The organism is Halorubrum aidingense JCM 13560 (assembly GCF_000336995.1).
Taxonomy (GTDB): domain Archaea; phylum Halobacteriota; class Halobacteria; order Halobacteriales; family Haloferacaceae; genus Halorubrum; species Halorubrum aidingense.
Genome location: NZ_AOJI01000014.1, coordinates 1 through 92,252 on the forward strand (window position 1 = coordinate 1; position 92,252 = coordinate 92,252).

86 protein-coding genes, 1 tRNA gene and 1 other RNA gene are annotated in these 92,252 nt (G+C 67.2%); 45 read left to right on the top strand and 43 right to left on the bottom strand.

Translation table 11 applies throughout. The features are described 5' to 3' along the window. Positions 1-155: 155 nt before the first annotated feature. The 13 genes from purE to C461_RS02580 all read left to right on the top strand — a co-directional run bounded on the left by purE (position 156) and on the right by C461_RS02580 (position 11,680). The gene (purE, locus tag C461_RS02520; RefSeq protein WP_007998378.1) at positions 156-770 is read left to right on the top strand and encodes a 5-(carboxyamino)imidazole ribonucleotide mutase; all 615 of its coding nucleotides are present in this window, start codon (positions 156-158) and stop codon (positions 768-770) included. Positions 771-918: 148 nt separating this feature from the next. Then, complete coding sequence (locus C461_RS02525) at positions 919-1,335, top strand: NADH-quinone oxidoreductase subunit A (RefSeq protein WP_007998381.1); 417 nt, start codon at positions 919-921, stop codon at positions 1,333-1,335. After that, positions 1,335-2,033, top strand: a complete 699-nt coding sequence (locus tag C461_RS02530; RefSeq protein WP_049906231.1) for an NADH-quinone oxidoreductase subunit B — start codon at positions 1,335-1,337, stop codon at positions 2,031-2,033. Before C461_RS02525 ends, C461_RS02530 begins: the two co-directional genes overlap by 1 nt. Continuing rightward, positions 2,030-3,694, top strand: a complete 1,665-nt coding sequence (locus tag C461_RS02535; RefSeq protein ID WP_007998384.1) for an NADH-quinone oxidoreductase subunit D — start codon at positions 2,030-2,032, stop codon at positions 3,692-3,694. Before C461_RS02530 ends, C461_RS02535 begins: the two co-directional genes overlap by 4 nt. Beyond that, positions 3,694-4,767 (top strand): complex I subunit 1/NuoH family protein, encoded by a 1,074-nt coding sequence (locus tag C461_RS02540; RefSeq protein ID WP_007998386.1) that lies wholly within the window; start codon positions 3,694-3,696, stop codon positions 4,765-4,767. The genes C461_RS02535 and C461_RS02540 overlap by 1 nt, the downstream gene beginning before the upstream one ends. A 1-nt stretch (position 4,768) precedes the next feature. Then, complete coding sequence (locus tag C461_RS02545) at positions 4,769-5,230, top strand: NuoI/complex I 23 kDa subunit family protein (RefSeq protein ID WP_006629674.1); 462 nt, start codon at positions 4,769-4,771, stop codon at positions 5,228-5,230. 49 nt (positions 5,231-5,279) lie between these two features. Then, positions 5,280-5,546, top strand: a complete 267-nt coding sequence (locus C461_RS02550; RefSeq protein WP_007998392.1) for an NADH-quinone oxidoreductase subunit J — start codon at positions 5,280-5,282, stop codon at positions 5,544-5,546. Then, entirely contained in the window at positions 5,543-5,902 is a 360-nt protein-coding gene (locus tag C461_RS02555) for a hypothetical protein (protein ID WP_049906234.1), read from the top strand. Before C461_RS02550 ends, C461_RS02555 begins: the two co-directional genes overlap by 4 nt. Further along, a complete protein-coding gene (nuoK, locus tag C461_RS02560; protein WP_007998395.1) occupies positions 5,902-6,204 on the top strand; it encodes an NADH-quinone oxidoreductase subunit NuoK in 303 nt (100 codons plus the stop codon). The genes C461_RS02555 and nuoK overlap by 1 nt, the downstream gene beginning before the upstream one ends. A 1-nt stretch (position 6,205) precedes the next feature. Next, positions 6,206-8,254 carry an NADH-quinone oxidoreductase subunit L gene (nuoL, locus tag C461_RS02565; protein WP_007998396.1) on the top strand — a complete coding sequence of 683 codons (2,049 nt, stop codon included), beginning with the start codon at positions 6,206-6,208 and terminating at the stop codon, positions 8,252-8,254. Continuing rightward, positions 8,254-9,783: a complex I subunit 4 family protein gene (locus tag C461_RS02570; RefSeq protein WP_007998398.1), complete on the top strand. Its 1,530-nt coding sequence runs from the start codon at positions 8,254-8,256 to the stop codon at positions 9,781-9,783. Before nuoL ends, C461_RS02570 begins: the two co-directional genes overlap by 1 nt. Then, positions 9,776-11,287 (top strand): NADH-quinone oxidoreductase subunit N, encoded by a 1,512-nt coding sequence (locus C461_RS02575; protein WP_007998399.1) that lies wholly within the window; start codon positions 9,776-9,778, stop codon positions 11,285-11,287. Before C461_RS02570 ends, C461_RS02575 begins: the two co-directional genes overlap by 8 nt. Before the next feature lie 90 nt (positions 11,288-11,377). Continuing rightward, positions 11,378-11,680 carry a hypothetical protein gene (locus tag C461_RS02580; protein WP_007998400.1) on the top strand — a complete coding sequence of 101 codons (303 nt, stop codon included), beginning with the start codon at positions 11,378-11,380 and terminating at the stop codon, positions 11,678-11,680. A 7-nt stretch (positions 11,681-11,687) separates the two neighbouring features. Here C461_RS02580 and C461_RS02585 read toward each other — a convergent pair whose 3' ends face one another. Further along, positions 11,688-11,918, bottom strand: coding sequence for an H/ACA ribonucleoprotein complex subunit GAR1 (locus tag C461_RS02585; protein ID WP_007998401.1), 231 nt, complete (start codon positions 11,916-11,918; stop codon positions 11,688-11,690). A 2-nt stretch (positions 11,919-11,920) separates the two neighbouring features. Next, positions 11,921-12,199: a signal recognition particle subunit SRP19 gene (gene srp19, locus C461_RS02590; protein WP_007998402.1), complete on the bottom strand. Its 279-nt coding sequence runs from the start codon at positions 12,197-12,199 to the stop codon at positions 11,921-11,923. A gap of 232 nt (positions 12,200-12,431) precedes the next feature. Here srp19 and alaS point away from each other — a divergent pair, with 232 nt between their 5' ends. The 6 genes from alaS (at position 12,432) to citZ (ending at position 20,932) form a co-directional block, all read left to right on the top strand. Next, positions 12,432-15,209 (top strand): alanine--tRNA ligase, encoded by a 2,778-nt coding sequence (alaS, locus tag C461_RS02595; RefSeq protein WP_007998403.1) that lies wholly within the window; start codon positions 12,432-12,434, stop codon positions 15,207-15,209. Between the two features lie 22 nt (positions 15,210-15,231). Then, the gene (locus tag C461_RS02600; RefSeq protein WP_007998404.1) at positions 15,232-16,038 is read left to right on the top strand and encodes an alpha/beta fold hydrolase; all 807 of its coding nucleotides are present in this window, start codon (positions 15,232-15,234) and stop codon (positions 16,036-16,038) included. Positions 16,039-16,168: 130 nt separating this feature from the next. Continuing rightward, a complete protein-coding gene (locus tag C461_RS02605; RefSeq protein WP_007998405.1) occupies positions 16,169-16,882 on the top strand; it encodes a type 1 glutamine amidotransferase in 714 nt (237 codons plus the stop codon). 139 nt (positions 16,883-17,021) lie between these two features. Then, positions 17,022-17,675, top strand: a complete 654-nt coding sequence (locus tag C461_RS02610; protein WP_007998406.1) for a DUF2062 domain-containing protein — start codon at positions 17,022-17,024, stop codon at positions 17,673-17,675. A gap of 67 nt (positions 17,676-17,742) precedes the next feature. Then, positions 17,743-19,638 (top strand): PINc/VapC family ATPase, encoded by a 1,896-nt coding sequence (locus tag C461_RS02615; protein ID WP_007998407.1) that lies wholly within the window; start codon positions 17,743-17,745, stop codon positions 19,636-19,638. A 145-nt stretch (positions 19,639-19,783) separates the two neighbouring features. Further along, positions 19,784-20,932 carry a citrate synthase gene (citZ, locus tag C461_RS02620; protein WP_007998410.1) on the top strand — a complete coding sequence of 383 codons (1,149 nt, stop codon included), beginning with the start codon at positions 19,784-19,786 and terminating at the stop codon, positions 20,930-20,932. 158 nt (positions 20,933-21,090) lie between these two features. Here the strand turns inward: citZ and C461_RS02625 are convergent, their stop codons facing one another. The 4 genes from C461_RS02625 to C461_RS02640 all read right to left on the bottom strand — a co-directional run bounded on the left by C461_RS02625 (position 21,091) and on the right by C461_RS02640 (position 26,605). Further along, a complete protein-coding gene (locus C461_RS02625) occupies positions 21,091-22,254 on the bottom strand; it encodes an acyl-CoA dehydrogenase family protein (RefSeq protein WP_007998413.1) in 1,164 nt (387 codons plus the stop codon). 118 nt (positions 22,255-22,372) lie between these two features. After that, positions 22,373-23,608 carry a digeranylgeranylglycerophospholipid reductase gene (locus C461_RS02630; RefSeq protein ID WP_007998415.1) on the bottom strand — a complete coding sequence of 412 codons (1,236 nt, stop codon included), beginning with the start codon at positions 23,606-23,608 and terminating at the stop codon, positions 22,373-22,375. A 372-nt stretch (positions 23,609-23,980) separates the two neighbouring features. Then, positions 23,981-24,844 (bottom strand): 2-oxoacid:ferredoxin oxidoreductase subunit beta, encoded by an 864-nt coding sequence (locus tag C461_RS02635; RefSeq protein WP_007998417.1) that lies wholly within the window; start codon positions 24,842-24,844, stop codon positions 23,981-23,983. A 3-nt stretch (positions 24,845-24,847) separates the two neighbouring features. Continuing rightward, a complete protein-coding gene (locus tag C461_RS02640; protein WP_007998418.1) occupies positions 24,848-26,605 on the bottom strand; it encodes a 2-oxoacid:acceptor oxidoreductase subunit alpha in 1,758 nt (585 codons plus the stop codon). A gap of 354 nt (positions 26,606-26,959) precedes the next feature. Between C461_RS02640 and C461_RS02645 the strand changes: the two genes are divergently transcribed. Then, entirely contained in the window at positions 26,960-27,604 is a 645-nt protein-coding gene (locus C461_RS02645; RefSeq protein WP_007998421.1) for an FAD-dependent oxidoreductase, read from the top strand. A gap of 191 nt (positions 27,605-27,795) precedes the next feature. Here the strand turns inward: C461_RS02645 and C461_RS02650 are convergent, their stop codons facing one another. Beyond that, positions 27,796-28,917, bottom strand: a complete 1,122-nt coding sequence (locus C461_RS02650) for a pyridoxal phosphate-dependent aminotransferase (protein ID WP_007998423.1) — start codon at positions 28,915-28,917, stop codon at positions 27,796-27,798. Between the two features lie 143 nt (positions 28,918-29,060). On the opposite strand from C461_RS02650, the gene C461_RS02655 reads away from it, so the two are divergent. After that, the gene (locus C461_RS02655) at positions 29,061-29,573 is read left to right on the top strand and encodes a metal-dependent hydrolase (protein ID WP_007998425.1); all 513 of its coding nucleotides are present in this window, start codon (positions 29,061-29,063) and stop codon (positions 29,571-29,573) included. A 32-nt stretch (positions 29,574-29,605) separates the two neighbouring features. Here C461_RS02655 and C461_RS02660 read toward each other — a convergent pair whose 3' ends face one another. After that, on the bottom strand, positions 29,606-30,397 hold the full coding sequence (locus C461_RS02660; RefSeq protein WP_193365799.1) for a PHP domain-containing protein: 792 nt from the start codon (positions 30,395-30,397) through the stop codon (positions 29,606-29,608). Positions 30,398-30,507: 110 nt separating this feature from the next. Between C461_RS02660 and C461_RS02665 the strand changes: the two genes are divergently transcribed. Beyond that, positions 30,508-30,804: a DUF7565 family protein gene (locus C461_RS02665; protein ID WP_007998429.1), complete on the top strand. Its 297-nt coding sequence runs from the start codon at positions 30,508-30,510 to the stop codon at positions 30,802-30,804. 20 nt (positions 30,805-30,824) lie between these two features. On the opposite strand, the gene rocF is transcribed toward C461_RS02665, so the two are convergent. After that, a complete protein-coding gene (rocF, locus tag C461_RS02670; protein WP_007998430.1) occupies positions 30,825-31,730 on the bottom strand; it encodes an arginase in 906 nt (301 codons plus the stop codon). Positions 31,731-31,870: 140 nt separating this feature from the next. Between rocF and C461_RS02675 the strand changes: the two genes are divergently transcribed. Next, complete coding sequence (locus C461_RS02675; RefSeq protein WP_007998432.1) at positions 31,871-32,104, top strand: hypothetical protein; 234 nt, start codon at positions 31,871-31,873, stop codon at positions 32,102-32,104. A gap of 69 nt (positions 32,105-32,173) precedes the next feature. Beyond that, on the top strand, positions 32,174-32,707 hold the full coding sequence (locus C461_RS02680; protein ID WP_007998434.1) for an Rrf2 family transcriptional regulator: 534 nt from the start codon (positions 32,174-32,176) through the stop codon (positions 32,705-32,707). A gap of 249 nt (positions 32,708-32,956) precedes the next feature. Here the strand turns inward: C461_RS02680 and C461_RS02685 are convergent, their stop codons facing one another. The 7 genes from C461_RS02685 to ligA form a co-directional block, all read right to left on the bottom strand. Then, positions 32,957-34,138: an NAD(P)/FAD-dependent oxidoreductase gene (locus C461_RS02685; protein ID WP_007998436.1), complete on the bottom strand. Its 1,182-nt coding sequence runs from the start codon at positions 34,136-34,138 to the stop codon at positions 32,957-32,959. A gap of 138 nt (positions 34,139-34,276) precedes the next feature. Continuing rightward, a complete protein-coding gene (locus C461_RS02690; RefSeq protein WP_007998439.1) occupies positions 34,277-35,104 on the bottom strand; it encodes a nucleoside phosphorylase in 828 nt (275 codons plus the stop codon). A gap of 78 nt (positions 35,105-35,182) precedes the next feature. Then, complete coding sequence (gene cdd / locus C461_RS02695; protein ID WP_007998440.1) at positions 35,183-35,587, bottom strand: cytidine deaminase; 405 nt, start codon at positions 35,585-35,587, stop codon at positions 35,183-35,185. Between the two features lie 54 nt (positions 35,588-35,641). Beyond that, positions 35,642-36,766 carry an acyltransferase gene (locus C461_RS02700; protein WP_007998441.1) on the bottom strand — a complete coding sequence of 375 codons (1,125 nt, stop codon included), beginning with the start codon at positions 36,764-36,766 and terminating at the stop codon, positions 35,642-35,644. A 78-nt stretch (positions 36,767-36,844) separates the two neighbouring features. After that, on the bottom strand, positions 36,845-37,429 hold the full coding sequence (locus C461_RS02705; RefSeq protein WP_007998443.1) for a GNAT family N-acetyltransferase: 585 nt from the start codon (positions 37,427-37,429) through the stop codon (positions 36,845-36,847). A 98-nt stretch (positions 37,430-37,527) separates the two neighbouring features. Beyond that, positions 37,528-38,262, bottom strand: coding sequence for an MBL fold metallo-hydrolase (locus tag C461_RS02710; protein WP_007998445.1), 735 nt, complete (start codon positions 38,260-38,262; stop codon positions 37,528-37,530). Positions 38,263-38,334: 72 nt separating this feature from the next. Further along, on the bottom strand, positions 38,335-40,275 hold the full coding sequence (ligA, locus tag C461_RS02715) for an ATP-dependent DNA ligase LigA (RefSeq protein WP_007998446.1): 1,941 nt from the start codon (positions 40,273-40,275) through the stop codon (positions 38,335-38,337). A gap of 116 nt (positions 40,276-40,391) precedes the next feature. Here ligA and C461_RS02720 point away from each other — a divergent pair, with 116 nt between their 5' ends. Next, complete coding sequence (locus tag C461_RS02720; protein ID WP_007998447.1) at positions 40,392-41,960, top strand: hypothetical protein; 1,569 nt, start codon at positions 40,392-40,394, stop codon at positions 41,958-41,960. A 334-nt stretch (positions 41,961-42,294) separates the two neighbouring features. Here the strand turns inward: C461_RS02720 and ffs are convergent. Both ffs and C461_RS02725 read right to left on the bottom strand, forming a co-directional pair. Further along, an RNA gene (gene ffs / locus C461_RS14955) (signal recognition particle sRNA) lies at positions 42,295-42,606 on the bottom strand. A 75-nt stretch (positions 42,607-42,681) separates the two neighbouring features. Further along, the gene (locus C461_RS02725; protein WP_007998448.1) at positions 42,682-43,095 is read right to left on the bottom strand and encodes a DUF7548 family protein; all 414 of its coding nucleotides are present in this window, start codon (positions 43,093-43,095) and stop codon (positions 42,682-42,684) included. A 137-nt stretch (positions 43,096-43,232) separates the two neighbouring features. Here C461_RS02725 and C461_RS02730 point away from each other — a divergent pair, with 137 nt between their 5' ends. Next, on the top strand, positions 43,233-43,691 hold the full coding sequence (locus C461_RS02730) for a hypothetical protein (RefSeq protein WP_007998449.1): 459 nt from the start codon (positions 43,233-43,235) through the stop codon (positions 43,689-43,691). Between the two features lie 27 nt (positions 43,692-43,718). On the opposite strand, the gene C461_RS02735 is transcribed toward C461_RS02730, so the two are convergent. Further along, the gene (locus C461_RS02735; RefSeq protein ID WP_007998450.1) at positions 43,719-44,744 is read right to left on the bottom strand and encodes an aldo/keto reductase; all 1,026 of its coding nucleotides are present in this window, start codon (positions 44,742-44,744) and stop codon (positions 43,719-43,721) included. Positions 44,745-44,880: 136 nt separating this feature from the next. Here C461_RS02735 and ileS point away from each other — a divergent pair, with 136 nt between their 5' ends. Both ileS and C461_RS02745 read left to right on the top strand, forming a co-directional pair. After that, on the top strand, positions 44,881-48,033 hold the full coding sequence (gene ileS, locus C461_RS02740) for an isoleucine--tRNA ligase (RefSeq protein WP_007998451.1): 3,153 nt from the start codon (positions 44,881-44,883) through the stop codon (positions 48,031-48,033). A 134-nt stretch (positions 48,034-48,167) separates the two neighbouring features. After that, the gene (locus C461_RS02745; RefSeq protein WP_007998452.1) at positions 48,168-48,638 is read left to right on the top strand and encodes a GNAT family N-acetyltransferase; all 471 of its coding nucleotides are present in this window, start codon (positions 48,168-48,170) and stop codon (positions 48,636-48,638) included. 53 nt (positions 48,639-48,691) lie between these two features. Here the strand turns inward: C461_RS02745 and lrpA1 are convergent, their stop codons facing one another. The 3 genes from lrpA1 to C461_RS02760 form a co-directional block, all read right to left on the bottom strand. After that, entirely contained in the window at positions 48,692-49,120 is a 429-nt protein-coding gene (gene lrpA1, locus C461_RS02750; protein WP_007998453.1) for an HTH-type transcriptional regulator LrpA1, read from the bottom strand. 116 nt (positions 49,121-49,236) lie between these two features. After that, positions 49,237-50,175, bottom strand: coding sequence for a thiamine pyrophosphate-dependent enzyme (locus C461_RS02755; protein WP_007998454.1), 939 nt, complete (start codon positions 50,173-50,175; stop codon positions 49,237-49,239). A gap of 3 nt (positions 50,176-50,178) precedes the next feature. Further along, the gene (locus C461_RS02760; protein WP_007998455.1) at positions 50,179-52,074 is read right to left on the bottom strand and encodes a 2-oxoacid:acceptor oxidoreductase subunit alpha; all 1,896 of its coding nucleotides are present in this window, start codon (positions 52,072-52,074) and stop codon (positions 50,179-50,181) included. Positions 52,075-52,253: 179 nt separating this feature from the next. On the opposite strand from C461_RS02760, the gene dph5 reads away from it, so the two are divergent. Beyond that, positions 52,254-53,051, top strand: a complete 798-nt coding sequence (gene dph5 / locus C461_RS02765; RefSeq protein ID WP_007998457.1) for a diphthine synthase — start codon at positions 52,254-52,256, stop codon at positions 53,049-53,051. 48 nt (positions 53,052-53,099) lie between these two features. Beyond that, positions 53,100-53,486 (top strand): CBS domain-containing protein, encoded by a 387-nt coding sequence (locus tag C461_RS02770; protein WP_007998458.1) that lies wholly within the window; start codon positions 53,100-53,102, stop codon positions 53,484-53,486. A gap of 103 nt (positions 53,487-53,589) precedes the next feature. On the opposite strand, the gene C461_RS14960 is transcribed toward C461_RS02770, so the two are convergent. Both C461_RS14960 and C461_RS14965 read right to left on the bottom strand, forming a co-directional pair. Beyond that, a complete protein-coding gene (locus tag C461_RS14960; RefSeq protein WP_080506237.1) occupies positions 53,590-53,817 on the bottom strand; it encodes a hypothetical protein in 228 nt (75 codons plus the stop codon). Beyond that, positions 53,807-54,064 carry a hypothetical protein gene (locus tag C461_RS14965; protein ID WP_080506238.1) on the bottom strand — a complete coding sequence of 86 codons (258 nt, stop codon included), beginning with the start codon at positions 54,062-54,064 and terminating at the stop codon, positions 53,807-53,809. The genes C461_RS14960 and C461_RS14965 overlap by 11 nt, the downstream gene beginning before the upstream one ends. A 153-nt stretch (positions 54,065-54,217) precedes the next feature. On the opposite strand from C461_RS14965, the gene C461_RS02780 reads away from it, so the two are divergent. Next, positions 54,218-54,592, top strand: coding sequence for a CBS domain-containing protein (locus C461_RS02780; RefSeq protein ID WP_007998460.1), 375 nt, complete (start codon positions 54,218-54,220; stop codon positions 54,590-54,592). 79 nt (positions 54,593-54,671) lie between these two features. Here C461_RS02780 and C461_RS02785 read toward each other — a convergent pair whose 3' ends face one another. The 9 genes from C461_RS02785 to C461_RS02825 form a co-directional block, all read right to left on the bottom strand. Further along, the gene (locus C461_RS02785) at positions 54,672-55,919 is read right to left on the bottom strand and encodes an MgtC/SapB family protein (RefSeq protein ID WP_049906239.1); all 1,248 of its coding nucleotides are present in this window, start codon (positions 55,917-55,919) and stop codon (positions 54,672-54,674) included. A 129-nt stretch (positions 55,920-56,048) separates the two neighbouring features. Beyond that, positions 56,049-57,011, bottom strand: a complete 963-nt coding sequence (gene artA / locus C461_RS02790; RefSeq protein WP_049906240.1) for an archaeosortase A — start codon at positions 57,009-57,011, stop codon at positions 56,049-56,051. A gap of 115 nt (positions 57,012-57,126) precedes the next feature. Further along, positions 57,127-57,579: a transcription elongation factor Spt5 gene (locus tag C461_RS02795; RefSeq protein WP_007998464.1), complete on the bottom strand. Its 453-nt coding sequence runs from the start codon at positions 57,577-57,579 to the stop codon at positions 57,127-57,129. Then, positions 57,579-57,755 carry a protein translocase SEC61 complex subunit gamma gene (locus tag C461_RS02800; RefSeq protein WP_007998465.1) on the bottom strand — a complete coding sequence of 59 codons (177 nt, stop codon included), beginning with the start codon at positions 57,753-57,755 and terminating at the stop codon, positions 57,579-57,581. Before C461_RS02800 ends, C461_RS02795 begins: the two co-directional genes overlap by 1 nt. A gap of 77 nt (positions 57,756-57,832) precedes the next feature. Next, the gene (gene ftsZ / locus C461_RS02805) at positions 57,833-58,987 is read right to left on the bottom strand and encodes a cell division protein FtsZ (protein WP_007998466.1); all 1,155 of its coding nucleotides are present in this window, start codon (positions 58,985-58,987) and stop codon (positions 57,833-57,835) included. A 100-nt stretch (positions 58,988-59,087) separates the two neighbouring features. Next, on the bottom strand, positions 59,088-60,578 hold the full coding sequence (locus C461_RS02810) for a D-aminoacyl-tRNA deacylase (RefSeq protein ID WP_007998467.1): 1,491 nt from the start codon (positions 60,576-60,578) through the stop codon (positions 59,088-59,090). 118 nt (positions 60,579-60,696) lie between these two features. Continuing rightward, positions 60,697-61,647, bottom strand: a complete 951-nt coding sequence (locus tag C461_RS02815; protein WP_007998469.1) for a calcium/sodium antiporter — start codon at positions 61,645-61,647, stop codon at positions 60,697-60,699. A 71-nt stretch (positions 61,648-61,718) separates the two neighbouring features. Further along, positions 61,719-61,913: a DUF7333 family protein gene (locus tag C461_RS02820; RefSeq protein WP_007998470.1), complete on the bottom strand. Its 195-nt coding sequence runs from the start codon at positions 61,911-61,913 to the stop codon at positions 61,719-61,721. Positions 61,914-61,992: 79 nt separating this feature from the next. Beyond that, positions 61,993-63,018: a PhzF family phenazine biosynthesis protein gene (locus C461_RS02825; RefSeq protein ID WP_007998473.1), complete on the bottom strand. Its 1,026-nt coding sequence runs from the start codon at positions 63,016-63,018 to the stop codon at positions 61,993-61,995. Between the two features lie 220 nt (positions 63,019-63,238). Here C461_RS02825 and C461_RS02830 point away from each other — a divergent pair, with 220 nt between their 5' ends. Next, positions 63,239-64,585, top strand: coding sequence for an alkaline phosphatase family protein (locus tag C461_RS02830; RefSeq protein ID WP_007998475.1), 1,347 nt, complete (start codon positions 63,239-63,241; stop codon positions 64,583-64,585). Positions 64,586-64,722: 137 nt separating this feature from the next. Continuing rightward, positions 64,723-65,316, top strand: a complete 594-nt coding sequence (locus C461_RS02835; protein ID WP_007998477.1) for a DUF7097 family protein — start codon at positions 64,723-64,725, stop codon at positions 65,314-65,316. 107 nt (positions 65,317-65,423) lie between these two features. On the opposite strand, the gene C461_RS02840 is transcribed toward C461_RS02835, so the two are convergent. Next, positions 65,424-66,164: a hypothetical protein gene (locus tag C461_RS02840; RefSeq protein WP_007998479.1), complete on the bottom strand. Its 741-nt coding sequence runs from the start codon at positions 66,162-66,164 to the stop codon at positions 65,424-65,426. A 241-nt stretch (positions 66,165-66,405) separates the two neighbouring features. Between C461_RS02840 and C461_RS02845 the strand changes: the two genes are divergently transcribed. Beyond that, positions 66,406-67,074: a DUF6517 family protein gene (locus C461_RS02845; protein WP_007998481.1), complete on the top strand. Its 669-nt coding sequence runs from the start codon at positions 66,406-66,408 to the stop codon at positions 67,072-67,074. A gap of 1,957 nt (positions 67,075-69,031) precedes the next feature. Here the strand turns inward: C461_RS02845 and C461_RS16025 are convergent. Beyond that, the gene (locus C461_RS16025; RefSeq protein ID WP_239639081.1) at positions 69,032-69,352 is read right to left on the bottom strand and encodes a hypothetical protein; all 321 of its coding nucleotides are present in this window, start codon (positions 69,350-69,352) and stop codon (positions 69,032-69,034) included. Here C461_RS16025 and C461_RS02850 point away from each other — a divergent pair. The 5 genes from C461_RS02850 (at position 69,333) to C461_RS02865 (ending at position 76,527) form a co-directional block, all read left to right on the top strand. Beyond that, positions 69,333-70,487 (top strand): PGF-CTERM sorting domain-containing protein, encoded by a 1,155-nt coding sequence (locus tag C461_RS02850; protein WP_080506239.1) that lies wholly within the window; start codon positions 69,333-69,335, stop codon positions 70,485-70,487. The two genes, C461_RS16025 and C461_RS02850, sit on opposite strands and share 20 nt — an antisense overlap. A gap of 61 nt (positions 70,488-70,548) precedes the next feature. Continuing rightward, a complete protein-coding gene (locus C461_RS15755; protein ID WP_007998483.1) occupies positions 70,549-70,716 on the top strand; it encodes an HEWD family protein in 168 nt (55 codons plus the stop codon). A gap of 346 nt (positions 70,717-71,062) precedes the next feature. Then, positions 71,063-75,745, top strand: a complete 4,683-nt coding sequence (gene gltB, locus C461_RS02855) for a glutamate synthase large subunit (RefSeq protein ID WP_007998484.1) — start codon at positions 71,063-71,065, stop codon at positions 75,743-75,745. Between the two features lie 42 nt (positions 75,746-75,787). After that, the gene (locus C461_RS02860; protein WP_007998485.1) at positions 75,788-76,354 is read left to right on the top strand and encodes an SRPBCC family protein; all 567 of its coding nucleotides are present in this window, start codon (positions 75,788-75,790) and stop codon (positions 76,352-76,354) included. Between the two features lie 101 nt (positions 76,355-76,455). After that, positions 76,456-76,527: transfer RNA gene (locus tag C461_RS02865), tRNA-Ala, on the top strand. A 306-nt stretch (positions 76,528-76,833) separates the two neighbouring features. Here C461_RS02865 and C461_RS02870 read toward each other — a convergent pair. From C461_RS02870 to purB, 6 genes are all read right to left on the bottom strand, one after another. Further along, on the bottom strand, positions 76,834-78,567 hold the full coding sequence (locus C461_RS02870; RefSeq protein WP_007998487.1) for an L-lactate permease: 1,734 nt from the start codon (positions 78,565-78,567) through the stop codon (positions 76,834-76,836). 242 nt (positions 78,568-78,809) lie between these two features. Continuing rightward, positions 78,810-79,523 (bottom strand): metal-dependent hydrolase, encoded by a 714-nt coding sequence (locus tag C461_RS02875; RefSeq protein ID WP_007998489.1) that lies wholly within the window; start codon positions 79,521-79,523, stop codon positions 78,810-78,812. Continuing rightward, a complete protein-coding gene (locus C461_RS02880; protein ID WP_007998490.1) occupies positions 79,524-80,279 on the bottom strand; it encodes a hypothetical protein in 756 nt (251 codons plus the stop codon). Positions 80,280-80,409: 130 nt separating this feature from the next. After that, entirely contained in the window at positions 80,410-81,201 is a 792-nt protein-coding gene (locus C461_RS02885; RefSeq protein ID WP_007998491.1) for a sensor domain-containing protein, read from the bottom strand. A gap of 123 nt (positions 81,202-81,324) precedes the next feature. Continuing rightward, positions 81,325-81,651 carry a zinc ribbon domain-containing protein gene (locus tag C461_RS02890; protein ID WP_007998492.1) on the bottom strand — a complete coding sequence of 109 codons (327 nt, stop codon included), beginning with the start codon at positions 81,649-81,651 and terminating at the stop codon, positions 81,325-81,327. Positions 81,652-81,698: 47 nt separating this feature from the next. Next, a complete protein-coding gene (purB, locus tag C461_RS02895; protein WP_049906242.1) occupies positions 81,699-83,186 on the bottom strand; it encodes an adenylosuccinate lyase in 1,488 nt (495 codons plus the stop codon). Between the two features lie 167 nt (positions 83,187-83,353). Here purB and purN point away from each other — a divergent pair, with 167 nt between their 5' ends. After that, positions 83,354-84,970: a phosphoribosylglycinamide formyltransferase gene (gene purN, locus C461_RS02900; protein WP_007998496.1), complete on the top strand. Its 1,617-nt coding sequence runs from the start codon at positions 83,354-83,356 to the stop codon at positions 84,968-84,970. 288 nt (positions 84,971-85,258) lie between these two features. After that, positions 85,259-85,642, top strand: a complete 384-nt coding sequence (locus tag C461_RS02905; protein ID WP_007998499.1) for a DUF4260 domain-containing protein — start codon at positions 85,259-85,261, stop codon at positions 85,640-85,642. A 351-nt stretch (positions 85,643-85,993) separates the two neighbouring features. Here the strand turns inward: C461_RS02905 and C461_RS02910 are convergent, their stop codons facing one another. Next, the gene (locus tag C461_RS02910) at positions 85,994-87,052 is read right to left on the bottom strand and encodes a M42 family metallopeptidase (protein ID WP_007998502.1); all 1,059 of its coding nucleotides are present in this window, start codon (positions 87,050-87,052) and stop codon (positions 85,994-85,996) included. Between the two features lie 127 nt (positions 87,053-87,179). On the opposite strand from C461_RS02910, the gene C461_RS02915 reads away from it, so the two are divergent. The 4 genes from C461_RS02915 to C461_RS02930 all read left to right on the top strand — a co-directional run bounded on the left by C461_RS02915 (position 87,180) and on the right by C461_RS02930 (position 90,801). Then, the gene (locus C461_RS02915; protein WP_007998503.1) at positions 87,180-87,437 is read left to right on the top strand and encodes an MTH865 family protein; all 258 of its coding nucleotides are present in this window, start codon (positions 87,180-87,182) and stop codon (positions 87,435-87,437) included. Between the two features lie 175 nt (positions 87,438-87,612). Further along, a complete protein-coding gene (locus C461_RS02920) occupies positions 87,613-88,320 on the top strand; it encodes a J domain-containing protein (protein ID WP_007998504.1) in 708 nt (235 codons plus the stop codon). Between the two features lie 120 nt (positions 88,321-88,440). Beyond that, on the top strand, positions 88,441-89,481 hold the full coding sequence (locus C461_RS02925; RefSeq protein ID WP_007998505.1) for an NAD(P)-dependent alcohol dehydrogenase: 1,041 nt from the start codon (positions 88,441-88,443) through the stop codon (positions 89,479-89,481). Between the two features lie 90 nt (positions 89,482-89,571). Then, on the top strand, positions 89,572-90,801 hold the full coding sequence (locus C461_RS02930; RefSeq protein WP_007998506.1) for a thiamine pyrophosphate-dependent enzyme: 1,230 nt from the start codon (positions 89,572-89,574) through the stop codon (positions 90,799-90,801). Positions 90,802-90,840: 39 nt separating this feature from the next. Here the strand turns inward: C461_RS02930 and C461_RS02935 are convergent, their stop codons facing one another. After that, positions 90,841-92,154 (bottom strand): NAD(P)/FAD-dependent oxidoreductase, encoded by a 1,314-nt coding sequence (locus C461_RS02935; RefSeq protein ID WP_007998507.1) that lies wholly within the window; start codon positions 92,152-92,154, stop codon positions 90,841-90,843. Between the last annotated feature and the right edge of the window lie 98 nt (positions 92,155-92,252).

Below are 92,252 nucleotides of genomic sequence, written 5' to 3' on the forward strand. Positions count from 1 at the left end.
GCCGACAGCAACACCACTGCTTCGCTTATAAACAATCACTCAACCGTTCTGCTACACCCACTCCCGCAGTCGATCAGGAGGCGATCACACCGGCTGTCTCATCGGGTATCGCCGCATCCGGGGGTTCCTTGTAACCCTCCACCGAACGCACCTCCATGACTACGGTGCAGGACCTCATCGACCGGCTCGAAGCGGACGCGGCGGCCGACGCCGACCCGGAGACGACCCCCGACGTCGGGATCATCATGGGTTCGGACTCGGACCTCCCCGTCATGGAGGGTGCGTACGACGCGCTCGACGAACTCGGATTCGCCGAGCAGACCGATTTCCACGAGGCGCCGGACGAGCGGTTCACCTACGAGAGCTACGTCGTCTCCGCACACCGGACCCCGGAGCTCATGTACGCCTACGGGGAGACGGCGGCCGCCCGCGGACTCGACGTTATCGTCGCCGGCGCCGGCGGGAAGTCGGCCGATCTGCCGAACATGACCGCGTCGATCGCCTACCCGATCCCCGTGATCGGCGTGCCGGTCCAAGAGAAGTCCGTGGACTCCGTCATCGGGATGCCCACCGGCGCCCCGATAGTCGCCGTCGACGCCGGCAAGTCGTTCAACGCGGGGCTGTCGGCCGCGCAGGTGCTCGCGCGCGAGCACGACGCGATCGAGACGCGACTGGTCGAGTACCACGAAAACCTGAAAGGCGGCGTCGCGGACGTCTCAGCTGACCTCCACGATCTCGGGATCGACGGGTTCCGTGATCGGGACGACTGAGACGTATCGGAGACCGAACCGAAAGCGGACGGATCGCCGGATGAGCCACGGGAGCGCTCCCGGACGGTTTCGGGCGCGTGGCCCCGATGCGATGAAGACTCAACGCTTATGAGGGGGCGGTCCAAACCCTCGCACGTTACAGACCTATATGAGCGATTGGATAGCTATCGGCGCCTTGGCGGTCGTCGGCCTGTTCATCCCGTTAGGGATGATGACGGTGTCGGCGTTACTTCGTCCGAGCGTGCCTGAGACCGGCAAAAGTACCACCTACGAGTCCGGCGAGACCCCGACGGGCACGACGCGGATCCGGTTCAACATCCAGTACTACATGGTCGCGTTGTTGTTCGTCGTGTTCGACATCGAGACCGTGCTGCTGTTCCCCTGGGCCGTCATCTACCGCCCGGCCATCGAGGCTGGCGTCCCGATGATCGACCTACTGTGGCCGATGTTGGCCTTCGTCGGCGTCCTCGCGATCGGGCTCGTCTGGGCGTGGCGGTCGGGCGCAATCAGTTGGGCCCGGAGTCCCCGCGCGACCAGTAGAAAGACGGAGCGTGACCCCAACTAATGAGCAGCGATCAACCATTTATCACCGACGAATCGCGAGTCGTAACCGAGACCCGAGACAGCCGCATGTCGGGTCAGGGAGATCGGTTCAACTCCCGGCTGCGTGAGGCGTTCGGCTCCTCGCCGTTCATCCTCACCAAGTTCGACAAGTTCCTCAACTGGTGTCGCGGATCCTCGATGTTCATGCTGCAGTTCGGCATCGCCTGCTGCAGTATCGAGATGATGCACACCTACGCGGTGAAACACGACCTCGACCGCTTCGGCAGCGGGGTTCCCCGCGCCTCGCCGCGCCAGGCCGACGTGATGATCGTCCCCGGGACGATCGTCTCGAAGTTCGCCCCGCGGATGAAGCGCGTTTACGACCAGATGCCCGAGCCGAAGTTCGTGGTCGGTATGGGCTCGTGTACCATCTCCGGCGGCCCGTTCCAGGAGGGGTACAACGTGATCAAGGGCGCCGAGGAGGTCATCCCGATCGACATCCACGTCCCCGGCTGTCCGCCTCGCCCCGAGGCGCTCGTGTACGGCGTCGTGAAGCTGCAGGAGCGCATCGCCAACGGCGAGGCCGCACCCGTCACCGTCAAGCCCTACGAGCTAGAGGAGTTCTCGGACCTCGAACGCGACGAGCTCGTCGACAAGCTCGCCGACCAGATCGACGACGACGAACTCGTCATGCGGTACAACTTCGCTGATTCGCCATGAGCCTCGAACGACCAGACACCGCCGACGACGCGGCCGTAGAGCGCACGCCGGACGAACTGGAAGCGCTCCTCGGCGACCTCGTCGTCGACCGCGACGACCATCTGAACGCGCCCGGGTTCGTTATCCGCCCGGACACCGTCCAGGAAACGCTCTCGCTCCTGAAAGAGCAGGCGGGGTACGACCACCTCTCCGTGGTCTCCGCCCAGGAGTACGAGAACCGCTACGAGTCGATCTACCACCTGAAAAAGTACGACGACCCGACACAGGAGGTTAGCATCGTCGTGCCCGCCGACAAGGATCACCCGGTCTCGGAATCGGCCGAACCGGTGTTCCGCACCGCCGACTGGCACGAGCGAGAGGCGTACGACCTGATCGGCATCGAGTACGACGACCACCCCGACCTGCGTCGGATCCTGCTCCCAGAGACCTGGCAGGGCCACCCCCTGTCGATGGACTACGACCAGGACCGTCCGCAGATCGCCACGCTGCCGGAGCACGCGAATCCGCTCCAGGAGCATCACAAGGACGACGAATCCGACACGATGTTCCTCAATATCGGCCCGCATCACCCGGCGACCCACGGGGTGCTTCACCTGAAGACGGTCCTCGACGGCGAGCAGGTCGTCGACGTCGAGCCCGACATCGGCTACCTCCATCGCAGCGAAGAGCAGATGGCGCAGTCCGGGACGTACCGCCACCAGATCATGCCGTACCCGGACCGCTGGGACTACATTTCGGCGGGACTGCTCAACGAGTGGGCGTACGCCCGCGCGGCCGAGGACCTCGCGGACATCGAGGTGCCGGAGTACGCGCAGGTCATTCGAACGATGGGCGCGGAGATGTGCCGGATCGCCGCACACATGCTCGCGCTCGCCACGTTCGCGCTCGACATCAACGGCGACTTCACCGCGACGTTCATGTACGCCATCAACGACCGCGAGCGCGTCCAGAACCTCCTGGAGGATCTGACGGGCCAGCGGCTGATGTTCAACTACTTCCGGCTCGGCGGGGTCGTCTGGGACCTGCCGGAGCCGCGCGAGGAGTTCTTCTCGAACACTCGGGACTTCCTCGACCAGTTGCCGGAGTCCGTCGAGGAGTACCACAACCTCGTTACGTCCAACGAGATCTTCCAGATGCGGACGATCGACACGGGAATTCTCCCGCCAGAGGTCGCGAAGAACTACGGGGCGACCGGACCGGTCGCTCGCGCGTCGGGGATCGACTACGACCTCCGCCGCGACGACCCGTACGGGTACTACGACGAACTCGACTGGGACGTCGTCACCGAGGAGGGCTGCGACAACTTCTCGCGGCTGCTCGTCCGCATGCGCGAGGTCGAGGAGTCCGCGAAGATTATCGAACAGTGCGTGGACCTGCTCGAAGACTGGCCCGAAGACGAGCGCAACATCCAGGCGAACGTGCCCCGCACGCTCCGCCCGGACGACGACACCGAAATCTACCGGGCCGTCGAGGGCGCCAAAGGCGAACTCGGGATCTACATCCGCGCCGACGGGACGGATAAGCCCGCCCGGTTCAAGATCCGGTCGCCGTGCTTCTCGAACCTGCAGACGCTCCCGGAGATGTCCAACGGTGAGTACATCCCGGACGTCATCGCGGCACTCGGCAGCCTCGACATCGTGCTCGGGGAGGTGGATCGCTGATGGGTGCGTCATCCGTTCAGCTGTTTCCCGAGTTCCTCGCCGAGGTGCTCGGACTTCCGGGCGTGCTCGGTGAGGTCGTTGGTGCCCTGATCGCGGCGGCGGTCGTCGGCAACATCGTCCTCGCGTTCACCGGCGTCGCCGGCCCGTGGGCCAAACGGAAGATCACAGCGGCGTTCACCGACCGCCTCGCGGTCAACCGCGTCGGCCCGTTCGGGCTCCTGATTATCCCGGCGGCCGCCGTCCAACTGCTCGCGAAGGAGCTCATCGTTCCTGAGGGCGTCGACCGTCCCACGTGGGACATCGCGCCGATCATCCTGCCGGCGTCGGCGCTGCTCGGATTCTCGGTGATTCCGATGGGTCGTCTCGGCCCGATCAACTTCCAGCTCGCCGACCCCGAGGTCGGGTTCGCGCTGGTGTTCGCGTTCGCCTCCATCGCCTCCGTGTCGCTGGTGATGGCCGGCTACGCGTCGAATAACAAGTACTCGCTGCTCGGCGGGCTCCGCGCGGTCGCGCAGAACCTCGCGTACGAGATCCCGCTTATCGTCACGGCGATGTCCGTGGTGATCTTCGCGGGCACGCTCCAGATGAGCGGTATCGTCGGCGCGCAGACGGAGACGCTCGTGACGATCGCCGGGTTCGATATCCCGGCGTGGTACGCGTTCGTGAACCCGTTCGCGTTCGTGCTGTTCCTCACCGCGAACATGGCGGAAATCGGGCGGAACCCGTTCGATATCCCCGAGGCGCCGACGGAAATCGTCGCCGGGTACCAGACGGAGTACTCCTCAGCGTACTTCGTCCTCTTCTACCTCGGCGAGTTCGTACACATCTTCCTCGGTGGTGCGATCCTCGCGGTGACGTTCCTCGGTGGCGCATCCGGTCCCGGTCCGGAGAGCATCGGCTTCATTTGGTTCGTGGTGAAGATCTGGGGCTTCTTCCTGTTCACGCAGTGGGCCCGCTCTGCGCTGCCGCGCGTCCGTATCGACCAGCTGATCGAGATCGGTTGGAAGGGAATGCTGGTGCTGTCGTTCGCGAACCTGGTGCTCACGGCCGTAATCGTGGGGGTGATCGCGTAATATGATCGGACTCATGAAATCGATGGCGACGACGATGAAACACGCCTTGGACGGGAAGACGTTCACGGTGGAATACCCGGAGGACGCGCCCGAGGTGAGCCCGCGCTTCCGCGGCGTCCACAAGTTCAGCCAGGAGCGGTGCATCTGGTGTCGTCAGTGTGAGAACGTCTGTCCGAACGATACAATCCAGATCGTGCAGGACGACCAGCGGAACGGCGAGCAGTACAATCTCCACATCGGACAGTGCATCTACTGTCGGCTCTGTGAGGAGGTCTGCCCCGTCGACGCGATCCTGCTGACGCAGAACTTCGAGTTCACCGCGGACACGAAAGACGACTTCGTGTTCAACAAAGAACAGCTCAAGAACGTCCCGTGGTACAAGGGAATCGACCCGCTGGAGTCCCGCAACCCCGATCGCGGCGCATGGATCGGAGAGGGAGACGGCGAGGTCGACTACCAGTAACGGGCGCGTCTCGAAATCTTCAAAGGGATTCTCATAGGAGACAAACACAATGGTTTATACTACCATCGCGTTCGGGCTGTTCGCCGCGGTCACGCTGGCGTTCGGCCTCGGGGTCGTCCTGGCGCGCGACGTGTTCCACGCCGCGTTGCTTCTGGGCGGTGCCCTGACGAGCGTCGCGGTGCACTACGTGATGTTACAGGCGGAGTTTATCGCCGCCATGCAGATCCTCGTCTACGTGGGCGGGGTTCTGATTTTGGTCACGTTCGCCGTGATGCTCACGCGATCGGATACGGAAACGGAGGTGAGTAGAGTATGAGTGATACTGAGGTTGGGAGCCGTGGGCAACTCGTGCCCGCCGCAGCGGTCGGGCTCCTGTTCGCTGTGATGGTCGTGACGGTCCGTTCCGCGGAGTTCGGCACAGAAGTCGCCGGCTTCTCGGAGGACGCGTCCGTGGTCCACAACATCGGATACGCCCTGTTCAACCTCGGCGAGTACGGCGTCGCGACGATCCCCTCCGAGGGGTTCCTCGCGGCCTTCCTGATCGCCGCGGTCGCGCTCGACGTCGCCGTCGACGGCGCCGTCTACCTCGCGAAACGCGAGGAGGGCGGATCGATCGTCTCTGCTGTCGGTCAAGCGTTTACCGACGGCGGCCGCGACGGGGGTGAGCGCTAATGGTGCCCGTCGAGTGGTACCTGCTTCTCGCCGTCGGACTCTTCTGTATCGGTCTGTTCGGCGTGCTCACGCGTCGTGACGCACTGTACTTCCTGATGAGCATCGAGCTCATGATGAACGCCGCGAACATCAACTTCGTCGCGTTCGCGCTGTACTACGGCGACCTCACCGGTCAGGTGTTCGCGCTGTTCGTTATCGCGCTCGCCGCAGCGGAGGTCGCTATCGGCATCGGCATCATACTCGTGTTATACCGCAACTTCGGCGTCACCGACGTCACTGTTCCAACGGAGATGAGGTGGTAAGATGGTGGACGCATTCGCATACGTTCCGGCGATCGTGCTCTTACCGTTCTTCTCGTTCCTGGTCGCGCTCGGGGCCGGGCGGTACCTCCCGAAGGGCGGTGCCTTCGGTGGCATCGCCGCGACGGCGGGATCGTTCCTGCTCTCGCTGTGGGTGCTCGCGACCGTTGCGGGCGGGCGAGCGTACAACGAGACGCTGTACTACTGGGCGAGCGAGGGCGGAGCCGGGATCGGGCCGACTGACATCGAACTCACGTTCGGCGTCCTGATCGACCCGCTGTCGGCGCTCATGCTCGTCATCGTGACGCTCGTCGCGCTGCTCGTTCACGTGTTCTCGCTCGGCTACATGAACGACGAGGGAGAAACGGGACTGCCGCGGTACTACGCCGGGCTCGGCCTCTTTACGGCCTCGATGCTCGGCTTCGTCGTCGCCGACAACCTACTGATGGCGTTCATGTTCTTCGAGCTGGTCGGGCTCTGCTCGTACCTGCTCATCGGCTTCCACTTCAGGGAGCCCGGTCCGCCGTCGGCGGCGAAAAAGGCGTTCCTCGTCACCCGGTTCGGTGACTACTTCTTCCTCGTCGGCGTCGTCGCCGTGTTCGCGACGTTCGGTACGGCGACGTTCGCCGGGGAAGGATCGTTCCCCGCACTTGCTGACGCCGCGCTCAACGGATCCGGCTCGGTCGCGTGGATCCCGGGCGGTCTCGAACTTCAGACGTGGCTCACGATCGTCGGCCTGCTCGTGCTCGGCGGCGTCGTCGGGAAGTCGGCACAGTTCCCGCTGCACACGTGGCTCCCCGACGCGATGGAAGGCCCCACGCCCGTATCCGCGCTCATCCACGCTGCGACGATGGTCGCGGCCGGTGTCTACCTCGTTGCCCGGATGTACGGGTTCTACGCTCTGACCCCGACGACGCTCGCGGTCATCGCGTTTATCGGCGGCTTCACCGCGCTGTTCGCGGCGACGATGGGGCTCGTGAAAGACGAACTGAAGCAGGTGCTCGCGTACTCCACCATCTCGCAGTACGGCTACATGATGCTCGCGCTCGGCGCGGGGGGATACGTGGCCGCGGTCTTCCACTTGACGACCCACGCCTTCTTCAAGGCCCTGCTGTTCCTCGGCGCCGGTGCGGTCATCATCGCGATGCACCACAACGAAGACATGTGGGATATGGGGGGACTCAAATCGAAGATGCCGGTGACGTACTACACGTTCCTCGCCGGCTCGCTCGCGCTCGCTGGCATCTTCCCGTTCGCCGGGTTCTGGTCGAAAGACGAGATTCTCTACGAGGCACTCGTTCACGCCCCCGGAGAACCGCTGCTGTTCGGCGGCTACCTGATGGGACTACTCGCAGTGCCCGTGACGGCGTTCTACACCTTCCGGATGGTCTTTTTGACCTTCCACGGCGAGCCGCGCTCCGCTACCGCGCGTGACCCCGAACCCGTTCGCTGGAACGTGAAGGGGCCGCTGGCGGTGCTCGGGACGCTCGCTGTCGTCACCGGATTCATCAACATGGTTCCGGTCCAGAAGGTGCTCGGCTTGGAGGGCATCGACGTGCTCCACCGCTGGCTCGACAACGAATGGGGCGGCATCGACGGCCTCTCTTCGCACCACTATGCGGATCTGGGCCCGTACAGCAGCGAGTACCTCGTCGGCGGCGAGGTCGGAACGGTGCTCGTCGGCGCGGCCGTCTCCCTTGGCCTCGCACTGACTGGGGTCTTGGTGGCCTGGCGGCTCTACAACGTTCCGTCGCCGACGGAGCATACGGCGAAGCTCGGCGGGATCAAAGACGTGCTGTACAACAACTACTACCTCGACGAACTGCAGGTATGGCTCGCGTATCGAACTGAGGATGTCGCAGGCGGTGCCGACACCTTCGATCAAGGCATCATCGACGGCGTCGTCAACGGCGTCTCCTCGGTGAGTCTCTTCGGCGGAAACCGGATCCGGCGGATCCAAACCGGGATCGTCTCGCAGTACACCGCGATCCTCACGCTGGGGCTGGTCGCGCTGATTCTGGTGCTCGGCGTCACCGGGGGGTGGTTCCTGTGATGCTTGAAGCGCTCATCGCGTTCACCTTCGCGAGCGCGCTCGTCGTGCTGCTCGCCCCGAACGAGTGGGCGGGCCGGCTCGCGTTCGCACTGAGCGTCGTCCCGTTCGCCGGGGGCTTGTACCTCTGGTCCGGCTTCAATGGCTCTGGAAACGCCCTGACGGGCGGTACCATCGCCTACGAGACGCAGATCGAGTGGTTGGAGGTCGGCGGTCGGTCCGTCTCGTGGTTCGTGGGACTTGACGGGATCAGCCTCCCGCTTCTCGTGCTCACGACCTTCCTCGTCCCGCTGGCGATAGTCAGCGCGTGGACGCCGATCGACGCCCGGCAGAGCCAGTTCTACGGGCTCATGCTGTTCATGGAGGCGAATCTGATCGGCGTGTTCACCGCGCTCGACTTCTTCCTGTGGTTCATCTTCTGGGAGGCAGTCCTCGTGCCGATGTACTTCCTCATCGGGATCTGGGGCGGTCCGCGCCGGAAGTACGCCGCGATCAAGTTCTTCGTGTACACGAACGCGGCGTCGCTCCTGATGTTCATCGGATTCATGTCGCTCGTGTTCGCACTCGGCGATTCCGTGAGCTCGTTCGCGCTCCCGGAGATTTCGGCCGCGCTGGCGGCCGGTGAACTCGGGTCGTGGTTCGGGATCGCCCCGGGAACGCTCGCGATGGGCGCGTTCCTCGCGATGTTCCTCGGATTCGCGGTCAAGGTCCCGATCGTTCCGTTCCACACGTGGCTTCCGGACGCTCACGTGGAGGCGCCGACACCGGTGTCGGTGCTTCTGGCGGGCGTCCTCCTGAAGATGGGGACGTACGCGCTGCTCCGGTTCAACTTCACGCTGCTACCGGAACAGGCGTCTGCGCTCGCAGTCCCGATCGCTGCTATCGCCGTCATCAGCGTCATCTACGGCGCGATGCTGGCACTGGCTCAGAAAGATCTCAAACGCATCGTCGCGTACTCCTCCGTCTCGTCGATGGGATACGTCATCCTCGGGCTCATCGTGTTCACCGAGTACGGCGTGGGCGGCGCGACGTTCCAGATGGTCGCACACGGCCTCATTTCGGGGCTGATGTTCATGGCGGTCGGCGTGATCTACAACGCGACCCACACGCGGATGGTCGGCGATATGGCCGGAATGGCCGACCGGATGCCGATCACCGTCGGGATCCTCGTCGCCGGCGCCTTCGGCTACATGGGGCTCCCGTTGATGGCCGGGTTCGCCGGTGAATTCTTCATCTTCGTGGGATCGCTGTCCGCCCCGGCGCTCCCCTACGCGCCGGTGTTCACCGCGCTCGCGATGTTCGGTATCGTTATCGTCGCCGGCTATCTGTTGTCGGCGATGCAGAGCACGCTGTTCGGGCCGTTCAAGCTCGAAACGGACTACGACGTCGGCCCCGCGCCGTTCCACGATGTCGCCCCGCTGGCGGTGCTTCTGGTGGCGATCATCGTGCTTGGCGTCGCGCCCGACATCTTCTTCGAGATGATCCGTGATGCTGCAGTACCCGTCGTCGAGGGGGTGAGCATCGATGGGTAACGTGCTTCCGCCGGTGACGGCGCTGTTGCCCGTCCTGTTGCTCGCGTTCACCGGTCTCGCGTTGCTGTTGGTGGACACCGTCCGACCGGACGCCCGGTCGAACACGTCGAGTGCGGTCGCCGCCGCGCTCGGTTCGCTCGTCGCGCTCGCGGCGACGGTTTGGCTCACGGTGACCGGTGTCGGAAGCGCCGACGCCGGCGGTGCCGTGCTCCTGTTCGCCGACGCGATCAAGGTGGACACGATGGCGCTGTTCTTCACCGCCATCTTCGCGTCCGTCACGTCGCTCGTGGTCGTCGCGGCCCACGACTACTTCCACGACCACGCCGACCCGGCAGCGTTCTACTCGTTGGTCGTCTTCGCGGCAACGGGGATGGCGCTTCTGGCAGTCTCGAACTCTCTGGCAGTCGTCTTCGTCGCCCTCGAGATGGTGTCGCTGCCGTCGTACGTGCTCGTTGCCTTCTTCAAGAAGAACCGCGGAAGCGTCGAGGCGGGGATGAAGTACTTCCTCGTGGGCGCGCTCTCCTCGGCGATCTTCCTGTTCGGCATCTCGCTCGTCTACGCGGCGACCGGCTCGCTCATCCTGAGCGACGTCGGCGATGCGATGGGGTCACTCGACGGTCTCGTCGGTATCGCCGGTCTCGGCATCGTGATGATCGTCGGGGGCGTCGCGTTCAAGACCGCCTCCGTCCCGTTCCACTTCTGGGCGCCGGAGGCGTACGAGGGTGCGCCCGCGCCGGTGAGCGCGTTCCTCTCCTCGGCGTCGAAGGCGGCCGGCTTCGTGGTCGCGTTCCGCCTGTTCACCGAGGCGTTCCCGGTCGGAGCGTCGCTCGCCGCGGACATCAACTGGGTGCTCGCGTTCGGCGTCCTCGCGGCGGTAACGATGACGCTCGGAAACTTCGCGGCGGCCGTTCAAGAGGAGGTCAAGCGCATGCTGGCGTACTCCTCGATCGGACACGCCGGCTACGCGCTCATCGGCGTCGCCGCGCTCTCGGCTGACGGGAGCGGGAACGGCGCGGTGATGGGTGCGGCGATGGCACACCTGCTCGTCTACGGGTTCATGAACACCGGTGCGTTCCTCTTCGTCGCGATGGCGGAGCGGTGGGGCGTCGGACGGACCTTCCAGGACTACGCCGGTCTCGCCCGTCGCGCGCCCGTCGCGTCGACCGCGATGGCCGTGTTCATGTTCTCGCTCGCCGGCCTGCCGCCGTTCGCCGGGTTCTTCTCGAAGTACTTCCTGTTCATGGGCGCCATCGACAACGGGTTCGTCTGGCTGGCGGCTCTCGGCGCCGTCAACAGCGTGATCTCGCTGTACTACTACAGCCGCGTTGTGAAGGCCCTGTTCATCGACGACCCCGAATCGTCGAGTTCGCTCGACGCGGTCGACGTCCGACCGACGGCGCTGTACGCCGCGGTCGTCTTCGCGGCGGTCGCGACAGTGCTGCTCCTGCCCGGCTTCGGTCCGGTCATCGAGACCGCCGAGGCGGCGGCGTCGGCGCTGTTCTAGCGACCCCCGATCCGGTTTTTGAGCGTGCTGTTTCCGTATTTTTCACACCGGTACCCCCAGGTATTAGCGCGTTCGGACCGTGATCGATCCATGAGCCGAAGTCTGACGTACCGGTGTCTGAACTGTCTCGAACACACGATGACTCGCGAGTTCGACACCTCGCACCTCTCCGTGACGTGTCCGAACTGCGAGTCGTTCGAGCGGTTCGTTAACGAGGCGGTGTTTCGTCAGTTTCGCGCGTTCGAGGAGTCACCGCCGCCGGAGATCGAATGGGAGCGGTTAGACCGAGCGGAGAAGTTCGTCGTCTCCGAGCGGCTGGTCCGCTCGACGAAGACGTTGAAGGATTTCGAGATCGTGAACCACGATACGAGCGAGGCGTCCCCGTACCGGTAGTCGACGTTCAGCGCGCGTACAGCTTGCCGCCGACCAGCACTGGGAGCCCGATGTCGTCGCTCGGGGTCACCGCGACGTACGGTCGATCGACCGGTCCGAACACGTCGACGACGCGACCGACCGTGGCGAGCGATTCGTTGACGACGGCGGAACCGATCCGCGGCGGTTCCTCGCCCGCCTCGGCGCGGGCTATCGCGAGCCCGCCCGCGGTCCGGACGACGGTGCCGACGCGTCGCATCGTCACTCTCGGAGGACCCCGAGGTAGGCGGCGATCGCCTGTACGAGATCGTTTTTCGCCGTGTCCTCGGTGCCCCGTACGACGACTGCACCGCGCGGTTCGAACTCCCGTGAGTACGTCTTGTCGCGTTCGATCACCGCGTCGTAGCCGACCTGCTGGACCGCCTTCGCGATCTCGTCGACGGTCGGCTCTTCGATCGCCAGATCCATCGGGACGCGACGCCCGCCCGATCGCGAGCGGTTCGCGTCGAAGTACGCGGGATAGACGACGTTCTCGACCATATCGGAGAGGCGAGCGCGCGGCGTAAGGTCGTTTCGGACCGTCGCGGCGGTTCCGTCACGCCGTCCGGAACTCGAAGCGGGCGCCGCCCGATTCTCCGGCTAGCGCTCGCGTCTGCCAGCCGTGCGCGTCGGCGATACGCTCGGTGATCGGGAGGACGAGGACTGCGAGATCCTCGCTCGAGTGGGGTCCACCCCGGAACCCTTTTGGACGAACACGGGCCACGTTCGTGTAATGAGCGATCTCGAAGCGGAGTACCGTCTCGATTACTTCGAGGAAGAGGGGTTCGAACGGAAGGAATGCACCTCCTGTGGCGCCCACTTCTGGACCCGAGACGCCGACCGCGAACGCTGCGGCGAGCCGCCGTGTGAGGACTACAGCTTTATCGACGACCCGGGCTTTCCGGAGCCGTACTCGCTGTCGGAGATGCGCGAGGCGTTCCTCTCCTTTTTCGAGGACCACGGCCACGAGCGCATCGATCCGTATCCGGTCGCGGCGAACCGCTGGCGCGACGACGTGCTTCTGACGCAGGCGTCGATCTACGACTTCCAGCCGCTCGTCACCTCCGGGCAGACCCCGCCGCCGGCGAACCCCCTCACTATCTCTCAGCCGTGCATCCGGATGCAGGACATCGACAACGTCGGCAAGACGGGACGGCACACGATGGCCTTCGAGATGATGGCACATCACGCGTTCAACACGCGCGAGGACGCCGACGAGGAGTACGCTTACGAGGGCGAGGTGTACTGGAAAGACGAGACGGTGCAGTACTGTGACGAGCTGTTCGAGAGCCTCGGCGCTGACCTCGAGGAGATCACCTATATCGAGGACCCGTGGGTCGGCGGCGGGAACGCCGGTCCCGCGATCGAGGTCATCTACAAGGGCGCGGAGCTGGCGACGCTCGTCTTCATGTGTATGGAGCAGGACCCGGACGGCGAGTACGAGATGAAGGACGGCAACACGTACTCGTTCATGGACACGTACATCGTCGACACCGGCTACGGACTCGAACGGTGGACGTGGATGAGCCAGGGGACCGCAACCGTCTACGAGGCCGTCTACCCCGACGCGATCGACTTCCTCAAAGAGAACGCGGGGATCGAACACACCGAGGAGGAGCAGGCGCTCGTTCACCGCGCCGCGAAGCTCTCCGGTCGGCTCGACATCGACGACGTCGACGACGTGGAAGACGCGCGCGGCGAGATCGCCGACCGGCTCGACGTCGACGTCGAACGGCTGCGGGAGCTGGTCGAACCGCTCGAAGCGATCTACGCGATCGCCGACCACTCCCGGACGCTCGCGTACATGTTCGGCGACGGGATCGTTCCCTCGAACGTCGGAACGGGGTACCTCGCGCGGATGGTGCTCCGACGGATGAAGCGGCTCGTCGACGAGGCCGGCGTCGACGCCCCGCTCGACGAACTCGTCGACATGCAGGCCGAGCGTCTCGGCTACAAGAACCGGGACACGATCCGCGAGATCGTTCGCACCGAGGAGCGGAAATACCGCAAGACGCTCGAACGCGGCTCTCGGAAGGTCGAGTCGCTCGCCGACGAGTACGCCGGAACGGGCGAGCCGATCCCGACCGAGACGCTCTTAGAGCTCTACGACTCTCACGGCATCCAGCCGGACATGGTCGCCGATATCGCCGCCGACCGCGGCGCCACCGTCGACGTGCCGGACGACTTCTACGCGCTCGTCGCCGACCGTCACGAGGAGGCCGACGCGGCCGACCACGCCGCAGACCCCGACGAACGGCTCGGTGACCTCCCCGACACGGAGAAGCTGTTCTACGACGACCAGGGCCGGACGGAGTTCGAAGCGATCGTCCTCGACGTGTTCGAGCGCGAGGACGGGTACGACGTGGTGTTGGACCAGACGATGTTCTACCCCGAAGGCGGCGGGCAGCCGGCCGACAGGGGACAGCTCACCGCCGGCGAGACGGCCGTCGACGTCGTCGATGTCCAAGAGAGCGACGGCGTCGTCCTCCACCGGACCGACGCGGATCCCGGCAAAGGCGAGTTCGTTCGCGGTCAGGTCGACGGCGACCGCCGCGATCGGCTGCGCGCACACCACACCGCGACCCACCTGATCGGCCACGCCGCCCGTGAGGTGCTCGGCGATCACATCCGACAGGCCGGCGCACAGAAGGGAATCGACTCCTCGCGGCTCGACGTCCGCCACTACGACCGTATCTCCCGCGATCAGGTGAAAGCGATCGAGCGCGTCGCCAACGAACTCGTCCGCGCGGACGTGCCGGTGCGGCAAGAGTGGCCCGACCGCAACGAGGCGGAGGCCGAGCACGGCTTCGATCTGTACCAGGGCGGTGTCCCTCCGGGAACGAACATCCGGCTGATCCACGTCGGCGACGCCGACGTGCAGGCGTGCGCCGGCACGCACGTGGATCGGACCGGCTCGATCGGCGCGGTAAAAGTGCTGAAGACGGAGCCGGTCCAGGACGGCGTCGAGCGTATCGTCTTCGCCGCGGGCGGTGCGGCGATCGAGGCGACTCAGCGGACGGAAGACGCGCTGTACGACGCCGCCGACGTGCTCGACGTCGACCCGCTCGACGTGCCGGAGACCGCGGAGCGGTTCTTCGAGGAGTGGAAGGCGCGGGGCAAAGAGATCGAATCGCTCAAAGAAGAGCTCGCGACGGCGCGGGCTTCCGGCGGCGCCGACGCCGAGGAAGCCGATATCGCCGGGACGACGGCCGTGATCCAGCGGCTCGACGGCGACGCCGACGAGCTGCGCGCGACCGCGAACGCCCACGTCGACGACGGGAAGATCGCCGTGATCGGCAGCGGTGCGGACGGCTCCGCGAGTTTCGTCGTCGGTGTTCCGGACGGCATCGACGTCAACGCCGGGGAGGTCGTCTCCGAACTCGCCGCGCGCGTCGGCGGCGGCGGCGGCGGTCCGCCCGACTTCGCACAGGGCGGCGGCCCGGACGTCGATCGGCTCGACGATGCGCTCGCGGCGGCGCCGGACGTGCTGCGGAGCCTGCAGGAGGCGTAACCCGCCGCGACACCCATACACCATGCCCGACGTGACCAACGGAGACGTTTCGATCCGGTACGAAGTCGACGCGCCCGACGCGGGCGCCCCCGACGAGGCCGTGGTGTTCTGCGGTGACGTCGGGCTGGGCGCGTGGCAGTTCGGCTGGCAGCACGCCGCGCTCGCGGGGCCGCACACGGCCATTACGCCGGAGACACGTGGCGTCGGCCGCTCCGATGCGCCGCCGGGGCCGTACACCGTCGAGGCGCTCGCGAGCGACATCGACGCCGTCTGTACCGCCGAGGGGATCCGAAACGCTCATCTCGTCGGCTACGGACTCGGCGGGATGGTCGCGCTCGCGTACGCGCTCGCTTCGTCGCGGCCGGCGAGCCTGACGGTGATCGGGACGCCGGCGTCGGGCGAGAGCTACAACCCCGCCGGCGTGTGGGCCGACCCGTCGTCACCGGCGTCGATCGAGGGATCGCTCACCGGGCTGCTCTCGGAGGCGTTCCGGACGGCTCACCCCGACGTGCTTCCGCAGATCGCCGAGTGGCGGCTCGGCGAGGACGCCGACCGCGAGACGTTCGAGGCGCACCGCGCGGCGGTCGAGCGCTTCGATATCTCCGATCGCCTGTACGAGCTTACGACCCCGACGCTCGTCGTTCACGGGACCGAAGACACGGTGTGTCCGAAGCCCGCCGTGGAATCGCTCGCCGAGGGGTTGCCGCGGGGCGAACTCCACCCGATCGCGGGCGCGCGCCACCTCGTCGGCGTGGAGGCGTCGGCCGCGGTCAACGACGCGCTGGTCGGCTGGTTGGCCGAACACGCGACCGATCCGCTCTCCGACTGACCGCCGAGACCGATCGGCCTCTGGCGGTTTCCGCTTGCCCGACCAGACGGCCCCTCTCGGTCGCTCCGCGACGCCGGTAGCGCTTCCCGCCGTCGCAACCGTTTTGCGTCGGTCCCGCGTGTGTCCGGTGATGACGCAACTCCGGTTCGCCCTGTTGAACGCCGCCCACGACGGCGCGAACACCCGCCGGAACTTCCGTCGGGAGCTCGACGCAGACCTCGTCGAATTCGACGTCACCGACGGTCATCTCCCGGACCACACCGACTTCGACGGCGTCGTCGTCACCGGCTCGCGCTCGTCCGTCTACTGGGACGAGGCGTGGATCCCGCCGCTCGTCGACTACGTCTCAGAGGCGGCCGCAGCCGACGTTCCGATCCTCGGCGTCTGTTACGGTCACCAGGTTCTCGCGGAGGCGCTCGGCGGGCGCGTCGCCGGTATGGACGGCTTCGAGATCGGATACAACACGATCCGACACCGCGGCGACGACGTGCTGTTCGACGGCATCGGCGAGTCGTTCACTGCCTTTACTACTCACGGCGACACGGTCGTCGAACTCCCGCCGACGGCGACGCTGCTCGCGGAGAACGAGCACGGCGTTCACGCCTTTCGAGACGGACACTGCTGGGGTGTGCAGTTCCATCCCGAGTACGACCTCGACACGGCCCGCGACGTGACGGACGGAAAACGAGAGCGGCTCGACGACGCTCGCGTTGACGCCGTCCTCGACGAGATCTCTCCCGAGGCGTACGACGCCGCCTGCGAGGCGAAAGCGCTGTTCGACAACTTCACCGAATACGCCCGCCGCCTGAAGCGAGAGCGGACGGCCGCGACCGCGGACGACTAGTCGGTTCGAACGGCTCGACGGCCGGTTCGGTCGGTCCGTCTCGGTCTTCGATCGCAGCTGCTTGACCGGCCGCGGGCGAATCCGGAGGATGTCGTCGACGCCGACAGCTACTTTTCGACGGGCGGTGTACCACGAAGTAATGATTCTGCGCCGGGCGAGAGAACTGCTCGCCCGTGCGAAAGCCGAGCTCCACCGGTCGTTCACCGAGGAGTACAGCTCTCGTGAGACCGCGGGGAGCTTCTCGCTCGGCGTGTTCATCACGATGCTGCCGACGCTCGGGACGGGGCTGATCGCGTTCGTCGTGCTCGCGTGGCTGTTCAGTCGGATCAACCGCATCGCCCTGTTCGCGTCCGTGATCGTCTTCAATCCGGTCGTGAAATGGGGCGTGTACGGCACCAGCTTCGCACTCGGCACCACCATTCTCGGACCGGTTCCGGGAGTGACGCCGTCGTCGGTGTCGCTGTCCGCCGGCCCTCCGATCGTCGTCCGACTCGTCCTCGGAAACGTCATCCTCGCGGTCCTCGCCGCCGCGGTCAGCTACGTTGCGGCCCACCGCGTGGTCACGGCCTACGAGCGCCGCCAGTTGGACGTCGTCGACACGGTGACGGGGGTCGTCGGAGGCGGCGACGAGGAGGGCTCGAGCGTCAACGACGAGGAGGAGGGTGATTCTGAGGTCCACGAGAGCGATTCGGACGCCGCCGACCGCGCCTCCGGCGTCGGCACCGACGGTGGTCGCTCCGGTGCCGATTCCGACGAGGGATCGGTCGGACCCGCGGACGGATCCAAGCGGTGACCGACGGGGTGGAGCCGCCGGCGATCCGGTCGAACACGCTTATACGGTTCCCGCTCGGAATCACGGTATGAACGTAGTACCGGACACCAGTGCGGTCATCGATGGCCGCGTGTCCGAACGCGTCGCAGACGGCTCGTACGAGGGGGTGACGGTGCTCGTCCCCGAGGCCGTCGTCGGCGAGTTGGAGTCGCAGGCCAACGACGGACTGGAATCGGGCTGGGACGGGTTGAGCGAGCTCAAACGGCTCGCCGACTTCGCGGACGACGGGACGATCGGGCTGGAGTACGTCGGCGAGCGGGCCAGCGGCGACGCGCGATCGCACGCTCACGAGGGCGACGTCGACGCGCTGATCCGCGACATCGCCGCCGATCACGGGGCGACGCTGCTCTCCAGCGACATCGTACAGGCGGAAGTTGCTCGCGCGAAGGGGATCGACGTCGAGTACGTCGAACCCGTCGCCCGCGGCGTCGTCGACGAGTTGCCGATTCAGGACTTTTTCACCGACGAGACGATGTCGGTCCACCTCAAGACGGGGACGAAGCCGAAGGCGAAACGCGGTAGTCTCGGCGAGATGCGGTACGTCGTCATCGACGAGGAACCGACCGGCGAAGAACAGATGCGAGAGTGGGCGACCGCCATCGTCGACCTCGCGCGACAGTCGAACGAGGGGTTCATCGAGCTCTCCGACGACGGGATGGACATCGTCCAGTTCCGCAACTACCGGATCGCGGTCGCTCGTCCGCCGTTCGCGGACGGGATCGAGATCACGGCGGTTCGACCCATCGCGAAGACGACGCTCGACGACTACGAGTTCGCGGACGAACTCCGCGAGCGGTTCCTCGAACAGAAGCGCGGCGTGCTCATCTCCGGGTCGCCCGGGGCCGGCAAGTCGACGTTCGCGCAGGCCGTCGCGGAGTTCCTGAACGACAACGATTACGCGGTCAAGACGATGGAGAAGCCGCGGGACCTGCAGGTCGGCCCGGAGATCACCCAGTACGGTGCGCTCGGCGGCGAGATGGCGAACACCGCCGACTCCCTGCTCTTGGTCCGGCCCGACTACACCATCTACGACGAGGTCCGCAAAACGAACGACTTCGAGGTGTTCTCCGACATGCGGATGGCCGGCGTCGGGATGGTCGGCGTCGTTCACGCGTCGCGAGCCATCGACGCCCTCCAGCGACTCGTCGGGCGCGTCGAACTCGGGATGATCCCGCAGATCGTCGACACGGTCGTGTACATCGAGGCCGGCGAAGTCCACACCGTCTACGACGTGACGACGGAAGTGAAGGTCCCCGCGGGGCTCACCGCCGAGGACCTCGCGCGCCCGGTCATCCAGGTGTCGAACTTCGAGACGGGACGGCCGGAGTACGAGATATACACGTTCAACCGGCAGGTCGTCACGGTGCCGCTGAACGACGAGGACGGCCAAGGCGAGGCGGAGACCGGCGTGGGTCGGATCGCCAAACAGGAGATCGAACGCGAGATCCGCTCGGTCGCACACGGCCACGTCGACGTCGAACTCAAGGGGAACGACCAGGCGATCGTGTACGTCTCCGAGGGTGACATCGGGACCGTCATCGGAAAGGGTGGCGGTCGCATCAGCGACATCGAAAATCGGCTCGGGATCGAGATCGACGTCCGCACGCACGGCGAGAAACCCGGCGGTCGCGACGGTTCCGATCGCTCCGGGAGCGGTCGTGGCTCGAACGAGCAGGTCGGTGGCCAGGCGGGCGAGGAGCGGGGGACGGTCGTCCAGCCGGAGATCACCTCCCGGCACGTCGTCATCGACGTCGACGGCGGCGTCGGCGAGACCGTCGAGGTCCGCGCGGACGGCGAGTACCTCTTTACCGCCACCGTCGGTCGTGGCGGCGAGGTACAGGTGTCTCGCGGCTCCGCGATCGCAGAGGAACTCGAGGACGCGATCGATCGGAAGCGGACGGTGACGGTCGTTCCGGCCCGCTGATCGCCACTCTCGGCACAGTTCTCTGAAGTACTCCCGGGCCAGCCGACACTCGCGCCGTCGTTCGACTGTTCACGGTTCGACGATCGTCGGTGCCTATCCCTCCTGAAAGATAACGCTTTTTTGGCGGTGGTCGGAACCTTCGTGTATGTCAGTCGAGTTAAAGCGCGGGCTCGAAGGCGTCCTCGTCGCGGAGTCGGAGCTGAGCCACGTCGACGGGGAGGTCGGAAAGCTCGTGTACCGTGGGTACGATATCGAGGAGCTTGCGCGCGGCGCGAGCTACGAGGAGGTGCTGTACCTCCTCTGGCACGGAGCGTTACCGACGCGCGAAGAGCTGGACGCGTTCGCCGCGGACCTCGCCGCCGAGCGGGACGTCGACGACGACGTGCTCGACACGATTCAGACGCTCGCCGACGCCGGTGAGTGCCCGATGGCCGCGCTCCGTACCGCGGTCTCGATGCTCTCGGCGTACGAGCCCGAAGTCGACGCCGATCCGGAGGACTTCGACGCGACGCGACGGAAGGGGCGCCGGCTCACGGCGAAGATCCCGACGGTCCTCGCGGCGTTCGAACGCGCACGCCAGGGCGAGGAGCCGGTCGATCCGGACCCGGACCTCTCGCACGCCGGAAACTTCCTCTACATGCTCACCGGTACCGAGCCCGACGCGGTCAGCGAGGAGACGTTCGATATGGCGCTGACGATCCACGCTGACCACGGACTCAACGCCTCGACGTTCACGGCGCTGGTGATCGGGTCGACGATGGCCGACATCTACTCGAGCGTCATCGGTGGGATCGGCGCGCTCTCCGGCCCACTCCACGGCGGCGCGAACCAAGACGTGATGGAAGTGCTCTACGAGGTCGACGAGTCCAATAAGGACCCGGTCGAGTGGGTGAAGGCCGCTCGCGACGCGGGTCGTCGGATTCCCGGGTTCGGACACCGCGTCTACAAGGTCAAAGACCCGCGCGCGAAGATCCTCGAAGAGAAGCTCCGCGATCTGTCCGAGTCGTCCGGCGACACGAAGTGGCTCGACTACACGACCGCGATCGAGGGCTACCTCACCGAACAAGGGCTCGTGGAGAACGGCATCGCTCCGAACGTCGACTTCTACTCCGGGTCGGTGTACGATTCGATGGGGATCCCGATGGACATGTACACGCCCATTTTCGCGATGAGCCGCGTCGGCGGCTGGATCGCTCACGTCGTCGAGTACCAGGAGGACAACCGCCTCATCCGCCCGCGAGCGCGGTACACGGGCCCGAAAGACGCCTCGTTCGTCCCGATCGACGAGCGATAACCCGCTGATCTCTCGCCGTTCGGCCGCAACGGGTTTCGTCCCCGCCACATCCGGCCACGCTCCGGCCGGGTCGCGCCGCGGAATCTCGGCGACGCTACTTCTCGGCCGCCGGTGGGTCCGACGGACGACGCCGGCGTCTCACGCGTCCGCGCAACGGATCACTCGAACGCCGCGATACCGGTCAGATCTTCTCCGAGGACGAGCGTGTGAATGTCGTGGGTGCCCTCGTAGGTGTACACGGTCTCCATGTTCGCCATGTGGCGCATCGGCGAGTAGTCGGTCGTGATCCCGTTCCCGCCGAGCATCTCGCGGGCGATCCGCGACTGATCGCGGGCGGTCCGGACGTTGTTGCGCTTCGCCATCGAGACGTGCTGGGGGCGCATCTCGCCGCGCTCTTTCAGCTCCGCGAGGCGGTACGCGAGCAGTTGGGCGGTCGTGATCTGTGTCGCCATCTCCGCGAGTTTCTCCTGTTGGAGCTGGAAGCGTGCGATCGGACCGCCGAACTGATCGCGATCGAGCGCGTACTCGCGGGCCTGCTCGAACGCGTCGCGCGCCGCCCCCACGGCGCCCCACGCGATCCCGAACCGGGCCTGCGTGAGACACGACAGCGGCCCCTTCATGCCGCTCACGCCGGGGAGGACGTTCTCCTCGGGGACGCGCGCGTTCTGGAGGCTGATCTCGCCGGTGATCGACGCTCGCAGCGAGAGCTTGTCGTGAATTTCTGCCGTCGTCACGCCGTCTCGGTCGGTCTCGACGAGGAAGCCGCGAACGGGGCTCCCGTCGGCAGACGTGTCGCGCGCCCAGACGACGGCCACGTCGGCGATCGGCGAGTTCGTGATCCACGTTTTCGATCCGTTGAGGACGTATCCGTCGCCGTCGCGCTCCGCGCGCGTCTCCATTGCCGACGGATTCGAGCCGTGCTCCGGCTCCGTTAGCCCGAAACAGCCCACGGCCTCGCCCTCGCCGAGCGCGGGGAGCCACCGCTCTTTCTGCTCGTCGCTTCCGTACGCGTGAATGGGATACATCACGAGCGCGCCCTGTACGCTCGCCATCGAGCGGAGCCCGGAGTCGCACGCCTCCAACTCCTGCATCAGGATACCGTAGGCGGTCTCCGAGACGTTTGGGAGTCCGTATCCGTCGAGATTCGGCGCGTAAAAACCCATTTCGCCCATCTCCGGGATGAGGTCGGTCGGGAAAGTCCCCGCTTCGAAGTGATCGCCGATATCGGGACGGACGCGCTCGTCGACGAACCGACGAGCGGTGTCGCGGATCAGTCGCTCTTCTTCGCCAAGGTCCGACTCCAGCCCCACGTAATCGAGCATAATCGTTTATGAGAGACGTTCGGTCAAAACGGTTCTGGAGCGCGTCCTCGGGCACCCGGTCGGCGGTAGGTCGAAAATAGTCGTCGGGAGCGGGGCGCTCGGCTCGCGAGGAGTCCCGCTACGATCCGAACTGTTCGCGGGCGAACTTGGCGAGGAGCGGAATATCGTCGAGGTGAAGCAGCTTCGCCATCGCGGTCTTATCGCCCTGATTCGCCTTTTCGAGGGCGTTGTCGTCCGTGCGGCGGAGATCCCGCATGAACCGGTCGTATCGTTCGTTCGGCGCGAGGTACAACAGCCGCGTGAGCGTCAGCCGGGCACGCATCCGCGGGGCGACGTCGCGGTGCCACAGCCGTTTGTACACCGCGAGGCTGTCGGCGTCGACGCGACGCTCGGAGTCCGTGAGACACCGATCGATGGTTGCGGCGGCGGCGCGGGCGGACTTCATTCCTTTATGGATCCCCTCGCCCCACAGCGGGTCGATTGTGGGAACGGTGTCACCGATTGCGAGGAACCGGTCGGTGTGCATTTCACCCGGCATCTGGATGTGCGCGGAGCCGCGGTGGACCTTCCCGTCGATCCGTTCGGCGTCCGCGAACCGCGGGTCCCGTTCGATCCAGTCTTCGAGGTAGCCGTCGACCGTCTGCCCCTCGTCAGCGAACTCCCGGTGACGGTCGTTCTGGATGTAACAGATACCCACTTTCGCGGTGTCCTCGCCGGTCGCGAAGATCCACGAATAGCCGCCCGGAGCGATGTCGTGGTCGAGCCGAAGCATCATCGCCCGCCGCAAGTCGGCGTACTCCGGGTGGTTCATCTCGACGCCCTCCATCTCGTACTCGATGCCGATGGCCTGGTTTTTCCGCTCTAAATCGACGACGCCGAGCGCGCTCGCGATCGGCGCGGCGGGACCCGTCGCGTCGACGACGACGTCGGCGTACACCGCTTCGTCGCCGTTGTACCGGACGCCCTCGATGACGCCGTCGTCGTCGAGGATGGGTCGAGAGACTCGCGCGTCGAACCAGTAGTCGGCGCCGTTCTCGCGGCCGTCCTCGACGAGGAAGCGTTTGAAATCCGCGAACTCCAGCACCGCTCCCGGCTGATAGCTCTCGTAGTAGCTGTTCGGCGACTCCAACACCACGTCGTCGGTGTACGACATCACCACGTCATCGGGGATTCCGAAGGAGGACATCATCGACGGGAACGTGCCGGCCGTCGACTTGTTGCTCTGACGGGGGAAGTCGGCCTCGGGCTCCGTCTCGAGAACGACGACGTCGTAGTCGCGCGTCGCCAGATCGCGGGCGCACTGGGCGCCCGCCGGCCCAGCACCCGCGATCACGACGTCGTAGCGATCAACCATATACTCGTCAATACGGACCCACGTAATTAGGCTTGCTGAAACTCCCCGCGAACGACCGCTGCGCGGCTTCGGTCACCGTATTTTGGCGATCGTCTGAGGTCGGAATATCCGAGACGCTCAACGCAATTCACGGAGAGCGCCGAGACGCTCGAAGCGACCGCCCTCGGACATCGAAGCCGACGGGGTCGCGCCCGGGAGAGTTGGCGTCGACCCGGCACAGTCGGCCTCTCCGACGACGCGGAGGCTCAGTCGCCGGCGGAGTGGAACCACGGCTTCTCCATACGATCGCAGCGAGCACGGGCGCCGGCGGTCACGGGAGCACAAATAACAGCAAGGACGAACGGCCGACCCGCCGGGGGACGGTCGCGTCAGTCAGTAGAACTCGCGGACGAGGTCGGTCGCGCCCTCGGGCGCGCCGTCCGGGATGACGGACATGTCCTCGTCGACGCCGTGCTGCTCGTGGTACGGCACGGAGTCTTCGTCCTGATAGATGATTCCCTGATACTCCTTTTCGGAGTCGAGGATCACGTCTTTCGCGTCCTCGCGGGAGGTCGGGTCGTGGTCCTCCTCTTTCAGATCGACCAGCGTGTCGCGGAAGTAGTCGTAGGTGTCGACGTCGTTGAACGTGACGCAAGGCGAGTAGACGTTGACGAAGCCGAATCCGTCGTGTTCGACGGCCTTCTGGATGATCTCTTGGTGGCGGAGCGCGTCCGAAGAGAACGACTGCGCGATGAACGTCGCGCCCGACGCCAGCGCCAACGCGTGGGGGTTGACCGGCGGCTGTTTGGGGCCCTCGGGGCTCGTCGACGTCTCGAAGTCCTCACGGGAGGTCGGGGATGCCTGGCCCTTGGTCAGCCCGTAAATCCGGTTGTCCATCACGACGTACGTCATGTCGACGTTGCGTCGGACGGCGTGGACGAAGTGGCCGGCACCGATGGAGTAGCCGTCGCCGTCGCCGCCGGCGACCATCACTTCGATGTCGGGCCGAGCCATTTTGACGCCCGTTCCGACGGGAAGCGCTCGTCCGTGAACGCCGTGGAGGGCGTAGCTGTGCATGTACGTGCCGATCTTTCCGGAACAGCCGATGCCGGCGACGACGAAGGTGTTGTCGGGATCGTTCCCCGTCTCCGCGAGCGCCTTCATCATCCCGTTCATGGTGCCGAAGTCGCCACAGCCCGGACACCACGTCGGCTGCTTGTCGGACTTGAAGTCGGTGAATCGAATGTCTGAGCTCATTGGTTACGCCTCCACCCCCGCCTCGAGGGTCTCCTTGATTTCGTCTGCGAGTTCGTCGGCCTTGAACCGCACGCCGTTGTACTTGTTAATCCGGTCGACGCGCGCCAAGACGTCGTGCTCGACCAGATTCGCGAACTGTCCCCGCTCGTTGCACTCGACGACGATCACGTCGTCGGCCGCTTCGACGTCCTCGGTGAGGTCCGGCCGCGGGAAGATGTACGGCACGGAGAGCACCCGCACTGCGAGGTCGTCTTCTTCGAGGAGGTCGATCGCCTCGGCGAGCGCGCCCTCGTTCGACCCCCACGTGATCACGAGCGCGTCCGCGTCTTCGTCGCCGAACTCGCGCGGGCCCCAGTCCTCACGCTCGCGCGCCGTCTCGACTTTCCGGTTGCGCTTGTCGACCTGCGCGACGCGCATGTCGGTGTCTTCGGTCCGGCGTCCCTGCTCGTCGTGTTCGAGCCCGGTGGACATGTGCGCGCCGTCGGCGGTGCCGGGGAACGCCCGCGGCGAGATCCCGTCGTCGGTGATCTCGTGGGGCTGGAAGCCGCCCGACTCGCTCATGTGACCGTCGATGTCGGCCTCGTCGACGACGAAGCCGCGGTCCACCTCGACTTCGTCCATGTCGAAGGTGTCGGGGGTGAACGTCTGCTCGGTGACCGCCATCGAGAGGTCGGCGGTGAGGTAGACGGGAAGCTGGTACTTCTCGGCGAGGTTGAACGCCTCGACCGTCTTCCAGAAGCACTCCGCGATCGTCGTCGGTGCGAGCACGAACCGGGGGACCTCGCCGTGGCCGCCGTACAGCATCTGGTTCAAGTCGCCCTGCTCCTGTTTCGTCGGCATCCCGGTCGACGGCCCGGAGCGCATCACGTTACAGATGACGAGCGGCGTCTCGCTCGTCGCGATGAGCCCGAACGTCTCCGTCATCAGGTCGATTCCGGGGCCGGAGGTAGCGGTCATCGACCGCGCGCCCCCGCGGGCGGCGCCGAGCGCCATGTTGATCGCGGACAGCTCGTCTTCCGCCTGCACGACGTGGCCGCCGTACCGCTCGATACGGCCGGTGAGATACGTCATCACGTCGGTCGCGGGCGTAATCGGGTAGCCGGCGTAGAACCGGCAGCCGGCCGCGATGGCGCCCATCCCGATGGCCTCGTCGCCGTTGAGGAGGACGTAGTCCTCGTCGGTGGTCTCTAAGTCGTAGTCGAACTCGTGGTCGTACTCCTCGGCGACGAACGACTGCCCGGCGCGGGCCGCCTCCTTATTGTTGTCGACGAGCTTCTGACCCTTGTCCTTGAACCGCTTTTCGAGCGCGGAGTCGAGGTTCTCGATGGGGAATTCGGCGACCTCGCAGGCCGCGCCGAGCGCGACGACGTTCCGCATGATCGCCCCGCCGGCCTCCTCCGCGAGTCGCTTGAGCGGGACGTCGATCCCGATCATCTCGTCGGGGATTTCGACGTCCTGCATCGTGGTCCGCTCGCCGTCGTAGATGATCACCGACCCCTCGTGGAGCTCGTCGAGGTTCTCCTCGATCGTCCGGGGCGTCAGTGCGATGAGTACGTCGAGCCGGTCAACGACGCTCTGTACCTTGTCGACGGAGGTCCGCACCTTGTACGCGGTGTAGCCGCCTCGGATCCGCGAGGCGAAATCCTTCGACGTGAACACGTGTCGACCCGCCCGAGAGAGCGCTTGCGCAAAGATCTTCCCGGTCGAGTCGATGCCGTCGCCGGCCTCCCCGCCGACGGCCCAGTTGAAGTCCGCAGCCATGCTATGTCGCAGCTTTCGCCGGACTCATCAAAAGACTTCTGGAAGGAGCCACCGACACGTTTCTGAACGTTCGTGGAGCGTTTCGCGAATATTGTCAATTGTAGCGAGAGATTCGCTGATATTGCGGGCGTCAATTGGACGATCGTTTTCCAAATTCTTCACGATCGAATCTCGGTGTCGGCGCGGTTTCGACGCCCGTCGAACCGGGTCGATCGGATCTGCGGCCGCAGCGGCCGCAGCGATCGGGGCGGTCGTCCACGTCGGCGACGGCGGCCGTTTTCGCCTGGGGCTTGCGGTGCGGGCAGCGCGGACGTCGACGGGAACACGTTTGTGTCCGCCGGTCGGATCGCGAGTATGGACACGACAGCGACGGTCAGCGCGGTCGAGGCGGTCGGCCGCAACACGTACGCGCTCCGGTTCCGCTCTCCCGAGGGGTTCGCCGCCGAACCCGGCCAGTTCGTGAAGCTCGGCACGGAGATCGACGGGGAGTCGGTCGCTCGGTTTTACACCCTCTCCTCGCCGACGGTCGACGACACCTTCGAGGTCACGGTCGGCATCGATCCCGAGGAGGGCGGCGACTTCTCGGCGTTCCTCTCCGACGCGGAGGCGGGCACGGAGATGACGCTTTCCGGTCCCTTCGGCGACCAGCACTACGACGGCGAGCCGCGCGCGGTGGTCATCGCCGGGGGGCCGGGCGTCGGCCCGGCGGTCGCCATCGCGGAACGCGCGCTCGACGAGGGCGCCGAGGCGGCGATCGTCTACCGCGATGACGACGTGTCGCACGCGGACCGCTTGGACCGGCTGGAAGAACGCGGCGCGACGATCCGTCTCCTCGACGCGGACGCCGAACTGGACGGCGCGGTCGCGGACGCGCTGACGGACGCGGAGGGCGAAACCGTCTTCGTGTACGGGTTCGCCGACCTCGTCGCCGACGCGGAAGCCGCGATCGAGGCCGCCGGCGGCGACGCCGACGCGGCGAAAGTCGAGAACTTCGGGTAGACGCGCTCCCCAACGATCCGGCCGCCGCTTATAAACGATTATCCGCGGATCGGCGGTGACAGCACGGCGCGAGAGCAGCGCTCTCGGTTGTAGCCGACGAAACGCGCCGGTGGCGCCGACCGCGATTGGTTCATCCCTCGCGATTCACTCCCGCTGATCGCAGTCCCACGGCGCGTCGCCATCGCTGCGAGTCATCGCGACGCCGGCGTCTCGTCGCCGAAGTAGTCGGCGAGTCGCTCCGCGGCCTCGACGGCCCGAGGCGTCACCAGGGCGAACCGGATCCAGTCGCCGCGGGCGGTCCCGAACGCGTCGCCGGGCATCCCCGCGACGCCGGCCTCGTCGATCAGCCGCTTCACGTTCGCCATCGTGCCCGGGAAGCCCTCGAAGCGCGCGAGCACGTAGAACGCGCCCTCGGGACGGCTGTACTCCGCGCCCGCCGCGTCCAGCGCGTCGGTGAACGCGTCGACCCGCTCGGCGAGCAGCTCGCGGGCCTCGGCGTAGTAGTCGGGCGACGTCTCCGCGAGCGCGTGGTGGACCGCGTACTGGGAGGGCCGCGGGCCCGCCACGTTCACGAGCATGTGCCGCGCCTTCGCCTTGAAGACGTGCTCGTCGGGGAGCAGGGCGTATCCGACTCGAAAGCCCGTGATCGCCATCGACTTCGAGAACCCGCTCGTCACGATCACCCGGTCAGAATCGAGCGTCAGCGCCGATTCGAACGATCCCGTCAGGTCGAAGTGATCGTACACCTCGTCGACGAGCACCAGCGCGTCGACCGCGTCCGCGATCGCGACGACCTCCCGAATCGCGTCGCGGTCGTAGATCGCTCCCGTGGGGTTGTTCGGGGTGTTGAGCGCGATCAGCGCCGTCTCTTCGCTCGCCGCCTCGCGGACCGCCGACACGTCGAGTCCGCCGTCGCGCGTCGTCGGTACGAGCGTCGGCTCCCCGCCGAGCAGCTGCACCTTCCCGGGGTAGTACGGATAGACGGGGTCCATCAACAGGGCCTCGTCGCCCGCGTCGCGCTCGAACGCGCGCGCCATCGCGAGGTAGTTCGCCTCCCCGGTCCCGTTCGTGACGACCACGCGGTCGACGTCGACGCCCCGGCGCTCGGCGATCGCCTCGCGAAGCTCTCGGAGACCCGCACTCGGCGGGTACTGGAACGCGTCCGGGGGGAGGTCCGCGTACTCCCGGAGCGCCTCGCGCAGCGCGCTCGGCGGCTCCCAGTCGGGGTTCCCGCTCACCATATCGATGACGTCCCCGTCGGCCGCCGCCGCGTACTCCATGACGTGGAAGAACTTCGGCTCCTCGTACTCCATACCGGCCGCTCGGCGGCAGGGTCCGTGGCTCTTTCGACCGCGGCCGGTGGTGCCGCCAGGACTCCGACCCCGCACCGCCGGCACTCCCGTCTCGCGTCGCTCCGATCCGGTGGGTTCACTTACGGCGATACCGACCGCGGGGTATGAACAAACGCGGCCACGTCCTCAACGCTCTCCTGCTCGCGCTCGGGCTCGGGGTCATCATCGAGCCCGGCCTCGACGCGGCGACGGCGCGCACGACCGCGCAGATCACCGTTCCGATCGTGTTGGGGGCGCTGTTCCCCGACGTCGACACCGCCTTCGGCCGCCACCGCAAGACGCTCCACAGCCTTCCGGTGCTCGGCGTCTTCCTCGCGTACCCCATCGTCTTCGGGAACCTCCAGTACGTCTGGATCGGCGTGTTGACCCACTACGTCCTCGACGTGGTCGGGAGCCGGCGAGGTATCGCGCTGTTCCACCCGCTGTCGGACACCGAGTACGGAATGCCGACCGGTGTCACGACGAGCAGCAAGTACGCGGACCTCGTCACCGTGATCATCACCGCGGTCGAACTCGCCGCCTTCTGGGCGATCCACACCTACGTTATCACCCTCGATCTCGACGTTTCGGCCGCCACCCGTGCCGCCGGTGAGGCGGCCGCCGGGCTCGGGTTCTGATCCGGTTCCGATTCTGCGCCGTCGTCGCGCCGCTACTTCGGTCGATAATCCGCGATCCCGCCGGAGTAAACGCTCACGTCGTCGAACTTGCCCTCGTAGGCGACGTTGCTCGGGAGGGTCGGCTCGTCGCCGGAGAGGAAGAGCCGGTCCGCCTTCTCCCAGGTGTTCTCGTAGGCCAGGTGTACGAACTCCACGAGCCCGCGGAGCTGGTGGCCCGCTCCGCCTCGGTGGACCACCGTTCGCGGGCGGCGCTCTCGAAACGCGTCGACGACGGCCGCCTCGTCGTCGAGCGCGCCGTCGAACTCCGTCCACGCCTCGCCGACCGTCCCCGGGAGGTGCGCGTACGACGATCCGAAGCCCGGCGTCCCCGTCGACTCGGAGATCTGCCGTGCGCGGGCGTTCTGATGGGGAAGCAGCTTGGTGTTGTACGTCTCGACGGCGTCGAGCCGGTCGGCGTGGGCCGCGATTTCGGGACGAGTCAGAGAGATGGTCGCGAAGCTGGGGTGCGGGACGAGCACGACGGCGTCCTGCCGCTCGAACTCGGCCATCGCGCCTTCGAACGTGATATAATCGGGGATCGGGTCCGTCACGCCGAGCACGAGCAGGTGCCGGCGGTTCCCCCAGTCGCCGGTGAACACCTCGCGGGCGGGGACGACCGTCAGGTCGTCGTCCGAATAGCGAGCCGCGCGCTCCCGTACCGTCGTGATTCGGGTGAAATGCGGGGCGTACACGAGCGCGTCGATCCCCCGTTCCTTCGCGAGGGCCACGACGTCGTCGTCGAGCACCTTCACGTGGGCGTCGACGCGCGTTCTCGGTCGGGTCACGAACGGAACGTGCACGCGCCCGCGCAAAGGCGTATCGTTCGACGGCGGGGAGGTGCGTTCGACGACCGCCGGGGGAAACGGTTAATCCCCCTCGGGAGCGACCACAGCACATGCCCCGCTGGACGTGCGGAATCGACGGTTGCGACGCCGCCTTCGACGACGTGGAGTCGGCCATCGTCCACCAGACGAACGGCCACCAACGCCACGAGTGTAAGGTGTGCGGCACGATCGTCCCCGACGGTTACTTCGCGATCCGCCACGCGTTCGACGAACACACCCGCGCCGAGTTCGTCCGCGCGTACGACGCCGACTCCGCCGCCGTCCGCCGTCGCGAGGAGATCAAACGCGAGATCGAACGCGAGGCCGACCTCCAACAGGTCGTCGAAGCGCTCGATCGGAAGCCGTAGGCGCCGAGGTCTGGTTCGCGTTACAACACCCGCTTCCCGAACGCGCTCGCTGCGAGCTCCGTCGCGAGCTCCGCGGTCTCGTTGTGCTGATCGAGCGTCGGATTCACCTCGACGAGTTCCATCGATCGGAGGCAGTCCGCCTCGTCGACGGTCTCCATCGCGCTGTGGGCCTCGCGGTACGTGACCCCCCCGCGGACAGGGGTACCGACGCCCGGCGCCTCCTTGGGGTCGAGCCAGTCCAGATCGAGACTGACGTGGACGCCGTCGGTCCCGTCGGCGGCGGCCGCCATCGCTTCCTCGGTGACGTCCGTGATCCCGCGCTCGTCGATATCGGACATCGTGTAGGCGGTGAACCCGTGGTCGCGTATCACGTCGACCTCGGCCTCGTCGACCGAGCGGAGCCCGACGAGCGCCACGTTCTCCGGCGAGAGACCGGGGGCGTTCGCCCAGTCGGTGTCGGCGAACTCGTCGAAGCCGAGCGCGGCCGCCAGCGGCATCCCGTGAACGTTGCCCGAGGGCGTCGTCGAAGGGGTGTTGAGGTCGGCGTGGGCGTCGAACCACACCGCGCCGATGTCCGCGTCGCGGGCGGACCCGACGAGCGACCCGATGGCGATCGAGTGATCGCCACCGAGCGCGAGGGGAACCTCCCCGTCCGCGAGCGTGTCGCTCACCGCGTCGGCGAGTCGTCGACTGACGTCTGCGGTCTCTCGCAGGAACTTCGCGTTCCCGCGGCTCGGCGCCTCGGTGTCCGGGTCGCGCTCTTCGGCCCGGGGGACGGCGAGGTCGCCCGCGTCGACGGTCTCGACGCCGGCGCCCGCGAGCTGGTCGGCGAGTCCGCCGTACCGGATCGCTGACGGTCCCATGTCGACGCCGCGTCGGTTCGCGCCGTAGTCGGTCGGTGCTCCGATGATCCTGACGGTGGTCATGGTCGCAAGAGGGTTGCGCCGCCGCTTGAATGGTGGGGACTCGTCGACGTCGAACCGCTCTCGCGGGCACTCCGAAACGACCAGGTGGACGTCTCGACGAGATCGGTGGCGATTTGCGCGCACCGGCCTAACTGGGTGTCATGGGTAATCGCGACTCCAACTCCGCCGCTGATCGCGGTCCCTCTCCCGCGGATATCGAGCCGATCGGCGCGCTGATCGTCGTCGCGTTCACCGGCGCGGTGATCGGTCTCCTCGGCGCCGGCCTCTCGATTTTCGCCGCCGACCTCGGCCTCGCGCTCGTCGTCCTCGGCGTCATCGTCGCGCTCTCGAGCCCGATCGCCTACGTCCGGTTTCGCGATCTTCGCGGAAAATAAGGGCACCATCACGATCGTTTATAACTGGCTTCCATCGCATTTAAGCGGGGCGGCAATCTATTCGGGTCTATGTCATCCATCGAGCTCACATCGAGTCAGAAAAGCATCCTCACGGCCCTCATCAACCTGTACGGGGAACAAGAAGACGCCGTCAAAGGCGAAGCGATCGCCGAGGAGGTCGACCGCAATCCCGGCACGATCCGCAACCAGATGCAGAGTCTGAAGGCCCTCCAGCTGGTCGAGGGCGTCCCCGGTCCGAAGGGTGGCTACAAGCCGACTTCGAACGCGTACGAGGCGCTTGACATCCAGCGCATGGACGAGCCGGCCGACGTTCCCATCTTCCACGAGGGCGAGGAAGTCCCGGGTGTCAACGTCGACGGGATCGACCTCTCCAGCGTTCACCACCCCGAACTCTGTCGCGCGGAGATTCACGTACAGGGGTCCGTCCGGAACTTCCACGAGGGCGACTCCGTTACCGTCGGCCCGACGCCGCTCTCGAAGCTCGTGATCGACGGCACCGTCGACGGCAAAGACGACACCGCGAACATCCTGATCCTCCGTATCGACGACATGCGCGCGCCCGACGAGCCCGCCGAACACTGATCGTTCCCGCGGCGACCACCCGCTGACGAACTGACGGACCGACAGACTAGCCGGGAGCGGCCGACGCGTCGCCCCCGGTGATCGACACGCCGTTGCCCGGCCGAGTTCGGTTTCGAGATCACGAACTCCCGAGCGACGCCGCTCGGCAACTCCCGTCTCGGTGTCTCTGCCGCAAAAATCGCCGTCTCTGTCGCCCGCTGTCCTCGCCGTTCGTTTTCGCTTGCCGCCTCTGGTTTTCTATCCGTCTGGTTACATGTCGCCGAACGCGCTCACGCCGCGCCCGGCCGAGGAGACCTTCGCGATCCAACGCGCCGCGATCGACTTTTTCAGCAGCTTCGCGGGCGTGCCGCCGAACGTCTGAATCGGCATTCCGACCACGTCGTGAGCGACCGCGTCCTCGCCGACCGAGATCACGGTCCCCTTGTCTTTGTGCTCCCAGGACTGGAGGGGCGCGCCGCGGGCGGCCCGCGCGAGGTTTTCGCCGGCGACCTCGGCGGCCTGCCAGGCGGCCTGCGCCGTCGGCGGGGCGATGTCGTCGTCGCCCTGCTCGATGAGCGCGGTGTCGCCGATAGCGAAGACGCGATCGTCGCTCGTGGTGAAGTCAGAGCCGGCGTGAACCCGGTTCGACCGCTCGTCCTTGTCGACTTCGACCGCGTCGAGCTCGGGCTGTCCCGTGATGCCGCCGGTCCAGATGAGGACGTCGTAGCCGAGCGATTCGGGCTCCTCGTCTTCGCCGCCGCCGAGGTAGACCGCGTCCTCGTCGGCCTTGGAGATGAAGTCGCCGGTGAGGATCTCGATGTCGGCGTCTTCGAGTCGCTGGCGGAGCGCGCCTTGGATCTGCGGGTCGTTGCCGGGGAAGACCTCGTCGAGGCCCTCGACGAGCGAAATCTCGATGGGTGCGCGGTGCTTGTCGCGGTACTCCGCGATCTCACCGGCGGTCTGGATACCGGAGAGCCCGGCGCCGCCGACGATGACTTCGACGGGGTCAGAGCGGGTCGCCTCGGCCGCGGCCGAGCGGACGTCCTCGTGGATCGCCTTCGCGTCGTCCAGCCCCTTCAGCTGGTGAGCGTTCTCTTCGAGCCCCTCGATGCCGAAGAAGGCGGTCGTGGACCCGATCGCGAGGAGCAGGTAGTCGTAATCGACGCTGGTCCCGTCGTCGGTCTCGACCGTCTGGGCGTCGGTGTCGACGTCGACGACTCGACCCTGCACGAAGTCGGACGCCGGCGATTTGATCTCGTCGACCGGGATCGTGATCTTCTCGGCGACGGCCGGGTTGCGAATCGCCCGGTGGACCTCGTGGAGAACGAGGTGGTAGTCGTGTTCCGAGATCCACGTCAGTTCCGCTTCCCCCTCACCGACCTCGTCTTCGAACGCCTTTACCGCCCCGGCACCGGCATACCCCGAACCGACGACGACGACCTGTGTAGTCATGTCTGTCGCTCCGCGGCGCGCGGGTAAAATCGCTTTGGAACGCCGGCGCAAACGGCTTCGGAGCGTCGGCGCAAACGGCTTCGGAAGGTCGGTGTGAGTTGTCGGGGCCCAGTAACGGCTCGGAGCGGAGACGGTCGCCTACAGCGACAGCCCGGCGTGCCAGCGGTCCGCTCCTGCCTCGCGTTTCACTTCGTCCATCCGTGCGAGGAGCTTCACGGCGAGACTAGCCGTCTCCGCCGCCCGGGACTCGCCCTCCGTCCGGAATTCGCCGGTGACCCGGTTCGCGTAGACCGAACAGACCGCGCCGGCGCGGAGGCCGTACACGCTCGCGATCGTGAGGATCGACGACGCCTCCATCTCGATGTTCTTCACGTTCGCGTCCTGCAGTTCTTCGACCAACGCGTCCGAGCCGGCCGCCTCGAACCCCTCGAACCCGGGCCGTCCCTGCCCGGCGTAGAACGAATCGGCGCTCATCGTCACGCCGGTGTGGTAGTCGTACCCGAGTCGCTCGGCGGCGGCGACGAGCGCGGAGACCACCTCGCCGTCGGCGGCCGCCGGGTAGTCCTCGCGGACGTACTCGTCGCTCGTTCCCTCTTGGCGGACCGCCCCGGTCGTGATGACGAGATCGCCGACCGCCATCTCCGGCTGGATGGCGCCGCAAGAGCCAACGCGAATGAACGTGTCGACGCCGACGCGAGCCAGTTCCTCGACGGCGATGGCGGCCGACGGAGAGCCGATCCCGGTCGACGTCACGGAGATGGGCGCGTCGTCGTAGGTACCGGTCGCCGTGCGGTACTCGCGGTGGTACGCGACCTCGTCGTGCTCGTCCCACAGCGCCGTGATCTTGTCCACGCGTTCGGGATTGCCGGGGAGCAGTACCGCGTCGGCGACGTCGTCCGCGCCGACCTCGATGTGATAGCCGATCTCGTCGTTCGGGTCCTCGCTGTCGTCGCTCGTGGAAGTCATGTCCTCGCCCTTCGACGAGCGTTTTAAAAGTAGTTCCGTCTTGGAGCGACCTCGAAGCCTCGCCGATGACCGGTCTCGTTAGACGTTGTTCGCGTCGTCGAGAGTTCCCTCCGAGATGGTGTTCGGAAGCAGCTCTCCGAGGGTGTACTCGCTCGTCTCGCCGTCGCCCTCGTCGCAGACGACGGGGAGGTCGTCTGCCGCGAACTCCGAGAGCGTCTGCCGACACATCCCGCAGGGGGTGACGCCGTCGCGGACGCCGGAGGTCACGACGAGGCGGTCGAACTCGCGGTGGCCGTTCTTCACCGCCTCGGCGACGGCGACCTCCTCGGCGTGGAGGCTGTTGGAGTAGTTGGCGTTCTCGATGTTACAGCCCGTGTAAACGGTGCCGTCGGCGGTCCGGAGCGCGGCGCCGACGCGGTACTCGGAGTACGGAACGTGCGCGTCGTCGAGCACGTCGCGCGCGGCCTCGATCAGCTGGTCCATGCACGGACCGTCGCCCGGCGGGGCGATAAGCGGTCGGGTCTCGGCCGGCGCCGCCTACTCGCTTCGGGAGCGGCCCGAGAGCCGCGACCGTCGCGGGAGCCGCGGGAAGTGCGATCCGCCGACCTCGATGACGCCGAGCCGGTGGACCGCCAGATACACCCCGAGGGCGCCGAGGAACGTCGCGGGCGTGAACGCGAGGTGCCATCCGACCGTCTCCGCGAGGGGACTCCCGCCCACGGGGATCCGGTCGGCGAGCTGTCCGAGGACCGCCAACACCGGCGGGTGGACGACGTACACGCCGACCGCGTAGCTGCCCCACGCGGGCAGCGGCGTCGACGCGCCGAGCCCGGGTCGCGACAGGAGGAACAAGAACAGCGAGACCGCGAAGCCCGCGGTGCCGACGGTGAACGACGGCGCGTACACCCCGGTCGCGATCGACGCGTCGCCGAGCACGTACCCCATCGCGTACCGCTCGGCGACGTGAAAGAGCCCGAACGCGACCGTCGCGGCGAGCAGCGCCCCCGAGCGACCGGAGCCGCCGCGCCACCCGCGGGCGGCGATGGCGTGACCGGCGCTCACGTAGAAGAACCCGAAGAAGAGCCCGTCGCGGACGTCGAACGGGAGATCGACGATCCCCGCGTATTCGGGGCCGAGCAGGGCGAGGACGTGGAACCCGACGGCGACCGGGAGCGCCAGTTCGGGTCGACCCGCCGCGGCGAACCCGGCGACGAGCGCGAGCGCGACGAAGAGGGCCGGAACGTACCAGAGGATCTCCGAGACGGAGGTGCCGTAGTAGAGGAGGTCTACCGGCGAGAGGCTCTCGACGATCCGCCAGCCGACGCTCCGGGCCGGCGACTCGCCCGCGACGGACGCCTCGACCGCGGTCCCGGCGAGGAACGGCGGCAGCGCGACGACGATCCCGAAGACGTACAGCCCGGTCAACGACCGCGCTCGCGCCCGGAAGTACGCGATCGGGTCGGCGTCGCGCGTCTTCAGCCCGAAGAAGTAGCCCGACGCCAGAAAGAAGAACGGGACGGCGACGCGGGCGACCGTCTCGAGGACGAAGTTGACCGCGTTTCCGGTCGCCCCGACTCCCTCGAACGGGTTGGTGTGGATGATGACCACCAGCGCGACCGCCACGATCCGCATCGCGTCGACGCTGTGGATTCGCGACCCCATTTATCAGGCGTACGGAGCGGACTTCGATGTCTCTTCCGGATCCCCCTCCCCCGGATCGGACGGGTCAGCCGACGGTCCCTAGCGTCCAGTGTCGTACTTGTACGTCGCCGACTCGGGGTCGATCCCGAAGTCCTCCGGCGACTCCGTCGCGTCCGGCTCACCGGCGTCCGCCGGCTCTGCATTTTTAAATGCCTCGCGGAAGCGTTCCGGCATCTCGAAGTCGTCGACGGCGAGTTCGAGGCCGACCACGCCGCCGCCGAGGAACTCGCGCTTCTCGGCGAGCCGGTCCGAGAGCGCCCCTGGGAGCTCGTCGGTGTCGACTTCGGCGAACCCGAACTGCCGCAGGTACTCCGGCTGGTCGGTGAGCACGTACACCGTTTCGAACCCGTCTGCGGCCGCGGTGTCGACGAGTCGCTCGACGACGTGGGCGCCGACGCCCCGCCCGCGCCACTCCGGAAGCACGCCGATCCCGGTGAGTTCGATCCGCTCCGTGTCGTCGTCCCGATGGAGTCGAAGCCGGCCGAAGCCCGCCCGATCGCCGGACTCCTGATCGACCGCGATCACGTAGTCTCGCGACCGGAACGCGACGTCGTCAAGCCCCAACTGCTCGATCGCGTCCAGTAACCACGCCTCGTCACGGTTCTTGGCGTCGCGGACGTACATGCTTCCATCTACGTGGGCGGGGGTAAAAGCCGTTCCCCGACCGACGAGTCGAGAGCGCCGGCGTGCCGCCGTCGCGTCGCGGCGCTCTCGGACCGGAACTACTGATTCGCCGAGCGCGCGTCGAGCGCGACCGGAATCGATCGGGAGGCCACGTCCCCGGCGAACGCCTCGCCGTCGGCCGCGATCCCCTCGAAAGTGTCGTAGTGGATCGGGACGACCAGGTCCGGGTCCATCGCCTCCGCCAGCCCCGCGGCCGCGTGGCGGTCCGAGACGATTCCGCCCCCGCCGATGTTCGCGAGGAAGACGGAGACCTCCAGCTCTGCGAACCCGTCGAGCGCGTCGGAGTCGCCGGGCCAGAACGCGGTGCGGTCGCCGATCCCGAGGAGGAACCCGCAGCCGAGCCCCGGCGGGTGCGTCACCGAGCCGTCGGCGTCCGCGTTCGGTCCCTCGGGCTCGTTGTACGCCGCGACCGACCACACAGTCACTTCGCCGGCGGGCGTCTCGACGTCGACGCGCGCCTCGTCATCGACGCGGACCACGTCGTAGTCCGCCGCGAGCGACTCGATCGACTCCACGTCGCGGTCGATCCCGGCCGGGTCGACCGCCTCGTAGATCACCAGCGTCGCGTCCTCGGCGGCGACCGACCGGATCCCCTCGGGGTCGTAGTGGTGGTCGTGGGTGACGACGACGAGGTCGCCGTCGCGCGCCCAGTAGTCGTCGAGGACGCCGTACCGGCCGGGATCGGTGTACGCGATCGGGCCGTCCTCGGCTTCCAGCCGCGCCGTCGCGTAGCCGAGCCACTCCACGGAGATGTCGTCGTATCGAACGGTCATACCCCTCGGTCCGACCGCTCGGCCCTTGAGGATGACTATCGCCGGCGCCCCGTCCCCGCCTTCGGCCCCGTTTCACTCACCGTCGCCGTCGCCGTCGCCGTCGCCGTCGCCCGCGAGCCGCGAGACGCGCCCCAGCGAGTCGGCGTCGGCGATCGCCTTGTCCTCGCGCACGCCGACGAACCGCGGGAACCGGAGGGCGTAGCCGGACGAGTACGTGGGCGACGACTGAATCTCCTCGTAGCCGACCTCGATCACGACCTCCGGCCGAATCGTTATCTCCGTGCCCGTCTCGCTCACGACGTGCGGCTCCAGCCGGTCGGTGAGCGCTTCGAGCGCCTCGTCGGTGAGCCCGGTCGCGACCTTCCCGATGGTGCGGAACGCGTCGCCGGCCGCTTCATTTCGCACGCCGAGCAGGAAGGTTCCGAACAGCTCCGCGCGGCGTCCCTCTCCCCACTCCGCGCCGACGACGACGGCGTCGAGCGTCTCCACGTCGGGCTTCCGTTTCAGCCAGTCCCGTCCGCGATTTCCGGGCGTGTAGGTCGACTCGGGGTTTTTCAGCATGACGCCCTCGTGGCCCGCGTCGAGCGCCTCGGCCTCGGCCGATTCGATCGCGTCCGGACTGTCCGCGACCTCGAGGCTGGCGGCCGCGTCGGGGAGGACGTCGACGAGGCGGTCGTGGCGGACTCGAAGCGGCTCGTCGAGCAGGTCATCGCCGTCGGCGTGGAGGCAGTCGAACGCGTGCAGCCGGAGCGTCACCTCGTCGCGCATCCGATCGACGTCGTGTTTGCGCCGGAAGCGACGCAGCACCTCCTGGAACGGGAGCGGATCGCCCGCGTCGTCGACCGCGACGACCTCTCCGTCGAGGATGACGGGGGACGACGCGCGCGCCTCGACGTACTCGACGATCTCCGGAAGCGCGTCGGTCACGTCGTCCATGTTGCGCGAGTAGAGCCGCGGACCGAGTCCGGTATCCCCGTCGCCATCGGTCTCCGGCACGTAGTGGACCTGTACCCGGGCCCCGTCGAACTTCGTCTCGACGGCGACCTCCCCGAACGATTCGACGGCGTCCGTCGCCGTTCCCGCCTGCGCGAGCATCGCCTGCACGGGACGGCCGACCGCGAGCCCCTCGGCACGCAGTCCCTCCAGCCCCTCGTCGCGGGCGCGGACCGCGACGCGGCCGTAATCGTTCGTCACCTGTAGCGCGCGCTCGACGGCCGCGACCGCCTCGTCGTCGGCGCGGAGTATCGGCTCGTCGTCGTGCGCGTCTTCCTCGTTGTCACCCTCGTCCTCTTCGTCCGCCTCGTCGCCAATTGTGTCGTCACCGCAGTCTTCGGCGTCGGCGACCGCGTCGGCGAGGAACGCCTCCGCGACGGCGTCTCGGACGGTGCCCTCGCCGACGCCAATCCGCATCTCACCGAGCACGAGCCGCGCGAGGATCTTCGCCTCCGCGGAGCTACAGCGATTGAACAGCCCGAAGAGGGTGTCGAGCTTACGGGACTCGCTGCCGTCGCCTTCGGCGGCCGCCAGATCGCGGAGGGTCGCATCGACCTCGACGAGGGCGAGCCCGTCGCTCCCGGTGCTTCCGGTCCCACCATCGCCCCCGGTGCTCCCGGCGCCGAATGCCGCCAGTCCTCGCTGTCCACCGAAGTCGTATCCGGCGGCGACGGCGCCGATCTCGCCCGCCTCGGCGAGCCGCGTCTCGACGTCGTTCGCGGACACGTTCGGCCCGGCGGCGCGGGCGATCGCCTCGCGACACAGCGCGGGCCCGATATCGAGCGTACGGGTGTCGTGCGCCGGAAACACGCGCCCGAGCAGGAACCGAGTGACCGTCTCCAGATCGTCGCCGTCCGGACTCGTCGTGTCGCGGCCGTCCGAGTCCGTCGATCCGGCCTCGCCGTCGCCCTCGGGTCTTCCCGCCGCTTCGAGCAGGTCGGCGACGGCGAGGGTCGTCTCGATGTCGGCCGACTCGGCCGCCAGTCGCTCCGCTCGCTCGGCGAACGCGGCAAACTCCATGCCTCGGATGGGCCAGCGCCCGTCAAAAACGCCCCGGTACGGACGGCCGTGTCCGAGGTTCTCACGGCGCCGATCGGCCGATGGCCTTTTTACGGGGCCGAACCGTCGACCGTCGCATGAGCACCGATTCCGCCCTCGCGGACGGCGTTCGCGAGGCGCTCGCCGTCGACCCCGACGAGTTCGCCGCCCGGGCCGAAGCAGAGGCGGAGATCGTCAAACAGGCGCTGCGCGACGGCGCCTTCGACAACCACCAGTCGATCGTCGGCTTCGAGTACGAGTTCTACGCGGTCGCCGACGGCCGGTGGAGCGAGGAGTCGCGGGCGGGCGACTACGCCCTGATGCGCGTCCCGCGGCGGCTCTTGGAGCTGATGGGCTTCGAGAAGGAGCTCGGCTTACACAACGCCGAGATGTCGACGAGCCCGCAGCCGCTCTCGGACCACGGGCTCCGGGCGCAGCTCGCGGAGGTCCGGGCGCGCTTGGAGGCCGCCGAGAACACCGCGGGCGTCGAGGGGATGCGGCTCGTCTCCGACGCGCTGTGGACGATCCCACCGGCCGGCGAGTCGGCCCGCGAGTACCTCACCGACAGCGTCGACATCGACGGGGTGACCGTGGCAACCAACATGAGCGACGCGGTGCGGTACCACGCGATGGCGAACACGGGCAGCGACGAGAGCCGGGGCACCGCCGTCGAGGCGCCCGGGGTGTCGCTGTCGGCGGACACGGTGATGCCGGAGAGCCTCATCACCTCGATTCAGCCGCACTACCAGGTCGCGCAGGCGGAGACGCTCCCGCGACACTTCCGGTACGCCCTCCGGATCGCGGGGCCGCTGCTGGCGCTCGGCGTCAACGCCCCCTTCTTCCCGCCCGAACTGTACGACGACGACTGGGACGGCGAGCGCGTTCTCGCCGAGGGCGCGGCCGAGAACCGGGTTCACGTCTTCGAGTCCGTGCTCAACGCCCGGACCGACAAGGACAAAGTCCGGTTCCCTCGGGAGTTCCACGACGTCGAGACCGCGGTCGACCGGATCGTCGCCGACGAGACGCTGATCCCGATGCCGGAGCCCGACGGCACCGACCGGTTCGACGACGCCTTCGCGACGTTCCGGACGAAACACGGCAGCTACTGGCGGTGGGTCCGGCCCGTCTTCGAGGGCGCGAGCCGGTCGAGCGCGAACGCCCGGATCGAGTTCCGGCCCATCCCGGCGCAGCCGACCGTCCGCGACTCCATCGCCTTTCAGGCGGCGTTCGCCGGGCTGATGCAGGCGCTCCCGCAGCGCGAGCACCCCGTCATCGGGCTCGACTGGGAGACCGCCCGCGACAACTTCTACGCCGCCGTCGCCGACGGCCTCGACGCCGACATCGAGTGGGTGGGGCTCGACGGAGAGCGGACGACAGACACCGACGCCCTCTACGACGACCTCCTCGACCACGCCGAGGCCGGACTTCGGACCGCCGGTTGCCCCGAGGAGGAGGCGGCGTCGTGGCTCGCGCCGCTCCGCTGGCGCGTCGCCAACCGCACCACGCCCGCGAGTTGGAAGCGCGACCGGGTCCGCGAGCGGCTCGACGCCGGCGACGACTTCGGGACCGCCGTGGTCGAGACTCAGCGCGAGTACATCGACCGGCAGTCGGAGACGCTGATCGAAGGCGGGTTCTCGGCGTGGACGGACAGCGGCGAGGCGGAGTAACGGTTTATAAATCGACACCCGAGAACCAATCGACCCGACCAAATCAATCAACCCTACCGAATCGACCGACCCAACCCGATCGATCCGGCGCGTCCCGGTGAGCGGCCCCACGGGCCGCGAACCGACGGCGCGAGGGAGGCGACGGTTCGGCGCGGCTCTGCCCGCGCCGAGCCGTCCGCCGAGGCTGGGGAGGCGCGAGGTGCGGGGGCGGTGCCGTCGGAGCGAGACTCGAAGGAGCAGCCTCACTGTCGGGGGGTTTGGAACTACTCGTTGAGCCACCCGTCCTGCGACCGAGCCGCATCGCCGCCGCTCACGGTTTAAAAACGCGTATGAATGGCGGACAGGCGGGATTGCCCGGCGTTCCGGCACGGGGTATCCCGGTTGCCTTCTCCACCCCGCGACCCGACGAGCGACGGGCGTTCGGCGGTGGGCTGCTCGCTTCCGCGCCTGACCCGTTGTCGCCGACGAACCGCGACGGACCGCTCCTGCGAGCGGGCGCCACGGACCGCTGTCCCCGGCGGACGAGGCTTCCACGTTGGCTCTCGGGGCCCGCGCCGGTCTGACCGGACGCGCCCGCTGTTCGGTCCCCGCTAAAGACTACCTCACGGGTGACGAGCGGGGCCTAACCGCCCGACCTAGTCCACTTCCGACTACACGGGTGCACCTTAAGGGCCTTTCGTTCGCGGGAGCGACGCCCCGGACCGCACGGACCCGACACCGCCTACGCCAACAGCTCGCGGGCGTACACCGCGGCCGACGCGGGGATCGAGAGGGAGACCGCCACGACCGCCTGCGCGTGCTGTTCCAGCCAGCGGAACTCGGCGAACATCGTCGTCGGCTCGATCGCGACCGCCCACGCCGCCGCGCTCGCGGTCGTCGCGACGCCGAGCATCACCGCGACGCCGGCGAGCGTGCCCGGATCGAGGTTCCCGCGCTCGACCGACCCGATCACGACCGCGCTCACCAGCGCGAACAGCGCGACCGCGCCGGCGCCGAACGCGCCGGCGGCGTAGTAGGCGGCCAGCTGCGTGGCGTAGTCCGCCCCCGAAACAATCGCGTACGGCGCGGCGAGCACGATCACGGTGGCGACGGCGCCGACGATTCCCGCCCGGCGCGAGACCTCGCGGAGGTTCATGCGCACCTGTCGGGCCGGCACCGCGGTAAAAGGTCCGGATCGCTATCGAGGGACGGCGGACGGACCGGCGGCTGGACCGGTGGCCGATCCGGCGCCCCGCCCCGTACCGTTTTGGGCCATGGGCGCGGAGTGGGGGTATGAGCCTCGACGTCGAGCCGCCGGAGCCGCCAGAACTCGCCGCCGTCGATCCGAACGAGTACGAGGACGCCGAGGTCGCCGGCGGGGAGTACCGCCGCGACGAACTGGAAGCGTTCCTCCGCGAGGGCGCGTGGGCGGAGGCGTTCGACGAGTGGGCCGCCGCGAGCGACATGGACGAGGAAGACTGGCAGATCGCCCTCGATCTCGATCTCGTCTCCCGGTTCGACTTCTTCTGGGACGACTTCGCCGACCGGGTCGGCTACCACGCCCCCGGATTACCGGAGGACTGGAAGGAGCGAGACCTGCACCCCGACCTCGACTCGTGGGGGACCGTCTCCGCGATCAACGCCGGGCTCACGGAGCTGGGCCAGATCGTCTGCGAGACGCTGAAAGCGGAGTACATCGACTGGGAAGCCGAGTTCGAGGCGCCCGACGACCTACCCGACTTCGAGGCGTAGCGCGGCTCGGACAGCGTTTTTCGCGTTCTAGTGCCCCCAGAGGGTCCCGTCCGGGCCGTACCGCGCGTCCATGATCCGGTCCCACTGGTCGTCGGACAGGTCGATCTCGGTCGCAGCGACGTTCTCGGCGAGCTGGTCGGTCGTGCGCGCGCCGACGATGGGGACGCAGGTGAACTCGTCCCAGTCGGTCAGCCAGCGGAGCGCCACCTGCGCCGGCGTGGCGTCGAGTTCGTCGGCGACCGCACGGACCGCGTCGAGCACCTTCCACCCGCGCTCGGAGAGGTAGAAGCGTTCGAAGCGGTCGTCGAAGCTGGCGCGCGACCCGTCGGGCGCGATCACCGCCTCGGGGTCGTCCGGGTCGGCGCGCTCGTACTTCCCGGTGAGGAAGCCGCCCGCGAGCGGGGAGTACGGACAGACGGCGATGTCCTGGTCGACACAGACGTCGAGGTACTCCTTGACGTCCTCGTAGTAGCCGGCGTGGTGGAGCGGCTGTACCACGTCGAAGCGCGCGTAGTCGTCGGCGTCGGCGGTCCACAGCGCCTTCGTCAGCTGCCACGCGGCCATCGTGGACGCGCCGAGATAGTGTACCGTCCCCTCCGAGACCAGCTCGTCGAGGACGCGCATCGTCTCCCCGATGGGCGTCTCCTCGTCCCAGCGGTGGATGTAATAGATGTCGAGGTAGTCGGTGTCGAGCCGATCGAGTGTCCCCTCGACCTGCGCCCGAATGTGCTTGCGTCCGAGCCCAGAGTCGTTCGGACCGGGCTCGCCGCGCCCGTCGAACGGGAAGTACACCTTCGAGGCGATCACGTAGTCCTCGCGCTCGCGCTCGTCGAGCCACTCGCCGATGTACTCCTCGCTCGTCCCGTTCGGCGTCCCGTACACGTTGGCGGTGTCGATGAAGTTGATCCCGTGGTCGGCCGCCGCGTCGAGGAGTTCGTGCGCCTCCTCGCGACCCGTCTCGACGACGCCGTTCGTCTCCCGCCCGAAGCGCCACGTCCCGAAGCAGAGCTCGGAGACGCTGAGTCCCGTGTTGCCGAGCCGTCGGTAGTCCATACTCGCACGTCGCGGCCGCGATTTATAAAGCGTGGCGGCAGCGACGAGCGGCATGGCGGCAGCGAGTAGGTCGCCGCTGAGACGGCGGCAACGCCGAGTCCGCCGTATTCAAATACGCGCGCGAAGACCAACGGATATGGACGATATCGACGACCAGTACACGCCCGCGGACGTCGAGTCCGGGGTCGACGAGTACTGGGACGAGACGAACGCCTACGAGGCGGCGACGGAGGCGCACGCCGACGACCCGCCGTTCTTCTTCGTGGACGGGCCGCCGTACACCTCCGGGCAGATGCACCTCGGCACGGCGTGGAACAAGACGCTGAAAGACGCCGTCATCCGCCACAAGCGGATGACCGGCCACCGCGTCACCGACCGCCCGGGCTACGACATGCACGGACTCCCGATCGAGGTGAAAGTCGAGGAGGAACTCGGCTTCGAGAACAAACGCGACATCGAAGAGTACGGCATGGAGCCGTTCATCGAGAAGTGCAAGGAGTTCGCGGTCACCAACCGCGCGGCGATGGACGAGGACTTCAAATCCATCGGCGTGTGGATGGACTGGGACGACCCCTACGAGACGATCGATCCCGAGTACATGGAGGCCGCGTGGTGGGCGTTCTCGAACGTCGCCGACAACGGGCTCGTCGAGCAGGGCAAACGCTCCATCTCGCAGTGCCCCCGGTGTGAGACCGGCCTCGCCAACAACGAGGTCGAGTACGAGCACGTCGAGGACCCTTCCATCTACGTGAAGTTCCCGCTCGCGGACCGCGAGGGAAGCCTCGTCATCTGGACGACGACGCCGTGGACCGTGCCGGCCAACACCTTCGTCGCGGTGGACGAGGAGCTCACCTACAACGCCGTCCGCGCCGAGAAGGACGGCGAAGCGGAGGTGCTCTACGTCGCCGCCGACTGCGTCGAGGACGTCCTCCAAGAGGGCCGCTACGACGACTACGAGATCGAAGCGGAGCTCACCGGCGCCGACCTCGTCGGCTGGGAATACGACCATCCGCTCGCCGACCACGTCGCGGAGTACCCCGACTTCGAGGGCGCCGGCCGGGTGTACGCCGCCGACTACGTCGAGGCCGACCGCACCGGGCTCGTCCACTCCGCGCCGGGCCACGGGGAAGAGGACTTCCACCGGGGCACCGAGCTCGGACTCGACATCTACTGTCCCGTCGCACCGAACGGAGAGTTCACCGACGCGGCCGGCGCGTACGCCGGCCAGTTCGTCCGCGACGCCAACGACGAGATCATCGACGACCTGGTCGCCGACGGACACATGCTCGCACACGGTACGGTGAACCACAGCTACGGCCACTGCTGGCGCTGTGACACGGGAATCATCCAGCTCGTCACCGACCAGTGGTTCATCTCGATCACGGACGTCAAAGACGATCTCCTCGAGAACATGGAGACGTCCGAGTGGCACCCGCAGTGGGCGCGCGATAACCGATTCCGCGACTTCATCGCGGACGCGCCGGACTGGAACGTCTCCCGGCAGCGCTACTGGGGCATTCCGATCCCGATCTGGGTGCCGGAAGACGCCGATTCCGGAGCCCTCGACGAGGACATGATCGTTATCGGTACCCGCGAGGAGCTCGCCGAGCGCGTCGAAGAGGACGTCGACCCCGAGTCTATCGATCTCCACCGTCCCTCGGTCGACGACCTGACGATCGTCGAGGACGGTACCACGTACCGCCGCGTGGAAGACGTCTTCGACGTCTGGCTCGACTCTTCCGTCGCCAGCTGGGGCACCCTCGGGTACCCGACGAACGAAGCCGCACACGACGAGCTGTGGCCCGCTGACCTGATCATCGAGGCGCACGACCAGACCCGCGGCTGGTTCTGGTCCCAGCTCGGTATGGGGACCGCCGCAGTCGGCGAGATCCCCTACGAGGAGGTGCTCATGCACGGGTTCGCGAACGACGAGAACGGCCGCAAGATGTCGAAATCCGTCGGCAACATCGTCACGCCCGAGGAGGCGATCGACCGCGCCGGCCGCGACCCGCTCCGCACCTACCTGCTCAGCCACGACCAGCAGGGCGTCGACCTCGCGTTCGAGTGGGACGGCCTCGGAGAGATTCAGGGGAAGCTCAACATCCTCTGGAACGTCTTCCGCTTCCCGCTCGAATACATGGACCTCGACGGCTACGACCCGGCCGACGCCGACCTCGACGACGGCGAACTTGAACTCGTCGACGAGTGGGTGCTCTCTCGACTCCAGTCGGTCGAGACCGAAGTGACCGAGGCGTGGGACGACTACCGCGTCAGCGACGCCGTCAACGCCGTCATCGAATTCGTCACGCAGGACGTCTCCCGGTTCTACGTGAAGGCCGTCCGCGATCGGATGTGGGAAGAGGCCGACTCTCCCTCGAAGCGCGGCGCCTACGCGACGCTCGCGACCGTCCTCGACGAGGTGATCCGGCTGCTCGCGCCGATCGCACCGTATCTCACCGAGCGGATGTACCAGACGCTCGACGGCTCGGCGACGACCGTTCATCAGCTCGGCTACCCCGAGCCCGACGACGAGCTCCACGATCCGACCCTCGAACGCGACATCGCCGTCCTCCGTAACGTCGAGGAGGCCGCCGCAAACGCCCGTCAGCAGGCCGGCCGCAAGCTCCGCTGGCCCGTGCCGCGCGTCGTCGTCGAGAGCGACGACGAGACCGTGTCGGCCGCCGTCGACCGGCTCTCCGATCTGATCGCCGACCGCGTCAACGCTCGCGAGGTGATCGTCACCGACGCGTTCGACGAACTCGTCGAGACGGCGGAACCCGAGATGTCGGCTATCGGCCCCGCCTTCGGCGCGGACGCCCAGAAGGTGATGGACGCCGTGCAGGGTGCGACCCGCGAGGCCGTCGAGGGGGGCGAACTGACCGTCGACGGCGACGCGATCGATCTCGACGACGAGATGGTCGAGTACGTCGCCGAACCGCCCGAACACGTCTCCGGGGTCGACTTCGAGGGCGGAACCGTTTACGTCGACACCTCGCTGACCCCCGAGATCGAATCGGAGGGATACGCTCGCGACGTGATCCGGCGGATTCAGGAGATGCGCAAGGAGCTCGATCTCGACGTCGAAGCGCGGATCCGCGTCGGCGTCGCGGTCGACGACGACCGCGTCGAGGGCTTCGTCACCGAGCACGCCGACCTGATCGCCGGCGAGGTGCGCGCGGACGCGTGGCTCGACGATCCGGCTGACGCCGCGGACGCGGACGGCGGGCTCGTCGAGGAGTGGGACGTCGAAGCCGTCGTCGTCACGATCGGGATCGAACCGGTCGCGTAGTCGACCGTCGCCGCGGCGGGACCCGGAATCGAGGGTCGCGCATCCGGACGTCTCGATCTGTTTGTGATCCTGTCTCCTGTGGTATCAATTCACAACCCGAAACCTATAGGTGACTTCTTTACCCACGGTCGAACATGCATGTCCGGGCGGCCCGGCCCGACGACGCGGAGGCGCTCCGAACGGCGGTGTCGCGAGCTCGTGAGGCGACCGTCTTCGACGATATCGGTGCTCCCTTACTCGACGTTTCGGCGGCCGGCGTCCGCGAGGCCGCCGCCGAAGCCGAGTGGTCGTTCCTGATGGAGGACGACGACGGACCGGTCGGCGTCGCCATCGCCCACCCCGACGCGGAGGGTACGGAAGCGGAACTGCTCGCGCTGTGGGTCCACCCGAGTCGGGCGGGCGAGGGTGTCGCCGCCGACCTGCTCGCACGCATCGCGTCGTCGGTGGACGGCTGCGGCGTCGACACGCTCCGGGCGACGGTCCCCGCCGATAGCCCGGGCGCACAGGAGTTTTTCCACGTACACGGCTTCTCCCCGCGTGGGACTCGCCGAGGCCACGCCGGTGACGAATCGATCGTCGTGGCGGACATCGACACGCTTCGCTGACGCGTCTGTCGATCGGCATCCGATCAGTCGTCGGCCCGCCGTGAGCCGTCAATTCACTTCAGACGTTCCTGCAGAAACGAGGGATGCGCCGCGGTGACGCCGTCGACCGCCAAGAGCTTCTCGGAGATGACGTCGCCCAGCTCGTCGCCGTCGCCGGCGCGGACCTCGGCCATCAGCATGTGGTCGCCCGAGGAGGTGTACAGCGCTTGGATCTCGTCGAGCGCTTTCAGCGCCCGGGTCGCGCCCACGTACTTCCCCGAGTCGACGTCCATTCCAACTATCGCGATCGACTGCGAGGAGAGCTTCTTCGGGTCGACCTCCGCGGAGTAGCCGACGATCACGCCCCGCTCTTCGAGGCGGTCGATGTACTTCCGCACCGTCGGCTTCGAGACCTCCGCTCGGTCGGCGATCTCGGCACAGGAGGCCTGTGCGTCCTCCTCTAACACCGACAGGATCCGTTCCTCCGTCGATACCGTGCTCATACTGTTCTCTTGTCGCCACGGAAAAAATACCTTGCGAACCGAAAAACGTGTCGAGCACAACAAAAACGATGGTCGATTTCGCCGATCGACCGTCGGCTCGGCCGAGAACGACCGGCTCAGGCGTGCTTGTCGAGGAACTGGTCGTGCGAGCGCTCCCACTCGTACTCGTCGTCCCAGTACCGCTCCGCCAGCGGCTCCTCGGGCATTTCGCCGATTGCGCGCTTTTCTTGACCGTAGGAGGGGCGGTCCTCGTCGACGTAGTAGCGGCCGGTGAGGACCTTCCCGTCGTACAGCGCCTCTTCGGTCTCGCGCATCATCTCCGCGGCCTCGACCTTGTCGGTCGGGTCGAAGTCGTACTCTTCGGACTCCTGAACGTCGATGTACGGGACGTACTGACGCGCGTCCTTGTTCCAGGTCGGACACTGGGTGAGGAAGTCGACGTGCGCGAAGCCGTCGTGTTCGATCGCCTCGATGATGATCTCTTTCGCCTGGTTCGGGTTGACCGCAGCGGTGCGGGCGACGTACGAGGCGCCGGCGTTGAGCGACAGCGAGAGCGGCTTGAGCGGCTCCTTCGCGCTCCCGTGCGGCTGCGTCTTCGACTTGTGACCCTTCGGGCTGGTCGGGGAGGTCTGTCCCTTCGTGAGCCCGAAGATCTCGTTGTTGAAGACGATGTACGTCATGTCGTGGTTCTCCCGGGCCGTGTGGATGAAGTGGTTCCCGCCGATCCCGTAGCCGTCGCCGTCACCGCCGGCGGCGATCACTTCGAGTTCGGGATTCGCCAGCTTCGCGGCGCGGGCCACGGGCAGCGAGCGCCCGTGGATCGTGTGGAACCCGTACGTGTCGAGGTAGCTGTTCAGCTTACCGGAACAGCCGATCCCGGTACACAGCAGCGTCTCTTCCGGCGACCGACCGACTTCCGGAAGGGCCTGCTTGAGCGCCTTCAGGACGCTGAAGTCACCGCAGCCCGGACACCAGGTCGGCTGCGGCTCGACGCCGGGGGTGTACTCGTCGCGGTCGATCTCTCGCTCCTCTCCGATCGCTGAAAACGTGCTCATGGGTTAGTCACCTGCGGCTGGGACGAAGGTAGTCTGATGGCCGGACGCGTCGCCGTCGCCCTCGATGATCGCGGCCTCGAACCCGTCGACGATCTCCGCCGGCTCGAACGGGTTCCCGTTGTACTTCAACAGGCTCGACAGCTTCTCGCCGTAGCGGCCGAGGTTCTTCTGGACGAGCCCGCGGAACTGTCCGGACGCGGTCATCTCGACGACGAGCACCTCGTCGACGCTCTCGACGAACGCCTCGACCTGCTCGGTCGGGAACGGGAGCATGTCGGAGACGCCGTACGACTTCACGGAGATGCCGGCGTCGTTGAGGCGGCCGACGGCCTCCTCGACGGTACCCTGCTGGCTACCGAAGGTGAGGATGCCGTACTGGGCGTCCTCGGGGCCGGCGTACGAGCCGGTGTCGACGGTGTCGAGGTCGGCGCGGATCGCGTCGAGCTTCTGCCCGCGGCGGTCGATCTGCGCGACGCGGTTGTCGGGCGACTCCGCGATGTGGCCGGTGGGGTCGTGCTCGTTACCGGTCGCGAGGAAGCGACCGCCCTTCTGACCGGGGATCGAGCGCGGCGAGACGCCGTCGTCGACGTCGTGTTGGAACCGGTGGAACTTCCCGTCGGCCGAGTGGGGTTCGTCCGCCAGCGCGTCCTCGCTCAGGGTCTTTCCGAGCGTCGGGTTCGGATCGCGGTCGAAGTGGCTCTTGGGGACGTTCATCAGCTCGCCGCCGAGCTTCTGGTCGTACAGCAGGATCGTCGGAATCTGGTACTCGTAGGCCAGCCGGAAGGCGAGCCGCGACTGCTCGTACGCCTCCTCGACGGTCCCGGGCGCGAGAACGACGCGCTGGGAGTCTCCCTGTGAGGTGTACAGGACGTGTTCGAGATCGGACTGCTCCGGCTTCGTCGGCATCCCGGTGGACGGGCCGGCCCGCATGGCCTCAACGAGCACGAGCGGCGTCTCCGTCATCTCGGCGAGGCCGAGCGGCTCGGACATCAGCGCGAAGCCGCCCCCGGAGGACCCGGACATGGCTTTGACGCCGGCGTGGGACGCGCCCACGGCGAGGGCCGCGGCCGCGATTTCGTCTTCGACCTGCTCAGAGATCCCGCCGAGCTCCGGCAGGTTCTGGGTCATGATGGTGAACACTTCGGTCCACGGCGTCATGGGGTACCCGGCGATGAACCGGCAGCCCTCGTCGATGGCGCCGTACGAGATCGCGTCCGACCCGGACATGAGCAGCTGCGTCTCCTCGTGCTCGCCGGTCGGGACCGACACGTCCGGCGCGTCGATGTCGTACTCCTCGCTGACCTGGTTGTACGCCGTCTCCAGGATCTCGAGGTTCGGATCGAGGATCTTCTCCGGCATCGCGTCGCGCATGAGGTCCTCGACGTGATCGAGTTCCATGCCGGTCAGCGCGCAGGTCGCGCCGACGCCGGCCGTGTTGCGCATGACTTCGCGACCCATGTCGCGGGCGAGCCCGCGGAGGTCGAGGGGGTAGACGTGCCAGTTGTTCTCCTCGACGCGCTCGTCGAAGTTCGGAATCTCAGAGGTGTCGAGGAGCCCTTCGTCGTACACGATGACGCCGCCCTCGCGGAGCTCGTCGAGGTTCTCCGAGAGCGGTTTGATCTCTTCGTTCCCGTATACGGCCTCCTCCTGCGGGTTGCGGGCGAACGAGTCGCCGAGCGCGAGCAGGAAGTTATAGCCGTCACCGCGGGACCGTACCGGGTCCGCAGACGCGCGAACCTCGGTGTAGGTGTGACCCCCGCGGATCCGCGACGGGTAGTGGCGATGCGTGAAGACGTTGAGCCCCGATCGCATCAAGGCCTTCGCGAAGTTCTGGCTGGTCGAAGCGATCCCGTCACCGGATCCCCCCGATATCCGCCAGATGAGTTCGTCGTCAGTCATAGTGGTATGTGAGCCCGTGAGGGCCTCGTGATTTGACGTTGTGTGGGTTACCTCTTAGGGCTTGCTATGGAATCGCAAGATACGATCGTGAAGAATTGGCCCGAAACGGTTCTCTCGGCCCTGCGAGCAGGAACAAAGCCTTTCGCGCCATTTTAACCGGCGCGCGACAGACACACCGTATGCTCACCTTCATCGGACTCGGACTCTACGACGAGCGGTCGATCAGCGTCGAGGGGCGGGAGGCGCTGCGGGCGGCCGATCGCGTCTTCGCGGAGTTCTACACCAGCCGGCTGGTCGGTGCGACCGTCGACGACTTGGAGGCGTATCACGACGTGGAGATCGAGGTTCGTCCTCGCGAGGGCGTCGAACAGGACCCGGGTGCGATCCTCGATGCGGCCGCCGAGGGCGACGCGGTGTTCTGCACCGCCGGCGACACGATGATATCCACGACCCACACGGACCTCCGACTCCGCGCCGAGGAGCGCGGGATCGACACCCGCGTGATCCACGGCGTGACTGCCCAGTCGGCGGCGTCGAGTCTCACCGGACTCCAGAACTACCGGTTCGGAAAAGCGACGACGCTCCCGTTCCCGTACGCCCACGGCGGCGACGACGTGCCCCAGAGCGTGATCGACACCGTCGAGGCGAACCGCGAGCGCGGGCTCCACACCGTCGTCTACCTCGACATCAAGGTCGGCACCGGGCCGACCGGTCCGGACCCAGACCACGAGGAGTACATGACCGCCGACGTCGCCGCCGCGCTGCTCGCGGAGGGATGGCGCGACGAACTCGCCGTCGTCATCGCCCGCGCCGGATCGCCGGACGCCGTCGTCGCGGCCGACCGCCTGAGCGCCCTCGCCGAACGCGATTTCGGCGACCCGCTCCATCTGCTCGTGATCCCCGGTGACCTCCACCACGTCGAGGCCGACGCGCTCGTCGGACTGGCCGGCGCGCCGACCGAACTCGTCGGGGAGTGAGCGGTCCGACCGCACGTTTGATATTCCCGTCTCGCGTCGTCACGGCGCATGGACGAACTCTCCGTCGAACGACTCATGTCGACCGATCTCCTCACTATCGGGCCGGACGCGTCGGCCGCAGAGGCGGCCCAGCGGATGCTCGACACGGGAACGAACTCGATCCTCGTCGTCGACGCGGACGGGCGGCTGTCGGGACTGATCACCGCGACCGACTTCGTCTCGCTCGTCCGCCACAACGACCCCGAAGACGAGACGTCGGTCGCGGCGTTCATGACGCGTGACGTCGTCACCGTCGGTCCCGATGACACCGTCGAGGAGCTCGCAGAGCCGACCGCACACGGTTACACGCACCTGCCGGTGACGACGGACGACGGCACCGTCGTCGGTATGGTGTCGACGACCGACCTCACGGCGTACGTCTCGGAGCGTCGCTAGGTCCCTGCCGACGGGCGGCCCCCCGCGGGCGAGGAAGCCGACACGCCGCTCGGGCGCTTCTCGGTCGGTCCGTCGGGTCCGGCGCCAAGACTCGCTGTTCGACCTACCGCCCCGACGCCGACATCTGCTCGTCGTACGTCGCGCCCGCCGCGATCAGGAACCCGATGATCGCGGTGACAAGTGCGACGCTCCCGATGGCGACGACCGCCACGGAGAACAGGTCGTTGGGGAGCACCTGCGCGGAGGTGAGGAGTGAGGTCGCCGTGACGAACCCTATCAACAGGAGGAGGCGTCCGAACCGTGCGGTGTCGAGGCCGCTCTCACTTGACATACGCCCTGATCTCGTTGATGACGCCGTCGTATCCATCCTCGCTGGCCTCCGCGCCGAGAGAGTGGATCGATTGACAGACCCACATCCCCGCGGTGAAGTTCAATAGCGCGACGAACGAGACCAGCCCGAGACGAGAATCCACGGTGAGGCCGATGGCGAACCCCAACGGGAGCGTCACCGACATGATGGCGTGGATCACGAGCGACCGCGTTCCGAAGTCTTCCAGTGCACTGAGTACCCCTGTCATACATGATCTACGGCCGCGGACGAGTAAATACGACCGGCCTGACGACGGACGGCGCGGGCGGCCCTGCCTCCCGGTCGATCAACGGACCGTCGGTCTGTCGGCGGGGTTGCGCGTTCCGGAAGAGTAATCAGAACTGGTAGCACACAACATGATATGGATCTGAACGACCGGACGCGCGTCAGCGATGTAATGTCGACGCCGCTAGAGACGATCGGAGCGGACGCCCCGCTCCGCGAGGCCGCACAGCGGATGGACGACGCCGGCATCAGCGCGCTCGTCGTCACCACCGGCGGCGGGTGTATCATCACGCAGAGCGACGTCGTCGGTGCGGTCGCGGCGGGGAGAGACACCACCGAGACGGTCGTCCGCGACGTGATGACCGAGGACGTAGAGACGGTGACGCCGGACCTCATGATGGAAGAGGTGGCGGCGATGATGACGATGTACGGCGTCAAACACCTGCCCGTCGTCGACGACGACTACGTCGGCATGGTGTCGTCGACGGACGTGGCGGCGCACCTCTCGTAGGGCTCTTGTAGGGCTCTCGTAAGGCTCTCGAGGGGCAAGCGGGAGGACGAATCGCCGCCGTTCGGCGCCCCGACGTCGCTCAAAAGAGAAGCAGCGGAACGCCGACCGCGATACCGACGGCGATCAACACGAGGTTCCAGACCAACACCGGCCGGACCAGCTCCCGAGCGATGCTCGCGGCGAACACCGTCTTGACGAGGATGCTCGCGGCCGTTCCGGCGACGACGCCGGCGACCGCGGTCTCCACCGATATCTGTCCGGTGCCCAGAAGCGACACCGCGGTCGTCGTCGCCGTTCCCGAGGAGACGAGTCCCGCGAGGAAGGCGGTGGCGACGAACCCGCCGGCGCCGAAGGTCCGCTCCGCCCCGGCGGAGACGAGCAGGACGAGGAGGAACAGCGCGCCGAAGGTCAGCGCGTTCCGGAGGCTGAACGGGGAGGTGAGATCCGCCTCCATCGTCGTGCGCCAGTCGCTGCGCCACACCGCGATGAGGACGCCCACGACGGTGATCGCACCGAGCGGCGCGCCGACGGTCAGGGCGGCCTCCGGCACGAAGACGGCCACGACCGCGGCGTTGCGGAACGCCATCGCCGCGTTCGCCAACAGGATCGAGCCGACGGCAATATTCCGCAGGTCGGCTTGGCCCTTCGCCCGCTTGGCCATCTCGGCGACGACTGCCGTCGAGTTCACGAGCCCGCCGAAAAATCCCGTGACTGCGTACCCGCGCCCCTGATACCGCTTCACGAGCACGTAGTTGACGAAGCCGATGCCGCTGACGGCGACGACGAGCGACCAGATGAGCCGCGGTTGGATCGCGTCCCACGGGTCGATGGTCTCCGCGGGCAACAGCGGAAAGATGACGAATGCGAGGATGGTGAACTCGGTCGCGCTTCGGACCTCCTCCCGGGAGAGCCCCCACGCGAACTGGTGGAGCTCCCGCTTCAACACGAGCAACAGCGAGGAGAGCATGGCCACGGTCACCGCCTCGATGAAGAACGACTCGGCGACGAGCACTCCGATTCCGTAGGTCACGAACATCGACACCGAGGTCGTCAGCGAGAGGCTGTCGACGTCCTCCTCGACGAAGCTCCGTACCGCGAGCAGCACCGCGCTGGTGACGATGAGGACGCCGCCGACGATCAGCAGCCCGTCGTTCTCGAGCAGCGAGAAGACGGCGGCCGACAGCCCGATCAGCGCGAACGTCCGGATCCCGGCCGACTTGTGAGACCACTCGCGTTCGAGCCCGAGGAACATTCCGAGCGCGGTCGCCAACACGAGCTTCGCGACGGTCGTCTCGACGAAAGCGAGCGGATCGGGCCCGATCACCATCGTCTCTCACCCCAGCAGGGGCTCGGAGACCGCGACCGCTCCGACTGGCTCGCCGCGTGCATACCTCGACCATGCGCCGCAAGAATGCCTATATGTTGTCATTCCGAGACCGGTTCGCGCGCGGACCGGTCAGCGGTTCGTCGGCTCTCTCGGGAGGTCCAGCGACTCGGTCAGGTCGTGTTCCTCGCCGGTGAGTAGGTAGAGCACGTCTTCGAGGATGACGACGAGTTCGGGAAGCTCCCGCACGACGAGGAACGTGATCCCGATCAGCGCGACCACCGCGAGCAGTTGGCTCATGATCCGGTCGGAGATCAGAAACGAGACGCGGTACGGGTCGGTCGCGCCGAACATCGCCAACACGAGGTCCGGCTGCCAGTGCATGTACTGGTTGCCGGCGACCACCGAGATGAACGCGGTCCGGAAGATGTTGAGAACGTAGATGAGCGGAATCGCCACCGCGAGCCCGCGGACCTTCCGAACGAGCGGCGCCTGCACCGCGCTGACGAGTCCGCCGAAGATCGCCATGCTTCCGAGCCCCGTACACGCCAGCACGATGTGGATCCGGACCGTGTGGCCGTCGGACGTGATCCACTCGTAGGCCGCGTTGTACCCCTCGTTGCTCGTCACTCGCTCGGGGGCGTACCCGAGGAGGTCGATCAGCATTCCGGTGTGGGTCGCGACGACCTCGATGAGGACTTGCCGCGGCTCCGGGATCGCAACGCCGGCCAGCGTCAACGCTGGAATCGTCTCGAACGGGAGGTAGATGAACAGCATGATCGCGATCGCCCGGGTGAGCGTGAACAGCGATCTTCGGCCGTCGTACAGGAGGTAACCGGCGTACAGACACGCCGGGACGCCGACGAGCGCGAGGATCGACTCGACGTAGCTCTGGTGTTCGAACGCGAAGTACGGTACCATCGTCAGCCAGAACAGCCCGAACAGCCCCCACGTCCCCGCCGCGAGCGAGCGCCCGGCCGCCAGCCCGCGGCCGTCGAGCACCCACGCGACTGCAAAGAGGATCGCAATAACCCAAGCGAACGTGAACGTGTCGGGGAGCGCACTGAGGATCGCCGGCACGCCGGAACCGAACATATTCAAATCGTCGGGCATCGCCGGATAAAGCCCTTGTCGTTCCCAACGATCCGTCGGGGAGATCGGCCGCTAGCCGGCTGAGCGGGACGACCGAAAACCGGCAGAATCCGACGGCTTACCGCTCTTCGCTGTCGAGCACGCGAATCTGGTCGCCGCGAACGGTGACCGGGATGGGAACGGTCGCCTCGTACAGTTCGACGGTGACCTGGTCTTTCCCCTCGTCGATCCGCTGGACGCGAGCCTTCTCGCCTTTGAACGGACCGGCGATGAGCTCGACGATGTCGCCCTCGCCGATCCCCTCGACGTCCGGGGTGGGCGAGAGGAAGTGCTCGACCTCGGAGAAGGGACTCTCGGCGGGGCCGTCAGCGCCTTGAATGACGCCGCGGGCGTGCGGGATCTCGTCCATGATCCGAGCGAACACGGTGCCGTCGGTGGCCTCGACCATCACGTAGCTCGTCAGCTGGTCCGGCGCGATGACCGCCAGAATCTCGGGCATCTCCTTTTCGGCGAGCATATCGGCGACGGTGCGCTCCTGACGCGCGGTCGTCTTCACCGAGAAGATCGGCATTACGCGCCGACCCCCGGCAAGAGACTCATGATCGCGAAGATCAGGAAGCCGATGAAGCCGACGAGAATAATGCCGGCGCCGGCGATTTTCGAGACCTGGAGGAACTCGTCGGTGCTCGGCGTGCTCGCCAGCTTCAGCACGCGAATGTAGCTGTTGAGATCGTACGGAACGTCCATGTTACGACCGAGTTCGAGACGAGACGGTTTTTACCTTTTGATGCGCCGCGTCGGGGTCGATCGGAAGTCGTCGCCGGTCACTCCACGTAGTCGATGTCCTCGACTTCGTCGGCGGCGCCCTCCGGCGTCTCGCCGTTGCGGCCGTATATCTGCGGCGACTCGACGCCCGTCACCACGATCATCGTCCGCATCTCGCCTTCGAGGTCCTCGTCGACGGAGGTGCCCCAGATGATCCGCGCGTCGGGGTCGATCCGGTCGTAGATCTCCTCGACGACGCCCTCGGCCTCCTCGATGGACATGTCGGTGCCGCCCGTGACGTTGACCAGCGCGGAGTTCGCTCCGGAGATGTCCACGTCGAGGAGCGGCGACCGCAGCGCGGACTTCACCGAGTCCTGCGCTTTCGAGTCGGAGTCGGACTCGCCGAGCCCGATCATCGCGACGCCACCTTTCTCCATGACCGTGCGAACGTCGGCGAAGTCGAGGTTGACCAGCCCGGGCATCGTGATGAGTTCGGTGATACCCTTCACCGAGCGCATGAGGACCTCGTCGGACACCTTGAACGCCTGCCGGACGGGGAGCTTCCCGACGGCGTCGAGGAGACGGTCGTTGGGGACGACGATGACCGTGTCGCTCACGTCGCGGAGTCGTTCGAGGCCGGCCTCGGCGTTCGTCCGACGCACCTCTCCCTCGGCCGTGAACGGCGTCGTGACGATGGCGATGGTGAGCGCACCGGACTCGCGAGCCGCCTTGGCGACGACGGGCGCCGAGCCGGTTCCCGTCCCTCCGCCCAGCCCGGCGGTGACGAACACCATGTCGGAGCCGTCGATGGCGTCCTGAATCTCCTCTTGGGACTCGATGGCGGCCTCCTCGCCGACCTGCGGGAGCGAGCCGGCGCCCCGCCCCTGGGTCTTCTGCTGGCCCATGAGGATCTTCGTGTCGGCCTCGATGTTGACGAGGTGCTGGACGTCCGTGTTGGCGGCGACCAGCTTCGCGCCGTGGATGCCCTCGACGGTCATCCGGTTGACGGTGTTGCCGCCGGCGCCGCCGCAGCCGACCACCGTGATGTTCGTCTGGAGGTCTTGGAGGACGTCCTGCAGCTCGTCGTCGGTCATCGTCCCGGTCTGTGGAGGGGCCCCGGCTTGGCCGCCGGCCGCGTCGTCGCCGGCCGACCCGGCGTCGTCCGCCGGGGCTCCCTCGGCTTCGTCGATGGCGTCCTCTACGATAGAGTCCATTATGTGGTGTGGTTGCGACCCGGACGTATTTATTCTTGCCCGATCGTCTGACGCTGGTCAGACAGCCAATTCGGGTTGCACGCGCCGGGATCGGACCCGATCACGGATCGTCGCTGATCGGGAACCGATCTGTCTGCGTCCGAGACACGTCTGCCGGCGCGACCGTCTCCCCGTCGACCTCGACGGAGTCACCGCCTGCGAGCCGCCCGAACGCCGGCCCCTCGGGGATCCCTCGCTCGGCCGCCAGCGTCGGGTCGAAGGCGGTCTCTTTGGCGACGACGGCCCTGTCGCGCACCTCCACCGCGTCGTACCCGCGCTCAAGCACGTCCGCGAGGTCGTCTACGAGGTCGGCGTACGTCGGCGCGGCCGCGTCGGTCGCGAACGCCGCCCGATCCGCCGCACGGGTACCGGCCTGTTCGGTGTCGAACGCGACCGCGTTCGCCTCGACGGCCGCGCGGGCCGCCTCCGGATCGACGCCCTGCGCCCGCGACAACAGGGCCGCCGGCAGCTCTCGGACCCGGATCGCGTCCTCGCCCGATCCGGTCGGTGACACGACCCCGAACCGAAGCCCCTCCTCGACGGTCGCCAGGTCCTGCTCCAGCCGCTCGACCAGCGCGAGCGGCCGATCGCCGACCGCTCGAATCCACGTCTCGCTCACGACCCGGTGGCCGAGCTCCTCGACGGTCGCCGCGAGGGTGGGTTCGTCTCCCTCGATCACGGCGAAGTCGGCTCGGCTCCGCGCGAACGCCTGTTCGATGACCTCGGCATTCGCGTCGGGCGAACCCATCTCTGCGAGCGCCCAGTCGGCTCCGACGTGGCCGACCGCCCACTCGGTCTCGCGGACGATCCGGGTGAACCGCGGGGCGTAGTGTCCGCCGCCGAAGCCGACGACGTGGCGGGGGTTCGCGTCCGGGGCGTTCGGGACGTCCGTCGCGTCCGTCGCGTCGGTCGCGTCCGTCGCTTTCGGGACGTCCGGCGCGTGCGCGGTGCCGTCGGCACCGTGCCAGTCCGCGCCCGTTCCCTCCAGATCGAGCACCGCTCGGGCGACCGCTCGGGCGGCGTCGGCGTCCGTCCACTGCGGCTCGTCGGAGCCGAGCTCGACGAACAGGGAGGGGACGGAAGTGTTCGTCGGCCCGTGATGGGTGCATTCGATGCCGACTTCGTACCCCTCGGGCGCGTGGGTCGCCAGCGCGTCGACGACCCGCTTTTCGGCGCCGGGCGCGGCCCGTGCGAGCGTCTGCGCCTCCCCGCCGTACGTCGCCGGGCCGAAGTTCCCGGTGACGTGGGCGGTCAACAGTCGTCCGGTCTCGCCGGCGTGGCGGGAGACGAACGCGAGAAACGCGGGCTCGGCGTCGGTCGAGGGCCCCGTTCCCTCGTCCGGTCCGGTGAACGCGGCGGCCGGATCGTCGAGGTCGATGTGGAGGTCGTCGAACTCGCGAAGCTCGAAGCCGTCCGTCCGGTAGTACGTCCCGCCGCCGTCGGCGTCGGGGCGGGACTCGTCCTCGTGGGCGGTCCAGTCGCCGATCTCCAGGAGCCGGTCGCCGATGTGTACCGAAGCGCTGTCGGCCCGGCTGACGACGATCGCTATCACGCGTTCCCGGTCGGTGCGGGCGGCCGAATACCCGTCGGTTTTCGGGCGGCGGACCGGGAGAGGGAGGCGGACCGGGAGAGGGAGGTGGACCGGAAGGGGGAGGCGAACCGGGCGTCGACTACGGGAGGAGAAGGACGATGAAGAGCCCGTACCCGACGACGAGAACGCCGCCGTCGAGCCGCGAGAGGCGGTCGCCGCGGTACATCATCGCGACGAGCACGAACGTGAACGCGACGAGCGCGGGAAACTCGAAGCCGCGAACGCCTGGACTCACTCTGATAGGGGTGATGACCGCGACGATGCCGATGACGCCGAGGATGTTGTAGATGTTCGAGCCCACGACGTTCCCGATACTGAAGTCGGTCTCGCCGCGGACGGCGGCGACGACGCTGGCGGCCAGTTCCGGCAGCGACGTGCCGAGCGCCAGCACCGTGAGCCCGATGAAGATGTCCGAGAAGCCGGCAGCCGCGAGCAGCGACTCGCCGCCGTTGACGAGCCAGCGCGAGCCGAGCACGAGCGCGGCGATGCCGCCGACGACCGCGCCCGCGTCGCGAGGTCTCGCTTCCGGCATCGTCTCGCGCTGGGCGTCGGTGATCCCGGACTGGGTCCGGCGGACCCGGCGCATGATCGCGATCGTGAACGCCACGAGCGTCCCGAGCAGCACGAGCCCCTCGACGAGCCCGATCACGCCGTTCCAGCCGAGCCCGACGAGCAGCAGCGCCGCGAGAATCATGAACGGGACGTGTTGTTTGAGCACGGTATCGGAGATGTCGAGCGGCCGGATCAGCGCGGCGACGCCGAGCACCAGCCCGATGTTCGCGATGTTCGAGCCGACGATGGCGCCGAGTCCGATGTCCGTCGACACCGTGACCGCGCCCACGACCGAGACGAACAGCTCCGGGGCGGTCGTCGCGAAGGCGACGACGGTGACGCCGACCGTCGACGCCTTCAAACCGACCGCGAGCGCGAGGTCGCTGGCGCCCTGTACGAGGAGCTCGGCACCCACGTAGAGGAGGGCCGCGCCTCCGGCGAGCAGCAGGAGTTCGGTCAGCGGCGACCCGAGTAGCACGGCTCTCGATTGACGGCGGCGTTTTAAAAAGCGTCGTGGTTCCGATCGGAATTGGCTCCGCGTCGCGCGATTCAGACCCGAGTCGCCCGGAATTCACCGTGTTTCATCCCGAGGACGAACGCGATGGCGCCGAAGACGAGCATCGACGGCACGACCATCATCAGCGTCGTCTGTAAGGTCATCATTCCGCCGCCGATCAGACCGCCGGCGCCGATACCGACGAGCAACACGAGCAGTCCGGCCGCGACTGGGAGGTTGAACTCCATACGCGCGGTACGGTCCGATCGAACCTAAGGGTTCGGCCGGCGGCAGTCCCCGGAGGTGACCGAGCGGTCCGCCGATCACTCAGGCCTCGATGATCCCGTCCTCGCCGCCCTCACTGCTGTCTCCGCCGTCACCGCTTCCGCCGTCGGGAACACGCAGATCGCCGTCGAGCGAAACGACCGCACGGCCGCCGATGGCCACGGAGTCGTCATCGGCCCCGGTCTCGCCGCCGACCCGGACTCTGACGTGTCCCGGTCTGTCCACGTAATGTCCCTGCTCGAACCGCATCGTCTCGGGGAGATCACCGTCGAATGCGCCGACTGCGCGGAGATACCCGCCGACCGCGCCGCTCGCGGTCCCCGTCACGGGGTCCTCGGCGACGCCGACCGCAGGGGCGAACGCCCGGCCGTGGAGCGTCGACTCGGCGTCGAGGGTGTCGAAGGTGAACGCGTAGATACCCGCGACCCCGTACGCCTCGGAGATGGCCTCGACCGCGGCCATGTCCGGCTCCGCTTCCCCAAGCCGTTCGAGGAAGTTCACGGGAACGACGAGCCACGGGAGCCCCGTGGAGGCGACGGCGACGGGGAGGTCTGCGCCGATGTCGCGGAGGGCGGCCGGATCGATCCCGAGCGCGTCGCCGAGGCGATCGGCGTCGAGGGGCGGGCGGTCCTCGGGTCCGTCGCTCACCGCGTCCACTGCAGCCGCCGCGTCCACCGTATCGACCGTCGGCGGGCGCTGTCGCATCCAGACGGTCCCGTCGCCGTCGTCGTCGACGGTGATCGACAACTCGCCGACGTTCGTTCGAAGGGTCCGATCGCCGGCGTCGATCGCGTCCTCCTCGTGCAGGGCGGCGTAGGTCGCGATCGTCGCGTGTCCACAGAGGTCGACCTCGGTCGTCGGAGTGAAATACCGGATCCGCTCGTCGGCGCCGTCTCCGGCCGATTCGGCGTCGAACACGAACGCGGTCTCCGAGGCGCCCAACTCCGCGGCGATCCGTCGCATCTGACCGTCGCTCAGCCCGGTCGCGTCCGGGACGACGCCGGCGACGTTGCCGGCCAGCGGTTCGTCCGTGAAGGCGTCGACGAGAAGGGTCCGTCGGGTTTCCATGCCGTCCACTGTCCGCCCGGCCTCAAAAGCGTCCCGAGGGGGAGCCAGTGCGACCGGTGCATCGTCGTCGTACTGTCGTCGTCGTCGTTGTCGTGCCGCCGTCGTCGCCGTACTGCCGTCGTCGTCGTACCGCCGTCGTCGTCGGTGCCACCGGTTCCGTCGGTGCAGTCGAGGTCGGACCGATGTCAACTCTTTTGCCCTCCACGCTGGATGTACCCGTATGGGCCTCTTCGACCGGCTGCGAGGGAACGACACTCCGCGGGTGGCGTTCATCGGGATCGACGGTCTTCCCCACAGTCTCGTCGCCGACAACCCGGACACGTTTCCGACGCTGTCGGCGATCGCTGACGCCGGCGACGGCGGACGGATAGACAGCATCGTTCCGCCCGAGTCGAGCGCGTGCTGGCCGGTGCTGACGAGTGGCGTTAATCCGGGCGAGACCGGCGTGTACGGCTTTCAGGACCGCGAGATCGGTTCGTACGACACGTACGTTCCGATGGGGCGCGACGTCCAGGCGACGCGGGTGTGGGAGCGCGCCACCGAGGCGAAGCTCGACGCGACCGTGATGAACGTTCCCGTCACGTTCCCGCCGCAGCGGACCATCCAGCGCATGGTGTCCGGTTACCTCTCGCCCGACGTCGACAAGGCCGCACATCCCGAGGAGCTCCGCCAGTACCTCACCGAGAGCGACTACACGCTGTCGGTCAACGCCAAACTCGGCCACAAGGCGGACAAGACGGAGTTCATCGAACACGCCCGAGAAACGCTCGACGCCCGGGCGGCCGCGTTCTCGCGGTACGTCGCGCGCGACGACTGGGACCTCTTCGTCGGCGTCTTCACCGCGCCCGACCGCATCAACCACTTCCTGTGGGGCGACTACGAAGAACAGGGGACGTACCGCGAGGACATGCTCTCGTTCCACGCCGCGCTCGACGCGCACATCGGTGCCATCCGCGACGCGCTCCCCGACGACGTCACGCTCGTCGTCGGCTCCACTCACGGGTTCGCTCGACTCCGCTACGACGTCTACTGCAACGAGTGGCTCGAATCGGAGGGGTGGCTCTCGTACGAGGACGACGACCACGGTGCCCTGGCCGACATCGACGACGACACGCGGGCGTACTCGCTCGTTCCGGGACGGTTCTACCTGAACGTGGAGGGCCGCGAGCCCGACGGCGTCGTTCCCGAGTCCGAGTACGAGACCGTCCGCGCCGAGCTACACGAGGCGCTCGAAGCGTGGGAGGGGCCGGACGGGAAGCCGGTCGCGAAGCGCGTGGTCGAGCGCGAGACGGTGTTCCGCGGCGATCACGACGAGATCGCACCCGACCTCGTCGTCATCCCGAACGAGGGGTTCGACCTCAAGTCGGGGTTCCGCCCCCACGACGAGATTTTCGACCCGAACGGTCCGCGAACAGGGATGCACACGTTCGAGGACGCCGCGCTGTTCGTCGACCATCCCGACGCGAACGTCGAAGACGCCGACCTCCTCGACGTCGCGCCCACCATCCTGCGGCTCCTCGACGTCGAGTACGGGCGCACCGACCTCGACGGAGCGAGCCTCATCTAACGACTCGCCGCCGACTCGCCGCCGACTCGCCGCCGACTCGCCGACGGCTCTTCGGGATCGTCCGCCGGCAGGCCGCCGGTCTCGTCGCAATTCTCCACCGCAGACGGATTGAAGTGCGTGCTCCCGTAGCTACTCGCATGAAACGCACGCCGGACGGGTCCCCCGTCGGCGTCGACGACCCGTACGCGGTCGCCGGCGTCTGCGACCACCTCACCGACGACGGTCGGTGTCGGTTCGCGCTGACGCGCTCGGGCGACGACCCCGCGTTCACAGCGGACCGGCGAGCCGACGGGTACGCGTGTCACGTCGGCGCCGACGGCGCGTGGCGCGCCTGCCCGCAGTACCGATCGACGACCGACCGCCGGGCGTGTCGCCGGTGCGGACTCGACGAGGTCCGGCTGGCACACGAGTCCGAGCGGCCGCTGGTGGAGGAACACCACCTCTCGTACGGTAGTCGTGACACCGGTGACGCCGACGACGCCGGCCGCCTCGGCGACGCCGACCGCATCGGCGACGCCGACGACGCCACCGACGCCGGCCCGCACGAGATCACCGTCGCACTGTGTCGCTGGTGTCACGCGAAGGTCCACAACTCGGTCGCCCGGATCGACGACGACGCGAGTCCCGACCCCGAGGCGATCGCTGAACGGGAATCGCGACGGAGCAAAGAGCAGTCCGAATCCGCCTTCGAGACGGCACGCGAGCGCTACGGGGACAATACATCGGAGTGAGACCCCCTTTCTGAGCGCGTACCGGTTCGTCGAGAGGACAGTTCGTCGTCGGGAAGGCGGTCCGTCGTCGGGAAGACGCTCCGTCGCCGCGTCAGCGGTCGACGAGGTCAGGCGTCGGGTTTCGGGCGGATGAGGTCCGCCAGCGAGACGAGGATCCCGAGGAACCACCCGAGCGGCACGGAGATCCCCACCCACATCAGGAGGTAGCCGAGTCCGGTGAGCCCCCACTGCTCGCCGAACGTCTCCAGGTCGAACGCGCCGCGAAGGGTCTCGTTGACCCCGCCGACCGCAAGGAACGTATCGAGGATCCAGCGAGCGAGGTCGTAGCTCGGCGGGAGGATGATCTCGCCGATTTCCGGCGTGAGAACGGCGGCGACCACCGGCGGCAGAAAGATGGCGGTCATCGCGAACGGGTACGCGAACAGGACGCTGACGAACCGCCCGCCGACCTTCGAGAACCCGGCTGCGAGCCCCGCGGAGGCGATGGCGACCACGCTGGCGAGGCCGATACCGAGCATGACGTCCGTCGGGAGTTGGAAGTGCGCGACGACCGTGAGCGACCCCCAGACGACGGTGGCGACCAGCACGGCGCCGAGGACGCCGAAGCGAGCGACCGCGGAGTCGAGTTTCGCTGCGTAGAACCGCGTAGCGAACCCGACGAGCAGGAGCGGGTACGCGATCGCGACGAGCGGCGCACCGAGCACCGCCCAGAGGTAGTAGCCGACCGTCTGGACCCCCGTTTCGGGTTTCCACTTGCCTAACACCGCGCTCGGATCGAGCTGTCTGGGGAAGACGACCTCCATCCACGTCTCGTGGAGACGGACGACGTCAAGGAGGAGCGCTTCCACCAGCCCGGTTTGTCCTCGGCGTTCCATTTGGCTCACGTCGCGGCCGACGTGACGTGAACTTTGTGCCTTCGGCCGGTCGTTCCGTGCACCCACGAAGCGGCGTCGTATTTCCCACGAAGCGGCGTCGTATTTCCGAGGACCACGCGCAGCGCGCAGCGCGCACGACGGGGCAGACACCTGATTATCAGGGGAGATCAGTTGGCCCGACACGTTTAACCCTCCCAGTCGGTCTACCTCAACCATGCACAGACGTGAACTGCTCGCGGCGGTCGCCGCAGGAACGTCCGTCGCCGTCGCCGGGTGCGCCGGCGCCGAGGACGGGAGCTACGAGTTCGACGCGGAACCGGCGCGGATTCCGGCCGACGCCGCGTCGGAGGCCGGGTACGAGGGCGAGGAGCCCGAGGCGTTCACCCTCGAACAGGAGTTCGACGTCGCGGGCGTGAACGCCCAGGTATCGGCGACGACGTGGGTGGCGGGGTACGAGAACCGCGAGAACGGCTCCGCGCTCTTCGTCGCGAGTACGCCGGACGCGTCCGCGGGCGGCCAGTCGGTCAACCCGCTCGTTCGGGCGGACGACGTGGAGCTGATCCGCCGGCTCTTAGAGCAGGTCGAAAACCAAGGCGTCGGTGGCGACGGCACCGAGATCGACGCGGACGACATCGAGTCCCGCGGATCGGAGACGCGGACCATCCTCGGTGAAGAGACCGAGGTGTCGGTGCTCGAGACGACGATCGACGCCGAGATCGGCGGAGAGTCCGGAGACGGCGAAACGGTCGAAGATGTGCCCGTGTACCTGTACCTCGCAACGATTCAGCACGGCGACGACGTAATCGCCCTCGTCGGCGTCCACCCCGTCTCGGTCGACGCCCGCGACGACGTGCTCTCCCTGATGGAACAGGTCGAGCACTAACGCCGGAGTCGCCTTTTGAGGTCGGTATTTTGATCTCTGTCAGATAACATATAATACGCCTCGTTAACTCCCGAATCGGCCGTCGAGTCAGCGGGTTCGTTTCCGTGTCGAGAAGCTTTTACTTTCGTAACCCATTTATAACCGATCACCCCGAGTTGGAGTATCCCGTAACGCGAGAACTCGGTCACGTGGAACGGTTTGCGGTCTCACCTCGGTATCCGTGGCCGTCGTAGCTATGGCTCTCGCAATTGCGGCCGCTCACAATGATTCGGATAGGATTAGGCTCCGCTCGACCGGCGATGGTTCTTTTGTTTGGTTTTCTCATTCTCTTTGCAACTGGTATTGGGTTTGATCTTGTTTCAGCAGAGACTGATACTGATGGACCATACTTTTTGAATCAGACAGGTGAATCAGAGAATATCCAGCCGGGTGAGAGAAATTACAATATATCTGGTATTAGGATTCAAGCCAGCGGTAATAATGACGTAGATGATAATATAACAGTGTATGTTGACCTTTCTGACTTAGAACAAAATAACATTTCAGCATCTTCTGCAGAAATTACATCTACTTCGATGACAAACGGTGCTGTTACTCAAATATCTACAGATAATAGCACGAATGGGCCCGTTTTTCAAGTAAACATACATCAAAACAATACCTCAGAAGATATCTTGGTAAACAGAATTGAGTTCCAAGGTATTGATACAAATGGTGCAAAGGCACCTTCTACAGCACAGTATCGCATTGGTGCTGTAAATACAGATTCTGAATACAAGTATAGTCAAATAAAAAAGCACGACAATATTCTTGAATCAGATCCGCTCAAGATAATTGGAGCTACGATCGAGGTACCACACCAGGCAACAGGTTCTAGCCAACTCTCATCGGATCTGCCATCCAGACCTGCTGTTGGAATTAATAATTTCACATCAAATGTAAACTCGACTATTGTAATCACTAGAGGAGATGAAGATCCAATTATTGTCGGTGTTGAGTCATATGTGTCAAATCCTCCTCGGGAAATCGCTATGAAAACTGAAATTCTTGGTGGTGAAATTGACGTCTACGTTGTTCCTACAGAGAGAATCCAAGAAAATAGATTAGATAGTGGTGATTCGGTCCCAGAGTCTGTATATAATTCTACAATTGCGAATGATGAGGCACATATATTACAGAGTTCAATTAATTTTGAGAATTTAGAGTACAACTCTAGCGTCTCTGAGGATATCACCGTCAGTAGTGCAAAACTCCAAGATAGACAAGATGATAGTACACCATTCGTAATCTCTTTACATCCGGTCACAACCTCTGGCCAGATCGTTTTTAATAATTCAATCGGCCATTCAAAAGTTCTAACAGGAGAAAATGACAATATTACTATAAACCTTGGAGAAAACATCGATCAACAGACATCCATTTGGCAGAGTAATCGATTTGTAGCTACGACACGGCTAGCTGAGGGAGAAAATAATGGTGAGACCGTTAGTCTGAATTCTACATCTCTACTCCCTAATGTAGATTTAGAAAAGAAGTTTATCAGAAATGGCGTATCTGATCAAGGATATGTTATAATAAACGAAGAAAGTTCTACTCTAAACACACCTAACAAAAATGCAACTACTTTTGACCCTGCTGAGTTTGATAAGCGTGTCTACTCTGGAGAAGAAATTGTTTTTGAAACAGATGATACAGAACGTGATTTTATAGAGTTGCACAAAGCCAAGAACAATCAATCGATCGTCTCTGCTGTGGGTCATCCTACTGACGGTGGTAATCTGACTTATTTTAATACTACAAAAATGACCGGTGGATCCTACTTTCTATCAAATGGAACTTCTCCATTATCTCCCGGATTTGAGATCTATGGTGCTGATGATAAAAACATAAGAATAAGATCAGAATCTTCGTCAGCAATTGGTGGTGTGTCTGATTTCCGACTATCTCAGAACATTCGTCAATCCACTCTTGTTCTCTCAAATCCAGAAAACCAATCAACGGCGGCAACGATCACACTCGAAACGACGAGCGACGGCACAGTCCCGATCGGGTTCAACACGTATGCGGCCGGGAACTCGTCACTCGGCGCTGACCTCGTGACGACCGGGCCGAACGCGACGGTCGCGTCGGTCGAGACGTCGACGCCGGGCGGGACCTTGCCGCCGGAGACGTACGACCTTGCCGTTCGATCCACACACGGGACCGTCACGACTGCGGACAACGCGACGGTCACCTTCGAGGGGCGCTCGACGGACGACGTGAGCGCGTACACGACCACCGCGCTCGACCCCGATGCCCTCGGAACCGCGGCCGAGGTTCGCACCGCCATCGACGGTGGGACCCTCTCGCCGTCGACGACCGTGACCGACGAGCAGACGGTCGTCTACGCGGTCAACGCATCCGGGCTCTCGGGGTTGCCGACCGCGCGAGACGCCGCGCTCGACACGGGCACCGACCTCGGCCGCTTCGACGGACTCGCGTTCGGGGTCCGGCCGAACGCGACGACGACCGACGAAGCCACGGCGTCCGAACTCGACGCCGAGACCGACGACAGTACCGTCGGATCGGTCCCTGACAACGCGACGGTGCACATGGACGAGACGGGACTGTACCTCGTCGCCACCGGTGCCGACGCGCTCGCGACCGACGAGCCGCCCGCAGACGGCGACGCGTACACGGCCACGTTCCGCGTGGACGACGATCGACTACAGCGGGCCGCCGAGTCCGGAACGGATCACGCCGTCACCACCGACCTCACGTACGTCGAGCCCGACGCCGAGCGCGATCTGACCGAGGACGATTCTGCGGGGGGCGTCGGTGACGGCGCTCCGTCTGGCGGTGGTGGCGGTGGTGGCGGTGGTGGCGGCGGGAGTGCGGCCGGAGGCGCGAGCGGTGGAACCGGAGGTGGCGGCGCGACGGCCGGCGAGAGCGGGGCCGTCGGAGGCGATGAGGAGGCGCCCGAAGACCCGAATAACGACACCGGCGACGGGGAGCCGAAGACCGCGGTGACCGATGGTACGGCCGGTATCGATGGACGGCACGTCGCGGCGGGAGCGAGGGGTTTCGACGTCGTGCCGCTCGACGCGGACGCCGGCGCGGCGGTCGCCGGTCGACCCGCAGGCGTCAGCGCCGTCGCGGACCTCCGCGCCCCGTACCGAGACCATCCGAACGCGGTGTTGAACGGAACCGCGTCCGAGTGGTCCACCGAATCGAGCTCGACGGGCGGAGCCGACGAATCCGCCGACACCGACGCCGACGCCGACATCGACACCGACGCCGGTGGAGACTCTGAAACGCCCGATTACGAGAACGCGCCGATCCGCTCGACCGCCTACGACGTGCCCGGATTCGGCCCCGTCGCGACGCTGCTGGCGATCGCGATGGCGAGCCTGCTCGCGCGTCGTCGGCCCTAGCCGTCGTCGCGCGATCTGCTCCGGCGGTATCCTTTTCCTAGGCCGTCTCCTTCGGGTGCGTATGAGCGCCACAATCAACCCGCCGCGGGAGCGAGCCTGCGAGCTGTGCGGCCGGCAAGAAGGGTGGGACGACGACGGCTGCGGCTGGCGGATCGTCGGCGACCCCGGCAACGCCTACTGCATCCACGAGTGGGACATCAACGGCTCGTACAACCCAGTGAGCGAGTGATTCGTCGGGACGGTCGTGGGGGGTTCGCGTCGACGGTCCACTCGCGATCGCCCGTGGCCGATCGTGACAACGGTTATAAAAATCCCAACCCGAATCCCGATACATATCACGTTCTAGTCTAGTCGAAGATATTCAATCGAGTGGCGTCTCTCGCTCGGGTATCTGTGCTTGTGTTGGATACTTCGATAGATCTGTTTTGAATTCTGAAATGCTTGTGATCGGACGGTCACCGATGGATGGGGTACACACCCCTGATGAATAATTACCTTATATTCCCTAATGTGTGTACGATTGATCCTACCCGTATCAGGGTTATACCTTTAACTGATCATCTGCAGGTACGGGTATGACCAAGCCACGTAGTGACACCCGGGGGGCGGACGAGGCGGACCCCGCGGGCCGCGGTGAGGGGCTGGCGGCGGTAACCGACGAGCGATCGAACTGCGGGATCGGCGGCATCGTCGACCTCGACGGCGACCCGACGCACGACACGGTGACTGACGCCGTGCGACTGCTCGAGAACCTCGAACACCGAGGCACGACCGGTGCCGAAGAGAACACCGGCGACGGTGCCGGGATCATGGTCGCGCGTCCGGACGAGTTCTTCCGCGAGGTCGTCGACGCCGACCTCCCCGAGGAGTACGCCGTCGGCTCGGTGTTCATGCCGACCGAACCGAGCGTCCAAGCGGAGATCCACGACGTCATCGCCGAGGTGTTCTCGGTGTACGGACTGGAGGTGCTCGCCTGGCGCTCCGTCCCGACCGACAACGCCGATCTCGGCGAGACCGCGCTCGATTCGGAGCCCGAGGTCGCGCAGTTGTTCGCGGCGCCCGTCGAGGGCGCCGGACTCGCCGAGCGGTTCACCAGCGCCGAGACGCGACCGGACGACGTCGACCCCGAGATACTCGGCTTCGACCGCGCGCTGTACGCCGCCCGCCGCGAGATCGAGAACACGACCGCCGACGTCGACGGCGCGGGCCGGTTTTACGTCTGTTCGCTCGACCGCCAGCGCGTCGTGTACAAGGGGCTGTTGAAGGGCTCGCAGCTCGGCGAGTACTACCCGGACCTCACCGACGAACGGTTCGCGAGCCACGTCGCCTTGGTCCACGCGCGGTTCTCGACGAACACGCTCGGCGCGTGGCACCTCGCGCACCCGTACCGTAACATCGTCCACAACGGCGAGTTCAACACGATCCGCGGCAACGTCAACTGGATGCGGGCACGCAAGAACGATCTGGAGCACCCGGCGTTCGGCGCGGAGCTCGACACGATCAAGCCGGTGATCGACGACCCGAACCAGTCGGACACCGCGAGCGTCGACAACGCCGTCGAGCTGCTCTTGCAGACGGGCCGAGACCTCTCGCATATCCTCCGCATGCTGATCCCCGAGGCGTTCCGCAACGACGACCTCATGGACCAGGCCCGCGCGGACTTCTACGACTACCACGCCTCACTCGTGGAGCCGTGGGACGGTCCCGCGCTCGTCATCGGGTTCGACGGCGACCGCGTCGCCGGCGTCCTTGACCGCAACGGGCTCCGACCGTGTCGCTACGAGGTGACCGACGACAACCGCCTCGTCGTCGGCAGCGAGGTCGGCGCCCTGCCGACCGACCCCTCGAACGTGACGCGCCGGGGTCGGCTTCAGCCGGGCGAGATCTTCGTCGCGGACCCCGAGCAGGGGCGCATCGTCCCGGACGACGAGGTGTTCGACGAACTCACCGACGACACGTACGGCGAGTGGGTGGCCGACGGTCAGGTGGATCTCGACGACGTCGTCGAAGAGGACGACGTCGCCGCCGGGGTCGATTCGATCGAAACTGATTCCGAAGACGACGACTCCGAGGCGCCGACCGTCCGCGCCCACCAGGCCGCGTTCGGCTACACCACGGACTCGCTGAACCACCTCGTCGAACCGATGGCGAAAGACGGGAAAGACCCGGTCGGATCGATGGGCGACGACACCCCACTGTCGGTGCTCGCCGACGTCGACCGACCGCTCTTCACCTACTTCAAGCAGCTGTTCGCGCAGGTGTCGAACCCGCCGATCGACTACATCCGCGAGGAGCTCGTCACGTCGCTCGAGACCCGGATCGGCAACCAGCGGAACCTACTCGACGAGACGCCCGAGCACGCCGAGCAGCTCGTCTCGGACTCGCCGGTACTCACCGACGCCGAGACGGTCGCGCTGAAGGCGTTCGACGGCGAGCCGATCGAGAACGCGGAATCCGGCGAGCCCGGCCCCTCCTTTTCGACGCGGACCGTCGACACGACGTATCACCGAGACGGGTCGCTCGTCGACGCCGTAAGCCGGATCCGCGAGGACGCCGCGGCGGCGATCCGGGCGGGCGCCGACGTCGTCGTGTTGTCCGACCGCGCGATCGGTTCTGACCGGCTCGCGGTGCCGAGCCTGCTCGCGACGGGCGCGGTCCACCACCACCTCGTCCGCAACGGGCTTCGCAACCGCGCGGGACTCGTCGTCGAGTCGGGCGAGCCGCATGAGGTACACCACCTCGCGACGCTCGTCGGATACGGCGCCGACGCGGTCGATCCGTACCTCGCGTACGCCTCGATCGCCGACGTCGTCGCCGGTCCAGACGGGGCCGACGAGAGCGAGGCGCTCGCGGCCTACCGCCACGCGCTGGAGGACGGCCTCCTCAAGACGATGGCGAAGATGGGCATCTCGACGATGGAATCGTACCAGGGCGCGCAGATCTTCGAGGCGGTCGGGCTCGACTCGGCGTTCGTCGCCGAGTACTTCGAAGGCACCGAGATCCGAACCGAGGGGATCGGCGCCGAGCAGATCGAAGACGACCTCCGGACGCGCCACGCGATGGCGTTCGGCGCCGATCCCGAACTGGAGACGATCGGCGAGTACGAACACCGCTCGTCGGGGGTGAAACACGGCTGGAACCCGCAGACCGTCGGGACGCTCCAGCAGGCGGTCCGCGGCGGAGACTACGAGCAGTACCAGGAGTTCGCCGAGTTAGTGAACGACCAGTCCGAGACCCTGCAGTCGCTGCGCGGGCTCCTCGAGTTCGAGTCCGACCGCGACCCCGTCCCGGTCGAGGAGGTCGAATCGATCGAGTCGATCGTGAAGCGCTTCTCGACGGCCGCGATGAGCCTCGGTAGCCTCTCGCCCGAGGCCCACGAGAACAACGCCATCGCGATGAACCGGCTCGGCGCGAAGTCGAACACCGGCGAGGGCGGCGAGCCGCCCGAGCGGTTCGACACCGAGAAGGAGTGTAACGTCAAGCAGGTCGCTTCCGGCCGCTTCGGCGTCACGTCCGAGTACCTCGCGAAGGCGGAGGAGCTACAGATCAAGATGGCGCAGGGATCGAAGCCCGGCGAGGGCGGCCACCTTCCCGGCGAGAAGGTCAACGAAATGATCGCGCACGTCCGGTGTTCCACCCCCGGCGTCGGGCTCATCTCGCCGCCCCCGCAACACGACATCTACTCGATCGAGGACCTCAAACAGCTGATCTTCGACTTGAAGGCCGCGAGCCCCGACGCCGACGTCAACGTGAAGCTCGTCTCCGAGGCCGGAATCGGCACCATCGCCGCCGGCGTCGCGAAGGCGAACGCCGACGTCGTCCACGTCTCCGGACACGACGGCGGGACCGGGGCGTCGCCGAAGACGTCGATCAAGAACGCGGGGCTTCCGTGGGAGCTCGGCCTCGCCGAGACGAATCAGATGCTCCGCGCGACCGGCCTCCGGGACCGCATCCGCGTCACCGCGGACGGCGGCCTGAAGACCGGCCGCGACGTCGCGGTCGCCGCCGCGCTCGGCGCCGAGGAGTACGTGTTCGGAACGGCGTCGCTCGTCACCTCCGGCTGCGTGATGGCCCGGCAGTGCCACGAGAACACCTGTCCGGTCGGCGTCGCGACCCAGCGCGAGGACCTCCGCAACCGGTTCCCCGGCCAGCCGGACCACGTCATCAACTACATGACGTTCATCGCCCAGGAGCTCCGCGAGCTCATGGCCGAGCTCGGTTACACCGACCTCGAGGAGTTCATCGGTCGGCCCGAGCTCTTGACCCAGCGCGAGACGGACCACGAGAAGGCGAAACACCTCGACCTGTCGGCGGTCGTCGCCGAGCCCGCGGGCGACGCTCGCACGAAGGCCCGCGCGCAGACGCATCCCGGAATCGACGAACTGCTCGATTGGGACCTCATCGAGGAGGCGAGCCCGGCCATCGAGGACGGCGCTCCCGTCGCGCTCACCCGTGACGTCGATAACGTCGACCGCGCCATCGGCGCCACGCTCTCGAACCGCGTCGTCTCCGCGCACGGGGGCGACGGGCTCCCCGACGACACCGTCACCTGTCGGTTCGACGGCTACGCCGGCCAGAGCTTCGGCGCGTTCCTCGCGCCCGGGATCACGCTCGAACTCGACGGCGCCGCCAACGACTACGTCGGCAAGGGGCTCTCCGGCGGCCGTCTCGTCATCAACACGCCGGCGGAGGCGGGCTACGACCCCGCCGAGAACGTCGTCGCCGGCAACGTCTGTCTGTACGGCGCGACGAGCGGTGAGCTGTACGTCAACGGGGTCGCCGGCGAGCGGTTCGGCGTCCGCAACTCCGGCGTGAAAGCCGTCGTCGAGGGCGTCGGTGACCACGGCTGTGAGTACATGACCGGCGGCGTCGTCGCGGTGCTCGGCGACACGGGCCGCAACTTCGCGGCCGGGATGTCCGGCGGGATAGCCTACGTGTACGACCCCGACGACCGACTCGCGGAGCGGGTGAACCGCGGGATGGTGTCCATCTCCTCCACGATCGAGGACGCCGACGAACGGATGCTCCGGCGCCTCGTCGAGAATCACCGCGCGTACACGGACAGCGACCGCGCGGCCGAACTGCTCGACGACTGGCAGGCGGCGATCGACGACTTCGTGCGCGTCTTCCCCGACGCCTACGCGGACGTCATCGCCGCGGGCAAAGGCGCCGACGTGCGCGACGAGCCGCCGGCGGCCGCCGAGGCCGTCCCCGGATCCGCGGCCGACGCGACCGGGCAGGTCTCCGGCGACGACTGACTCCGCCGGACGGTTTATTACACGCCGCCCGAACCCTCGTGCGTGGACGAACTCGTCGTGAGCACGGAGGTGTACGCCGACCCGGAGGAGGTGTACGAATTCCTCCTCGATTTCCCCGGCTACGCGCGCTACTCGAAGTACCTCCGCGAGGTGCGAACGATGTCGGGCGACGGCGGCCCCGGTACTCGGTACGCGCTCACCTTCGCGTGGTGGAAGATAACTTACACGGCGCACTCGCTCGTGACCGACGTCGAGCCGCCCGAGCGGATCGACTGGGAGATCACGAAGGATATCGACGCCGGCGGCTGTTGGCGGGTGACGCCCGGGACCGATCCGTCGGGCGACGACGCCGCTTCTACCGACGCAGCCCCTGCCGACACCGACCGCCGACCCTGCGAGGTCGCGCTCGAAGTCGAGTTCGACCCGGGATCGGCCAGTTCGGACGCGCTCGACCTGCCGCGGCTCGTCTCGTTCGACTGGGTAGTTAAAAAGGCGGTCCCGCTCATCAGGGGCGAGGCCGAGCGGGTCGTCCAGCGCGCCGTCCGCGATTTGGAGGGATCGAACCGCGAGGTCGACCTCGACGTGGCCGTCGACTCCGAGCGGATCTGAGCGGCGATCGCCGTTCGGACCCGTGCGTGTGAGTGGTCCCCTCGCCGTCAGCGAGTCGAAGGCCTTAAGATATCCAACCGGGAACGATCGGATGCCTACGAGGGCTCGTAGATCAGTGGTAGATCATCCCCCTGGCACGGGGAAGGCCCGGGGTTCAAATCCCCGCGAGTCCACTCACTCCGTTCGTTTCTTCGCGTAGTCCCGTTCGTTTCCTCGCGTAGTCCCGTTCGTTCCCTCGCGTAGTCCCGTATGCCTCACTCACAGGACCTCCGCCAGTCCATTCCGATTCATCAGTCGCGTCGGTCGTTCTTAAAAGCGTAGTAGAAACACGCTCGCGAGCGATCAGCTCACTCGTGTTTTGAATTCCGTCCCCCAGAGGATCGATTACCCCGGGGTTCGGAGGCCGGTCGCCGCAGTCGGGCGACCTGTGAAGGCCCGGCCCTCGACGCTCCCACGGTGACGTCCCGGACGGTTCCCGGTCAGAACGTCGTCGGGAACAGCACGTACACGAACGCCGACGTCGCCAGGCCACCGACGATCAGGTAGTACGTCACCGGGATCAGGTTCAGTCTGACGACGCGGCCGGTCTTTCCGACGAGGCCGACCGTCGCCAGCGCGGCGATCACGTTGTGGATGGCGATCGTGTTCCCGATCGACGCGCCGATCGTCTGAGCGCCGACGAGCAACTGCGTCGAGACGCCGATCTCTTGAGCGATCTCGAACTGGAACGCCGCGAACGTGATGTTGCTCACGGTGATCGATCCGGCGATGAACGCGCCGAGCGTCCCGACGACGGGCGCGAAGAAGGGGTAGGCCCCGCCGAGCAGCGACGCCGTCGCGCTCGCGAGCACGACGATCATGCTTCCGTCGGCGGCCGCGCCGGGGTGGGCCGCGGTCTGGAGCATGACCTCGACCATCGCGATCACGAACACCAACGCGATCGCCGGCGAGACGATCTTCCCGGCGGCCTCGCGCCACGCGTCCGTCACCTTGTCGCGTCCCATCCCGAAGATCGGCACCGCGAGCAGCGCGCTGACGAGGAGCCACGTCCCGGGGACGTACGCCCACCCGATCGCGCCGCTGATCGTCGTGCCGGCGATTCCGTTCCACGCGATCTCCATGCCCGGTCCCTCCTGGAGGAACGTCGCGATCGGGGTGATGACCCGCGTTCCGACCAGCAGCACGACGAGGACGAGGTACGGCGACCACGCCCGCAGCAACGACATCGACGAGTCAGCCGCGGTCGCGTCGACGGCGGTTCCGGTGTCGGCCGCCTCGCTACCGGGTTCGATGCTCCCGACCCAGTGGTCCGGCCAGTCATCGCGGGGCGGGAACTCCCACTCCTCCTCGGGGAGGAGGTAGCCCGCTTTCAGCGTCGCGACGACGACCGCACCGCCGACCATCGCGGCGATGAGCGACGGCAGTTCGGGGCCGATCAGCCACGCCGCGGCGACGTACGGCACCGCGAACGCGACCCCCGCGAACAGACACAGCGGGGCGATCGCCCACAGCGCCGAGAGCGAGCGATCGTCGGCCTCAGGCTCGCCGAAGAAGTAGACGACCATCCCGACCGCGAAAAGCGGCATCAGCGTCCCCAGGAGGCCGTTGAACGCGGCGCTCCACGCGCCCGCGGCGATCGAGTAGGCGCCGACCGACTCGAATCCGCCGGCGGTGATAGACTCGGAGACGGCCGCCAGCGGCTGCTGGAACCCGACGATGACCGGGGTCCCGACCGCGCCGAACACGGTCGCGACCGCGTGGCCGATCAGCGCCGCGACGACGGCGGCCAGGGCCGGGAACCCGAGCGCCAAGAGCAGCGGGGCGACCACGGCCGCCGGCGTCCCGAACCCGGCGACGCCCTCGATGAACGTCGCGAGAAAGAAGCCCAGCAGCACGACCTGCACCCGGCGGTCGTCGCTGATCGACGCGAACCCGGCGTTGATCCGGTCGACCGCGCCGGAGTTCATGAGCGTGTACAGCAGCACCAACGCCCCGAAGACGATCCAGAGGATCTCGACCGCGGCCATCGCCCCGTCGGCGGACGCCGCGAGGATCCACGTCGCCGGCATATCCCACGCGAGGAACGCGACGACGGCAGCCGCCAGCCACGCGACCGGCATCGCCCGCGACGCCGGCCAGAGCAGCCCCACCAGCAGTGCGGCGACGACGACCAGCGGGACCACCGCGAGCGGCGCGCCCGCAGACAGCGTCACCGGCCCCCCTCCGCGCCGAGGGCGCACCGCTCCGGACGCGGTTTCGCTGACTCGAATGCGCTCGCGTTCCCGCTCGGCAGTCCGTCGGGTGACCGGTTCGATCGCGAGCGTGTGCCGCCTCGGCGTCGTCCTACAGTAACGACCATGTCGTGCATCGTTTCCGTAAGAAACATCCATGTAAATAAACGTCCTGCATGGTTCTCGAAACGCCGGACTCCGCGCGGGATCGGGGCGCCGCGGTGTCAGTTTCTCGCGTCCGGAGCCGGGTCCGGGTCCGCCCCCTGGAGTCGCCGGGCGACGAGCGCGAAGAGCCCGAGGCCGATCAGGTAGAGCCGCCACCCGGCGTTCGCGACCGGGAACCGCCGGTCGATCGGCTCGTCGGTGACCGTCCCGGGGTCCCGCGGCTCGACCGGGTTGCTCACGTGGACGGTCCGCGAGGTACCGCCTTCGCCGGCGTCGACCCGTCTCCCACCCGTTTCGGGGTCGATCTGGACGTCGACGAACGTCTGGACGAACCCGTCCGCGGTCGACACGAAGATCTCGCCGCTGAGGGCGTAAAAGCGGTCCCGGAGCGGCCAGAACGCGTTCACGCCCTCGAGGTGGACCCAATCGAGCGAGACGTGCGCGACGGTGTGGACGAACAGCCCGACCCACGCGACCGCGATCCACCGGGCGGCGCCCTGATCCGAGACGCGGTCGCTGAGCCGCTCGCGGAGCGCCGAGCGCTCTCGTAGCCGCGTGTCGTAGTAGAGCAGCGCCGCGGCGGCCGCGGGCAACACGAGGTTGTGTCCGACCGTCCGGTGGGCCCCGGGCATGAACGGGCCGAGGAAGCTGTCGACCTCGGGGAGCACGACGATCGCGAGGACGACCGCGAGCGCCCGCCGGTCGTAGTGGTCACCGAGCAGTCCGGCCGCGAGCAGCAGCGCGAACCCGGCGTGGACGATCGTCGAAACCACCTATCGGCTCACCTCCGTCGTCTCGCCGTCGGGTCCGGGTTCGTCGTCGGGTCCGGGCTCGTCGTCGGGTCCGGGCTCGTCGTCGGGTCGGGCACCGGCCGTGCCGACGGATCGGCGCCGTCCGAATCGCACCGCGAGCATCGCGGTCGCGGCGGCGACGACGACCGCTTGCCAGCCCGTTCGCACGAGATACAGTCTCCGTTCGGCGTCGAGCGAGAGACCGGGCCGCCCGTCAGGGTTCACCCACGTCGGGATCGCGTACGAGGCGGTCGTTCCCGGGCTCTGCAGCGGTAGGATTCCCGGTCCCGCCGCGTCGCGCGTCACGAACGTCTGGACGATCCCGTCCTGCGTCGAGAAGACGAGCCGCCCGTGGACGTGGTAGTACGCGTCGTGGACCGGATACAGCAGGTTCGCCCCCTCCCGGCCGAACAGCTCCGGACCGATGCCCGCGACGACGAACGCCGCGAGCGCGACCCACGCGACCCGCACCCCGTACCAGCCGGCGCGCTCGCGGAGCCACGAGGCGTCGCGCACCGACGTGTCCCAGTACAGCGCCGCACCGGCGAGAAGGGGCACCCAGAGGTTGTGGAGGAGGGCGTTCGTCGCACCCGGTACCGCGAGACTCGCGACCGCGTCGAGGTCGGGAAGTGCGGCGGCGGCGACGACGATCGCGACCGATCGCCGGTCGAACGCGGCCCCCAGAAGCGCGGCCGCGAGCAGGGCGCCGACAGCGGCGTTGACCAGCGTCGGAGCCATACCGACCCTGACGCGCCCACGAGATTAAGCGCTCCGGGGGTGACGCGAGAGCGGAGGGGGATGCCGGAGCGGGAGGTGACGCGAGAACGGAGGGAGATGCGGGAGGTAACGCGAGAACGGGAGGAATCGCTCACGGCTCGTCGACGAGATCCGGACCGTCTCTCGACTCCGGATCCACGGCCTCCGCCGCAACGAACGCGCCGGCGTCGACGGCGGGCGACGCGTCCTGTTCGGCCTCGGGCGAATCGTCCGTCGGCTCTTCCGCCGACTGGGCCGCCGACTCGTCCACCGACTCGCCGAGCAGCGCGGTCGCCATCTGTCGGGCGACGTACGCGACGAGGTTCGCGAGATGGAGCGCGACGAGCACGCCGACCACCCCGACGGGGACGGCGACGAGCGCCTCCGGGAGGGTCTCGATCGCCCACGTCACCGGCTCGCCGTTGGACTCGCCGAAGTCGGCCACGTAGGGATACCGGACCGGGGCGAGAACCAGCGGGAGCCCGTTCGCGAGCGCGAACAGCGGGACGAACGCGACGACCGAGACCGCGAACTTCAGCGAGAGGAAGCCGAGCCCGCGCCACGTCGACGCCGCGTCGAGGTACTTACGGACGCTCGCGAGGCCGCCGCCCGCGTCGTCGGGCACGTCGTCGTACGGGGCGAGGTCGGTGCCCAAGAGCCGGTTGGCGAGCCAGCGCTCGACGCCCGCGGCGAGCCGCGAGCCGAGAAGCAGCGCCAACAGGACCACGAGGCCGACGAGCACGACCGAGAACAGGAACCCGAACACGAACCCGAACGAGAACAGCATCGAGTAGACGAACCCGAGCGGGATCGCGAGCAGGAGGTACACCAGGTGGCGATACGTTCGACCGTCGACGAGGACGCCGACGACCGGGAGGTCGGAGGGCGGTCGGAGGGAGACCATACGCGACCGAAACGTTCCGGTCACGAGACATAAATCGATCGCTCGTGCGGGGCGGTCGCGACCGGTTTCCAGCCGTCCTCCGCGATCGGCTTTCGACCGCGAACCGTGCTTCTCCGGTCGCGCTCACCCGACGAAAAAGTCGATCGCGTTCCCCGCCGACTGGCCCTTATAAAGCTCGGAGTAGCCGCAGTCCGCACAGGAGACGACGACGAACTTGCGGTTCTGCACGTCGAACAGCTTCGTGAGTCCGGTGCCGCTCGTCGCGATCTCGTCGGTCTCGGTCGCCGTCCCGCCGCACTTGGGACAGCCGTCCTCGTCGCCGCCGAGTCCCGATTGCTCGGAATTCACTTCCTCGGGGTCGACTCGGGAACCGGCCGTCGATCGGTTCAACTCGTTGGCCGCGTCGTTGCCGAAGACGGAGTATTCGGTCTCGTCGTCGTTGGAGGGCATCGGACGCCACTGCACCCGCGATCGATAAACGTCTTGTGGCGGCCGGGTTACTCGTCGATCTCGTCGACGAGTTCGTCTGCGACGCCGGTGTAGCCGGCCGGCGTCAGCGCCTTCAGCTCCTCGCGGACGCCCTCGTCGACGTCGAGGTCGTCGAACAGCGCGCGGAAGTCGTCGAGGGTGACCGAGCGCCCCCGGGTGAGGTCCTTCACGCGCTCGTACGCGTCGGTGTCGCCCTCGCGCCGGAGGATCGTCTGGACGGCCTCGCCGATCACTTCGGGGGTCGCGTCCAGTTCCTCGCGCATGACGGCCTCGTTCGGGACCACCTTCGCGAGCCCGGCCTCGGCCTTCGAGTAGCCGATCAGACAGTGCGCGAACGCGGCGCCGACGTTGCGTTTCACCGTCGAGTCCGAGAGGTCGCGCTGGAGCCGCGAGGCGGTGACGTAATCGCCGAGGAACGTCAGATCGCTGTTCGCCTTCGAGAGGTTCCCCTCGCTGTTCTCGAAGTCGATCGGGTTCACCTTGTGCGGCATCGTCGAGGAGCCGGTCTCGCCCGCGACCGTCTCCTGACCGAGGTAGCGGTCGGAGACGTACAGCCACGCGTCCAGATCGAGGTCGAGGAGCACGTTGTTGACGCCCCGGAGCGCGTCGAACAGCGCCGCGAGGTCGTCACACGGGTTCACCTGCGTCGCGAGCGGGGTGTGCTCCAGGTCGAGCCCGCGCACGAACGACGCGGAGAACCCCCGCCAGTCGACGTCGGGGTAGGCGGCCTCGTGGGCGGCGTAGGTGCCGGAGGCGCCCGCCAGCTTCCCGGAGAGGTCGCCGTTCGCGACGACGACCCGCCCGAGCGCGCGGCCGAGTCGCGCGGCGTACACCGCCATCTCCTTGCCGAACGTCGTCGGCGTCGCCGGCTGGCCGTGGGTCCGCGCGAGCATCGGCGCGTCGCGGTGCTCGTGGGCGAGCTCGACGAGCGCGTCGCGGACCTCGCGGATCGCGGGGACGAGCACCTCGCTCACGGCGGGTTTCACTAGGAGCCGGTGTGCGAGGTTGTTCACGTCCTCGCTCGTGAGCCCGAAGTGGATCCAGGGATAGAGCGACTCGGCGTCCTCGATCGTGTCCTCGCTCGCCAGCTCCTCGAACCGGACCCGCAGGAAGTACTCGACCGCCTTCACGTCGTGGTTGGTCGCCGTGTACCCCTCGGCGCCCTCGACTTCGAGCGCCTTGATCAGCCGAGCGTCGTCGGCGTCGAACGCCTCGTACACCGACCGCAGCGCCGCCGCCGCGTCGTCGTCGAGCGCGATCGGGGTCGCGTCGAGTGCGGCGAGTTCGATCAGGTACTCGACCTCGACGCGGGTCCGGGCGCGCATGAGCGCAGCCTCGCTCGCGTACGGCGAGAGCGGCGCGGTTCGGGAGGCGTATCGGCCGTCCAGCGGCGACACGGCCGCGAGGGGGTCAGAGCGGGACAACCCGGATATCGCGGCGTCGGTCGTCGCGGCGTCGGTCGTCGCGGAGTCTGTCGCTGCGGCGTCGTCTGTCATGCTCGCGACTGCCGCCGGAACCGGCAAAAGCGTGTCGATGGTGGATTGCACGGGTGTGGATAGGTATGGGGGTGTGTCGGAGCTACGTCGAGTATTCTATCCGCGAACGTGGATCTATCTTCGGGGCGGACCGCAATCAATATACCCGATCGGTCGGACGTGCGAGTATGAAGATCGCCGGACTCGCGAGCAACCGGGGACGGAACCTCAGACACATCGCCGACGTCGCGCCGGGCGGCGCGGAGCTGTCGGTCGTCCTGACGAACCGGGAGAACGCGCCCGTGTTGGAGGCCGCGACGGAGCGTCGGATCCCGACCGAGGTCGTCGCCCGCGACGAGGACGAGTCGCGCGCGGCCCACGAGCGCCGGATCCTCGACCGGCTCTCGGGGTACGACTTCGACATCGTCTGTCTGGACGGGTACATGCGCGTGCTGACCGACGAGTTCCTCGCGTCGGCCCCGACGACGCTGAACGTCCACCCGTCGCTGCTCCCGTCGTTCCCGGGGATGGACGCCCACGAGCAGGTGCTCGACTCGGGCGTTCGCACGACCGGCTGCACCGTCCACGTCGTCACCGAGGCGGTCGACGCCGGCCCGATCGTGACGCAGGAGCCGGTGCCCGTCTACGCGGACGACGACGCCGACTCGCTGAAGGACCGCGTCCTCCACGACGCCGAGTTCACGGCGTACCCGCGGGCGGTGCGCTGGTTCGCGGAGGACCGGGTGACCGTCGAACGAGAGGACGACGGGGACGGGACCGGAGACGCCACTAGCGTGACGGTCGAGGGCGACGTCGGCGGCGACTTCCCGGAGCGGCGGTTCGTCTCCGAGGAGCGCGCCGACACGCTCCGCTACGGCGAGAACCCGCATCAGGACGCCGCTCTCTACGTCGACGACGGCTGCGAGGAGGCGAGCGTCGTCGCCGCCGACCAGCACAACCCCGGCGCGAAGGGGATGGGGTACAACAACTACAACGACGCGGACGCCGCGCTGAACCTCGTCAAGGAGTTCGACGAGCCCGCCGCCGCCGTGATCAAGCACACGAACCCGGCCGGCTGTGCGACCGCCGACACCCTCGCGGACGCGTACGACCGGGCGCTCCGGACCGACGCGAAGTCCGCCTTCGGCGGCATCGTCGCGTTGAACCGCGAGTGCGACGCCGACACCGCCGACGCGGTCGTCGACTCGTTCAAGGAGGTCGTGGTCGCGCCCGGCTACACCGACAGCGCGCTCGACGTGCTCCGCGAGAAGAAGAACCTCCGCGTGCTCGACGTCGGCCCGCTCGGCGAGGGCGACGACCGCTTCTCCGAGCGGTTCACGGAGAAGCCCATCGTCGGCGGGCGGCTCGTACAGGAGCGGGACATGCAGTCGCCGACGGCCGCGGACCTGGAGGTCGTCACCGAGCGCGAGCCGACCGACGAGCAGCTGGAGACGATGGTGTTCGCGTGGAAGACGCTCAAACACGTCAAATCGAACGGCATCCTCTTCGCGACCGGCACCGAGACGGTCGGCGTCGGGATGGGGCAGGTCTCCCGCGTCGACGCCGTGGCGCTCGCGGCGATGAAAGCCGAGAAGGACGCCGAGGGCAAGTCCGCCGAGGGCGCCGTGATGGCCTCGGACGCCTTCTTCCCGTTCCCCGACGCGATCGAGGAGGCCGCCGAGGCCGGGATCGAGGCCGTGATCCAGCCCGGCGGCTCCGTCAACGACGAGGACGTGATCGCCGCCGCCGACGAACACGACATGGCGATGGCGTTCACCGGGTCGCGCTGCTTCCGGCACGATTAGGGCGGGGCGGTCGGTGCAGTCGGGGCGGTTTGGACGGCTGGGACGTGCGTGGGTCGTGACTCGGCTGCTCTGAGTGGGTTTATAAACGGAAACTGTCGGCTGTTTATATATCGGCCAACCGGCTGTTTATCCGTCGTTGTCAGCGGAGAGCGCCCACAACGCCTCATCTAGCCATCTGGCTCTGTCGAAATTCTCAACCGGTGATATGTTCTTGGAGCCGTGCTGAATACAGAGCGCATATGCAGCAATCGACGCTGGATTCAAGAGCTAAGTCTGAGTGGATGTAGTATGGAACCCCGGAATTTCCTGCGTGTCGAGGGATTGGCTGTCTTGGGGATCGCGCTGGCTGGTTATTTCACGCTCGATGGCTCAGTTTGGTTGCTGCTCATTCTTGCGTTAGCCCCTGACTTATCAATGATTGGGTATCTCGCTGGTACTCGAATCGGCAGTCTGAGCTATAATATCGTCCATACGTACACATTGCCGCTCGCCCTCGGTAGCCTCGGCTTCTGGGCAGACATCCGAATGGCTCTCCTTATCGCTCTGATTTGGGCTGGCCATATCGGAGCTGACCGTCTCGTGGGATATGGTCTGAAATTCGAATCCGGATTCAAAGACACACATCTCAGTACCCAGCCTGCTCCAGTGGACGCCTTCACCAAATCTGATTAATAATCGAACTGCTCTGCTGCACTCATCCTCTGTATCTCGCACACCGATCCTGTCAGTTCTTAAAGGCTTCAACAGAGCCAGCCATCTATAACGGATTGACACGGTGAACGTATCCCCCTCCCAGCCCCGCACCGCTCCGCACCTCACGCCTCCCCAGCCTCGTCGGACCGGCGCGGCGCGCCGGTCCGACTCCCTCGCGCTCGGACTCGCGCCGCGTTGCGGCGCTCATCGGAGCGCAGGGCGAGAGCAAAGCTCTCGCTTGCAGCCGGCGCGGAGCGCCGGCGACGCCACCGCAACTCGGTTTATAAGCGTCGTCGATCGCGCGTTGTTCGTGCGTCGATCGCGTGTGGTTTAGAGGGTGTAGTCGTGCTCGCCCGTCTCCGACTCCAAGAACGCCGTCAGCAGGTCGATCGTCGCGGCCACGTCGTCGGCGGCGGCGGTCTCGGTGACGGTGTGAAGGTAGCGCGTCGGGATGGAGATGGCGCCGACGGGCTTCGCGCCGGCGGTGTTCTGGAACCCGGCGGTGTCGGTGCCGCCCGCGGGCAGCACCTCGTGCTGGTGGTCGATCCCCTCGGTCTCGGCCACGTCGGTCAGCCGGCGGTGGACCTTCGGGCTGGTGATCACGGAGGAGTCTTTGAGTTTGATCGCGGTGCCCTTGCCCAGCTCGGTGACGGCGTCGGCCGCCTCGCCGATCTGAGGCACGTCGTTGGCGACGGTGACGTCGAGGGCGACGGCGAGGTCGGGGTCGATATCGACGCCGAGCGCCTGCGCCCCGCGAAGGCCGACCTCCTCTTGGACGGTCGCCGCGAAGTGGATCGTCACGTCGGGGTCCTCGATGCGGTCGGCCGCTTCGAGCATCGCGAACAGACAGACTCGGTCGTCGAGCGCCTTCCCCGTGATCCGGTCGCCCATGCGGGTCGTCGTCTGGTCGAGCGTGACCAGGTCGCCGACGCCGACGAGGTCGTCGACCGCCTCGCCGTCGCGCCCGACGTCGATGTACACGTCTTTCACCTCGTCGGCCTTCTCCTTCTGTTCGTCCGTGAGCGTGTGCGGCGGGACGGAGCCGATGACGCCGGTGAGATCCTCCTCGCCGTGGACGGTGACGCGCTGGGCGCGCAGCACGCGCGCGTCGAACCCGCCGAGCGGGTCGACCTGCACGAACCCCTCGTCGGTGACGTGCCGGACCATGAACCCGATCTCGTCCATGTGGGCGGCGACGGCGACGGCGTAGTCAGTGTCGCCCTCGACCGTCCCCACGACGTTGCCCATCGCGTCGGTGCGCACCCGGTCGGCGCGCGCCTCGAACTCGCGGCGGACGATGTCGCGCACGTCGTCCTCGTAGCCGGGGACGCCCCGCGCCTCGGTCAGTTCGCACAGCAGGTCGAAGTCGAAATCGGAGTCGAACGACATGGATCACACTGACGGCCCCACCGACAAAGGTCCGCAGGTTCCGGCACGCCCGTCGCCCGTCGAAAATCCTCACATAGTTTATCGTTGTTCCGCAACGCTTTTGCGGCCCCTCGCGGGACGTGGGTGTATGAGTGACGTTAGAGCGGAACTCCGCGAACAGTTCATGGACGCGTTCGGCGGCGCCGACTACCCCGTCAAAAACCAGATGGATCTGGTCCCCGCGCTCCCGGACGGGCCGGCGACGAAGTTCGAGGCCGGCGACGTGAGCCTCACGGCGATGGAGCTCGCCGCGAAGCTGGGCAGCGAACAGGAGTTCCCCTACGACGACGCCGAGTCGCTCGTCGAGGACATCCTCGACGGGCTCGAAGCGAAAGACATGATCTGATCGTCCTCGGCACGCCCACCACTCTCGACGCTCCCCCTGTCCCCCGCACCCCGACGCCCTCGCTGTCCCCCGCGCCCCGACGACCGCGACGCCCTCACCGCCCCCGATCCTCGCCACACTCCGACGCCGTCTCCCCCGCCGAGAGGTTGATACTTCCGGAGCCGTTACTGCGCCTGTGGTCGCCGATTTCATCGCGCTCGTCCCGCCGTGGGTCATCTACGGGGTCGTCCTCGGAGCGGTCGCGTCGGTGCTCGTCGCCGCCGCCTTTTACCTCGGAGACCGGCTCCTCGGACCGAGCGCCGCCGAGTCCGCCGACGGGTGGACGGACGCCGACTGGGGGCCGACCGGCGACGAGCGCAGGCGCCGGGAGATCCGCGCGTACCTGGCGGCGACGGGCGAGCGCGTCCGCGAGGACCACGCGTTCGACGACGTGACCGTTCCCTTTTACCTCCCCGAGCGCGGCGTCGCCATCACCTTCGACGCACACGATTACTTCCGACTGGAGGGCGAAGGGATCTACACCGTCCTCTGTGAACACGAGATGCCCGGACGCGGGCTCGGGCGCCGGCTCCCCTTCGACGTGAACGAGCCCGACTGGGGACCGCGCCGCGGCGGACCGGCCGCCGGCTCCGGCCCCGATCCCGTCGACGCCGCGTTCGCCGAACTCGACGTCGCCCGCGACGCCGACGCCGACGCGGTGAAGCGGGCCTACCGCGAGCGCGTCAAGGAGACGCACCCCGATCAGGGCGGCGACGAGGAGTCGTTCCGGCGCGTCCGTGAGGCGTACGCGACGGCTCGCAACCACGCCGACGAAGGGGCCGCCTCAGGAGACCGGATCGGCGGGACCGAACGCCCGCCGCCTCCGACCGGCTTCGGGCGGTGAGCGACGTCGCCGTCGACGAAGTGTGAATGGAGCGCTTGACCCGCCACGCCGAGTTTCGGTGGATGTTGTGGCAGACCGTTAATAGATTTTTATGGGTAGAGGAACGAGTGTGTGAAACACATGCAAGCAGCTAGGCTTCACGAGTACACCGACGACATGACGGAGGGGCTATCGATCGACGAGGTCGACCGACCGCACGCGACCGGCGCGAGCGACGTGATCGTCGAGGTAGAGGGCGCGGGCTGGTGTCAGACGGACAATCACATCATCGAGGGGATGTGGGCGGAGTACGTCCCCCAAGACCTCCCCATGACGCTCGGTCACGAGAACGCGGGAACCGTCGTCGAGACCGGCGAGGACGTGACGCTCGTTTCCGAGGGGGACCCGGTCATCTGTCACCCGGTCCAGACCTGCGGCACCTGTCGTCCGTGTCGGCTCGGCGAGACGATGTACTGCGAGAACGACGCGTTCAACGGGCTCACCACCGACGGCGGCTTCGCCGAGTACCTCCACACGAGCGAGCGCTCGGTGATCCCGTTGCCGAGCGACGTCCAACCGATCGACATCGCCCCGCACGCCGACGCCGGCATCACGGCGTACCACGCCGCGAAGAAGGCCGTCGCCGAGTTGAATCCCGGCGATCACGCGGTCGTCATCGGCGTCGGCGGCCTCGGCCACATCGGACTCCAGTGCCTGAACGCGATGAGCGCGGCCCGCATCACCGCCGTCGACCTCAAGCAGTCCGCCCTCGATCTGGCGGACGGGTACGGCGCGGACCACGTGATCAATCCGAGCGAGGTCGACGTTCCCGCCGAGATCGAGGGGATCACGGACGGGAACGGCGCCGCCCAAGTGCTCGACTTCGTCGGCGAGGACGTGACCACGGGCTACGCGCCGGACATCACGGCGGCCGGCGGCGACCACCACATCATCGGCTACGGCGGCCACGTCCACGAGCCGGCGCAGGCGCTCGTGAACGGCGAGTTCTCCTTCGTCGGCAACATCGTCGGGCGGTACGCCGAACTGCAGGAGCTGGTCGCGCTCGTCGAGCAGGGCGACGTCGACCTCCACACGAGTCGGTACGGCCTCGACGACGTGAACACGGTCGCCGAGAAGCTCGAACACGGCGAGATCGACGGGCGCGCCGTCATCACGCCCTGAGCGGGTGCCCGACCCGGGGCTCTTTCGGCGCCGGCTCGGACGGCGCTGCGACCGCTAACTCCTTGTGACCGCGGCGCACAGCGATCGCACATGGACGAGAACGGCGCCGACGCCGCCGATTCCCTCGACTCTCCCGACGCCTCCGGTTCTCCCGACTCCGCGACCGATCCGCTGGCCGACGAGGACGTGTACCGCGTGCTCGACGCGGCGGGTCGCCCGCTCCCGGACGCGACCGTGCCGGAGCTGTCCGACGAGCAGTTCCGCGCGATCTACCGCGATCTGGTGACGACGCGCCGGTTCGACGAGCGCGCGGTCAGCCTCCAGCGACAGGGGCGCATCGGGACGTACGCGCCCTGTGCGGGCCAGGAGGGCTCGGCAGTGGGGTCGACGCACGCGCTCGCGGACCGGGACCTGATCAGCTACCAGTACCGAGAGCACGGCGCGGTCGTCGTCCGCGACCTGCTCGCCGAGTACCTCCCCTACTGGATGGGCCACGAGTCCGGGACCGAGGCGATCGCCGCCGGCAACGTGTTCCCGCTCAACATCGGTATCGCGGCGCACCTCCCGCACGCCGTCGGCGCCGCCTGGGCGTTCGACTACCGCGACGAGGACCGCGTCGTCGCCGCGCACTTCGGCGGCGGCGCGACGAGCGAGGGGGACTTCCACGAGGCGATGAACTTCGCCGGCGTCTTCGACACCCCGACGCTTTTCTGTTGTCACGCCAACGGCTGGGCCATCTCGATCCCCGAGGCAGACCAGACCGCGAGCGCGACGTTCGCCGAGAAGGCGGCCGCCTACGGCTTCGAGGGCGTCCGCGTCGACGGGATGGACCCGCTGGCGAGCTACGCGGTCACGGCGGAGGCGGCGGCGCGCGCCCGGGGAGATGGAGGCGGCGACGGAGACTGCGGTGACGGAGACAGCGACGAGGAGAGCTCGGGCGACGGCGAGCCCGCCCCTCGCCCCGTCCTGATCGAGTTCGTCGAGTACCGGTTCGGCGCGCACACGACCGCCGACGACCCGACCGCCTACCGCGACCCAGACGACGTGGACCCGTGGCGCGCGCTCGACCCGATCGACCGGATGGAGACGTTCCTCAGAGAGACCGGTCGGATCGACGACGAGGGCGTGGCGGCGGCCCGCGACCACGCCGACGACGTCGTCGCCGACGCCATCGACGCCGCCGAGTCGCTGTCGGCCGACCCGGCGGACATGTTCGAGTACGCGTACGCGGAGCTCCCGCCCGAACTCCGTCGCCAGCGCGACGAGTTGCTCGCGGCGGTCGACGAGCACGGCGAGGACGCGTTCCTGCGCGGGGAGTAGGACGGCCGCGCTTCTCTTCGACGGCCGCTCGCTCTGCTCTTATAAATACTGACCGGCAGCCTGCGCCGCGGTCCGCCCGCTTTCGAGCGCGCCCTGTATCGACGACCACTCGGTGTAGTCGCCGGCGAGCACGACCGGCCCCTCCGGGTCGTCGGGGTCGGGGAGGCCGGCATGGACGCCCGGCGGCTGCGCGAACTGCGCGAACCGGACTCGGCTGACGTCGACGGTCTCCAGCCCCGCGAAGTCGCGGTCGGGGTACCACGCGTCGAGGGCGCCGCGCACGTCGTCTCGAAGGGCGTCAGCGGGCCGATCGAGGGGTCGGTCGCCGAGGAACGTCGCCGCGAGCAGCGCCCGGCCGTCGGGCGCGTACTCGGGGGCGACCTCCGACATCGGGACCACCGCGTTCGGCGAGTCGTCCGCGGCGTTGAGTAGGATCCGCTTGCCCGTCTCGAAGGACTCGCCTTCGGGGAGCGTGTACCACCCCGTCACGCTCGGGACGCCCTCGGTCGGGACCGACTCGACGCCCGTGAGTCGGCGCGCTTCGGGCGGCGTGGCCGCGACGACGACCGCGTCCGTCTCGCGCGTCGAGCCGTCTGCGAGTTCGACGGTGGCGCCCTCGGCGTCCGCCCGCCCCCTCCGGAACGGGATCCGCCCCTGTCCGGCGATCCGGACCGACTCCACGTCCTCGCCGGTCTCGATCGTCACGCCGGCCGCGCGGGCGCGGGCCGCGAGCGCTTCGGGAATCGCCCGCATCCCGTCCGCGGGGACCCCGATCGCACCGCGACTCATCGCTCGGAACGTGTACTCGAAGACGTGCTTCGAGGTCGACAGCGAGCGGTCGAGGGTGATCCCGCCGTAGAACGGCTCGACGAAATGCTCCACGTAGTCGTCGTCGAACCCCCAGTCGCGGAGGAACTCGCGGATCGGGGCGTCGGGACCGACGAAGAAGTCGTTCTCGGGGCGCTTCGAGAGATCGTACCGGAGCGCGAGCGTGCGGACCTTGTCCGAAAACGAGACCTCGGGGTTGCGGAGCGACGCGGGGGCGCGCCGCGGGTCGCGGAACGGGTCCGAGAGCACCGAGCGCGAGCCCGGTCGGCAGATCGTCGCGCCCGGCGCGAACTCCCGGACGTCGAGGTCGTCGGCGTCCAGCTCTCGGACGACGGCCGGGTAGCTCGTGAACAGCACCTGGAAGCCGCGGTCGAGGGTGAACCCGTCGACGGTCTCGGTCCGCACGCGCCCGCCGACCTCGGGGCGGCGTTCGTACAGCGTCACGTCCGCGCCCGCCTCCGCGATCCGGGTCGCCGCGACGAGCCCAGCGAGCCCGCCGCCGACGACGGTGGCGTCTCCGTCCATACGCGATCGTTCGAGTCGGAGGTTTATAAGCGGCGGCGGGGATTCGCGGACCGGTCAGCGGTCGGTTATAAGCTGTCTCTTATACACATCTCTGATGG

Bases quoted from the DNA above. Each gene is read 5' to 3' on its own strand.
- C461_RS02550 (WP_007998392.1), top strand. From the start codon at position 5,280: ATGGTTTATACTACCATCGCGTTCGGGCTGTTCGCCGCGGTCACGCTG.
- C461_RS02885 (WP_007998491.1), bottom strand. From the start codon at position 81,201: ATGGTCTCCCTCCGACCGCCCTCCGACCTCCCGGTCGTCGGCGTCCTC.
- ftsZ (WP_007998466.1), bottom strand. From the start codon at position 58,987: ATGGACTCTATCGTAGAGGACGCCATCGACGAAGCCGAGGGAGCCCCG.
- C461_RS02535 (WP_007998384.1), top strand. From the start codon at position 2,030: ATGAGCCTCGAACGACCAGACACCGCCGACGACGCGGCCGTAGAGCGC.
- C461_RS02795 (WP_007998464.1), bottom strand. From the start codon at position 57,579: ATGCCGATCTTCTCGGTGAAGACGACCGCGCGTCAGGAGCGCACCGTC.
- C461_RS02675 (WP_007998432.1), top strand. From the start codon at position 31,871: ATGGGTAATCGCGACTCCAACTCCGCCGCTGATCGCGGTCCCTCTCCC.
- C461_RS02820 (WP_007998470.1), bottom strand. From the start codon at position 61,913: ATGGAGTTCAACCTCCCAGTCGCGGCCGGACTGCTCGTGTTGCTCGTC.
- alaS (WP_007998403.1), top strand. From the start codon at position 12,432: ATGAGCGATCTCGAAGCGGAGTACCGTCTCGATTACTTCGAGGAAGAG.
- nuoK (WP_007998395.1), top strand. From the start codon at position 5,902: ATGGTGCCCGTCGAGTGGTACCTGCTTCTCGCCGTCGGACTCTTCTGT.
- C461_RS15755 (WP_007998483.1), top strand. From the start codon at position 70,549: ATGAGCGCCACAATCAACCCGCCGCGGGAGCGAGCCTGCGAGCTGTGC.
- C461_RS02785 (WP_049906239.1), bottom strand. From the start codon at position 55,919: ATGGTGATCGGGCCCGATCCGCTCGCTTTCGTCGAGACGACCGTCGCG.
- lrpA1 (WP_007998453.1), bottom strand. From the start codon at position 49,120: ATGAGCACGGTATCGACGGAGGAACGGATCCTGTCGGTGTTAGAGGAG.
- C461_RS02905 (WP_007998499.1), top strand. From the start codon at position 85,259: ATGGAACCCCGGAATTTCCTGCGTGTCGAGGGATTGGCTGTCTTGGGG.
- C461_RS02640 (WP_007998418.1), bottom strand. From the start codon at position 26,605: ATGGCTGCGGACTTCAACTGGGCCGTCGGCGGGGAGGCCGGCGACGGC.
- nuoL (WP_007998396.1), top strand. From the start codon at position 6,206: ATGGTGGACGCATTCGCATACGTTCCGGCGATCGTGCTCTTACCGTTC.
- C461_RS02880 (WP_007998490.1), bottom strand. From the start codon at position 80,279: ATGGCTCCGACGCTGGTCAACGCCGCTGTCGGCGCCCTGCTCGCGGCC.
- C461_RS02580 (WP_007998400.1), top strand. From the start codon at position 11,378: ATGAGCCGAAGTCTGACGTACCGGTGTCTGAACTGTCTCGAACACACG.
- rocF (WP_007998430.1), bottom strand. From the start codon at position 31,730: ATGACCACCGTCAGGATCATCGGAGCACCGACCGACTACGGCGCGAAC.
- purE (WP_007998378.1), top strand. From the start codon at position 156: ATGACTACGGTGCAGGACCTCATCGACCGGCTCGAAGCGGACGCGGCG.
- ileS (WP_007998451.1), top strand. From the start codon at position 44,881: ATGGACGATATCGACGACCAGTACACGCCCGCGGACGTCGAGTCCGGG.
- C461_RS02705 (WP_007998443.1), bottom strand. From the start codon at position 37,429: ATGTACGTCCGCGACGCCAAGAACCGTGACGAGGCGTGGTTACTGGAC.
- C461_RS02830 (WP_007998475.1), top strand. From the start codon at position 63,239: ATGGGCCTCTTCGACCGGCTGCGAGGGAACGACACTCCGCGGGTGGCG.
- C461_RS02890 (WP_007998492.1), bottom strand. From the start codon at position 81,651: ATGCCCTCCAACGACGACGAGACCGAATACTCCGTCTTCGGCAACGAC.
- C461_RS02570 (WP_007998398.1), top strand. From the start codon at position 8,254: ATGCTTGAAGCGCTCATCGCGTTCACCTTCGCGAGCGCGCTCGTCGTG.
- C461_RS02800 (WP_007998465.1), bottom strand. From the start codon at position 57,755: ATGGACGTTCCGTACGATCTCAACAGCTACATTCGCGTGCTGAAGCTG.
- C461_RS02755 (WP_007998454.1), bottom strand. From the start codon at position 50,175: ATGAGCACGTTTTCAGCGATCGGAGAGGAGCGAGAGATCGACCGCGAC.
- C461_RS02910 (WP_007998502.1), bottom strand. From the start codon at position 87,052: ATGTCGTTCGACTCCGATTTCGACTTCGACCTGCTGTGCGAACTGACC.
- C461_RS02685 (WP_007998436.1), bottom strand. From the start codon at position 34,138: ATGACTACACAGGTCGTCGTCGTCGGTTCGGGGTATGCCGGTGCCGGG.
- srp19 (WP_007998402.1), bottom strand. From the start codon at position 12,199: ATGGTCGAGAACGTCGTCTATCCCGCGTACTTCGACGCGAACCGCTCG.
- citZ (WP_007998410.1), top strand. From the start codon at position 19,784: ATGTCAGTCGAGTTAAAGCGCGGGCTCGAAGGCGTCCTCGTCGCGGAG.
- C461_RS02760 (WP_007998455.1), bottom strand. From the start codon at position 52,074: ATGACTGACGACGAACTCATCTGGCGGATATCGGGGGGATCCGGTGAC.
- purB (WP_049906242.1), bottom strand. From the start codon at position 83,186: ATGACAGACGACGCCGCAGCGACAGACTCCGCGACGACCGACGCCGCG.
- cdd (WP_007998440.1), bottom strand. From the start codon at position 35,587: ATGGACCAGCTGATCGAGGCCGCGCGCGACGTGCTCGACGACGCGCAC.
- C461_RS02665 (WP_007998429.1), top strand. From the start codon at position 30,508: ATGCCCCGCTGGACGTGCGGAATCGACGGTTGCGACGCCGCCTTCGAC.
- C461_RS02645 (WP_007998421.1), top strand. From the start codon at position 26,960: ATGGACACGACAGCGACGGTCAGCGCGGTCGAGGCGGTCGGCCGCAAC.
- C461_RS02710 (WP_007998445.1), bottom strand. From the start codon at position 38,262: ATGACCGTTCGATACGACGACATCTCCGTGGAGTGGCTCGGCTACGCG.
- C461_RS02835 (WP_007998477.1), top strand. From the start codon at position 64,723: ATGAAACGCACGCCGGACGGGTCCCCCGTCGGCGTCGACGACCCGTAC.
- C461_RS14965 (WP_080506238.1), bottom strand. From the start codon at position 54,064: ATGACAGGGGTACTCAGTGCACTGGAAGACTTCGGAACGCGGTCGCTC.
- C461_RS02935 (WP_007998507.1), bottom strand. From the start codon at position 92,154: ATGGACGGAGACGCCACCGTCGTCGGCGGCGGGCTCGCTGGGCTCGTC.
- C461_RS02540 (WP_007998386.1), top strand. From the start codon at position 3,694: ATGGGTGCGTCATCCGTTCAGCTGTTTCCCGAGTTCCTCGCCGAGGTG.
- C461_RS02575 (WP_007998399.1), top strand. From the start codon at position 9,776: ATGGGTAACGTGCTTCCGCCGGTGACGGCGCTGTTGCCCGTCCTGTTG.
- C461_RS14960 (WP_080506237.1), bottom strand. From the start codon at position 53,817: ATGTCAAGTGAGAGCGGCCTCGACACCGCACGGTTCGGACGCCTCCTC.
- C461_RS02925 (WP_007998505.1), top strand. From the start codon at position 88,441: ATGCAAGCAGCTAGGCTTCACGAGTACACCGACGACATGACGGAGGGG.
- C461_RS02825 (WP_007998473.1), bottom strand. From the start codon at position 63,018: ATGGAAACCCGACGGACCCTTCTCGTCGACGCCTTCACGGACGAACCG.
- gltB (WP_007998484.1), top strand. From the start codon at position 71,063: ATGACCAAGCCACGTAGTGACACCCGGGGGGCGGACGAGGCGGACCCC.
- C461_RS02530 (WP_049906231.1), top strand. From the start codon at position 1,335: ATGAGCAGCGATCAACCATTTATCACCGACGAATCGCGAGTCGTAACC.
- purN (WP_007998496.1), top strand. From the start codon at position 83,354: ATGAAGATCGCCGGACTCGCGAGCAACCGGGGACGGAACCTCAGACAC.
- C461_RS02555 (WP_049906234.1), top strand. From the start codon at position 5,543: ATGAGTGATACTGAGGTTGGGAGCCGTGGGCAACTCGTGCCCGCCGCA.
- C461_RS02525 (WP_007998381.1), top strand. From the start codon at position 919: ATGAGCGATTGGATAGCTATCGGCGCCTTGGCGGTCGTCGGCCTGTTC.
- C461_RS02625 (WP_007998413.1), bottom strand. From the start codon at position 22,254: ATGCTCGATTACGTGGGGCTGGAGTCGGACCTTGGCGAAGAAGAGCGA.
- C461_RS02610 (WP_007998406.1), top strand. From the start codon at position 17,022: ATGATTCTGCGCCGGGCGAGAGAACTGCTCGCCCGTGCGAAAGCCGAG.
- C461_RS02770 (WP_007998458.1), top strand. From the start codon at position 53,100: ATGGACGAACTCTCCGTCGAACGACTCATGTCGACCGATCTCCTCACT.
- C461_RS02585 (WP_007998401.1), bottom strand. From the start codon at position 11,918: ATGCGACGCGTCGGCACCGTCGTCCGGACCGCGGGCGGGCTCGCGATA.
- C461_RS02730 (WP_007998449.1), top strand. From the start codon at position 43,233: ATGAGCCTCGACGTCGAGCCGCCGGAGCCGCCAGAACTCGCCGCCGTC.
- C461_RS02605 (WP_007998405.1), top strand. From the start codon at position 16,169: ATGACGCAACTCCGGTTCGCCCTGTTGAACGCCGCCCACGACGGCGCG.
- C461_RS02635 (WP_007998417.1), bottom strand. From the start codon at position 24,844: ATGAGCTCAGACATTCGATTCACCGACTTCAAGTCCGACAAGCAGCCG.
- C461_RS02650 (WP_007998423.1), bottom strand. From the start codon at position 28,917: ATGGAGTACGAGGAGCCGAAGTTCTTCCACGTCATGGAGTACGCGGCG.
- C461_RS02720 (WP_007998447.1), top strand. From the start codon at position 40,392: ATGAGCACCGATTCCGCCCTCGCGGACGGCGTTCGCGAGGCGCTCGCC.
- C461_RS02630 (WP_007998415.1), bottom strand. From the start codon at position 23,608: ATGGTTGATCGCTACGACGTCGTGATCGCGGGTGCTGGGCCGGCGGGC.
- ligA (WP_007998446.1), bottom strand. From the start codon at position 40,275: ATGGAGTTTGCCGCGTTCGCCGAGCGAGCGGAGCGACTGGCGGCCGAG.
- C461_RS02780 (WP_007998460.1), top strand. From the start codon at position 54,218: ATGGATCTGAACGACCGGACGCGCGTCAGCGATGTAATGTCGACGCCG.
- C461_RS02700 (WP_007998441.1), bottom strand. From the start codon at position 36,766: ATGGGGTCGCGAATCCACAGCGTCGACGCGATGCGGATCGTGGCGGTC.
- C461_RS02930 (WP_007998506.1), top strand. From the start codon at position 89,572: ATGGACGAGAACGGCGCCGACGCCGCCGATTCCCTCGACTCTCCCGAC.
- artA (WP_049906240.1), bottom strand. From the start codon at position 57,011: ATGTTCGGTTCCGGCGTGCCGGCGATCCTCAGTGCGCTCCCCGACACG.
- C461_RS02690 (WP_007998439.1), bottom strand. From the start codon at position 35,104: ATGACTTCCACGAGCGACGACAGCGAGGACCCGAACGACGAGATCGGC.
- C461_RS02845 (WP_007998481.1), top strand. From the start codon at position 66,406: ATGCACAGACGTGAACTGCTCGCGGCGGTCGCCGCAGGAACGTCCGTC.
- C461_RS02655 (WP_007998425.1), top strand. From the start codon at position 29,061: ATGAACAAACGCGGCCACGTCCTCAACGCTCTCCTGCTCGCGCTCGGG.
- C461_RS02915 (WP_007998503.1), top strand. From the start codon at position 87,180: ATGAGTGACGTTAGAGCGGAACTCCGCGAACAGTTCATGGACGCGTTC.
- C461_RS02725 (WP_007998448.1), bottom strand. From the start codon at position 43,095: ATGAACCTCCGCGAGGTCTCGCGCCGGGCGGGAATCGTCGGCGCCGTC.
- C461_RS02615 (WP_007998407.1), top strand. From the start codon at position 17,743: ATGAACGTAGTACCGGACACCAGTGCGGTCATCGATGGCCGCGTGTCC.
- C461_RS02680 (WP_007998434.1), top strand. From the start codon at position 32,174: ATGTCATCCATCGAGCTCACATCGAGTCAGAAAAGCATCCTCACGGCC.
- C461_RS02545 (WP_006629674.1), top strand. From the start codon at position 4,769: ATGATCGGACTCATGAAATCGATGGCGACGACGATGAAACACGCCTTG.
- C461_RS02600 (WP_007998404.1), top strand. From the start codon at position 15,232: ATGCCCGACGTGACCAACGGAGACGTTTCGATCCGGTACGAAGTCGAC.
- dph5 (WP_007998457.1), top strand. From the start codon at position 52,254: ATGCTCACCTTCATCGGACTCGGACTCTACGACGAGCGGTCGATCAGC.
- C461_RS02745 (WP_007998452.1), top strand. From the start codon at position 48,168: ATGCATGTCCGGGCGGCCCGGCCCGACGACGCGGAGGCGCTCCGAACG.
- C461_RS02735 (WP_007998450.1), bottom strand. From the start codon at position 44,744: ATGGACTACCGACGGCTCGGCAACACGGGACTCAGCGTCTCCGAGCTC.